Origin of the sequence: Paucibacter sp. B51 (assembly GCF_027863535.1) — a bacterium.
Lineage (GTDB): Bacteria > Pseudomonadota > Gammaproteobacteria > Burkholderiales > Burkholderiaceae_C > Paucibacter_A > Paucibacter_A aquatilis.
On sequence record NZ_JAPIVN010000001.1, the window covers coordinates 1,590,343 to 1,702,789 of the forward strand.

The window sequence follows — 112,447 nt, forward strand, 5'->3', positions numbered from 1 at the left end:
GTCGAAGAGATCGCAGGCAATCGCGGCGCTGAGGCTGGAGCTGGCAATGTCGGCACAGGCCTTGGCATGTCGCAGCGGCTCGATCAAGGCCCGAGGCGCTCGCAACCAACCGATGCGCAGGCCGGCCCACAGGGTTTTGGACAGGCTGCCGATGTGCACCACGGCGGCATCGGGTGCTGCTTTCAGCGGCCGTGCTTCGGCGCTGAAATGCAGCTCGGCCAGCGAGTCGTCGATCACCAGCAGGCTGCTGCCCGCGCGCTGCACGGTGCGCAGCAGTTCCTGGCTGCGCGAGGCGGGCCAGGACTGGCCGCTGGGGTTGTGCAGCTGCGGGCAGAGGTAGATCAGCTTGGGTGCGCTGGCCGCCGCGGCGATGAAATCCCCGGCATGGGCGCAGCGTGCCTGCAGCGGCACCGCATGCAGGCGCGCACCGCTGCTGCGAAACACATCGATGGCGCCGAAGTAGTTGGGGCATTCCAGCAGCACCCGGTCGCCCGGCGAGAGGTAGAGCTGGCTCAGCAAACTCAGCGCCTGCTGCGCACCGGCGCAGACGATGATGTGCTCGGCCGTGGTGGCCAGGCCCTGGCGGGTGTAGCGCGCGGCGATGCGTTCGCGCAGCGGCCACATGCCTTCGGGCTGGTAGGCGCTCTCGCGCAAGGCCAGCTGGCGGCTGGCCTCGCTGGGGCTGAGCCAGGCCAGATCGGGCAGGGCGGTGGCCAGGGAGAAGTCGATCCAGTCGGCCCCTGCGCTGCCCTCAGTTCGGCCGCGTGGCGAGGCCTGCAGGGCCGGGTTGCCCAGCGGCTGGGCGCGGTGCCGGCGCGCCACATGTCCGGGTGGGCCGGCGCTGACGGTCGTGCCCTGGCCCTGGCGGGCCTGCACCCAGCCACCCTCGGCCAGGCGCCCGTAAGCCGCCACCACGGTGGAGCGGCTCAGGCCCAGCGCAGCGGCCAAGGCCCGCTCGGGCGGCAGGCGGTCGCCCGGCAGCAGCTCGCCGCGCAGCAGCAGGCCTTGCAGGGCGGTGGCCAGCGCGGCGTAGAGCGGCGCTTGGCTGGCCCGCCAGTCGCCCAGCAGGGCGGGGTTGCGGCACAAGTCCATGGCGCGGAAATTGGATTGCTTGCTTCAGTCCAATCGACTCTAGCATGGCCGCTCTGCCCACTGCCTTGGAGCCTTTCCGCCATGCATCCTTTGCTGCACCAGGATTTGAACGAACTGCCGGCCCTGAGTCAGGCCACCCGTGAGTTGGCGCTGAGCTTCTTGCAGGGGCTGGACGCGCACCCGGCGGCGCGCGCGCCGCGTGGCCCGCGGTCGGCACTGATGCAGGATGCGATGCAGCAGCCCGTCGGTGCTGCGGGGTCCTTGCGGCGCTTTGCTCAGGACTGGCTGCCGCATCTGTCCGGCAGCGCCGGCCCGCGTTACCTGGGTTTTGTCACCGGCGGCGCCACACCGGCCAGCCTGATGGGTGACTGGCTGACCGCCAGCCTGGACCAGAACCCCACGGCCGGCTGGGACTCGGAAGCGCCCGAGCTGGAGCGCGCCACGGTGCGCACGCTGGCCGCCTGGTTTGGGCTCAGCGAGGCGCAGCAGGGCGTGTTTGTCTCGGGCGCCACCCTGTCCAATTTCGTGGGCCTGGCCCTGGGCCGCGAGTGGGTGGGTGAGCAGCGCGGCCTGCGCGTCAGCGAGGCCGGGCTGGCCCGCCTGGGCCCCGTGCGCATCCTCAGCGGCGCGCCGCATTCCAGCATCCACAAGGCCGCGTCCATGCTGGGCCTGGGCCGCGAGGCGGTGGAACTGCTGCCGACCCTGGCCGGGCGTGACGCCCTCGACGTGGCGGCGCTGGAGCAGCGCCTGCGCGCCAGCCCCGACGAGGCGCTGATCGTGGTGGCCAATGCGGGCACGGTCAACAGCGGGGACTTCGACGATCTGACTGCCCTGGTGGCCTTGCGTCAGCGCCACCGCTTCTGGCTGCATGTCGACGCCGCCTTCGGTGCATTTGCGGCGCTGGACGAACGCGTGGCGGCCCAGGTGGCGGGCCTGGATGGGGCCGATTCGGTGTGCATCGATTGCCACAAATGGTTGAACGTGCCCTATGACAGTGCGCTGCAGTTCACCCGCCACCGCGATCTGCAGCTGCGTGTGTTCCAGAACGCCGCGGCCTACCTCGGACCCATCGGCGAGCGGCCCGATTTTGTGCACCTCACGCCCGAGAACTCCCGCCGCTGGCGCGCGCTGCCGGCCTGGTTCAGCGTGCAGGCGTATGGGCGCGAGGGCCACGCCGAAATCGTGCGTCGCAATATCGACGGAGCCCGCCTGCTGGGCCGCTTGCTGCAGGGCGACGCACCGCGCTTCGAGCTCTTGTCGCCGGTGCGGCTGAACATCGTCTGCTTTGCCATTCAAGCTCACGACGACGCGGCCGGTGTGCAAAGCTTGCTGGAGCGCTTGCGCGATAGCGGCGAGGCTTTCCTCACACCGACCCACTACCAAGGCCGCTGGGCCGTGCGCGCGGCCTTCAGCAATTGGCGCAGCGAAGCGGCCGACGCCCAGCGGGTTCATGCGGCGCTGAACCGTGTGCTGGATGAGGCATGCTGAAAAGTTTTTTGAGAAAACGCTTGCGCGCAAAACAAACCATGCTACAGTAGCGGTCTTCGCTGCTTCGGCAGAGAAGAAAAACAAGCCCAGGTGGCGGAATTGGTAGACGCACTAGTTTCAGGTACTAGCGGGTAACTCCGTGGAGGTTCGAGTCCTCTCCTGGGCACCAAATTGAAAATGGGTCAACACGAAAGTGTTGACCCATTTGTCATTTCTGCTTACCCAGGAAGCACCGTCCCTGCGGACGGTGCGTGAGGACGAGAAGGGCGCCGCATGCATGCGGTGCCGGGGTCGCGGTACGTGACCGAGCGCCGCTCCTGGGCACCATATTGAAAAAGGGTCAACACGCGAGTGTTGACCCTTTTGTCATTCCGATGTCGAAAGCCGTGGTTCCAGAGAGCGCGGGGTCAGGCCTTGCCTTTGGCCAGCAACTGCTCGAAGGCCTCGACCGGCAGCGGGCGGGCGAAGAGGTAGCCCTGGCCGTAGTCGCAACCGGCGCTGCGCAGCAGTTCGTACTGTTCCTGCGTCTCCACGCCCTCGGCCACCACCTGCAAGCCCAGCTCATGGGCCATGGTGATGATGGCTTTGCACAGCGCCAGGTCTTTGGTGCCGGGGCGGAGGTTGCGCACGAAGCGCTGGTCGATCTTGAGCAGGTCGATGGCGTATTTGTGCAGGTAGGACAGCGAGGAGAAGCCGGTGCCAAAGTCGTCGAGCGAAACCAGGAAGCCGCCGCGCCGCAGGGTTTCGAGCTGACGCGTGACCTCGCTGTCGCCTTCCAGCAGCAGGCCTTCGGTGATTTCTATCGCTAGGGCCTGCTCTTGCAGGCCGAGTTCGTGCACGGTGTCGACCCAATGCGCGTGGGAGTCGGGCCCCTGGTTGTTGCGAAACTGGATGGGGCTTTTGTTGATGCTGATCTGTAGCGTCGGCAGGTAGCGCTGGCGCCAGTCGTGCACCTGGCGCGCGGCTTGTTGAAACACCCATTCGCCAATCTCGATGATCAAGCCGCTGCTTTCGGCCAGAGGGATGAAGACATCGGGGCCGATGCGGCCGCGACTCGGATGGGTCCAGCGCAGCAAGGCCTCGGCCTTGCAGATCTCGCGCGTGCGCATGGCCACGATGGCCTGGTACTCCAGGCTCAGCTGGGCCTTGGGCAGGGCCTCGCGCAGCTCATTGCCCAAGCGCATGCGCAAGAGGGCGGCTTGCTGCAGATCGGGCGTGAAATGACCGAGGCGGTTGCGCCCGGCGCCCTTGGCCACATAGAGCGCCTGGTCGGCGTGCTTGAACAGTTCTTCGATCAGCTGCCCGTCATCGGGGAAGAGGCTGATGCCGATGCTGGCCGAGACAAACACCCGCTCGTCCTGCAAGTGGAAGGCGCTGGCCATGGACTGGATGATCTTCTGCGCCACCTGCTCGGCTTCTTCGGCGCTGTTCAGGCCGGACAGCACGACCGTGAACTCGTCGCCGCCCATGCGGGCCACCGTCTCCTGCGGCCGCACGCAGGCGCGGATGCGTTCGGCTGCCTGCAGCAGCAGGGCGTCGCCCATGTCGTGGCCGAGCGTGTCATTGACTTCCTTGAAGTGATCCAGGTCGATGAAGAGCAGAGCCAGACGACCGCCCTCGCTTTTTGCGCTGCTGAGCAACTGTTCCAAGCGGTCGCGCAGGGTGCGGCGGTTGGGCAGGCCGGTGAGTGCGTCGAAATGAGCCTGGTGCCAGATCAGGGCTTCGGTCTGCTTGCGCTGGGTGATGTCGGTGTGGGTGCCGACCATGCGCAGAGGCCGGCCCTGGGCATCGCGGCTGATCACCATGCCGCGGCTGTGGATCCATTTCCAGCTGCCGTCCTTGCACAGCACGCGGTGCTCATTGCTGTAGATCGGCACATGACCCGCAAAATGAGCGGCGCGGTCCAGCTCCATCTGCTGTCGGTCTTCCGGATGGGTGCGCGCATCAAGCTCGGCCGGGCTGGGCTTGATCTCGGTCTCCGAGAAGCCGTACATCTGCAGGATGCGGGGCGAGTAAATTTCGACCTCGTCCTGCACATACCAGTCCCAGACGCCGTCGCCCACGCTTTCCAAGGCGAGCTTCCAGAGCTCGTCGGCTTCGCGCAAGCGGGCTTCGGATTCCTTGCGTTCGCTGATGTCGGTGTGGGTGCCCAGTACGCGACGTGGCCCTTCGCCCTGGCTGGGCAAGACCTGACCCAAGGCCAGGTGCCAGCGGTAGCGGCCATCGGCGGCGCGCAGGCGGTAGTCCATCTCGAAATGCCCGCTGAGCAGGGCCTGCTGCCAGCGCAGATCGAATTCCAGCCGGTCGAGCGGATGGATGATGTGGCGCCAGCCCAGGGTCTGGAGCTCGCGAAGATTGAGGCCGAGAAACTCCTGCAGCAGGGGCGAAGCCAGTACCGGCTGCAGATGGGCATCGAGCACCCACAGCTGTTGCGGCAGAGCTGCGAGCAGGCTGCTGCTGTCGAGGCCGTGGGCCATGGCCGAAGGCGGCGAGGCCGGGCTGGGCGTGCTCTCGGCGAGCGTGGGGCGGTTCGTCGCTTGTTCTGACGGCATGAAAACGGGCGGCGGAAAACCAAGAGAGCCTGCCTGGCCACAACCCAAACCTTGAGGCGCAAACGCCGAAGATCAGCGGAGTTTGCCTGCCCGAGGATTGCTTGCGATGGCGAAAAAACAGGGCCTGCGCGTGCGATTGGCGCTTTGATTGAACCCTGCGCACCAGCTTTTTGCAAGTAGTGATGGGGCTTGTCGCGGATTCGTAGAAAATAGCGGCGCCCGAGATGGTCGGGCTATCACCTGAGACGAGATTCTGGAATGAACAAAACCGAACTGATCGAACACCTGGCCAGCAAGCACGAACTGACCAAGGCCGAAGCCGGCCGCATCCTGGAAACCCTGCTGGACGCCGTGGTTTCCACTGTCAAGAAGGGTGGCGCTGTGTCCATCCCCGGCTTCGGTTCCTTCAAGCAGCACGCCCGCGCAGCCCGCACCGGCGTGAACCCCAGCACCGGCGACAAGATCAAGATCGCTGCTGCCAAGCTGCCCAAGTTCACCCCGGGCGCTGGCTTCAAGGCCGCTGTGGATCCCAAGGCTGCTGCTCGCAAGGCTGCCAAGACCGCCGCCGCTCCGGCCAAGGCTGCTGCCAAGCCCGCCGCCAAGAAGGCCAAGAAGTAATCTTGCCGACTGAGCCATGCGTGCCATCGGGCACGCGTGGTGATGTCCAGAAAAAGCCGCTGCCCCTTTTCGGGGTCAGCGGCTTTTTTGATGTGGGGCGCTCGCCGGGTCATGCGGTGAATATTCCCCGCTGCAGCCGGGTCCAGCTCGGCTGCAGCCGCAACTCAGATGGCAGTGAAATGCTCGACCTTGGGTGGCTCGGCGAAGAAGGGGCCGACGATGGCGCGCCAGGCAGGAAACAGCGGGCCGCCGCGGAAATGGACGGTGTGATCCTCCAGCGTCGCCCATTGGATCTGCAGCAGATAGCGTTCTGGCGATTCAATGCCGCGTTGAACTTGGGCCATGATGAAGCCCTGGGCCTGGCTGATCACGCTGGCGATCCCGTGCTGGATGGCGGCTTCAAAGGCAGCGTGCTGGCCGGGTTGGATGCGGATGTCGGCGACTTCGAGAATCATGTGAGGGACCTTTTTTCGGGGTTCAGAACGGGTGAGTGTGGGCGGCGCATCAGCGGCCTTCGGCCTGATGAAGCCGGCTGCGTACCAAGGGGTGCCAGAGTCGGGTGTCCAGCAAGGGCGTTTCGTTCGGAAGATCTGGATTGGGCACACGCAGCCAGAGTCGTTCGGCCAGGCGAGCCCGTGTGAGCTGGGTGCCCACCGTGCGCTCAAACAGGGCCAAAAAGCTACCGTCCGCGAGCACCAAGTCCCAGCCCTTGCGAAGCCGATCGGCCAGGACTGGCTTTTGGGGGCTGACGAAGAAGTAGAAGGCTGCGGGGTAGGCAATCAACCAGCGCTCCAACACGCGCAAATCAGGCTGAGCGTCGACGATGGGATAGACCTCGGTCGCGCCCAAGGCGAAGAGATCCACGCGCCGGCGGCGCAGCATCTCCACGAAGGTGGCAAGCCGTGGCAGCCGCTCCAGCCGCCAGCCCGCTGCAGCCAGGATCTGCGTGTCCGGCCAGTCGGCCACCTGACCGGTGCGCAGCGCCTGCGCTTGCACGGTGCTGCTGATGGCCTCCAACTCGGCCACCCGGCTGTGCAAGGCGATCGGCAGGCGCACGCCCATCAGGCCGCGGTACAGGCAGACGCGCACCGGCAGGCTTTGTCGTTCCCGCGCTGCCGAGGTCATGGCGCTGATCAGATCGATCTCGCCGCTCTGGATCTGCAGAAAGGCGCGGTTCTGCGACACCACCTCGCTGGCTTCCAGCTGGTAGGGGCCATGACTGGGTACCGTCTTGTCGAGCAACAGTTGCAGCACGACTTGCTCGTAACTCAAGACCTTGGCGTTTTGGCCCTGGCTCAGGGCGTGGCGCACCACCAGGGGGCCGTCTTCCTGCGCCAGGCTGGGCGGGGTGAGAACAGCGCTGCCCAAAAGGCTGAGCAGTGCTCGTCGCGCGAGGGTGCTCATGCAAGGCAGCGCTGGAACAGCGCGTTTGTGTGCTCAATCACCGCCTCGGTTTGCTCGCGCTGGGGTGCATGGCCACAGCCGGGCAAGACACAGAGTTTGGTGTCGGCGTGCAGGCGCGCGATCGCTTTGATCTGGGCCAGGCTGCCGTATTCGTCGTTTTCACCCTGCAAGGCCAGCACCGGGCAGGCCAGGCGCCCGCGCAGCTCATCCTCGATGTTCCAGCGCTCGGAGCCGGGGTGCAGCCATGCGGAGTTCCAGCCATAGAACGCCGAATCGGTGTCGGCATGGTGGCGGGCCAGGGCGGTGCGCAGGGCCGGCTCCTGCTCGTAGGCTTGGCGAGCCTGGCGCAATCCGGCGATCGTGCAGGGCTCGATGAACAGATGCGGGGCCATTGCCACCACGCCACGTACTCGCTCGGGAAAGGCCGCGGCGAACAACAGGGCCAGACTGGCCCCGTCGCTGTGTCCAAAGAGAAAGAGGCGCTCATCGCGTGGCACGCCCAGTGCGTCGAAGCAGGCGGGTAGCTGGTCACGCGCCTGACGCTGCAGATAGTCTTGAGGCCAGAGTTCGCGGCGCGGGCTGCTCTGGCCGTAGCCTGGGCGCGAGTAGACCAGGCCCCGGCAGTCCAGCGCTTCACAAAGCTGCTGCGGGAAATCTCGCCACTGCGACAGCGAGCCCAGGCCTTCGTGCAGGAAGACCGTCAGCGGCCGAGTCCGGCGCTCGGGGCGCAGCCATTGGGCTTCGATCTGCAGCATGTCACCTTGCAGCTGCAGGGGCTGGAGGAAGGGGGCGGCCATGCGGTGATTGTGCCGGCAAGCCCGCGGCCCTGCGCTCCTGCGCTGCGATACTTGCCGCACAACAAGGAGCATTCATCCGTGGAGACATTGCATATCGAGCTGGACCCGCGCGGCGTGGCCCGTTTGACCATGACCCGCCCCGAGGTGTTCAACGCCTTTAACGAAACCATGATCGCCGAGCTGGCCCAGTCCATGGACCGGTTGGTGGCCGACCCGCATGTGCGCCTGATCGTGCTGGCCGGTGCCGGCAAGGCTTTCAGTGCGGGGGCTGACATCCAGTGGATGAAGCGCGCGTCCGAGGCCAGCCAGGACTGGAACCTGGCCGACGCCCGCAAGTTCGCCGACATGCTGCAGCGCATCGCCCATTGCCCCAAACCGGTGCTCGCGCGCATCCAGGGCCTGGCCCTGGGCGGCGGGGTCGGGCTGGCCGCCGCCTGTGACATCGCCGTGGCCAGCAGCGAGGCCAAGTTTGCGGTCAGCGAGGCCCGCTTCGGCATCCTGCCCGCTGTCATCGGCCCCTATGTGATCAACGCGGTCGGCCCGCGCCAGGCCAAGCGCTTGGCCCTGACGGCCAGCCGCATCGGTGCCGCCGAGGCCTTGAGCCTGGGCCTGGTGCATGAGGTGGTCGAGGCCGAACAGCTCGACGCTGCGCTGGAGCGCTGGATCCATGAGCTGCTGCAGAACGGTCCCGGCGCGCAGGGCGAGATCAAGCGCTTGTTCGCTCAGCTGGAGGTGGGGCCGGTCACGCCCGAGGTGCGTGAGCTGACGGCCCAAACCATCGCCCGTGTGCGCCTCGGCGATGAGGCACGCGAAGGCTTTGCTGCCTTTCTGGCCAAGCGCCCGGCGGCCTGGGTGCCTGCCGCTGAATCCAGTGCCAGCAAGGAGGGCCTGTGATGACGAGCGCGATCCATACCTCGGGCTGGCATGTGGCCCAGCGGCCAGCGGCCGAAGCCTTGATCGGCGTGGTCGGCGCCGGCGTGATGGGCGCCGGTATTGCCCAGGTGGCGGCGCAGGCCGGCCATCCGGTGCGCCTGCTCGATGTGCGTGAAGGCGCGGCCGCCGCCGCCCTGGCCCAGATCGGCAAGGGCCTGGACGGGCTCGTCAACAAGGGACGCATGGAGGCCGAGGAACGCGCCGCCATCATGGCCCGCATCCAGCCAGCCCGTCAGACGGCGGAGCTGGCCGAGGCCACCCTGGTGATCGAGGTCATCATCGAGAAGCTCGAGCCCAAGCAGGCCCTGCTGCAGGAGCTGGACGGGCTGCTGGGTGAGGGCGCCATCATCGCCACCAACACCTCGTCCATCAGCGTCACCGCCCTGGCCAATGGCATGAAGCACCCGCAGCGCCTGGTCGGCATGCACTTCTTCAACCCCGTGCCGCTGATGAAGCTGGTCGAGGTGGTCTGGGGCGCCGAGACGGACGCTGGCGTGGCCGAGGTGATCGCGCAGCTGGCACGCAGCTGGGGCAAGACGGCGGTGCACGCCAAAAGCACGCCTGGCTTCATCGTCAACCGCATTGCCCGGCCCTACTACGCCGAGACCCTGGCCCTGCTGCAGGAGCAGGCGGGCACGCCCGAGCAGATCGACCGGGCCTTGCGCAGCGCCGGCTTCCGCATGGGGCCGTGCGAGCTGATGGACTTGATCGGCCACGACACCAACTACCTGGTCACCCAGTCGGTGTTCGAGGCCAACTTCGGCGACAAGCGTTACCAGCCCTCCTTGGTGCAAAAGGCCTTGGTGGATGGCGGGCGTCTGGGCCGCAAGGTCGGCAAGGGCTTTTACGTCGGCCCACCGACGCCGCCGGCGCCGATCGAGCCTGTCAGTGCCGCGCTGCCGGCCCTCAGCCTGGTCGGGCGCGGCCCGCTGGTGGAGGCTTTGGCCGCTTGGTTTGCGCACTGGGGCCTGAGCTTCAGCCGTGGCGAATCGGCCGACTGGGTGGGCCTGGTGCTGGGCGAGGTGCATCTGCACCTTAGCGATGGCCGCACGGCCGCCCAGATTGCCCACGAGCGTCGTTATGCGGAGCTCGCGGTGATGGACTGGCCTGTCGCCCCTGATCGTGTCGATGGTCTGGCCGTGGCCTTTGGCCCGCGTTGTTCTTCGAATGCGCGTGAGGCTGTGCGCCTGCTCTGGCATGCGCTGGGCTGGGAACTGCTGGAGCTGCGCGATGTGCCGGGCCTGGCCGTGGCTCGTACCGTGGCCATGCTGGTCAATGAGGGTAGCGATGCCGTCTGGCAGGGGGTTTGCGACGAGCAAGGCGCCGATCTGGCGATGAAGCTCGGCGTCAACTACCCGGCCGGGCCTTTCGAGTGGCTGGCGCTGCTGGGCGCGGAGCGCGTGGTCGAGCTGCTCGATGCCTTGTTCGCCGCCTACCGCAGCGAGCGCTACCGCGTCAGCCCGCTGCTGCAGCAGCGCCGCTGGGCCTGAGCTGCGGTCGCTTCAGCGGCAAAAAGAAACAAAGCCACCGCGCCGGTTCGGCGGGGTGGCTTTTCTCTTCATGAGCCTGAGACGGAGTTCAGAGCAGCATGCGCAGATGGGCTTGGGCTTGCAGCAGCGGCGGCAGGCAGTGCTCGACCATCTGGTCCATGCTCATGCGTGAGGCATGGACGCTGATGTTCATGGCCGCGACCACATCGCCGCGGTAGTTGCGCAGCGGCACGGCCACGGTGCGCAGGCCCAGCTCCAGCTCCTGGTCGATGCAGGCATAACCCAGGGCGCGAGCGCGGGCGATCTCGATGCGCAGGCGTTCCGGGTGGGTGATGGTGTGTGGGGTCAGCGGGGTCAGCTGCTGGCGGGCGATCCAGTCGTCCACCTCGGCCTGTGGCAGGGCGGCCAGCATCACGCGGCCGTTGGCGGCGCAGTAGGCCGGCACGCGGGCGCCGGGCTGCAGGGTGGGGGAGACCACGCGGCCAGCGCTGGTGGCGGCGATGCAGATGACGTCGCCGCCGTCCAGCACGCCGGCCGAGCTGGCTTCCTTGAGTGCATAAGCCAGCTTGTGCAGCTCGGGCTCGACGATGCGCGGCAGGCGGGCCGAGTGCATATAGCTCTGGCCCAGGCGCAGCACCTTGGGTGAGAGCGCAAACATCTTGCGGTCCTGGGTGACAAAGCCCAAGTGGGTCAGGGTCAGCAGGTAGCGGCGCGCAGCGGCGCGGGTCAGGCCGGTCCGGCCTGCCACTTCGCTGATGGTCAGGCGGGGGCGCTCTTGATCGAAGGCTTCGATCACGGCCAGGCCTTTTTCCAAGCCGGCCACCAGATCCCGCTTGAGCGGGCCATCGTTGGCGGGCTTGCTGTCGGACTTGGCGACAGCGGGCAGGGCGCCCTTGTCGAGCGAAGGCTCGGTCAGAGCGGGGACCGCCAGTGCGGTCAGGTCTTCAAATGCGCGTGCAGCAGACATGGCGATGTGTGTTGGGCGCCCTCAAGGCTCAGAGCGCGTTTCAGGATTCAAGACCATCAAATTCCACCCCGGTCGATTGCCGGGTTGATTCATCTCTCGGGCCGACGAAGCGGCCGAGCCGGGTTCACACGCAGGCGCCCGCTCGCCCTTCAGGCGGCGTTTCAGGCGCTTCCCGGTATCCGGTGCGAGCACCCGACACGGAACATTAGAACAGCGAATGCTTCGCATTCACGTTTCAAATCAAGTCTGTGAATCTGGCTGAGATGATTCGGCCTGGCAGGGCTGGCTGGGGTGAAAGAAAAGAAAGACGAAAGCTGAAATTTTTGGCCTGAGCGAGCATCGCATCGGGTGTTGGGCCCCGGTCCTGTCCCCTCCGGGCAGGTTTCACGCGTGATGTCCGCTTGGTGAATTGAATTCAGTATCCCATGCACATCGGGCCATGCCAAAAGACATGTGAAGCCGTTTGTCGGATAGAAAAAAGCGCTGCAGGAGCAGCGCGTGTAAAGAAATGTTATTGCGTTCCAGGTCGATTATTGGCAATTTTCCCTGGATCGAAAGATTGTTTCTTGCGTTTAAGCGAGCTCAGACCCGCTCGATCAGCACGGCGATGCCTTGGCCCACACCGATGCACATGGTGCACAGGGCGTAGCGGCCGCCGCTGCGATGCAGCTGATTCACCGCCGTGGTCAGCAGGCGTGCACCGCTGGCGCCCAGCGGGTGGCCCAAGGCGATGGCGCCGCCGTTCGGGTTGACGCGCGCATCGTCGTCGGCCACGCCCAGCTGGCGCAGCACCGCCAAGCCTTGGGCGGCGAAGGCTTCGTTGAGCTCGATCACGTCGAGTTGGGCCAGGCTGATGCCGGTTTGCGCCAGCAGCTTTTGCGTGGCCGGCGCCGGCCCCATGCCCATGATGCGCGGCGCCACGCCCGCGGTGGCCATGCCCAGCACGCGGGCGCGCGGGGTCAGGCCATGGCGGGCGGCGGCCGCTTCGCTGGCCAGGAGCAAGGCGCAGGCGCCATCGTTGACGCCCGAGGCATTGCCGGCCGTCACCGTGCCGTCCGGGCGCACGATGGGCTTGAGCTTGGCCAGCGCTTCGAGACTGGTGGCGCGCGGGTGTTCATCCTGATCGACGGTCAAGGCATCACCCTTTTTCTGGGCGATGTGGACCGGGGTGATCTCGGCCGCAAAAAAGCCAGCGGCCTGGGCGGCCACGGCTTTCTGCTGGCTGGCCAGGGCCATGCGGTCCTGGTCGGCCCGCGAGATGCCGAACTCGCTGGCCACGTTCTCGGCCGTTTCGGGCATGGAGTCGACGCCGTACTGCGCCTTCATCAGTGGGTTGATGAAACGCCAGCCGATGGTGGTGTCGTAGACGGCGTTGTTGCGCGAAAAGGCGCTCTCGGCCTTGGGCATCACAAAGGGTGCGCGGCTCATGCTTTCCACGCCGCCGGCCAGCATCAGATCGGCTTCGCCGGCGCGGATGGCGCGTGCGGCCGTGCCGACGGCATCGAGGCCCGAGCCGCACAGCCGGTTCAGGGTCACCCCCGGCACGCCGATCGGCAGGCCGGCCAGCAGGGCCGACATGCGAGCGATGTTGCGGTTGTCTTCACCCGCTTGGTTGGCGCAGCCGTACAGCACATCGCTGACTGCTTCCCAGTCCACGCCGGGGTTGCGTGCCATCAGGGCGCGCAGGGGGATGGCGCCCAAGTCGTCGGCGCGGACGGAAGACAGCGCGCCGCCGTAGCGGCCGAAGGGGGTGCGGATGGCGTCGCAGATGTAGGCGTGGTTCATGGCCTTGGGTCTCCAGCAGCATTGAGAGGCGGTGAAAACTACCCAAGGGTCTCGTTCGAGCTGTGCATTTCTGCTCAGCTGGCCGATATGCCAAGGGCAGGGTGTGAACGGGCGCGCATTCGGCCCAGATGTTGTTTGGTTCTTAATTAGAACATTGGTTCTTCAAGTGAACATTTCGAAGGGGTCAGGTCCAGCTTTCTTGTTCGCAGGCGTGACAATTTGCACGCCGTTTCATGGGCGTGCGTCAGTGATGGGCAATACTGGCGTCAGGGCTCAAGTTTGGTGGCGCCGCGGCCGAAGCTGAGCCAGAGGGCGCCGTCAAAATGGCGTAGAAAGAAAATGAAGGACACCACTGCAGATCCTTTGATCGATGTCGGCCAGTTGAAGGTGGGGATGTTCATCCATCTGGATTTGGGCTGGATGTCGCATCCCTTTCCGCTCAGCAGCTTCAAGCTGAGTTCCGAAGACCAGTTGCTGATCCTGCGTCGCCTCGGGCTGCAGCAGGTGCGTTGGAGTCCGGGCAAGAGCGATCTGCAGACTGAAGCCTCGCCCCTTCCTCCCGAGCCCGCGCCTGAAGTGTCCAATGCGTTGTCGGCTGAAGAGCTGGCGCGAGAAGCGCATCGCAAGGCCTTGGAGGCCCAGCGCGCGGCACTCAATCTCTGTGAGCGCCAGTACGCGGAGGCCGCTGGTGCCTTTCGTGGCGTGATGGATCTGGTGCCCACCGATCCGCGCCATGCGCGTGATCAAGCCACGGCTTTGACCGCCGCCTTGCTCGACAAGATGTTGGTTGAGGGTGATCTCAACATCCGCCTGCTCAACGAAGGTGCCGGTGACCGCGGCACGGCCCATGCCCTGAATGTCTCCATCATCTCCTTGCTGCTGGGCCGAGCTTTCGGCCTCGGCCGCGAGGAAATGATGGACCTGGGCGTCGGCGCCCTGCTGCATGACATCGGCAAGACCGAGGTGCTGGCCCGCCTGCGCCACCGCGACGACAGCTTCACGGCGGCCGAACTGAACGGCTACCAGTCCCATGTGGCCAAGGGCGTGGCCCTGGCCCAGGGCATGGGTCTGGCCGCCGGTCCCTTGCTCATCATTGCGCAGCATCATGAGAACGCCGATGGCAGCGGTTTCCCGCAGCGCATCAATGTCGATCGCATGAGCGCCGGCTCGCGCATCGTGTCCCTGGTCAATCGTTTCGATGGCTTGTGCAATCCCCTGCTGGCCTCCAAGGCCATGACGCCGCACGAGGGCCTGTCCCTGATGTTCGCGCAGGGTCGCAATCGTTTTGACGCGACCATGCTCAACGCCTTCATCCGCATGATGGGCGTCTACCCGCCGGGTTCGACGGTGCAGCTGACCGATGACCGTTTCGCCCTGGTGGTGGCGGTCAATTCCTCGCGCCCGCTCAAGCCCAAGGTCATGGTCCATGACCCCAAGGTGCCGCGCGAAGAGGCGCTGATCCTGAATCTGGAGCAGCATGCCGACCTGGGCATCCGCCGCAGCTTGAAGCCGCAGCACCTGCCGCGCGCTTCGCTGGATTACCTCAGCCCGCGCACCCGTCTGGCTTACTTCTTTGAGCCGACGCAAGGGCCAGGCACTGCGGAGTTGGCGGCGTGACCCTGGTCAGCCTGCCGCTGCCCTCGCCAACGACTGCCACGCCCGCCCAGATCGCCCTGCTTGAGGGCATGCTGGAGGCCGCGTGGCTGGTCGATGGGAGCAGCCGCCGCATTCTTGCGGTGAATGCAGGTGCGGCCGCCTTGCTGGGCCTGAGCGCCGAGCAGTGGCAAGGTCAAGGGGTGGAGGCACTGGCCAGCTCGCCCGAGGATGTCATGTTCTGGATGGAGGCGGCGCAGGATCGCCAGGCCCATCTGCTGTCCGACACCGTGATGCGCCATGCCGATGGCCGCATGTTGTGGGTGACGCGGCGCATCAGCTTCGTCGCCGATGCGGCCATGCCGGGTGGCGGCTGCTGGCTGGTCAGTGTGCGCGACCAAACCCCGCAGCGCCAGGCCGAGGAGGAGCGCGAGGCCCTGGTGGCCGAGCTTCAGGCCACGCTGGAATCCACGGCCGACGGCATTCTGGTGGTCGATCTGGCTGGGCGCATGCGCTCCTTCAACCGCCGATTTGCCTCGCTCTGGGGCATTCCGCAAGACCTGCTGCGCGAGCGCAATGACGAGGCGGTGCAGACCTGGATGCGCCGCAGCGTCGTGGACGGTGCGGCCTATGTGGCGCGGCTCTCGGCCATCCAGGACGCCGCCCTGCTGCAGAGCAGCGATGTGATCAGCTTGCTGGACGGCCGGGTGCTGGAGCGGGTGTCCCTGCCGCAGTTCAGCCGCGGTCGGCCGATTGGCCGGGTCTACTCGTTCCGCGATCTGAGCGAAAAGCTGGCGGCCAGCCAACGCATCGAGGAACTGGCCCATTCCGACATGCTGACCGGCCTGCCCAACCGCCGGGCTCTGGCCGAGCGCATCGACTATGCCCAGGCCATGGCCAAGCGCGAAAGTGCGCCCTTTGCCTTGCTCAATGTCGACCTGGATCGCTTCAAGCAAATCAACGACACCTTGGGCCATTCCTACGGTGACCGCGTGCTGCGCGAAGTGGCCGAGCGTTTGAAGGCCTGTCTGCGCGAAGTGGACATGGTGGCCCGGCTGGGCGCGGATGAGTTCGCCCTGCTGATCCACCAGGCCGACGCACGCGGCGCCGAGAACGCCGCGCGCCGGGTCCAGGAGGCGATGGCGCGGCCGTTCTGCTTCGACACCCTGAGTTTCACGGTCACCTGCAGCACCGGTATCGCCTTGTTCCCGGGCGATGGCGCCACGGCCGATGAGCTGATGGGCAGCGCTGAGCAGGCCATGCACTGGGTCAAGGAAAGTGGCCGTTCGGCCTTTCACTTCCACCAGCCGCGCAAGGATGTGGACCTGCTCTCGCGCATGCGCCTGGACCACGCCATGCGCCAGGCGCTGCAGGAGGGGCAGTTCCGTCTGCACTACCAGCCGCAGATCAATCTGGCCAGCGGCCAGGTGATCGGCGCTGAGGCGCTGATTCGCTGGCGCGACCCGCTGCGTGGCGAGATCTCGCCGGCCGAGTTCATTCCGGTTGCGGAAGAGAGCGGCTTCATCGTCGCCATCGGCGAGTGGGTCTTGCATCAGGCCGTCGAGCAGGCCGCGCGCTGGCTGCGCCAGGGCTGGCGCATGCCGGTCGCTGTGAATGTCTCGGCGCTGCAGTTTCAGCAAAGCCAGTTTGCCGACACCGTGGCTCACGCCTTGCGGGCCTCGGGCCTGCCGCCGGGCTTGTTGGAGCTGGAGCTGACCGAATCCATCCTGCTGCGCGATGCCGAAGAAGCCTTGCGGCGGCTGCAAAGCCTGGCGGCGCTGGGCGTGTGCATGTCCATCGACGACTTCGGCACCGGTTACTCCAGCCTCGGCTACCTGAAGCGCTTCCCCATCCAGCGCCTCAAGATCGATCGCAGTTTCGTGAAGGCCTTGCCTTCAGACGCCAGCGATGCCGGCATCGTCAATGCCATCATCCAGATGGGGCAGGCGCTGCGCCTGCATGTGATTGCCGAAGGCGTGGAGACCGAAGCCCAGCGCGACTTCCTGCTGCGCGCCGGCTGTGACGAGTTCCAAGGCTACCTCTACGCCCCGGCCTTGGGGCCGCAGGAGTTCGAGGAGCGGGTCTGGCGCCGCGGCAACCCCAGCAGCCCGGGTGGCGGCATGCGGCTGATGGGCGGCTTGTTGATCTGAAGCCGCCTGCGCGGCCAGGACTGCGCCGACAATGGCTGGCATTCATCTGAACAGCCATTTCGGGGAGGACCGTCACCATGATCTATCGCTTCAAATCCAAGGCAGGCGCCGACGTGATCATGTTGCAGCCGCAGGGCGAGCAGATCCTGCGCCTGCTGGGGCGCGAGCCTTCCCCGCAGGGCATTTTGCGCGGCGCCGAGCTGCCGGCCGCGATTTCGAGCCTGGAGCAGGCGGTGGCCGAGGACGAGGCAGCGTTTGCTCAGCTGCAAGCCGAAGCCGAGGCCGCCGGTGAGCCGTTGCCGCGACGCGAGGGCATCAGCCTGCGTCAGCGCGCCTGGCCGCTGATCGAGTTGATCCGCCATGCCCAGCGCGCTGACAACGACCTGGTCTGGGGTGTTTGAGGCCATGCCGCTGGACAGCAGCACACGCGTGCTCGCCATTCGCCATGGCGAAACGGCCTGGAATCGAGACAAGCGCATCCAGGGCCAGCTCGATGTGCCCCTGAACGAGACCGGGCGTGCTCAGGCCCAGCGTTTGGGCGAGGTCTTGGCCGGGGAATCCGTGGACGTGGTTTACAGCAGTGATCTGGGCCGGGCGCGCGAGACCGCGGCCGCTGCAGCCGCGGCGCTCGGGCAGCCCGTGCACTTGGATCCAGGCCTGCGGGAACGCAGCTTCGGCGTGTTTCAGGGCCAGACCTGGCAGGAGATTGCCGAGCGCTGGCCCGATCACAGCGAGCGCTGGCGGCGCCGCGATCCGGATTTCGGTGCCGAGGGCGGTGAAACCTTGCAAGAGTTTTATGCACGCAGCGTGTCTGCTGTGGAGTGTGTGCTGCAGCGACACGCCGGGCAGACCGTGTTGATCGTGACCCATGGCGGCGTGCTCGACTGCCTGTACCGCGCGGCCACGCGCCTGCCCTTGCAGGCGCCCAGAACCTGGACACTGGGCAATGCTGCGATCAACCGCCTGCTTTTTTCCGACGCCGGTTTCACGCTCGTGGGCTGGAACGACGACGCACATCTGGGCGGCCTGGGCCTCGACGAACTGGCCTGAGCGAGCCAATCGACCGTTCTGGCAAGTGCCGATTCGCACGAAATGAGGTGTACCAGAGAAGTGTTGCAAATTCGCGTCGGTGCTGTTTCAGCGCTCCGAGCCACTTCTATACTTCCCCCACATTGCGCAGAAGACCGGGCGGCTAAGCCCAGCACACACTCAACTCACAAAAGGCATACGATGAAAAAGATCGCTCTCGTGGCTGCTATCGCAGCTCTGGCCGCTCCCGCCGCTTTCGCTCAAAGCTCGGTCACCCTGTGGGGCCGTATCAACACCACCGTCGAAAGCCAAAAGGAAGGCGCCGGTGACCGCAAGGTCGTCGTGGCCAACAACGCTTCGCGTCTGGGCTTCAAGGGTCAAGAAGACCTGGGCGGCGGTCTGAAGGCCAGCTTCGCTCTGGAGCACGGCCTGAACTCGGACAACGGTGCTGCCACCGGTTCGGCCTTCTGGGGTCGTGAGGCTTCCGTGCAACTGAGCGGCGCTTTCGGTGCTGTGCGTCTGGGCCGTTGGACTCCGGGCTCCTACTTTGCCACTGCTGACTACATCAGCAACCACAACCACGACACCGGCTCTTCGGAAGACAAGCTGTACTCCGGCGCTGGCTTCACCACCACCAACAAGATTGGCTACTTCACCCCCACCGTCGGTGGTTTCTCCGGTGAGTTCGCTGTTCACGCCGGTGAAGGCGTTGACAAGCGCGGCATCGATCTGTCGGGCAACTACGACCAAGGCCCTCTGCACCTGGGTGCTGGTTTCAGCAAGCAAGGTAGCGCCAAGCAGTTCGCTGTTCGCGGTCTGTATGAGCTGGGTGCCATCGTTCTGGGCGCTTATGTTCAGCGCGAAGACACCGGCACTGGCGCCAATGACTCGCGCACCATTGCTCGCGTGTCGGCCATGTACACCATGGGTGCTTCGGAATTCCACCTGAACGTTGGCGGCACCAAGGCCGGTGGCGATTCCTTCAACGGTGGCAAGAACGGTGGTAAGCAGTACACCCTGGCTTACAACTACAACCTGAGCAAGCGCACCAAGCTGTACGGTTACTACACCGCCGTGGACAGCACTCAAGCCAAGAGCGCTGGTGACTTCAGCTCGCTGGCTGCTGGTATCCGCCACAACTTCTGATCGTTCTCGATCGAAGTCAAAAAAGCGACCCTCGGGTCGCTTTTTTTATGGGCTTCCCGTCTGCGGCAACTGTGCGCTTGCGCCCTGAGCGAGCGCAACAAGAGTCAGTCCTCAGCGAGCAGATGCAAGGGTGCAGCTTGCAGCGGCGTGCGCAGGCCGCGGTTCTGTTGTGCTGGCCAGCCCAGCAGGCTTTCGCAAATCGGCCCGCAGATGCGGCCCTGGCATGCGCCCATGCCGCAGCGGGTCTGCAGTTTGGCCTCGCGCCAGTCGCTGTGAGCCTTGAGTTGTCCAAGGCTGATGTCCTCGCAGCGGCAGACGGTGGTGCTGGTGGCAGCCAGCTTCAGCACTTCTGGGCGCAAGGAGAAGTGGCGCTGCAAATGGTCGGCGAACTTCAGGGCGCCCTGTCTTGAACGGCTGGCACCGGTACGGCCGAGCATGGACTGGGCGGCCAGCGAGCCTTCCGCCACTGACTTGTCCACGCCGCCAATGCCTGTGCATTCCCCGGCGGCAAAGACGCCGGGCAGGTTGGTGGCCATGCCGGCGTCGACGGCAATTGCGCCGTCATCCGTGAGCTGGCAGCCCAGCATTTGGGCCAGTTCGGTGTTGGGCAAGAGCCCGAAGCCCAGGCCCAGCGCATCGCAGTCCAGGGCCCAAGTCGCTCGCCCCGTGCTCAGTTGTATGCTTTGCAGCCGGCCATCGCCGCTCGCGCTTTGCACCCAGGTGCCGCTGCGATAGGGGATGCCGCGCAGCCGCCATGCCAAGCCGGCCGCCTGCGCCGCCTTGGCCGCTGGCAAGCCAGCCGCAAAGCGAAGCAGGCTGGCGCGCGAGGCTTGCTCCGCAATCAGCAGGATCTGCCCGCCGGCCTGTCGCACCGTGTCTGCCGCGGCCAGCAGCAGGGGGCCGCTTCCGGCCAGCACCACACGCTGGCCTTCGATGGGCCAGCCTTGCTTGACCAGGGCTTGCAACCCTCCAGCCCCGGTGATGCCAGGCAAGGTCCAGCCCGGAAAGGGCAGAAAACGCTCGCGGCCTCCGGTGGCCAGCAGCAACTGGGGCGCCTGCACCTGGACCGGCACTCGGTTCGGGTGCGCCGGCTGGTACAGCCGCAGGCTCACGGCCTGATCGGTCGCTTCAATGTGCGCATCGATCACCGCATGGCCGAAGCAGCACTGCAGCGAAGGGTGGCTCAAGGCCGCCTCGACCTGAGCGCGCCAGTGGGCAGGCAGGCCCGCTCGCCAGATCTGGCCGCCGGCCTGCGCCGATTGCTCCACCCAGATCACACGCCGGCCGGCCTCCAGCAAGGGCAGCAGGGCGGCGATGCCTGCCGGCCCGGCGCCGATGATGAGGATATCGGCTTGCAAGTGCTGAGCCTTACGCTGCGATGTGCTGCTCATGTCTGCGTCTCGATCTGCATGCCGTCGACCACCAAGGTCATGCAGGCCAGCCGGTGATCATGGCCATCGATGCGAACCCGGCATTCCTGGCATTGGCCCATGCCACAGAACGCGGCACGTGGCTGCCCGGTCTCGGAGCGGCGGCTGTGGGCCAAGCCCGCGCGCTGCAGGGCCGCGGCCACATTGCAATGGGCCGGCACCAGCAGGGCCCGGCCATTGATGAAAACCTGGAGCTCAGGCTGGGGCGACGGCATGCTGGCTTTCGCTGAAACGTTCGGGTCGGAAAGGACTGGGGTCCAGGCTACAGGGCTGGCCCAGGCTCAGCTGCACCAGCAGCTCGGCCGTGGCCAGGGCCGTGGTGATGCCCAGGCCTTCGTGCCCTGTGGCCAGCCAGCAGCGGCGTAAGAGGGGGTGAGCGCCGATCAGGGGCTGGCCGTCGCGGCTGGCGGGGCGCACGCCGGTCCAGCAGCGCAGCAGGCTGAGCTCGCCCAGGCCCGGCATGTAGTGCAGCGCCTGGCGCAGCATCTGCTTCAGCAGCGCGGGGTCCAGCTCGCGATCCTCGCGGCCGATCTGGCGCGAGGAGCCGATCAGCAGCTGTCCGCCCGGCCTCGGCTGCAGATTGAAGGACACCGTGTCCTGGTCCACCAGATGGGCGCGCTTCAAGTAGCCTAGCTCGACCAACTGGTGTTGCACCCGGCCGGGGTGGCGCTGGGTGATGGCCAGATGGCCTTTCTTGGGCAGCAGCCAGCCGGCGGGCAGATGCTGCTGCGCGGCCAGGCCGGTGCAGATCACGGTCATGGCACCCCAGAGTTCGCGCCCATCGTCCAGCCGCACCGAGGCGCCGTCAAAACCGACGGCCCGGGCGCGGAAGACCTTGGTCTGTGCCTCCTGCAGCCAGCGGGCCGCCACGCGCGGCGGGTAGACGCGGCCATCGCCGTGCACACGCAGGGCGCCCCAGAGGTCGCGGCGCAGCAGGGGTTCCGCTTCGAACAAGGCCTCAGGTTTGAGCATCTCCGCCGCCAGGCCCTGGCCGCCAAACCAGGCGCACTTGCGCTCGGCCAGGTCCAGCTCCTCGGCGTCTGCGGCCAGCCAGAGCGTGCCGCAGCGGCTGTACTCGGCCAGCTCGCGGTGCGCCTCCTGGGCTTGCAGCCAGTCTTGCCAGAGCTGCAGGCTGCGGCGGCTGAAATCCGACTCGGTTTGATCGGCCGGGTCCAGGGCATCGACGGTGAGCAGATGGCCCATCGATGCCGCCGTGGCGCCGCCGCCGATCGGGCCCGGCTCGACCACGGCCACGCTCAGGCCCTGGCGTGCGTACTCGCGGGCGCAGGCGGCGCCGATGATGCCGCCGCCGATGACGATCACATCGGCATGGCGGCGCATGGGCAGGGGGCTGGCGGCCATCAGCCGCCGCGGGTGCCGGAGGTCTGGCCTTCGTCCCGGATGCCCCAGGCGAAGGGGTCGCCGGGCTGGAAGACCAGGTTTGCATCGAGGGTGACAAACGCCTGGCCGTGGATGCGTGGCAGCACGCGGCCGTCCTCAGCGGCCTGGTAGCTTGCCGTGAAATGGCTGCCGATCACACTTTCCTGCACCCAGGCTTGCCCGGGCGCCAGCTTGCCGTCGGCCGCCAGGCAGGCGATCTTGGCGCTGGTGCCGGTGCCGCAGGGGGACCGGTCGTAGGCTTTGCCGGGGCAGAGCACGAAGTTGCGGCCCTGGTGGGCTGGGTTTCGGGCCGGCCCGATCAGTTCGATGTGGTCGATCTCCTGGCCGCCTTCGCCAGTGATGCCCTGGGCCTGCAAGGCCTGGCGGATGCGCCAGGACAGATCGGTCAGGGCTTCGACCTCGCTCAGGCGCAGGTCCAGCCCATGGTCATCGCAGAGGAAGAACCAGTTGCCGCCCCAGGCCACATCGCCGTGGACGCGGCCATGGCCGGGCACTTCCACGGGAATCTGGCGAGCCCAGCGGTAGGCCGGCACATTGGCGACGGTGACGCTGCCGTCGGCGTGCAGGGTGGCGCTGACCGTGCCCACCGGCGTCTCGATGCGGTGCTCGCCCGGCTGGATGCGCCCGAGATAAGCCAGCGTGGCGACCAGGCCGATGGTGCCGTGGCCGCACATGCCGAGGTAGCCGACGTTGTTGAAGAAAATCACGCCCGCGCTGCAAGTCGGGTCTTGCGGCTCGCACAGCAGGGCGCCGACCAGCACGTCCGAGCCGCGCGGCTCGTTGACGATGGCGCTGCGCCAGGCGTCGTGCTGTTCGCGCAGGCGCGTCAGTCGCTCCGCCATGCTGCCGTGGCCCAGGTCCGGGCCGCCGTCAATCAGGATGCGGGTCGGCTCGCCGCCGGTGTGGGAATCGATGATGCGCATGGCGTGAAGATGACTGAAAAAGATGTCAGGCGATGACGGCGCTGGCAAAGCTGCGCAGATAGTCCATCAAGCCATCGGCCGCGGCGCTGGCGCGCTCAGACTCACCGGCCGCGATGGCTTCGGCCAGCACCAGGTGGCAGCGCGAGCCTTCGCTCATATCGCCTTGGTGCTGGTAGGCGTACCAGAAGCGCCGGCATTGAATGATCATGGGCACGACAGCCGCTACGGCAAACGGGTTGCGGCAGGCTGCATGCGCCACATGGTCCAGGGCCTGGTCGGCCGCCATGTACGCCGCCAGATCGCCAGCCTGGCTGGCCTTGATCATCTGGCGCGCACAGTGCAGCAGATCCTGGCGCTGCTGCGGCGTGGCGCGGCGTGCGGCTGAGCTTGCGATCAGGCGCTCCAGCACGCGCCGCGCCTCGATCAGGTCCAGATGCTCGGCCAGGCGGATGTCGCTGACCAGCAGGCCGCGGCGCGGCTGCTGCACGATCAGGCCGCTGGCCACCAGGCGCATCAAGGCCTCGCGGGTGGGTGTGCGACCCAGGCCGGTGCGCTCGATCAGCTCGGCCTCGACGATGGGTGCGCCCGGACGCAACTCCAGGGTGGCGATCATGGATTCCAGCGCGTCGTAAGCCTGGTCGGCAAAGCGTCGCTTGTCGGGCTCGGTCTCCATGGTGGTGGAGGCCTGGGTCGAGACGGAATCCTGAGGAAGGCTGCTTTTCATGGGCGCATCATCGCAGGCCTGCCGGCAGGCAGGAACGGTTCCGATCAGAACAGGCGGCTCAGATCGGGCCGGGTGTCCAGGCCGCGCTGGATGATGGTGGCCACGCGTTCGCGTTCGGCGCCGACCAGGGGCAGGCGCGGGCGGCGCACGTGCTCGTTGCCAACGCCGGCCATGGCCTCGGCCAGCTTGATGTTCTGCACCAGCTTGGCGCTGACATCGAGGTGCAGCAGGGGCATGAACCACTGGTAGATCTTCAGCGCTTCGTCGTAGCGCTTGGCCTGCATCAGCTTGTACAGCGCCACGGTTTCTGCCGGGAAGGCATCGCACAAACCAGCCAGCAGGCCTTCGCAGCCCAGGGCCAGGGCTTCGAAGCTCAGGTCGTCGACGCCGATGAAGAGCTGGTAGCGGGTGCCCAGGGCATTGCGCAGGTCGGTGACGCGACGGATGTTGTCGGTCGATTCCTTGATGGCCACCAGCCACTCGCAATCGGCCAGCTCCACCATGTCCTCGGGCTTGAGGTCCACGCGGTAGGACACCGGGTTGTTGTAAATCATGATGGGCAGCTGGGCGGCCTGCGCGATGGTGCGCACATTGGCCATGGCCTCGCGCGTGTCGGCCGGGTAGAGCACGGCCGGCATCAGCATCAAGCCCTGAACGCCCAGCTTGGCGGCGGCTTCGACATAGCGGATGGCATTGCGGGTGCTGGTTTCCGACACATTGGCCAGCACCGGCACGCGGCCGGCCGAAACGCGCAGGGCGGTGGCGGCAACCTCGAGCTTCTCTTCCAGTGTCAGCGTGCTGGCTTCGCCGAGCGAGCCGCCGGTGACCAGGCCATGCACGCCGTTCTGGATCTGGAAGTCGAAATGGCGCTCCATCTCGGCAATGTCCAGGTCTTCGTTGGCCTTGAACTTGGTGGTCACAGCGGGGAAAACGCCGGTCCAGCGGGGCAGGTCGGCACGGGCGCAGGGGATTGTTGGGCTGAGGTCGGTCATGAAGAACTCCGTTGGTATTCTGTAAATATATTTATTGAAGGGCTTGCCGTCAAGCGGGCGCAACCCCAAATACAGCGACTCTTGCGTCGACTTCGTTCTGCGCTGCCCCAAACGTGCCGGCTGCGGGTTGGTCTGGGCAACGGGTGAGGTCGTGGCGCACATACAATCCGCCGTTCATTTGATGCCGCCCTGGCCCAGAACTGGGTGTCGATTGAATCGCGCCCGGCCACTCGGCTTCACCACATCTCCAAAGGGAATTTCCTCGTGTTCATCTCCAATGCTTTCGCCCAAGCTGCTCCCGCGGCAGCTGCTGCACCGGAATCCAGCCTGCTGAGCATGCTGCCCCTGGTGCTGATGTTTGTGGTGCTCTATTTCGTGATGATTCGTCCGCAGATGAAGCGCCAGAAGGAGCACAAGGCCATGATCGACGCCATCGCCAAGGGTGACGAAGTCATCACCTCCGGCGGGCTGCTGGGCAAAATCAGCAAGGTGGGCGAGAGCTATCTGAGCCTGGAAGTCGCCAACGGTGTGGAACTGCAAGTGCAGCGCGGCGCCGTGGTGCAAGTGCTGCCCAAGGGCACCATCAAGTAAGCCATTCCAAGAACACCGGTCGGCCCGCTCCGCAGAGGGAGGCGGCGCCGCTGGACTAGCCAGCCTGCCGCCGCGTGCGGCGGGCTCACCCGGCACCGCTGGCACTGCCTTGATGTTTCGAGGCGGCAGCCCCGGTGCCTGGGCCTGAGAGGAAGCCTTCATGAACCGTTATCCGCTGTGGAAGTACGCGATCCTTGTTGTCGCGCTGCTGATCGGCTTCATCTACACGCTGCCGAATTTCTTCGGTGAAGCGCCTGCCGTGCAGGTCTCCAGCGGCAAGGTCACCGTCAAGGTGGACTCGGCCGTGGCCGCCCGGGTCGAAAAGGCGCTCAGCGATGCGCAGATCAAGCCGGACTATGTTCAGTTCGAAGGCAACTCCGTCAAGGCCCGCTTTGCCGACCTCGACACCCAGGTCAAAGCCAAGGACGCGATCAGCAAGGCGCTGAACACCGACCCCAGCGACCCGAGCTACATCGTCGCGCTCAATCTGTTGTCGCGTTCGCCGCGCTGGCTGACCGCCCTGCACGCCAACCCCATGTACCTGGGTCTGGACCTGCGCGGCGGCGTGCACTTCCTGATGCAGGTCGACATGAAGTCGGCCCTGACCAAGAAAGCCGAGAGCCTGACCGGCGATGTGCGCAGCATGCTGCGCGAGAAGAACATCCGCCACGCCGGCATCAGCCGCGATGGCAATGCAGTCAACGTCAATTTCCGCGAAGAGGCCGTGCGCCAGCAGGCGCTGACCGTGCTGAACGACCAACTGCCCGATGTGCAGTGGCAGCCGGTGACGGAAGGCCTGGATCTGCGCCTGGTCGGCACCCTCAAGCCCAAGTCCCAGGTGGCCGTGCAGGAAGCTGCGCTGCAGCAGAACATCACCACGTTGCACAACCGGGTCAATGAGCTCGGTGTGTCCGAGCCGGTGATTCAGAAGCAGGGTCTGGACCGCGTGGTCGTTCAGCTGCCTGGTGTGCAGGACACCGCCAAGGCCAAGGACATCATCGGCCGCACCGCCACGCTGGAACTGCGCATGGTGGATGACAGCGCCGAGGCGCAAGCCGCCCTGGCCGGTTCCGGCCCCGTGCCCTTCGGCACCGAGCGCTTCATCGATCGCGGCTTCGGCCCCATCATCGTCAAGCGCCAGGTGGTGCTGACCGGTGAAAGCCTGAACGACGCCCAGACCACCTTCGACGACAAGCAGCGCCCCGCCGTGAGCCTGACCGTGGACGCCAAGGGCGCCCGCATCATGAAGGACATCTCGCGCGAGAACATCGGCAAGCGCATGGCCATCATCCTGTTCGAAAAGGGCAAGGGCGAGGTCGTGACTGCACCGGTGATTCAGGGCGAGCTGGGCAACCGCTTCCAGATCACCGGTTCGATGAACACCCAGGAAGCCAACGACACGGCCCTGCTGCTGCGCGCCGGTTCGCTGGCCGCACCGATGGAGATCATCGAAGAGAAGACCATCGGCCCCAGCCTGGGTGCCGAGAACATCGCCAAGGGCATTGCCAGCGTGACCTGGGGCTTTGTCGCCGTGGCCGTGTTCATGTGCATTTACTACATGCTCTTCGGCCTGTTTTCGTCTCTGGCTCTGGGTTTCAACCTGCTGCTGCTCTTGGCCGTGCTGTCCATGATGCAGGCCACGCTGTCCCTGCCGGGCATCGCCGCCATCGCCCTGGTGCTGGGCATGGCGATCGACTCCAACGTGCTGATCAATGAGCGTATCCGTGAAGAGCTGCGTGCCGGCATGGCACCACAAGCGGCCATCAGCGTCGGCTACGAACGCGCCTTCGCCACGATTCTGGACTCCAACGTCACCACCCTGATCGCCGGCGTGGCCTTGCTGGCCTTCGGTTCGGGCCCGGTGAAGGGCTTTGCCATCGTGCACTGCCTGGGCATCCTGACCTCGATGTTCTCGTCGGTGGTGTTCTCACGCGCCCTGGTCAACCTCTGGTACGGCCGTCAGAAGAAGCTCAAGTCTTTGTCCATCGGGCAGATCTGGAAGCCTGAGCCCAGCCCCGGCGCGGCCTCGGCCGGCGATGCCGACTCGCAACCCGTGGCCAAGGCCTGAGACCAAGAAAGCCTCGAATCATGGAACTCTTCCGTATCAAGCGGGATCTCCCGCTGATGAAGCATGCGTTGATCTTCAACGTCATCTCCTTCCTGACCTTTGCCGCGGCCGTGTTCTTCCTGGTCACGCGCAGCCTGAACTTCTCGATCGAATTCACGGGTGGTACCGTGATGGAGATCGAATACGCCAAGACGGCCGAGATCGACAAGACCCGTCATGTGGTCGAGCAGATGAATTTCGGTGAAGTCACCGTGCAGCCCTTTGGCAGCTCGCATGACGTCATGCTGCGCCTGCCGCTGCGTGGCGACATCAAGCAGACCGAGCAGGTCGGCCGCGTGTTCGCCGAGCTGTGCAAGGCCGAATCGGGCAGCATCAGCCAGCGCCAAACCGTCAGCGACAAGGGCGAGGCCATCAGCAAGCAGGTTTGCCTGACGCCGGACGGCGCCGAACCGGTCAAGCTCTCGCGCAGCGAAGTCGTCGGCCCTGCCGTCGGTGAGGAACTGGCGCATGACGCGGGCCTGGCCTTGGGTATGACGGTGATCGGCATCATGATCTACCTGGCCTTCCGCTTCGAGTGGAAGTTCGCCGTGGCCGGCATCATTGCCAACCTGCACGACGTGGTCATCATCCTGGGCTTCTTCGCCTACTTCCAGTGGGAGTTCTCGCTGGCCGTGCTGGCCGCCATCCTGGCCGTGCTGGGCTATTCGGTGAACGAGTCGGTGGTGATTTTTGACCGGGTGCGGGAAGCCTTCCGCAAGTACCGCAAGCTGAACACGCACGAGGTCATCGACCACGCCATCACCAGCACCATGAGCCGCACCATCATCACCCACGGCTCGACCCAGCTGATGGTGCTGTCCATGCTGATCTTCGGCGGCCCGACCCTGCATTACTTCGCCGTGGCGCTGACCATCGGCATCTTGTTCGGCATCTACTCCTCGGTCTTTGTGGCTGCGGCGATCGCGATGTGGCTCGGTGTCAAGCGCGAAGATCTGGTGAAGACGCCCATCAACAAGGAAGATCCGGACGATCCAAACGCCGGAGCCGTGGTGTAGAGTGGCCGAAAACCACTCAGCATGATCCACGAATTCTCATGAGCGCAGCCGCCCGCAATCAGGCCTTGGCCTCTCAGGCGCGGCGCATCTATATCGAGTCCCTGGTGCGCGGCATCTCGGCGCTCGGCAAGGTGCTCAACGAGGCTGCCGCCCAGCTGCTGCTGCAGACCGCCGAGTACGCGGTGATGGTGGCGCGCCGTGACGGCGTGCAGTCCTGGAACCGTCACGGCCCTGCCTGGGTGTCGGGCGTCATCAGCGGCCTGCGTCACGCCGCCGTCTACGGCATCATTGAAGCACCCAGCGCCGCAACCGCGACCTCTGCGGCACCGGCGCCAGCGGCCATGTCCCTGGTCGACGACGACACCATCGAGCGCGAGATCACCAGCTCGCGCCTGGCGCTGGCCATGATGGACAAGGCGACCTGGGAATTTACCGATCTGCGCACCCGCATGCAGGTGCTGGAGAAGCAAGACGATCTGCCTGCGCAGGATTTGCTACGCGCCAACGTCGTTGCCAAGCTGGTGATGGATGCCTGGATGCGCAGCGGCCTGGCCACCTCCGACTGGCAGATGCTGCGCAGCACCTTGCATGAAGAGTTTTCGCAACTGCTGGTCGAGTGCTACCACGAGACCAACCGCTGGCTGGTCTCGCAGCAGGTCCTGCCCGAGGTGGACCTGCGCCCCTTCATTCGCCGCAGCGCCGACAACGGCCCGGTGCCCGCTGCCACGGCCTATGTGCCCGGCGCCGGTGTGCCCTACGGCGGCACCCAGTTCGGTGCGGCCACGCGCACACCGCAGATCCGCGGCTCCTCGGGCCTGCCCGAGGCCGGCCAGGCACCGGTGCGAAGCCCGGCCAGCAGCCAGGCCGAAGAGGTCTTGCAGCTGCTGCAGAAAATTGTCGGCCGCCAGGTGCCGGCTTTCGGGGCCACGGCCATGGCCGAGTCGGCTGCCACCCGCATGGGCGCCACCCGCATGGGCTCGGCGGCTGCGGTTCAGCCCCCGGGCGCCGGCGGCAGCCCGTCCGGCGCCAGCAGTGTCTCGGATCCGGCCATGGCGCCAACCCAGGTCGAGGCCCAGCCCTTCCCGCCCTCGCGGCCTGCCGCGCCGCGCCTGAGTGCGGCCATCAAGCATGCGCAGGAGTCTTTGCAGCGCGAATCCGTTCATTCCGACGGTCAGCCCGTGCCGGCGCCGCAGCTGCTGGAAGAGATCAAGACCCGCAACCAGGCCTTCAAGTCGGTGCTCAAGCAGGCCGCCGACACGCCGGCCGAGCGCGCCACCATCGAGCTGGTGGCCATGATGTTCCAGAGCATCCTGATGGAAGAGCACATTCCGGCCTCTGTGCGGGTGTGGTTCGCCCGCCTGCAGATGCCGGTGCTGCGCGTCGCCGTCAGCGAGCCTGATTTCTTTGCCACCACCGACCACCCGGCGCGCCAGCTGATCGACCGCATGGGCGCCTGCGTCATGGGTTTCAGTGGCAATACCGGCACCAGCGGCGCCGCGGGCGACCCGCTGGAGCGCGAGATCAAGCGCGTGGTGCAGGTGGTCGAGGCCTATCCGGACACCGGCCGCCGCGTCTTCCAGACCGTGTTGACCGAGTTCGAAAAGTTCCTTGACAACTATTTCAAGAACGAGAACCAGACCACCCGCCACGGCGTGTCCCTGGCCCAGCAGGTCGAGCAGCGCGAGACCCTGGCCATCCAGTACACCATCGAGCTGCGCAAGATGCTCAACGAGGTGCCGGTGCAGGACGGCGTGCGCGAGTTCCTGTTCCACATCTGGGCCGATGTGCTGGCCGTGACCGCGGTGCGCACCGGCGCCCAGTCCGACAACACCAAGCAGATGAAGCGCGCGGCGGCCGATCTGATCTGGTCGGCCAGCGCCAAGGTCTCGCGCGAAGAGCGTGCCGAGGTGATCCGCCGCCTGCCGCCCCTGCTCAAGACCCTGCGCGACGGCATGGGCCAGGCCGGTTTGTCTGTGGACAAGCAGGACGAGCACATCCGCGGCCTGAACAATGCCCTGGCTGCGGCCTTCACCGCCAAGACCGCCGCCATCCCGCGTGAGCGTCTGGACGAGCTGATGGATCAGCTGGAAACGCTGGAAACCATGCTGCCCGAGGACGGTGAGGAGTCCGACATCAGCGAGCTGCTGGTGCGCGACCTGTCCGGCCACGAGGCCGAAGGCATGGAGGTGGTGGCCGAGGGTGGCTCGGCGCCGACCCCGGCCATGCTGGCCTGGGCTCGCGAGCTGCAGGTTGGTGGCTGGTTCATGCTGGATTACCGCGGCCGCAACGAAGCGGTGCAGCTGGCCTGGCGTGGCAACCGCCGCCACATGACGCTGTTCGTCACGCCGACCGGCCGTGGCGTGCTGTTCCCGCTCAACCGCCTGGCGGCGTTCCTGCAGGCCGGCCTGCTGCGCCCCGCGCAGGACGAAGCCCTGACCGTGCGCGCGACCCGCAATGCCTTGGCCAAGCTGGACGTCGATCCCTCGCGTCTGCTGAACTGAGCGGACGCGAAGGCCGGCAAAAGCGGGCAAAAAAGCGGGCAAACAAAAGGGCTGCCTCGGCAGCCCTTGTCGTTCATGCGCGCCGAATTGCTCGGCAGCCCTAGTGGATCAGCCGGTCTTCCGGGGCCACGAAGAGTTCGTCCAGGATCAGCGCGTCGGGCTCTTCGCCCAGGCTCCAGAACACCATCAGCACGATGATCTTCAGGTCTTCGAGGTCCATGGGGCCACCGGAGATGGCCATGGCGCGGTCGATCACCATCTCACGCATGGGCGGGCGCAGCACGCCGGCCGAGGCGAGGAAGGTGATGAAGCCGACCGAGGGCTCGCCCAGGTGGTCCAACTCCGCGGTGGAGTACACACGCAGACTGTCGACGCCTTGCTGGCCCTGGAAGGAGGTGGCCGCACTGGCCAGGCCATCCAGCCAGGACAGGGCTTCCTGGATTTCGTCCGTCTCAAAGCCCACGGCCGACAATTTGCGAGTCAGCTGGGCATGATCCGGGCAGGCGTCCGGCCGCCAGTAGGTTTCGTAGAGGTAGACCAGGACGTCAAACATGGGCTGACTATAACCCAGGGCCTCCGACGGAATGGGGCGAGAAACCGGCCAAACAGGCCGGAAAAGCCCGTCTCAAGGCCCCAAACTGCGTTTCCGCGCGAATGCGGCGCGGCGGCCTCAAGCCCCGGCGCGGCGCTGGAATTGCTGCCCCGGCAGGCGGGCAATCGCGCCGCTGAGCTCCAGTTCCAGCAGATGGGCACTGAGCTCGGCCACCGGCCAGCCGCCACGGGCCTGCAGGGCATCGAGGCCGATGGGGTCGAAGCCCATCAACTCCAGGACCTGGCGCTGGGCGGGGCTGCAGTCCAGCGCTTCAGCGGGCGCTGACGGCTGCTTGCTGCTGTTCACCGCCGGGCTGCCCGGCCAACTGCCGGGCGGCAGCTCTTCCAGCACGTCCTGGGCGGTTTCCACCAGCTTGGCGCCCTGGCGGATCAAGGCGTGGCAGCCCCGGCTCATGGGTGAGTGAATCGAGCCGGGGATGGCGAACACTTCACGGCCCGCCTCGCTGGCCAGGCGTGCGGTGATCAGCGAGCCCGAGGGCAGGGCGGCTTCCACCACCAAGGTGCCGAGGCTCAGGCCGGCGATCAGGCGGTTGCGGCGTGGGAAGTTGCTGGCCAGGCCCGGCATGCCCCAGGCGTACTCGCTCAGGATCAGGCCTTGCTCGCTGATCTGCGCGGCCAGCGCCTGATGCCGACGCGGGTAGATCTGGTCAAAGCCGGTGCCCATCACCGCGATGGTGGCGCCACCGGCGGCCAATGCGCCCTGATGCGCGGCGCCGTCCACGCCCAGGGCCAGGCCCGAGGTGATGCACAAGCCGGCCTGAGCCAGTTCGCGGGCAAAGGCGCGGGCATTGTCCCGGCCTTGCGCTGTCGGGTTGCGGCTGCCCACCACGGCCAGGCAAGGCGAGCGAAGCAGCTCGCGCCGGCCCTGCAGATAGAGCAGCAGCGGCGGGTCGGCCGTGGCCATCAGCTGCGGCGGGTAGTCGGCATCGCCGAGCAGCAGAATCTGGTGCGAGGGGTCGGCCTGCAGCCAGGCCCAGGTGCCGTCCAGCGCCGCGTCCAGGTGCTCGGGCGGGCGACTCAGGCTTTCGCGCTGCTTGGGGGTCAGCAGATCCTGCCAGGCGGCACCCGGTAGATCGAACACCGCTTGCGGCGAACCCAGGCTCAGCAGCAGGCGGCGCGCGGTGTCGAGGCCGATGCCGGGGCTTTCCAGCAGGCGCAGCCAGGCGCCCAGTTCATCGCGGTCCCACATGGCTTGGCGACCGCGTGGCCGACCTCAGGGCTGGGTGAAACGATCGCCGGCCTTGACGGGGTCCTTGACCGAGATGATCAGGGCGTAGGACACGCGGGCGTAGACCTGGAACACAAAGAGCACACCGTGGCGCTCGTCGGGCAGCTTGATCTCCTCGCGCTGGCCGCCGCTGCGGTCCACCATGCGCCGGCCTTGCTGCCACAGGGCCAGCACATGGCCGCGCTCCATGCCGTCACGGGCGCCGCGGTTCAGGGCCACGATCTGGTTCTGGCCGGCATTCAGACCATCGCCGTAGATCGAGACGATCTGGCCCGACATGGGCTGAGCCGGTGCATGCGGCACGTAGCGCGAGAAGCTGCGCTGCGGCACCGGGGCCAGGCGGTCGCCGACGCCAATTTCCTGGCGCACCGACTTGATGGTCAGGGTGGCCGGCACGATTTCGCTCTTGCCATCGGGCAGCTGCGTGGTCTGGCCCGGGCGGGTCAGCTCGGCAGTGCCGAGGTAGGGCGCTTCATAACCGAGCAGTTCCTTGGTGCTGGGGTCCAGCAGCGGGCGGGTGTTGCGGAACACGCGGTAGTCGGTGGCCTGGCTCAGGTCGCCGCGGGCATAGGCCAGGTCGCCGCGGGTCAGCAGCACGCGGCTTTCCGGCGTGGCGACGATGCGGGGCGCCTTGGCCAGCTCATCGCTGTCGAAGACCACGGCGTCGTTGAGGAAGGGCTCGATCAGGTTCAGGGCAATGGCGCTGATGGAGCCGTCGTCCACGCCTGAGCTGCGCACGCGCGGCGACAACTTGACCGTGTCGCCGCTGCTGCCGCTGCCCACCGGCTGGGCCAGTTGCAGGCGGGCGCGGCCGTCCACCTTGACCAAGACCAGCACCTGGCCGGGATAGATCAGGTGTGGGTTGCTGATCTGGTCGCGATTCATGCCCCAGAGTTCGGGCCAGCGCCAGGGGCTCTTGAGGAAGAGCTTGGAGATGTCCCAGAGCGTGTCGCCGGCCTTGACGGTGTGGGAGTCGGGGGCGTCGGCGGCCAGCTCGCTCAGCGGCACGCCGGCCTGGGCCACGCGGTCGGCGGTGGCGCGTTGTTGTCCGGTGATGGGCAGGCTGCTTGTTTGCGCGGCGGCGCCCAGGCTGAGGGCCGAGAGGCTGGCCGCCAGCAGCAGGTTCTTCACAAACAGGGCGGTGTTCTGGGCGGGCCGGGCGGACATCAGCGATTCACAAACAGGCATCGAGCACTCTCTACCGCAGACCGGCTGCGGGTGGGTTGGACAGACTTCGGGGTCTTTTTTTCAAGCCCTCGCACGGGGTGCTTTGCCGCGGCCTCGGACCAGCGGCGCCAATTCAGCGAAAATCCCCCTAGGCCGCGACGATTCTGCCCCCAAAAACAGGGCGTCGCAACGAACAAAGCGGGCGCTTTTGCCCTCTTGCAAGCTCTTACAAACAGGCGTTGTGCTGAGTCCACACACGCAAGCTCATGGCGAAACTGAACATTCTGCGTTACCCCGATCCTCGTTTGCACACCGTGGCCAAGCCGGTCACGGCGGTGGATGAGCGCATCCGCCAGCTCGTCGATGACATGCTGGAAACCATGTATGCCGCTGAAGGCGTGGGTTTGGCTGCCAGCCAGGTCGATGTGCACGAGCGCGTGGTGGTGATCGACACCTCCGAAGAGCGCAACGAGCCGCGCGTGCTGATCAACCCCGAAATCATCGAGACCAGCGCCGAGTTCACCGAGGGTGAAGAAGGCTGCCTCTCGGTGCCGCAGATCTACGACAAAGTGCCGCGCCATTCCCGCGTCACCGTGCGCGCGCTCAACCGCGAGGGCCAGAGCTACGAGTTCAAGGCCGAGGGCCTGCTGGCCGTCTGCGTGCAGCATGAGCTGGACCACCTCATGGGCAAGGTCTTCGTCGAATACCTGAGCCCGCTCAAGCGCGAGCGCATCAAGACCAAGCTGGTCAAGAAGGCCCGCGAAGAAGAAGGGCGCCGCCGCTGATGGCCGGCGCTGCTGTGTCGGCTTCGCGCTCGGGCGGCCCGCGGGTCGTGTTCGCGGGCACGCCGGAGTTTGCGGCCACCGCCCTGGCGGCGCTGATCGCGGCCGGTTTTGAAGTGCCTCTCGTGCTGACCCAGCCCGACCGGCCCGCCGGCCGTGGCATGAAGCTGCAGGCTTCGGCCGTCAAGCAGCTGGCGCTGCAGCATGGCATCCCGGTCGCCCAGCCGCGCAGTTTGCGCCTGGATGGCAAGTTCCCGGACGACGCCGAGGCGGCTCGCCAGGCCTTGCAGGACGCCCGCGCCGATGTGATGGTGGTCGCCGCTTACGGTCTGATCCTGCCGCAATGGGTGCTGGATCTGCCCGGCGCAGGCCGCAGCTCGGGCCTGCGCGGCTGCCTCAACATCCACGGCTCGGTGCTGCCGCGTTGGCGCGGTGCCGCGCCCATCCACCGCGCCATCGAGGCCGGAGACGCCGAAACCGGCATCACCATCATGCAGATGGATGCCGGCCTGGACACGGGTGACATGCTCTTGATCGAGCGCCTGCCCATTGCCGCGGATGACAGCACAGCCCGCCTGCACGACAAGCTGGCGGCCCTGGGCGGCCGCATGATTGTCGAGGCCCTGGAGCTGGGCGCCTGCGGCGGCTTGACGGCCACGCCCCAGCCGGCCGAAGGCGTCTGCTACGCCCACAAGATCGAGAAAGCCGAGGCGCAGATCGACTGGCAGCAGGATGCCGCTCAGATCGCCCGGCGCCTGCGCGCCTTCGATCCCTTCCCAGGCGGTGCATCACAGCTGGACGGCGAACTGCTCAAGATCTGGCGCGCCGAAGTCTGCGAGCGCGGGGACGGCCTTGCCGCCGAGGGTCAGGTCTTGCGGGTGGATGAGTCGGGCATCGTCGTCGCCTGCGGCCAGGGCGCTGTGCGCCTGACGGAGCTGCAGCGCGCCGGCGGCAAGCGCTTGCCGGCGGCGGCCTTTTTGCAGGCGTGGCCGGTGGCCGTGGGGGCGCGTTTCGAGCGCAGCGCCGCCTGAGTCGGTTCTTTCTGAACCTGCTTGAAATCGGGTCTTTCGGCCCGATGTGCCTGCTTCCACCGTAGTCTCGCGAGGAGCTCGCTGCCATGTTCAATCTGATGAAGACCGCCATCCTGATGGCCGCCATCACGGCCTTGTTCATGGCTCTGGGGCGCCTGATCGGCGGCCAAGCCGGCATGATGCTGGCGCTGCTGGTGGCCCTGGGCATGAACTTCTTCAGCTACTGGTTCTCTGACCAGATGGTGCTGAAGATGTACAAGGCCCGCGAGGTGGACGAGACCTCGGCGCCGCAGTTCTACGGCATGGTGCGTGAGCTGGCCCAGCGTGCCCAGCTGCCCATGCCCCGCGTCTACTTGATTGACGAGGACGCGCCCAACGCCTTTGCCACCGGCCGCAACCCCGAGCATGCCGCCGTGGCGGCGACGACAGGCATCTTGCGGGTCTTGTCCGAGCGCGAGCTGCGCGGCGTGATGGCGCATGAGCTGGCCCATGTGAAGCACCGCGACATTTTGATCAGCACCATCAGCGCCACCATGGCCGGTGCGATCTCCATGCTGGCCAATTTCGCCATGTTCTTCGGCGGCCGTGACAGCGAGGGCCGGCAGAGCAATCCGCTGGTCGGCCTGCTGGTGTCGATCCTGGCGCCGATTGCGGCCGGCCTGATCCAGATGGCCATCAGCCGGGCGCGTGAGTTCGAGGCGGACCGCGGCGGCGCCGAGATTTCCGGCGACCCGCAGGCCCTGGCCTCGGCCCTGAACAAGATCCATCGCTTTGCCCAAGGCCTGCCGATGGAAGCGGCCGAGCGCCACCCCGAGACAGCCCAGATGATGATCATGAATCCGCTCTCTGGCAGTGGCCTGGCGGGCCTGTTCAGCACCCATCCGGCCACCGAGGAGCGGGTGGCGCGGTTGATGGCCATGGCGCAGGGGCGCTGAAGCCTCGCCCTTCGTTCATTCTCTGTCTGCGAACGCGGCGCTCAAGCTGACCCGTGGCTGGCCGATACTGAAGACATGAAGTCGCACTCGACCGCGCCTCGTCGCGCCCTCCTGACCCTGTCTTTGCTGGCCAGCCTGCTGGCCCTGACCGGCTGCGAGCAGCTGGGCATCGAGGACCCGGCCAAGGTCATGGCCGCCAAGGAAGCCGAGGGCAAGGCCATCGGCAGCGCCTGCCGCCATGCCATGCGCGCCATCGAAGACTGCTACACCTTGAACCCCAAGGCCCACAAGGCCTCGGTCTTCAATGGCTGGAAGGAGATGGACGAGTACATGCGCGAGAACAAGCTCGAAGGTGTGGCCCCGGTCGTACCGAGGCCGCCCAAGCCGGGCAGCCCCGAGGCCCTGGCGCTGGAAGAAAAGGCTGCTGCGGCGGCCGAAGCCAAGGACAACGCCGAGAAAGAAGCTGGAAAAGAGGGTGGGAAAGACGGCGCCAAGGCGAGCAAGGCCAAAGCCCACTGATCGCGCCCACGCCGCCCGCCCTGCGTGAGCCCCGGCCGCTGCAGCCCCGTGCTGCCGCGGCTTTTTCACACCTTGGCTTCATGTGGTTCCGTGCTTTTGGCATTTGAAGCTGCCGCGCCTGCATTTGGTCGAATCGCGCTGGGCGCGGTCTGTCGGCACGCCGAAGATGCATGCACCTCATCTTCTTTCGGAGCCTGACCATCATGTTGCAACGCCGCCTGTTCTCTCTCGCTGCCGTCACCGCCCTGACCGCCCTCAGCCTGACCTCAGTCGGCAGCCAGGCCTGGAGCTGGGGCAGCTCCGAACGCATCAAGGGCACGGGCGATGTCAGCAGCGAAGTCCGCGATCTGGGCAGCTTTGAGAGCGTGAGCCTGGCCGGTGGCTTCAAACTGCTCGTGCGCCAAAGCTCGCAAGGTCGGGTCGAGGTCAAGACCGACCGCAACCTCCACAGCTATATCGAAACCCGCATCGTCGAGGGCAAGAAGGGCGGCCGAACCCTGGAAATCAGCCCCAAGCGAGGCTATGAGGTGCAGGGTTCGGTGACCCCCGAGATCGTGCTGGACATGGCCCAGCTGCGCAGCATTGCCGTGGCCGGCTCGGGTGATGTGCGGGTCGAGGCCATGAAGACCGGTGAGGTGGATGCCAGCGTGGCCGGTTCGGGCGATGTGCTGTTCGCCGACCTGAGCAGCGAGCGCCTGGGTGTCAAGGTGGCCGGCAGCGGCACGGTCACGGCCAACGGCCGCTCGGGCAGCCTGAGCCTGTCGATTGCCGGATCGGGCGATGTGCGCGCGCGCGGCCTGCTGGCCGAGGCGGTCAAGGTCTCGATCGCGGGCAGCGGCGATGCCGAAGTCAATGCCAGCAAGACGCTCAAGGTGTCCATCGCCGGTTCCGGCGATGTGGGCTATGTGGGCTCGCCCGAGCTCAGCACCTCCATGGCGGGCAGCGGCCGCGTGCGCCGCTTGAACGGCAACTGAGCGGCAACTGAGCGGCCACTGAGCTGCCCTGCTGGCAGCCGGGCGGTCGCAGGATCGCCCCGGACGGTGCTGGCGTGATCTCCCCGCGACAGCGGCCCTGCGCTCGGGCCGCGACAATGGCGCATGCTTCAAACCTTGAAGGCGCAGTGCCGCCACCCTGAATTCCGGCGCGGCGCGCGTGAGATGGCGGGCATCACCCTGGGCATTTCGGCCTGGGGCCTGGTGACCGGCGTGGCCATGATCAAGAGCGGCCTGTCGGTCGGATTGGCGCTCTTGATGAGTCTGGTGGTGTTTGCCGGCAGCTCGCAGCTGGCGGCCTTGCCCCTGATCGCCAGTGGTGCGCCCATCTGGGTGATCTGGGCCACGGCCTTTTGCGTCAACCTGCGCTTCATCATCTTCAGCGTGCAGTGGCGCATGTACTTCGGCCACCTGCCGCTGCTTCAGCGCCTGCACATCGCCTACTTCGCGGCCGATCTCAACTACGTCGCCTTCCTCAAGCGCTTTCCCGAGGCCAAGCCGCACCCCGATCAAGCGCCCTACTTCTGGGGCGGGGTGTGTTTGAACTGGGCGGCCTGGCAGATCCCGTCCATCGCCGGCATCCTGCTGGCCAACCATGTGCCCACGCAGTGGGGCCTGGGTTTCGCGGGTGTGCTGGCGCTGCTGGGCCTGTCCTACACCTTGCTCAAGGACCGCAAGACCTGGGTCTCGGCGGCCCTGGCCGGCTGCGCCGCGGTGGCGGCCTATGCCTTGCCGCTGCGCCTGAACATCATGGTGGCCATCGCCGTGGCGGTGACGGCCGGGCTGCTGATGGAGCATTGGTCCCCCACGTCGGGCGAGGCGGCGCGTGAGGTGCGTGAGTGATGGAGACGACGATGAACGACTGGCTCGTTGCCCTCGCCATCCTCGGCATGGGCGTGATCACGCTGCTGACCCGTGGCTTTTTCATGATTCCGAAGAAAGAGCTGCCCATGCCCGATTGGGCCAAGACGGGCCTGCGCTATGCCCCCATCGCCGCACTGGCCGCCGTGATCGTGCCCGAGATCGTCATGAGCCAGGGCCAGCTGATCAGCACCTGGCAGGACGCCCGGCTCTACGCCACTGCGGCCGGCACCGCCTACTTCTTCTGGAAGCGCGGCATCCTCGGCACCATCGTCTGCGGCACGGCCGTGATGCTGGCCCTGCGCATCGGCCTGGGTTGGTGAAACCGCTTGGATTCGGTGTGCGGCATCGGGCTTGGTAAGCTAGCGGGCCTCGCACGGCCGGGTCCTTGTTCGACCCCGCCACGCCCCGAATTCCAAACTAGCCCTGAGCTCAACCCATGAACGTGATCCGTTTCACCGACCTGATCGCCGCTGGCAAAGTTGCCGGCCAACGCGTCTTCATCCGCGCCGACCTGAATGTGCCGCAGGATGATGCCGGCCACATCACCGAAGACACCCGCATCCGCGCCTCCATCCCCTGCATCGAGCAAGCCCTGAAGGCCGGCGCTGCCGTGATGGTCACGTCCCACCTGGGGCGCCCGACCGAGGGCGAGTTCAAGCCCGAAGACTCCCTGGCCCCGGTGGCCCAGCGCCTGGGTGAACTGATGGGCCGCGAGGTCAAGCTGGTGGCCAACTGGGTGGACGGCGTGGATGTGAAGCCCGGCGAGCTGGTGCTGCTGGAAAACTGCCGTGTCAACAAGGGCGAGAAGAAGAACAACGAAGAGCTGGCCAAGAAGATGGCCGCTCTGTGCGACATCTACGTCAACGACGCCTTCGGTACCGCCCACCGCGCCGAGGGCACGACCTACGGCATCGCCCAGTTCGCCAAGATCGCCTGTGCCGGCCCGCTGCTGGCTGCCGAGATCGACGCCATCAGCCAGGCGCTGAGCGCGCCGAAGCGCCCCCTGGTGGCCATCGTCGCCGGCTCCAAGGTCTCGACCAAGCTGACCATCCTCAAGGCCCTGTCCGAGAAGGTCGACGGCCTGATCGTCGGCGGCGGCATCGCCAACACCTTCATGCTGGCCGCTGGCCTGAAGATCGGCAAGTCGCTGGCCGAGCCCGATCTGGTGGCCGAAGCGCAGGCCGTGATCGATGCGATGAAGGCGCGCGGCGCCGCCGTGCCGATTCCGGTGGACGTGGTGGTGGCTCAGCGCTTCGCGGCCGACGCCCCGGCGTCGGTCAAGGACGCGGCCGATGTCGCTGAAGACGACCTGATCCTGGACATCGGCCCCAAGACTGCGGCCCTGCTGGCCGAGCAGCTGAAAGCCGCCGGCACCATCGTTTGGAACGGCCCGGTCGGCGTGTTCGAGTTCGACGCCTTTGCCCAGGGCACCGAAACGATCGCCCGCGCGATCGCCGCCTCGCCGGCTTTCAGCATCGCCGGTGGTGGCGACACCCTGGCAGCCATCGCCAAGTACGGCATCGAAAAGGACGTGGGCTACATCTCCACCGGCGGCGGCGCCTTCCTGGAAATCCTGGAAGGCAAGACCCTGCCGGCCTTCGAGATCCTGAGTCGGCGCGCACAAGGGTGACGGCTCACCCCTCCTGATACGGGCCATTGGGCAATGCGGCCACGCACTTGCTGAGCGTGCTGATTGCAGACTGGGCCTCGCATTGCGAGGCCCTTTTTGCGAGCAGCCCCGGGTCTGTCGAGCAAATGCCTGTGGAGTTGGCGAACGCATTGACCCGGCCTCGCCGCTTGGTCTTTTGTCGCTGACGCTGGTTGCCCATGGTTTGGTGGCGTGACATTGCTCACATCTGCCGGAGCCGCTACAACTTCAGGCTGTTCAGGCCAGGCTTGCCGGCGTAGGCTCAAGCCACTGAAGCGGCGAGGCTTGCAGATGCGCTGGACTGGCGAACTTGAGATGTTTCCGTGTCGTGGGTCGCTGGCATTCACCCAGGAGGCCGGTGCGAATGAAGCCGCAGACCTGGAGCAAGTGGCAGTGCTGGCCTGGGGTCTGCGTCAGCAGGACAGTGAGCGTGCGCTGCAGTTAGCCCACGAGGTACTGGCGCAGGTGCCGTTGAGCGACCTCGCGGACGAGGTGCGCAATGGCATTCAAGCGCGCATGCGCCTGGTGCAGGCCGAGGTGGCCTTGCTGGGTATGAGGCTGGATGAGGCACAGGGGCTGCTCGATCAGGCCGAGCTCGATTTCAGCGCGCTGCAGGATTTGCGCGGCTTGTGCGATTTGCATTGGTTGCGACATTACGTCGCGGCCGATCGGGGTCAGGCTGAGTGCTTGCGGCAGGGGCTGGAAACAGCCATCGAGCTGGCAGAGCGCGTGGGCGATGGCGAGAGACTCCTTCTTTTGCAACTGACCTTGGCGCGCTCAGAGCTGTTTCGCGACCAGATGGTGGCCAATCACACCTGGGATGCGCGACTGCCTCGCAGCACCGAGGGCTTGAGCCCAGCGTGTGCGGCTGCAGTGGCCGACTACCGTGGTCTGCAGTGCGGCCTGTCGTCCGAGTTTGCGCCGGCGGCGCAATGGCTGATCGAGGCCTACCGCTGGTCGGTGGCCTCGGGCCAGCTGCGGCGGGCCTTGTCGGTGGCATCCAACCTGGGCTACACCTACACCAGCATGTCCGACTATGCGCAGGCGGTGGAGTGGCTGCAGCGCGGCCTGAGCCTGGCGCGTGAGTCCGGCTGGCCCGGCTCGCTGTCACTGGCATTGGCGCAGACCGGGGATGCAATGCGGCGCATCGGCCAGCTCAGCGCGGCGCGCGAGCTCTTGTTGGAGTGCCAGGCCTTGCTGGCGGCCCACCCTCACAACCGCAGTGCCATGCTCGCCCTCAAGTACCTCTCGGAGATCGAGCTGGATCTGCAGGAAAACGAGAGCGCGCTGCAGCATTTCCAACTGTTGGCGGAGCGGGCGCAGTCGGTCGACTCCAAGGACATGCACACCGACGCGGCCCTGGGGCAAGCGCGCGCCCTGTTGCGCCTGAGGCGCCTGGCCGAGGCCCGAGAAGCTGCCCTGCATGCTCGCGAGGTGGCGCAGCAGCAGCGTGAGCGCAGCACCCTGGTCGACATCTTGTGGACGCTGGCCGAAATCGGCCAGGCCGAGGGCCAGTCGCCCGAGGCGGTGCTGCCCTGGTTGCAACAGGCCCTGGCCCAGGCCGAGCGTTTGCCCGGGTACTGCACGCCGCCGGCCTTGCTCGAAAGTGCTGCGGCTGCGCACGCGGCCCGGGGAGATTTCAGTGCCGCGTACCAGCTCAGCCAGCGGGCCAGCGAAGTGCGGCAGCAGGTGTTCACGGAAGAATCCGGTAAGCAGGCGGCGGTGCTGCATGTCCAGCATCAGGTGGAGCGCGCGCGCGCCGAGCAAGAGCATTTGCGGCAGTTGGCGCAGGCCGAGTCGGCGCGTTCGCAGGCTTTGCAGAGCTTGCACACGGTGTTGTTGCATCTGGGCGAGAGCGGCAAGGAGATCACCGCGCAACTCAATGTCGGCCGGGTGCTGGCTGTGTTGCAGCGTCATGTGGAGGAATTGCTGCAGAGCAGCCGGCTTTCGTTTTTTTTGCTCGACGAACGCGGCGAATGGTTGGAGTGCGCGCTCGGATGCCTGGATGCAGCCACGGCTGGCGCCCGCATCGCAGTGTCCGACGCTCAGCACGAATGCGTCCGCGCCCTGCGCAGCCGCACCGAACTGATGATCGAAGGTCAACGTATGGTTGCACCTTTGCAAGTGGCTGATCGCGTCATTGGCGTGATGCGTGTGATTGGGCTCCAGGCACAGAGCTTTGGCGAGCGCGAGCAGCTGGTCTTCAGAAACCTCTGCGCTTACGCTGCCGTGGCCATGGACAACGCCAAAGCCTACGAGAAGCTGGGCGAGTTGCAACGACAGGTGGCGGCGCAGGAAAAGATGGCCTCGATCGGGCAGTTGGCGGCCGGCGTGGCCCATGAGATCAACAATCCCATCGGTTTCGTCAATAGCAATCTGGGCACGCTGGCGCGCGATGTCGGCAGCTTGCTGGCGCTGGTGCAGGCTTACCGGGAGGCTTGCGGCGAGAGTGCCAGTGCTGAACAGCGACAGCGAGCCCAGACGCTGGAGCAAGCCCTGGATCTCGCCTTTTTGGCGGAAGACCTGCCGCAGATGATCCACGAGAGCATCGATGGCCTGCAGCGGGTCAAGCGCATCGTGCAGGACTTGCGCAGCTTCTCGCGCGTGGATGCCTCCGACTGGCTGTATGCCGACTTGAACGAGGGCATCGAGTCCACCCTGAACATGCTGATGCATGAGATTCGCTATAAGGCGCAGGTGCGAAAGGAACTGTCACCCCTGCCGGCCGTGTACTGCCTTGCCGCGCAGATCAATCAGGTGCTGATGAATCTTCTGGTCAATGCTGGCCATGCCATCGAGCGAGATGGGTTGATTCTGATCCGCTCCTGGGTGGACGGAGCCTGGGCCTGCGTCTCGGTGCGTGACAACGGCTGCGGCATGGCTGCCGAGGTGATGAAGCGCATTTTCGAGCCCTTTTTCACCACCAAGCCGGTCGGACAGGGCACCGGGCTGGGGCTGTCCCTGTCCTTCTCCATCATCCAAAAGCACAAGGGCCGGATTGAGGTCGATTCCGCCCCCGGCCAGGGCACCTGCTTCACCCTGCGTCTGCCTGTTCAGGGCCCGGACTCGGTGGTGGCTTGAGACCCGCTGGGCTGGGCCGGTTCGTCGGTGCATCATGCGGCCGGTATTGCCGTCTTTGCATGAAAGTCAAAACTCTCGGCATCAGCGCGTCACATGGGTCGATGTAACCTCCCGGAACTTTGATTTTTCCCAATTTCCAGGAGAGCAGGGAATGAGCGAACAGAACAACAAGGCTTTGTCCCCGGCTGAAGCCGCGCTGCGCGATGCCGCCCGCGAGTACCACCGCAGCCCGACGCGCGGCAAGATTGCCGTCACCCCGACCAAGGCCTTGTCCAACCAGCGCGACCTGTCCCTGGCCTATTCGCCCGGTGTGGCCTATCCCTGCCTGGACATCGAGGCCGACCCGCAGAAGGCGGCCGACTACACCTCGCGCGCCAATCTGGTCGGCGTGATCACCAATGGCACGGCGGTGCTGGGCCTCGGTGACATCGGCCCGCTGGCCGCCAAGCCGGTGATGGAGGGCAAGGGCTGCCTGTTCAAGAAGTTCGCCGGCATCGATGTGTTCGACATCGAACTGGCCGAGCGCGACCCCGACAAACTGGTGGACATCATTGCCGCCATGGAGCCCACCCTGGGCGGTGTGAACCTGGAAGACATCAAGGCGCCCGAGTGCTTCTACATCGAGAAGAAGCTCAAGGAGCGCATGAACATCCCGGTCTTCCACGACGACCAGCACGGCACGGCCATCATCTCCAGCGCCGCGCTGCTGAACGGCCTGGAACTGGTGGGCAAGGACATCGGCGCCGTCAAGCTGGCTGTGTCCGGCGCCGGTGCGGCGGCGATCGCCTGCCTGGACGTGATGGTGGGCTTGGGCGTCAAGCGCGAGCACATTTTTGTCTGCGACTCCAAGGGCGTGATTCACGCCGAGCGTGAGGATGCCAAGGCCGGCAAGCTCGATGAATCCAAGCAGCGCTACTGCCAGACCACGACGGCGCGCACTTTGGCCGATGTGGTGAATGGCGCCGACGTCTTCCTGGGTTGCTCGGCCGCCGGCGTGCTCACGGCCGAGATGGTCAAGACCATGGCTGCCAGCCCCATCATCCTGGCCCTGGCCAACCCCGAGCCCGAGATCCGCCCCGAACTGGCCAAGGCCGTGCGCCCGGATTGCATCATCGCCACCGGCCGCTCCGATTACCCGAATCAGGTCAACAACGTCCTCTGCTTCCCCTACATCTTCCGCGGCGCGCTGGACTGCGGCGCCAGCAAGATCACCGAGGAAATGAAGCTGGCCTGCGTGCGCGAGATCGCTGCCCTGGCCAAGGCCGAGACCAGCGATGAAGTCGCCGCGGCCTATGCCGGCGAAGAGCTGCACTTCGGCCCCGACTACCTGATCCCCAAGCCCTTCGACGCGCGCCTGATTCTGCGTATCGCGCCGGCCGTGGCTCAGGCTGCCGCCGACTCCGGCGTGGCCGAGCGCCCGATCGCGGACATGGCGGCCTACCGCCAGTCGCTCGAGCGTTACGTCTACCAGACCGGCATGTTCATGCGCCCGGTGTTCACGGCCGCCAAGGCCAACCCGGCGCGCGTGATCTACGCCGAGGGCGAGGACGAGCGCGTGCTGCGTGCGGTGCAGGTGGCGCTGGACGAAGGCATCGTCAAGCCGACGCTGATTGGCCGGCCCGAGGTCATCGCCACCCGCATCGAGCGGGCCGGCCTGCGCCTCAAGCTGGGCGAGGATGTGGCCGTCATCGACCCGAACAATGACGCGCGCTTCCGCCAGTACTGGGAGGCGTACCACCAGGTCATGGGCCGCCAGGGTGTGACGCCCGAGATGGCCAAGGCGGCCGTGCGCCGCTCCGCCACCACCATCGGCGCCCTGGCCATCAAGCTCGGCGATGCCGATGCCATGATCTGCGGCATGGTCGGTCGCTTCGACAACCATCTGGAGCATGTCTCCGACCTGATCGGCCTGAAACCCGGCGCGCGCAATTTCGCCACCATGAATGCGCTGATGCTGGACGAGCACACGCTCTTCATCACCGACACCTTCGTCAACGACCAGCCCGATGCCGAGCAGCTGGCCGAGATCGCGGCCATGGCGGCCGAGGAGGTCAAGCGCTTCGGCCTGCCGCCCAAGCTGGCCTTTGTGTCGCACTCGATGTTCGGCTCCAGCAAGCGGCCCTCGGCCGTGAAGATGCGCCGTGCGCGCGAGCTCTTCACCCAGCATGCGCCCGATGTCGAGTGCGATGGCGAGATGCATGGCGATGCGGCCCTGAGCGAATCGGTGCGCAACACCTTCCTGCCCGACAGCACGCTCAAGGGCGCCGCCAATCTGCTGGTGCTGCCTTCGCTGGATGCGGCCAATATCTTGTTCAATGTGCTCAAGATCACCGCCGGCCAGGGCGTGACGGTGGGTCCCATCCTCTTGGGTTCGGCCGCGCCGGTGCACATCCTGACGCCTTCGGCCACGGTGCGCCGCATCGTCAATATGACGGCGCTGGCGGTGGCCGACGTGCTGGCGGCGAAAAGTTGAAAGTGGCCGACGTGCTGTCGGCCACGGGCTAATGGCCGGACACTGGCTGTAACTCGCTGAAACCCTTGTTCGACGTTTGAGCGGCCACAAATGCGCCGCATAATCAGCCGCTTGTAACTTTATTTCAGCGAGATCTGCCATGTCCCGAGCCACCAAGATCGTTGCCACCCTGGGCCCTGCGTCCTCCTCACCGGAGGTGCTAGAGCGCATGATCCGAGCCGGCGTCGATGTGGTGCGGCTCAATTTCTCGCATGGCAAGGCGCAGGATCACATCGACCGCGCCCGCCTGGTGCGCGAGGCCGCCCGGGCCGCCGGCAAGGAAGTGGCCATCATGGCCGATATGCAGGGCCCCAAGATCCGCGTCGGCAAGTTCGAGAACGGCAAGATCGAGCTGATCAACGGCGAGCGTTTCATCCTCGACGCCGACCGCACCGAGCTCGGCAATGAGCAGGCCGTGGGCCTCGATTACAAGGAACTGCCGCGCGATGTGAAGCCCGGCGACACCTTGCTGCTGAACGACGGCCTGCTGGTGCTGACCGTGGAAGCAGTGCGCGGCGCGGCCGTGCACACCATCGTCAAGCTGGGCGGCGAGCTGTCCAACAACAAGGGCATCAACAAGCAGGGCGGCGGCCTGACCGCGCCGGCCCTGACCGCCAAGGATATGGAAGACATCAAGACCGCGATGAGCTTCCGCTGCGAATACCTGGCGATCAGCTTCCCCAAGAACGCCACCGACATGGAAATGGCGCGCCAGCTGGCCAATATGGCCGGCGAGCCCTACGGGCACAAGCCCAGCATGATCGCCAAGATCGAGCGCTCGGAGGCGATTCCGCATCTCGAGGCCATCCTCAAGGCCAGCGACGGCATCATGGTGGCCCGCGGCGACCTGGCGGTCGAGGTGGGCAACGCCGCCGTGCCGGCCCTGCAAAAGCGCATGATCAAGATGGCGCGTGAGCTGGACAAGGTGGCCATCACCGCCACGCAGATGATGGAGTCCATGATCGTCAACCCGGTGCCCACGCGTGCCGAGGTCTCGGACGTGGCCAATGCCGTGTTGGACGGCACCGACGCCGTGATGCTGAGTGCCGAGACGGCCGCCGGCAAGTTCCCGGTCGAGACCATCGAGCAGATGGCCGCCATCGCCCTGGAGGCCGAGCGTGCCGAGTTCGTCAGCCTGGACACCGATTTCGCCGGCCGCCAGTTCGGCCGCATCGACCAGTCCATCGCCATGGGGGCGCTGTTCACCGCCCACCATCTCGGCTGCAAGGCCATCCTGGCCCTGACCGAATCGGGCTCGACCGCGCTGTGGATGAGCCGCCACCGCATCCAGGTGCCCATCTACGCCCTGACCACCCAAGAGGTCAGCCAGCGCAAGATGACGCTGTACCGCAATGTGCGCCCGCTGCTGATGCCCAAGTTCGAGGACCGTGACGCCGCGCTGAAGGCGGCCGAGCAAATCCTGGTCGAGCAAGGCGTGCTGATGCCGGGCGACACCTATGCCATCACCTGCGGTGAGCCCATGGGCTATCCCGGTGGCACCAATATGCTCAAGGTCTGCCGCGTCGGTTAAGTGTTTGAGAGTTTTTTACAGCGCGACTGCCATGCGTCGTTGGTCCGGTGTTGGCTCCGACATCACATTCGCTTCGCGAATATGAGTCTTGCCGCAACTCCGTTGTCGGAATCCTCACGTACAAGAAGTACGTTCCGGTTCCTGCGCTCCGTCCGCCTCGGCCAGAGGCCGAGTCCTTCGCTAGGCAAATCCAGTCCTCAGGACTGGATCAGTCCTTACTCAGCCTCGCCTGACAGCCGCTCGCTACAAAAACTCTCAAACACCGGTTGGTCGAAGGCGGGTAGAGCCCGGCCAACGTCGACGGGTCTCTTGGTTCTCAGGCGTTCTGCGCGCTCTTGATCAGCGCTGCGATGCGCGGCGTCATGTGCGTCGGCACCAGTTCCACCTCGGTGTGGGCGCGGGCGAAGACGCGGAACAGCTCGTCGGTGAAACCGTGGCCCACATCCTCCACCCCTTCAAAGCTGACCTCGGCCCGTTTGAACTGCGGCAGCCGGGCCGCCACGCGGCGAGCCTGGGCGCGTGAGTCCAGGGCCTGGCCGGGGCCGGCCAGCAGGCGCAGATTGATGGTGGTGCGGTCGAATTCGATGCCATCACCGGCCAGGCTCCAGGATTCCATCACCTGGTCCAGGCTGCGCTTGGTGTCCAGGGCGATCGCCATGTAGATGGAGCTGCCCTGGCGCGGCAAGGGTTTGCCTTTTTGCCAGCCGGTGCTTTCCCAGGCGCGACGCTGGAAGGCGGTGCCGTTTGCATGGATGTCGAAGACATCGGCCAGCTGCGAGCTGAAGAACAGGCCGCGGCCGGTGTGCATCTCGGGCTGGCTGGTCAGCCGGCCCTTGCTCAGCTCCAGCATGGCGTGTTGGGCATCGGCGATGTCGAAGGCCGAACAGATCTTGTCGAACACGCCGCAGCCATCGTCGGACACCAGCAGCTGCACATGGCTGGGCGTCTGGCGCAGCGAGACGGTGACGCTGGTGCCGCCGCTGTGGTCGATGGCGTTGTTGACCAGTTCGGTGAAGCCATGCTGGATCATGCGCGCCACATGGGGCGGCAGGTCGAAGTGGGGCGCAAAGTCGCGCTGCCAGGGCAGGTCTTCCTGCAAACCGTGCAAGGTGTAGGAGCGCGCCACCTGGCGCAGCAGGCCCGGGCCGTAGACCGGCCGGCGGCTGCTGCCTGAGCGCACCAGCCAGTGCGCGTCGACCAGGCGGCGCAGCGCGCCCAAGGCCGAGCGGTGGCTGGCGCCGGTGCGCTCCTCGAGATGCTGGGCCAGGTCGTGCGAATGCTCGCGTGCGGCGGCGGTGATCCAGAGGGTCAGCTGGTCGAGTGCGAGTCGTGTCATGCGTGGGGCTCCATGCGTGCAGTGTGACCAGGGTTGGCCCCCGTGAAGGCGTGAACAAAAGGGCACTGAGAGCCTAAATGCTTGTCAACATTGACACAAGCGAGGCTGCCCGGGCTGTGGTTTGCCACCCCACCGCTAGAATCCGCGCCAGTTACAACGCGGTTACATGGCCCGCGCCGTCATCAATCGACGGATGATGGGCTTGTAGGCTGCGTCAATCGGATTTCAAACTCCCGGAGAACTTCCATGGCTCTCGTCTCAATGCGCCAACTGCTGGACCATGCCGCCGAACACGGTTACGGCATCCCGGCCTTCAACGTCAACAACCTCGAGCAGGTCCAGGCCGTGATGGCCGCCGCCGACGAGGTCGGTGCCCCGGTGATCCTGCAGGCCAGCGCAGGCGCCCGCAAGTACGCCGGCGAGCCCTTCATCAAGCATCTGATCCAGGCCGCGGCCGAGATGTACCCACACGTTCCCCTGGTCATGCACCAGGATCACGGCACCAGCCCCAAGATCTGCCAGGGCGCCATCGACCTGGGCTTCGGCTCGGTGATGATGGACGGCTCGCTGATGGAAGACGGCAAGACGCCTTCGTCCTTTGAGTACAACATGGACGTGACCCGCCGCGTCGTCGAAATGGCGCACAAGGTCGGCGTCACCGTCGAGGGCGAGCTGGGCTGCCTGGGCAATCTGGAAACCGGCGATGCTGGCGAGGAAGACGGCATCGGCGCCGTCGGCAAGCTGGATCACAGCCAGATGCTGACCGACCCGGAAGAGGCCGCCACCTTCGTCAAGGCCACCCAGCTGGACGCCCTGGCCATTGCCATCGGCACCAGCCACGGCGCCTACAAGTTCAGCCGCAAGCCCACCGGTGACATCCTGGCCATCAGCCGCGTCAAGGAAATCCACGCCCGCATTCCCAACACCCACCTGGTGATGCACGGCTCCTCGAGCGTGCCGCAAGAGCTGCTGGCCATCATCAACCAGTACGGCGGCCAGATGAAGGAAACCTTCGGTGTGCCGATCGAGGAAATCCAGGAAGCCATCAAGCACGGCGTGCGCAAGATCAATATCGACACCGACATCCGCTTGGCCATGACCGGCGCGGTGCGCAAGTTCCTGTTTGAAAACCCCGACAAATTCGACGCCCGCGAATGGCTCAAGCCGGCCCGCGAAGCCGCCAAGGCCGTGTGCAAGCAGCGTTATCTGGAGTTCGGTTGCGAAGGCCAGGCCGGCAAGATCCAGCCGCGCACGCTGGTGGACATCGCCGCGGCCTACGCCCGCGGTGAGCTGAACCAGATCGTTCAGTAAGACCGACCGAGGACGCCCGTCCGACCCAGGCCCGCCCGGTTCGCGCCCGGCGGGCCTTTGCGTTGTTGAATGCCGCCTAAAATCCCGGCGAACTTTTCCCGGATGCCCACCATGACCGCTGCCTTGCTGAACTCGACCCTCACCTCCTTGCCCCTGATCGCGCGCGGCAAGGTGCGCGAAAACTATGCGGTGGGCGAGGACCGCATCCTGATGATCGCCAGCGACCGCATCTCGGCCTACGACGTCATCATGGGCGAGCCCATCCCGGGCAAGGGCGAGTTGCTGACCCAGATGGCCCTGTTCTGGTTCGACAAGCTCGACGGCATCGTGCCCAACCACCTGACCGGCGACGACCCGCTGTCGGTGGTGACGGCCGAGGAGCAGGCCCAGGTGCGCGGCCGCTCCATGCTGGTCAAGCGCCTCAAGCCCCTGCCGGTCGAGGCCGTGGTGCGCGGCTACCTGGCCGGCAGCGGCTGGGCCGAGTACAAGACGAACGGCCAGGTCTGCGGCGTGCAACTGCCGGCCGGCCTGAAGAACGCTTCCAAGCTGCCCGAGCCCATCTTCACCCCTGCCACTAAGGCCGAGATGGGCGACCACGACGAGAACATCAGTTTCGACAAGATGGTCGACATCATCGGCCTGGATCTCGCCACCCGCGTGCGCGACATCTCCATCCAGCTCTACCAGCGCGCCGCCGATTACGCGCTGAGCAAGGGCATCATCATTGCCGACACGAAGTTCGAATTCGGCCTCGATGCCGACGGTACCCTGACCCTGATGGACGAAGTGCTGACGCCCGACTCCTCGCGTTACTGGCCGGTGGAGAGCTATGCCGAAGGCATCAACCCGCCCAGCTACGACAAGCAGTTCCTGCGCGACTGGCTGGAGGCGGCGCAAGTCGACGGCAAGCTCTGGGGCAAGACCGCGCCGGCGCCGGCCCTGCCGGCCGAGGTGATCGAGAAGACCGCCGCCAAGTACGCCGAAGCGCTGCAGCGCCTGACCCAGTCATGAGTGGCGCCAGCCGCAGCCCCTCGGGCAAGCGAGCCGCGGGCGCCGCGCGTGCGCCGGCGGCGGCGGGCGAGGTGATCAAGAACCGCCTGCTCACCCGCATCGAGGCCGAGATCGCCGCGGCCACCAACCAGACCCAGTCGGCTTGCGCGCGCGCCCGTCGGGCCCTGCTGCTGGCCCGCCATGGCCGCATGGAGCAGGCGCGCAGCGAACTGACCGGCCTGCACCAGCTGGCCTTCCAGCACCCCCATCCCGAACTCGGCGCCTGGCTGCATTTCGCCGAAGGGCTGATGAGCTACTACACCGATTTCAGCAGCTCTTCGCACGAGAAGATCGCCCGCGCCCAGCAGATCGCCCGCGCGGCCGGCCTGGCCGATCTGGAGGCGCTTTGCGCCGCCTGGCTGTCTCAGCTGGCCTATGTGCGCCATGCCGAAGACGAGATGCTGGCGCAAGCGGCGCTGTGCGACCGCCTGGCCGCGGCCGACGATCACGGCGCACGCTATCGCCTGTGCATGACCCTGGGCCTGGCCCATCAGCACGCCAATCTCAACACCGAAGCCCTGGCCTGGTACTCGCTGGCCCGCCGCCATGCACTCAGCGACGGTGACGACGCCTCGCTGTCGGCGCTCATGTACAACATGGCCGAGATGCGCACCGCGCAGGCGCGCCGTGCCAGCCTGTCAGAGGCTGTCAAGGCCGGTGAGGGCCTGCTGCTGGGTGCCGATTCGATCAAGCATTACGACGCGGCCATGGGTGGCTCGGTCATGCCCGATCTGACGCCGCTGCTGCGCGCCCAGATCCTGGTGGTGGAAGGTCAGTTCGCTCAGGCGCTGGAGCTGTACGAGGCCCATCTGCCGCAGGCCATGGCCAATGGCCTGGCGCGACTGGGCAGCAGCTTGCTGGCCGACCTGGCCTGGTGCCGGGTCAATCTGGGCCAGCCCGAGCGGGCGCTGATGCAGGCGCGCGAGTCCGAGTTCGAGCTCGATGCGCACTGCGATGTGGATGATCGCGCGGCCACGCACAGCCGCCTGTCCCAGGTATACGCCGCCCTCGGTCAGGCCGAGGTGGCGGCCCAGCAGGCCAGCCTGGCGGCCAGCGAGTGGCGCGAATTTGCGGCCCACCAGGCGCAGCTGGCGGCACGCCTCAAAGCGCTGGCCCTGCAGCCGCGCTGAGCTGCGAAAGCGGGCGCCGCTGGCTCGTGCCTGCAGCGCCCGCGGCGCTCAGAACAGCGCCATGCTGAGCTTGCGGCGGTACTGGTCGATCAGCGGGTCGCTGGGCGGCACGACGGCACGGCCGGCCAGCTCCAGGGCGCTCTTGGGCTCGTTGGCGGCCGGCTTCGGGGCGGGCTTGCTCAGCAACTCCAGGATGGCGACATAGGTCTTGCGCGCCAGCTCGCCGTTCCAGGCCTTGTCGCGCATGATGATTTCCAGCAGCTCGTCCATGGCTTCGGTGAAGCTCTGGTTGGCCATCAGGCCTTGGGCCAGGGCATAGCGGGCCTCGAAGTCGCGCTTGTTGGTGGCAATCGCGGCCTGCAGGGCGCCGATGTCCAGGCCGGCGGCCGTGCGCTCGCAGGCCTGCAGCCACAGGCCCAGGGCGGCGAAGCGCGGATGCGGCGTCAGCGTGTCGGCGGCCTTGGCTGCCACCGGCGCGAAGGCGGCCTGGGCTTCCTTCAGCAGGTCCAGCTCCAGCAGGGCGCGGACGTAATCGAAACGGGCCTGCTCGTTGGCCGGGTCGGTTTCGACCGCGGCTTGCAGCTTGACCAAGGCCGATTCCAGATCGCCCTCGGCCATCAGGCCTTCGGCCTCGGCCACTTCTTCCTGAGCCTCCAGCATCTCGCCGCTGGGCACATGCTTGTCCAGGAACTCGCGGATCTGGGCTTCGGGAATCGCGCCGACAAATCCGTCCACCGGCTGGCCGCCGGCAAACATCACGCAAAACGGAATGCTGCGCACGCCGAACATCTGGCTCAGCTGGCTGGCGATCTCGGGCACCTCGTCGCTGTTCAGCTTGGCCAGCTTGAAACGGCCGGCATAGGCCACTTCGAGTTTTTCCAGCACCGGGCCCAGGCTTTTGCAGGGGCCGCACCAGGGCGCCCAGATGTCCAGCAGCACCGGCTGCTGCATCGAGCCCTGGATCAGTTCGGCTTCAAAATTCTGGAGGGTGATGTCGATCATGGTGGCGTGTCGGTCTCGATGTGGCGCGGGCCTCGGGCCTGCGGAGTCGGGGGAGGGGCGGCGCGTGCAAAGCCGGTCGCCAGCGGTCAGATGGCTGCGGCCGCCTACAATTCAAGGTTTCCCAAGCCCTGGAGCGCGTCGTGCCGGATTCTCAACATCATCAGCAACAGTCAGCGAGCACAGCCCCCCTGGTTGGCGTGGTGATGGGTTCCAGCAGCGACTGGGACACCATGAAGCACGCTGCCGACATTCTCACCGAGTTCGGCATTCCCTTCGAGGCCAAGGTCGTGTCCGCGCACCGCATGCCGGACGATATGTTCGCCTATGCCGAGAGCGCCGCCAGCCGCGGCCTGCAAGCCATCATCGCCGGTGCCGGTGGCGCCGCCCACCTCCCCGGCATGCTGGCGGCCAAGACGCCCGTGCCGGTGCTCGGCGTGCCGGTGGCCAGCCGCCATCTGCAAGGCGTCGATTCTCTGCATTCCATCGTCCAGATGCCCAAGGGCATCCCGGTCGCCACCTTCGCCATCGGCACGGCCGGCGCCGGCAATGCCGCCCTGTTCGCCGTGGCCATGCTGGCCAATCAGAACCCCGCCCTGCGCGCCCAGCTGGAGGCCTTTCGCGCCCGCCAGACCGAGGTGGCCCGGGCCATGAGCAAGGACCTGGTCTGATGTCGGCGGCCTCGCTGAAACCTTTGCTGCCCGGCGAAGCCACGCTGGGCGTGATGGGCGGCGGCCAGCTGGGCCGCATGTTCGTCCACGCCGCTCAAAGCCTCGGTTATCGAACCGTGGTGCTGGATCCGGATGCCGACAGCCCTGCCGGACTGGTGGCCCACGAGCACATCCACGCCGGCTATCTCGACGAGGCGGGGCTGGCGCGTCTGGCCGAAGTGGCCGACGCCATCACCACCGAGTTCGAGAATGTGCCGGCGCAGGCGCTGGCACGCCTGGCCGAGCGCCGCTTCGTGGCGCCGGCCGGTGCCGCCGTCGCTTATTGCCAGGACCGTGCCGCCGAGAAAGCGCATTTCAAGGCCAGCGGCGTCGCCTGCGCGCCCTATGCGGTGATCGAGAGCGCGGCCGATCTGGCCGTGGTGGCCGACAGTCTGCTGCCCGGCATCCTCAAGACCAGTCGCATGGGTTACGACGGCAAGGGCCAGATCCGCGTGCGCAACCGTGCCGAGCTGCAAGCCGGCTGGGACGAGCTCAAGCAAGTGCCCTGCGTGTTGGAGCAGATGCTGCCGCTGGCGCTGGAGCTCTCGGTGCTGAGCGCCCGTGGGGCCGATGGCACGGTGGTACAGTTCCCGGTGCAGCAGAACCTGCACCGCGACGGCATCCTGGCCGTCACGCAGGTGCCGGCGCCCGCGGTCAGCGAGGCCTTGCAGCAGCAAGCTTTGGCCTCGGCCGCCCGCATCGCCACGGAGATGGCCTATGTCGGCGTGCTCTGCGTCGAGTTCTTCGTGCTGCAGGATGGCTCCCTGGTCGTCAACGAGATGGCGCCGCGCCCGCACAACTCGGGCCACTACACGATGAACGCCTGCGATGTCTCGCAATTCGATCTGCAGGTGCGCGCCATGGCCCGCCTGCCGCTGCGCACGCCGCGCCTGCATTCGCCGACGGTGATGCTCAATTTGCTCGGAGATTTGTGGTTTGACGCGACCGGCGCCGAACGCACGCCGCCCTGGGACGCTGTTCTCGCCTTGCCCGGCACCCATCTGCATCTTTACGGCAAGACCAGCGCGCGCCCCGGCCGCAAGATGGGCCACCTCAACATCACGGCCGCCACCGCGGCCGAGGCCGAGCGTCTGGCGCGCGAAGCGGCGGGCCTGCTGGGCCTGCCCCAGGACTGGTGAGCGAGGCCGCCATGCTGCTCGACGCCCGCCAGCCCGATGCCATCGCTGCAGCGGCCGCCCGCTTGGCGGCCGGCGAGTTGCTGGCGCTGCCGACCGAGACGGTCTACGGCCTCGGCGCGCGTGCCGACGACGATGCAGCCGTGGCCAAGATCTTTGCGGCCAAGGGCCGGCCGGCAGACCATCCGCTGATCGTCCATGTCGCCGATGCGGCCGATGCTGAATTGTTCGCGGCCAAGCTGCCGCCGGTGGCGCGGCGCTTGATGGCGACCTTCTGGCCCGGGCCCTTGACCGTGATCGTGCCGCGCAAGCCCGGCGTGGGCGCGGCCGCAGCCGGCGGGCAAGACACGATTGGCCTGCGCTGCCCGGCCCACCCGGTCGCGCGCGACTTGTTGATCGCAGCGCGCGCTTTGGGCGTGGCCGGTGTCGCGGCGCCCAGCGCCAACCGTTTTGGCCGGGTCAGCCCGACCCAGGCCCGCCATGTGGTCGATGAATTCGAGCCGGGTCTGTGGGTGCTGGACGGTGGCGATTGCGAGGTCGGCATCGAATCCAGCATCGTCGATTGCAGCCGCGCCCATCCCGTGCTGCTGCGCCCCGGCGTGTTGACGCCGGAGGAAATTGAGGCCGCTGCCGGTGAGCCCCTGCGCGCGCCGGACGCTCAGGCGCCGCGAGCCTCGGGCACCTTGGTTGCGCATTACGCACCCCGTGCGGTCGTGCGCCTGTACGACACCGAAGCCTTGCGTCAGGCCCTGGCCGAAAGCGGCTCGGGCGGCCGACTGGCCGGGGGGCTGGCGGTATATTCGCGGTCGGTCGAGCCGCCGCAGGGCGTGCTGAGCCGGCGCATGCCGGCCGAGGCACGCGCCGCGGCGCATGAGTTGTTCGCCGTTCTGCGCGAGCTGGACGGTGCGGGCTCGGCCGAGATCTGGATCGAACTGCCGCCGCTGGATGCGGCCTGGGACGGAGTCAGGGATCGCCTGAGCCGTGCTGCCGCGGCCTTTGTAGGCCTGTAGGTCCCGCGGGATTGATGGAAGATGGAGCGCGGAGCCAGGTGCCATGGGGTGCCGGCCCGCTGAGCTTTTAATGGTTGGAGTGTTCATGAAGAGTTGCAAACCGGGCGCAGGTCAAGAGATTCGCCAAACTCGTACCTGGGTGGCGATGCTGGCTTTGGCCGCTGCCGGTGTTCTGTCGGCTTGTGGTGGCGGCACCCAGCAGATCGACCCTTTCGTTCCGACCCGCATCATTGCCTTGGGCGATGAGGCCAGCGCCATCACGGCGGCCGGCAAGAAATACACCATCAATGGCCTGGATGCGACCACCGGCTTGCTGGCTTGCGCCGCCAATCCGAACTGGGTGCAGATCGTGGCGGGCAACTTCGGCCTGGTGTTCAAGGAGTGCAACCCCACCAATATCGCCACGCCGACCGGCATCATGTACGCCGCCGCCGGCGTCAAGGTGGCCGATGTGCGGGCCCGCCTCGACGCGCATTTCGCCAATGGATCGTTCGGCCCCAAGGATCTGGTGACGGTGATGGCCGGCACCAACGACATCCTGGAGCTTTATGCCCAGTACCCGGCGCAGAGCAGCGATTCCTTGTTGGCCGAAGCCCGCGCCCGCGGCAAGCTGCTGGCCCAACAGGTCAACCGCATCGCCGATGCCAATGGCCGCGTGGTGGTGGCCGTGGTGCCCGATGTGGGCCTGACGCCTTTCGCCGTCAAGGAAGCTGCGGCCAAGCCGGGCAGCCTGGACCGCGCCAAGTTCCTGTCCAGCCTGACCGAAGAGCTGAATTTGGAAATGACCATCAACCTCAAGAACGATGGCCGCCTGATCGGCCTGGTCAAGACCAATGACGACGGCAGCGGTGGCATCCAGACCATGGTCAAGTTTGCTTCGGGCTTTGGCTTTGCCAACGTCACGTCTGCGGCCTGCCTGGACACCGTGGCGCTGACCGATTGCACCACCAAGACCCTGGTGACCGGCGCCGCCGTGGACACCTGGCTTTGGGCCAGCGATGTGCAGCTGAGCCCGGCTGGCCATCAGCGCCTGGGCTCGCTGGCCCTGGTGCGGGCGCGCAACAACCCCTTCTGAAGCCCCGGCGCGTTCGGCGCCGCCTTCCGCCATCGCCGGGTCGCGCAAGCGCCCCGGCGTTTGCTTTTTTGAGTCCTCTGCAAGCCCGGGGCCGCCAAGGCCCGCGGCTACACTTCCGCCATGACCGTGTTGTTGGCCCTCGACAGTTCCACCGAAACCATGGCCCTGGCCCTCAGCAGCCCGGCGGGACGCTGGCTGTTTGAGGCCGAGGGTGGCCCGCAGGCCTCGGCTCGGCTGGTGCCGGAGGCCCAGGTTTTGCTGGCCCAGGCGGGCCTGGCCATGGCCGACCTGGATGCCATCGCCTTCGGCCGCGGCCCCGGTGCTTTTACCGGCTTGCGCGCAGCCTGCGCGGTGGTGCAGGGCCTGGCTTTTGCGCTGAACAAGCCGGTGCTGTCGCTGTGCAGCCTGCAGTTGGTGGCGGAAGACGCGCGCCAGCAGGCCGAGGCCGAGGGCCGCGCATTGGATGGCACGATCTGGGTGGCCATGGACGCGCGCATGAACGAGATTTACGCCGCGGCCTTTCGCTGGGATGGCGTGCGTTGGCATCAGGAAGAGGCGCCGGCTCTGTACCCGCCCGGCGCCTTGTTGCAGCGCTGGGAGCTGCGGCCCGCGGCCGTGGCGGGCTCGGCCCTGTCTGTGTTTGCCGAACTGCAAGGCCAGGCCTTGGAAGGCGTGCGTCAGTGGCCGCGCTGCCAGTCGCGCGCCGCGGCCTTGGCGGAGTTGGCGCGCCAGGCCCATGCGCGAGGCGAAGGGCTCGATGCCGCCGAAGCCATGCCGCTCTATGTGCGCGACAAGGTGGCGCAAACAACCGAGGAACGCTTGGCGATTCGCCTGGCGGCCGAGAAGCAGGCCGAACGACAGAGCGAACTTCAGGCCGGGAGTTCCGCATGAGCGCCTGCCCGCGCGAAGACGATGTGTTGGCCGTCGAGCCGCGCTTGCGTGCCATGCGCGGCAGCGATGTGCCGGCCGTGCTGGAGATCGAGCGCGCCGCCTACCCCCTGCCCTGGACCGAGGGCAATTTCATCGACTCTTTGGCGGCCGGCTACAGCGCCTATGTGCTGCAGGCCGAGGGCGGCCGACTGCTCGGCTACTGCCTGGCCATGCAGGGCTTTGGCGAGGTTCACTTGCTCAATATCGCGGTGGACCCGGCCTGCCAGGGCCGCGGCCTGGCGCGGCGCATGCTGGCGACCCTGGCCCAGCTCTGCCGTGATCGCAAATGCCCGCAGCTCTGGCTGGAGGTGCGGGTGAGCAACCAGCGCGCCCGCGAGGTCTATCTGCGTTATGGCTTTCGCGAAGTGGGCTTGCGCCCGGCCTACTACCCGGTGTTGCAAGGCCCGCGCGAAGACGCGGTGCTGATGAGCCTGGACGTCATGGAAGACGGCGAGGCACGGCCATGAGCTGGGACGCCCGCCAAACCGCCATGCTGGCCGCCATGGGCCTGCGGGTCTGGCCGCGCCCCGATACGGCTGAAGCCTCGACCGACCCGGCGGACAGCGCGGTGGCCGTGGCGGAGCGCGAGGCACCGGCCGTTGCCGCGCCTGCGGCTGTTCGCCCGCCCGCCGCTGCGCCGGCGCCTCGCCCGCCCGCGCCGGCTCCTGTCGCCGCCATGGCCGCCGTGGCCGAGCTGCTGCCACGCGCTCCGCAGGCTGCACCCGCGCCCAGTCGCCCCGCCTTGCCTGCCGGTCAGCGCGAGCAGCTGGTGGCCGGCCTGGGCTGGCCCGAGTTGCGCTATGAGGCGGCCGAATGCCAGGCCTGCCGGCTCTGCCAGGGCCGCCGCGCCCATGTCTTCGGTGCCGGGCCTGAGGCGGCCGATTGGCTGATCGTGGCCGACCCGTCCGGCGAGGCCGAAGATCCAGCCCAGCCCTTCGGTGGCGAGGCCGGCGCCTTGCTGGCCAATATGATGCGCGCGCTCAAGCTGGACCCGGCGCCCGCCCTGGGCCGGCCAGCGGCCGAGCCGGCCGCACGCGAGCGCCAGGCCTACATCAGCCTGCCCGTCAAATGCCGACCCGGCCCGGGCGTGCCGAGCGGCCCGGCCGAAATCCAGCAGTGCCGGCCTTTGCTGGCGCGCCAGGTGGCCCTGCTGCAGCCGCGCGTCATCGTCGCCCTGGGCCGGGCATCGGCCCAGGCCTTGCTGGGCAGCGATGAGCCCTTGGGCCGCTTGCGCGGCCGGGTCCACCACTTTGAAGGCATCCCGGTGCTGGTCAGCTATGGCCTGGACTACCTCCTGCGCAGCCCGGCCGACAAGGCTGGTGCCTGGGCCGACCTGTGCCTGGCGCTGGAGTCTGCCAAGGGCCAGGCATGACACTGACGAGCTTGCCGCCCTCTCAGCTGGAGCCGCTGGGCTGGGATGAGTTGCCCTGCGCCGCTTGTCTCTTGAGCCCCGAGGCCATGCTGCTGCAGGCCAACAGCGCCTGGCGCGAGCTGCACCCGGCGTGGGCGCGTCGTGAGCCCGGGCTCTGGCTGGAGGCGGTGTCGGCCGCCGATCAAGCCCGCTTGCGCGCGCTGCTGGCGGCCCGGGCTGACTTCGAATTTCAGCTGAGCAGCGCCGATGCCGGCCCGGACCTGGCCTGCCGTGCACGTTGGTTGCCCGCGCGCGAGGCCTTTGCCTGCAGGTGGAGCGATGTCACGGCCCAGCGCCGCCAGGCCCAGCTGGCACGCGAGCAGAGCGAGGCCCTGGCCCTGCAAGCCAGCCAGATGCGCTTGCTGGCCGATCATGTGCCGGCGCTGCTGGCCTTTTACGACGCGCAGACCTATCGCTGCCATTTCGCCAACCGCCAGTACGCCCAGGCCTTCGGGCTGGACGAGCAGAGCATCCTGGGCCGCAGCTTCACCGAGGTCATCGGGCACGATGCCCAGCTGCTGGTTCAACCCCAGGTGGATCGCCTGCTGCGCGAGCGGGTGACCGTCAGCTATGAGCGTTATCTGCCCGGCCCTGACCCGGCACGCAGCGAGGATGGGCGCTGGGTCGAGGTCAGCCTGATCCCGCATCTGGTGGGCGCCGGCGAGCCGCAGGCCTGCTTTGTGATGATCAACGACATCACCCGCCACCGCGTCGCCGAGATTGCCGCGCGTGAGTCCGAGGCGCGGCTGCAGAAATTCATGCAGGCCTCGGTCGAGGGCATTCTGTTTCACCGCCAGGGCCGGATCAGCGACGCCAACCCGCCGCTCTGCCGCCTGCTGGGCTACGGCCTGGACGAGATGGTGGGGCGCGCGGCGCTGGATTTCGTCGTCGATGATTTGCGCGAGCAGGCCGCCCGCGTGATGGCCGAGCGGCGCGAGCTCAGCTACGAATCGGCCCTGTTGCACCGCGACGGCTCGCGCATCCCGGTCGAGCTGATCGTGCGCACGCTGGAGGCGCAGGGTGAGCATCTGCGCATGACCATCGTGCGCGACATCCGCGACCGCCTGGCCGCTCAGGCCCGCATCCAGCACCTGGCTCACCACGATGCCCTGACCGGCCTGCTCAACCGCGCAGCCTTCATGGAGCAGCTGGGCCCGGCCCTGCAGCTGGCCGAGAGCCGCGATCGCCGCCTGGCCCTGCTCTTCATCGACCTGGACAACTTCAAGCGCGTCAACGATTCGCTCGGTCATCTGGAAGGCGACAAGGTGTTGACCACGGTGTCCGAGCGCATCACCGATTGCCTGCGCTCCACCGATTTGGTGGCACGCTTCGGTGGCGATGAGTTCGTCATCCTGCTGCGCGACATCACCAGCCGCGAGGATGTGATGGTGGTGCTGATGGCGCTGCTGGCCGTGGTCGAGGTGCCGGTGCTGGCCGATGGCTGCCGCTTGTGCGTCACGCCCTCGATCGGCGTGGCCATGTTCCCCGAGCATGGTGGCCGGCCCGAAGAGCTGATCCAGCATGCCGACATGGCCATGTACCAGGCCAAGGCCGGCGGCCGCGCCAACTACCAGTTCTTCGATGCGGAACTGGCCCGCCATGCCTACTCCGACCTGGTGCTCGAGAGCGAGCTGGCCCAAGCCCTGGAGCGCGGCGAGTTCGAGCTGTTCTTCCAGCCCCAGGTGGCGGCGCTGGGCGGCGAGCAGGGTGGAGCACTGATCGGCGCCGAAGCCTTGCTGCGCTGGCGCCACCCCACGCGCGGCCTGCTCGGCCCCGATGCCTTCATCGATGTGGCCGAGCGCCATCGCCTGATGCTCAAGCTCGGCGAATGGGTGCTGCGCGCGGCGGCCCTGCAGGCGCGCGACTGGCGCGAGCGCGGCGTGGCGGCGGTGCCGATTGCAGTCAACCTCTCGCGCATGCAGTTCCGCCTGGAGGGCTTCGGGGCTGCCGTGGCACGGGTGCTGGACGAGGTCGGCATTGCCGGCGAGTGCCTGGAACTGGAGCTGACCGAGCGCATGCTGATGGACGAGATTGCCAGCGCGCCGGCCACCCTGACGGCCCTGCGGGCACTGGGCCTGGGCGTGTCGGTCGACGACTTTGGCACCGGCTACACCTCGCTGGCCCACCTGACCCAGCTGCCCCTGGACAAGCTCAAGATCGACCAGAGCTTTGTCGCCAAGCTGCCCGAGGACGGCGGTGCCGCGGCCATCACCCGCGCCATCATCCAGATGGCACGCGGCCTGGGTCTGCATGTCAGCGCCGAGGGCGTGCGCAACAGCGCTCAGCGCCGCCTGCTGGCCGATTGGGGCTGTGATGAGCTGCAGGGCGAGCTGATCGGCCCGCCCATGGCCGCCCCCGATTTTGAGCAATGGCTGCAGCAGCGCCGCAGCGCTTTCCATGACTGACGATTCTTCCCAAGCAAGCCCGCTGAGCGAGCGCATTGCCGCCGAGATCCGCGCCGCTGGCGGCTGGCTGCCCTTCGACCGTTTCATGGCCCTGGCCCTGTATGCCCCGGGCCTGGGCTATTACAGCGGCCCCAGCCAGAAGTTCGGCCTGATGCCGCAGAGCGGCTCGGACTTTGTCACCGCGCCGGAGCTGAGTCCGCTGTTCGGCCGCGCGCTGGCGGCCCAGGTCGGACAGGCCTTGCAGGCCTGCGGCTGCGATGAGGTCTGGGAGTTCGGTGCCGGCACTGGCGCCCTGGCCGAGCAGTTGCTGGGTGCTCTGGGCACGCAGATTCGCCGTTATCGCATCGTCGATCTCTCCGGCACCCTGCGCGCCCGCCAGGCCCAGCGCCTGGCCGCCTGGGGCGATCAGGTGGAGTGGCTGGACCAGCTGCCCGAACAGTTCGACGGCATCGTCGTCGGCAACGAGGTGCTGGACGCCATGCCGGTGCAGCTCCTGGCCTTCGACGGCCAGGCCTGGGCCGAACGTGGCGTGTTCTGCACGCCCGAGGGCGGCTTTGCCTACGCCGACCGTGCGCAGCCGGGCCTGCAACTGCCGCTGAGCGAGCCGCCGGTGGGCGCCTTTCCGCCCGGCATGGTCACCGAGACCCATGCCCAGGCCGAGGCTTTTGTCCGCACCCTGGCCCAGCGCCTGCGGCGCGGTGCAGCTTTTCTGATCGACTACGGTTTTCCCGAGCGCGAGTACTACCACCCTCAGCGGCACGGCGGCACCCTGATGTGCCACCACCTGCACCGCAGCGACCCCGATCCTTTGGTGCTGGTGGGCGAGAAAGACATCACCGCCCACATCAATTTCACCGGCATCGCCCTGGCCGGCCAGGAGGCCGGGCTCGAAGTGCTGGGCTACACCAGCCAGGCGCATTTCCTCTGGAACTGCGGCTTGGCCGCCCAGCTCGAAGGCGCCAGCGTGGCCGAGCGCGCCATGGCCCACAAGCTGGTGGCCGAGCATGAGATGGGCGAGCTGTTCAAGGTGATCGGCTTTGCCGCCGCGGGCTCGGCGTTTGAAGCGCTGGGCTTTGTGCGAGGGGATCGCTCGCACATGCTGTGAGCGAGGCTGGGTGCTGCCTCCCTTGTCGGCGCCGTGAGCGTGAATGGGCTTGGGCTGCGCTGCTGGCAGCGCTTGGCTGCCAAGCGCTTGAGCGCAGAGGCTGGCTCAAGGCTGCAGACGCGGGGATGGCCTGCGCCGGGTACGCACCTGGGCTAGTCTGACGATGACCGCAATGGCCTCCGAACTGGGTTTGATGGTGGCTCGGGTGAGTCAACTGGTGAGCCGGGCGGAGCGGGCGCGGGAGACGGACGAGGAGGCGAAGACTTGACCTCGAGTTTGGATCAGCGCGCCTCAAACTGAAGCCAGGCACTTTGCGGAGTATCACGAGCGCCGGAGCTTTGTTGCCGACCATAATCGGCGTCATGTCTGCCACCATTGCGAACCAATCCCCATTGCCCACAAGCCTCGCTCGCCAGGTGGGTGGTGACGGTTTCGTCCAACACGGTTTACCTGCCGCCGGCCGCATTGGGCTGTTCGGTCACCGCCGTGCGGCGGCAGATACACGCTGACTGTTAGGCGTTAGTCATCATCAAATGCACAGCTTTACTTCCCGGATAGGACTTCTCGTATTGCTCGGGCTTCTGACTGCTTGCGCGCCTTGGCCGCATACCGAGTACAGGCGCCCGAGCGTGGAGGGACGTCTCGTGGATGGTGGAAAGCCAATCCTTGGGGCCGAAGTATTTCTGGGTGCAAAGCCTGGAACGAATGATCCCTGCGGCGAAGCGGGCGACCGAGTGGCTGTTTCGCCGATCGATGGGAGCTTCAAGATTTCAGAGCGTTCGAGCGTAGTTCTGGCGCAGTCACTGCTAAATCCTCCGTCCCGTACTGGGCAGATCACTGCCGTTTGCATCCGGCGTCCGAACAGCGATGCGCAGATCGGGGCCCTGTTGATAATGTTCATCGACAAGCCGATGAGAGTTTCAATGGACTGCGATGTTTCAAATCCAAGGGGGCGTAACGAGATGGGCAATGCTCAGATATCAAGTCCATTGGGTCAGCCGCAACTTTGCCAAGCTGTTCGCGTGCCACGAGATGCCGGCTAACTAGTCGCTTGAGTGGACATCCGTCAGCTGACAGCGCTATGCTTTCTGTGTATTTTTGGCTCTGCGTGGCCAGCTGGCTGCGGCCACTCAGTTTCAACGTCAGGTCTCATTGAGGAGCCTCACATGCATGCAAATTCGCTGTCCCCTTGCATCACCACCGCCAAGGTTGAGGAGTCGCGCGATTTTTACGTCAAACACTTTGGCGCAAAGATCACCTTCGACTGCGGCTGGTATGTCAATCTCGAATTCGGAAAGGGCGCGTCCCTTCAGTTCATGGCGCCTCAACCGGACCAGCCAAGCTGCAATCCCGCAGGCTTGACCTATAACTTCAGCGTTTCCGATGTCGATGCTGAGTTTCAACTGCTCGCTGCTTCAGGTCTGGTCGCCATCATGCCGCTCGAAGATCATCCATGGGGAGATCGCGGCTTTGCCGTTCAAGATCCAAACGGCATCGTTCTGTACATCTACTCAGATCGCGAACCCAGTCCAGAGTTCAAGCAACACTACAAATCCTGACACCATGCCCGGGAACTCGGGGTCAAGTCATACCTTTCAAGGAAAGACCTGACTCCCTCAGTTCGCTCACATCGCAAGCAGGGAGCCGCACCAGCCCTTGCGCCAAGCAAGGCGCACCAATCCCGGGGGGCTGGACAACCCATCCGTGGCTCAGCTCATCGCTATCAGCATGCTTGCTGCTGGTTGCCTAACCGAATACGTGGGCGGGTTTGTGCGGGCGAAATCGCTGTTTCAACGTGCGCCGACGAGTTGGGATTTCATGCGTCTTGATTTCCCAGCGCCGCCAACCTCGCCCTCTGCACCGCCCGCCCGATCTCCGGCCCTTGGCGCCCCTCCGCCAAGGCGGCGGCGCTGACCGCCGCCAGATCCACCGCCTGCACCGCGCGCAGGTCCTTCAGCAGTCCTTCACGCTGCGGGTAGGGCCGGTCTTCCAGCCCCAGCCGGCCGCGGGCATCGCATTCGCAGGCCCAGAGCAGCTGCTCGAAGCGTTCGGGCCGGCGCCAGGCATCGCAGCGTTCCATCAGGCGCAGGCGGGCTTCGGCGCTGAAGGCTTCGCTCTGGTGCACATGGGTGTGTTCGCGCGCGACCAGCTCGGCCAGTTCGCGGCAATCGCTGGGCACGCGCCAGCGTTCGCTCAGGCGCTGCACCAGTGGCAGGCCGCGGCTCTCGTGGCCGATGTGGCGGGGCAGCACATCGACCGGGGTGAGGCCTTTGCCGAGGTCGTGGCAGAGGCTGGCATAGCGCACGGTCAGCGGCGCCTGCTGGCGCGCGCATTGCTGCAGCACCATCAGCACATGGATGCCAGTGTCCACTTCCGGGTGGTGGGCGGGCGGCTGCGGCACGCCGAACAAGGCCTCCAGCTCGGGCGCCAAGCGGGCCAGGGCGCCGCAGTCGCGCAGCACCTCGATCATGCGGGCGGGCTGCGCTTCCATCAGCCCTTTGGCGAACTCCTGCCAGACCCGCTCGGCCACCAGGGCGTCGACCTCGCCGGCCGCCACCATCTCCCGCATCAGGGCCAGGGTCTCCGGTGCGACGGTGAAGCCTTCAAAACGGGCGGCGAAGCGGGCCAGGCGCAGGATGCGCACCGGGTCTTCGGCAAAGGCGGGCGAGACATGACGCAGCACCCGTGCGGCCAGATCGCGCTGGCCGCCGTAGGGGTCGATGATCTGGCCGCTGGCGTCTTGCGCCATGGCATTGATGGTGAGATCGCGCCGGGCCAGGTCTTGCTCCAGGGTCACATCGGGCGCGGCATGGAAGGCAAAGCCGTGATAACCCGGCGCGGTCTTGCGCTCGGTGCGGGCCAGGGCGTATTCCTCATGCGTCTCGGGGTGCAGAAAGACCGGGAAGTCGCGGCCCACGGCGACGAAGCCGGCCTCCCGCATCTGGGCCGGGTCGCCGCCCACCACCAGCCAGTCGCGGTCTTTCACGGGCCAGCCCAGCAGGGCATCGCGCACCGCGCCGCCGACCAGGAAGAAAGCTTGCTTCGTTGTCATGAGGTGCTGCTTGTGTGTTCGAACAAGGGGGCTTCTGTTCTTCTGTGCGCTCTTCGAGCTGCGAGCCCCGCGGATCGGGGGGGTGTTCAGGGGTGAATGTCGGTACAGTCGCGCTGAGCGCGCCGATTGAGCGCGGCTCAGCGCAGGCGATCATGCCAGTGCAAGCACACCACGGACGGAGTTGAGTATGTTGATGCGCAAGATGATGAATCTGAATTCGGTGTTTGCCGCGTCCGTGCTGGCCGTGTGTGCAGGTGGCGCGTCGGCCGCCACCTTGAGCGAAGCGAGTTATTTTGACGGCAGCACCTTTGTCTACGAGTTCGGTGCTCGCCAAATCACGGCTGCGGATGCGGCCGGTTCCTTTTCCTTTTTGCTGAACGCCAGCGATTTCGGGTTCAGCTCCCTGCTGGGCAGCTACGCCGTGTCGGGTGACATCAGCGGCAGCCGCTTCCAGATCTCCGAGGTCAAGATCAACGGCACGGCCTGGGTTTTGGGCGCCAGCGGCAGCAATATCGACCTGGGTTCCCTGAGCTTCCCGGACATCAATTCCGTGGAAGTCACCGTGTCCGGCGCGCGTCTGGGTGCCGGCGCCAACTTTCAGGGTTCGTTGGTGCTGACCCCGGTGCCGGAACCTGAAACCTATGCCCTGCTGCTGGCGGGCCTGGGGGTCGTGGGTTTTGTCGCTCGCCGGCGCAAGGCGGTCTGAGCGGACGAGAAGCCAGTTTCCCCATGAAAAAAGCGCCGTGAGGCGCTTTTTTTGTGGTCGGCCGCGTGCGAGCCTCAGGCTTGGGTTCGGTAGGGCTCATCCTCGGCGATGAAGTCGCGCTCGGCCAGGGCATCGGCCACGAAGGCCTGCACCGCCGGGTGCGCCTCGATGGCCTGCACATAGGCCTGCGCCGCGGCGGACAGCGGCAGGCCGTAGCGGGTGACACGCATCACCACCGGGGCGAAGTAGGCGTCGGCCGCGCTGAAGGCGCCGAAGAGGAAGGGCCCGCCGCTGGCGGCCAGGGCCTCGCTCCAGAGCGCGTCCACGCGGGCCAGGTCGGCCTTGAGCTTGGGCTCGGTGGCCAGCAGGCGGGTGCCCACCGCCTGCAAGTCCGCGTCGATATTCATCGGACACAGGCTGCGCAGGGTGCCAAATCCGGCGTGCATCTCGGCACAGAGGCTGCGGGCGCGGGCGCGCTGGCGGGCGCCGCGCGGCCAGATGGCGTGCTCGGGGTGCTGCTCGGCCAGGGTTTCGGTGATGGCCAGGGTGTCCCAGATGACGAAACCATCGTCTTCGACCATCAGCGGCACCTTGCCCACCGGAGTCAGCGCGGCCAGGGCCTGATAAAAGGCCGAGCCGGGGGTGAAATCAAAGCGCAGCTTCACCTCCTCGAAGGGGATGCCGAAGGCCTTGAGCAGCACCCAGGGCCTCATGGACCAGGAGGAGTAGTTCTTGTTGCCGATGTAGAGCTTCATGGGGTGGGTTCTTTCTGGTCGTCGGACGGGCTTGCAAAGAGCGGCCAGCTTAGCGAGCCAGGCCGCTGAAACTGAAAGCCAGGCCGCTGATATTCACGCATGAGCTTGATGCGCTGAACGCATCAATGCATGCCCGCGGCGGGCCTTGGGCTTCGCCTCAGCGCCCCGCCTTCATGCGCCAGGCATCGAGCCGTCCGCAGCCCTGTTGCTCGGGCCGCAGGTAGTCGGGCGCCACGGCCGCCATGGCACTGGGCGTGATGCCCAGCGCGGCCAGACCCGGCAGGGCCGGGCCCGCGGCGCCCGCCACATTCGGCACGCGCATGGAGCCCAGGTTGTCACGCGACATCAGCGGCTCGCCAGGCAACATTTCCATCATCAGCGCCTGTGCCCAGGCCAGGGGTGCGGGCAGGGGCAGGATGGGGCGCGGGTGGCCGCTCCAGCGGCCGGCCCGGCGCACGATCTCGGCCAGGCTCAGCACCTCGGGGCCGGCGATCTCGTAGGTCTGGCCGATGGTGGCTGGGTCGGCGATGCAGCGCCGGATGGCCGCCGCCACATCCTCCACCCAGACCGGCTGAAAACGCGCCTCGGCGCCCGCCAGCGGCATCAGCGGGAACAGGGCCTGCAGCTTGGCGAACAGGTTGACGAAGCGATCGCCCGCGCCGAACACCACCGAGGGGCGCAGGATGCTGAGATCCAGATCGGGCGAGGTCTGCAGCACCGCCTCGCCTCCGGCCTTGGAGCGCAGATAACGCGAAGGGCCCTCGGTCTGCTCATCGACCGTGGCGCCCACGCCGAGGGCGCTGATGTGGATCAGGCGGCGCACGCCGGCCGCCCGACAAGCGGCCGCGATCTGGCGCGGCAGCTGCACATGGTTGCGCTGGAACTGGGCCTCGCTGCCTTGCAGGATGGCGATCAGATTGACCACCACCTCGTGGCCGGCCACCAGGGCTTGCAGGGTCTCGGGCCGGTGCACATCGGCCTGCAGCACGGTCAGCCCGGGCAGGCTCTGGATGGCTTGCAGGCCCGGCGCGTGGCCCAGGCGGCGCGTCGGCACGGTGATGCGGGCGCGGCCGCCCTGGGCCTGCACCAGCTGCTCGCACAGGGCGCGGCCGATGAAACCGCTGCCGCCCAGGATCAGGATGGACGGGCTGCTCGAATCGATGGCGATGCTCATGGCAGGGGCTGCTCCTCGGGAACGATGTCGGTGCCTGCGCTGCGCGGGCCGATGCTGCGCCCCAGGCGGCCCTTGAGGCTGCTGGCCTCGGGGCCCAGGCCCAGCAGCTGGGCGTAGACCGCGCTGTTGGTCAGCACCTTCTTCACATAGTCGCGGGTTTCCAGAAAGGGCACGTTCTCGGCCCAGATGGCCGCCTCCAGCACAGGGCCATCGCGCCAGCGGCGCGGGCGGCCCGGGCCGGCGTTGTAGGCGGCTGCGGCCATGGCGTAGGAGCCGCCGAAGTCATCAAGCACCAGCTTCAGGTAATGGGTGCCGATGCGCAGATTGAAGTCCTGCGTCTTCATCAGCTCGGGGCTGTAGCTGAGGCCGGCCTTCTTGGCCGTCCAGCGCGCCGTGGCCGGCATCACCTGCATCAGGCCCGTGGCGCCGACAGATGAGCGGGCGTCGGCGATGAAGCGCGACTCCTGGCGGATCAGGCCGTAGACAAAGGCCGGGTCCAGGCCGGCCTCGCGGGCTTGACCAAGCAGGGCGTTGCGGAACGGGGTGGGGAAGCGCTGGGCCAGGTCGAACTCCTGGCGGCTGCGGTCGCTGCTGTTGATGCAGCGGTCCCAGAGTTCGCGCTCGCAGGCCAGCTGGGCGGCGGCGCGCAGCTCGCGGTCGTTCAGGCCGCGCAGGGAGAAGTTCCATTCGCGGTTGCCCTCGCTGCGCAAGCCCAGCTGGATCAGCATCAAAGCCCGGCCCAGGCCCGGGTGGGCTTGCGCCTGGTTGCGCTCGGTCGGGCTCAAGGCGCTGGGGGCGGGCGGAAGGGCAGGCTGCAGGCCCAGCTCTTCGGCGGCCAGGCGGCCGTAGTAGTGCAGGGCGGCCTGGGGAGCTTCGGCCATGGTCTGCAACAGCTTGCGCGCTTCGTCCCGCTGCGCTTCGCCGGCGGCGCCCGGCGCGGCCGTGGCCAGCAGGGCGCGTGCGCGCCAGTAGGGCCAGGGCGGCAGGTCGCGCGCTTCGCGCAGCTCGCGGGCCTGGCGGGCCTCACGGGTCTCGCGGCCGTGACGCAGGCCTTCATAGGCGCCAGTCACCAGATCCAGGCCTTGCAGGGCCTGGGTCCAGCGGCCGCTGCGCAGCGCGGCGCGCACGATCCAGGCGCGGGTCTCTTCGCTCCACTCAGGTGCCAGTCGCCCCTGCAGCTTGAGCGCGCGCTCGAAGTGATAGCTGGCCTCGGCTTGCAGCTTGAAGGCCGCTTGGCGACCGATTTGCGCCCAGGCCCAGGCCTGCAGGTCTTGCGGCAGCTCGCGCTGCCAGCGCTTGTTCATGGCCTCGGCCGCAGCGCCCGGGTCGGTGGCCGCCAGCCGCATCAGTCCCAGGCTGGCCAGTTCGGTGTTCTGCCGGGGGCCGCCGCGCGCCTTGCGCGCCATGTAGCGCGCAGGGTTGTCGAGCAACTCTTTCAGGGCCAGCTCCACGGGCTTGCCCAGCAGGCTGGCGGCTTGACGTGCGGCCGGCAGCTTGAGCGATTCAAGCGAGAGTCGCAGCTTGAGCCAGAGGTCGGCCTGGTTGAACTGCTTCTGGTCCAGCCAGGTGCTGGCCAGCAGACCACAGCCTTCGCTGGCCTCGCGTTGCGCGAGCCAGGCGGCGCGGGCCGTTTCGCGCGCCACGGGCCGGCCGTTGAAATGCTCGGCCAGCAGGGCGTAGCAGGCGACCTCGCGGTCGTCGCGCATCTGGTAGGCGGCGTGGTCCTTGGCGAAGTTCTTCCAGTCGCGGCGGCCCCCCAGTTCGAGCAGCCAGTCGTTGCGCAGGCGGTCTTCGACGTAGGAGCCGGGCCAGCGGGCGTAGAAGGCGTCGAGCTCGGGCTGGGTGGCCTCGGCCAGGCGCTGGCCGATCTGCCAGTAATCCACCCAAGGGGCGAGCGGGTGCTTGAGCTCCTGCGCGGCCACGTTCAGGGCCGAGAGTCGGGCGCGGTTTTTCTGGCGCAGCGCGTCTTGCGCGTCCAGGATCAGCTCGGGGTTGGCGCTGGCGCTGCTGGTGGCTGCGGGCTGGGTCTGGGCCACTGCCGGTGTGATGCCGGCCGCCAGCCAGACGCTCACAGCGCAGGCCAGCGCCAGGCTCAGCGGGCGTGCGCGACGCGCACGACGATCGGGGGCTTCCCCAGCCTGAGGCCGGACTTCTGCTTCATATACTGCCAAGAACATGGTCCCACTGCTTTCTTCGGTCTTTTTTGCTGCCATCTCAACGATTCAGGCGGGCCGGATGGCATCGCTGGCCTGAGGAACCCCGCACATGAGCAACCCCACACCGGCTTCGTCGTCTGCACCCAGCCACACCACACTGTCGCACGAGCGGCCCGCCCTGCGCGCGCAATTGTTGGCCCAGCGCAGTGCCTGGCTGGCCACGCCGGCCGCCCATGCCGCCAGCGCCGCCCTCGGCCAGCATCTGCGCGAGCTGCTGCGCCAGCTGGCGCCGCAATGTCTGGGCATTTACTGGCCGCTGGACGGCGAGTTCAACCCGGCCCCGCATCTGCTGAATTTGGCCGCCATGTTGGAGTCTGAGGCCGAAACTGAAGCGGACGAAGAGGATGACGAGTTCGACGATGACGGCCAGGCCGAGCCCCTGCAGTTCGCCCTGCCTTACGCCTACAAATCGCCGCGCCGCATGGACTACCGCCGCTGGGATGGCCCGCTCGACGGCCCGGCGCCGGCGCTGCTGGACGAGTGCGGCATCCCGAGCAGCAAGGGCGGCCTGCTCGTGCCCGATGTGGTGCTGGTGCCCTGCGTGGGCTTCACCCGCGAGGGCTACCGCCTGGGCTATGGCGGCGGCTATTACGACCGGTGGTTGGCGGCCCACCCCGGCGTCACCAGCATCGGTCTGGCCTGGAGCTTGGGCGAGGCGTCCTTTGCCGTCGAGCCGCATGACCAGGCCTTGACCCTGGTGCTGACCGAGCGCGAGGTGATTTCGCCTTGAACCGCTTGTGGGAGTGCGCGAGTTGAAGGGCGCGCTGAGCCGCCGGAGCTGCCTGGGCCGTGCGCTGTCGGCCCTGTCTGCTGCAGTCTTGCCGCCATCCGAGGCCATGGCGGGCGAGGCCGTGCCGAGCTCCATACAGGCTGCGGTTCCGGCCGATGTGATGGTCGACTACGGCCGTTTTCTGAACCGCCGAGATCCGTTGACCCTCAGCGATTTTTCCGGCCCGCACTCGCGCCGCGATGTGGTCGAGGTGGTGCTGCTGCACCAGGCTTTGGCCCTGGGCGGCTGGGCCCAGCCGCTTGAGTTTGTCGACATGCCCTCAGGCGAGCGTTTGTTGCGGGAAATCAGTACCGGCCGGCTGGTCTGCAGCGCCACCACCTATTGGGAGCAGGACACCAGGGGCTCCGGGCAGGGCGTGATGCTGAGTCGCGCCATGGTTCAGGCAGGCGAATTCGAGGCCGGGCTGTACACCGTCGAGAGCAACCGCCGCGCCATGAGCGCGCGCAGCCTGGCCGATGTGCGGGCCCTGAGCGTGCTGTCCAACCGCAACTGGGTGGTCGACTGGGCGACGCTGGAACAACTGGGCATCCACCGGCGCCAGCACGTCACCAACTGGGAGCTGATGCCGCGCATGGTGGAGGCGGGCCGGGCCGATCTGCTGCTGGCGCCGTTCCAGGCCACGCCCGATCTGTCGCTGACCGTGGGCAAGGTGCGCCTGGTGCCGATCCCGGGCCTCAAGATCAGCCTGCGCGGCACCCGTCACTACCTGCTGGCGCGCGAGCACCCGCAAGGCTTCGGCCTGCGCAGCGCTTTGGACATCGGCCTGCAGCGTCTGCTGCAACAAGGCGTGGTGCGCAAGGCCTACACGCAGTCGGGCTTCTTCAATACCAAGACGGCGTCCTGGGCCCGGCTCTAGCCGGACTCAGGCCTCGGCGGGCCTGTTGCTTTCTGATTTGCTTGCTGTGTTGGCTGCTGCTTCGGCTGTAGCGTCGGCCTCGCCAATGTCCGCCCGCGTTTGCGCCGCCTGCGCGCTGACCCAGTCGCAGAACTGGCGCACTTCGGTGCGCTCGCGGCTGTGGCGGGATTGCAGCTGCCAGTAGGAGATGGGGCTGCTCATGCGGCCGGCCGGGCCGAAGGGCTCGACCAGATCGCCGCGATGCAGCTGTTCGCTGACCAGGGCCACGCGCGCCAGTGCCACCGCTTGTCCGGCCAGGGCTGCTTGCACTTGCTGGTAGGTGAAGTTGAGGTACATCCAGCGGCGCGGCTGCAGCTCGCCCACGCCATGCGTTCGCAGCCAACGGCGCCAGCCCAGGTATTCGGTGCTGGCGCGCGAGTCGTCTTCTTCGGCCAGGCTGTAGGCGGCCAGATCGGCCGGTCGGCGCAGGGCAGGGGCTTCGCCGGCCGCGGCACGCTCGGCGGCCCAGCGGCCGATGGCCGGGGTCAGCGTCTCGCCGAACAGGCGCTCGGCACCGGGCGGCGTCTGTTCTTTCGAGATGTAGCGCAGGGCCACGTCGAACTCGCTGTCGTCGAGATCGATCACCACATCATTGGCCGAGACGCGGATGTCGATGTCCGGATGTTCGCGCTGGAAAGCCTCCAGCCGCGGGATCAGCCAGAGCGAGGCGAAGGAGGCAAAAGTGGTCACATTGACCACACGCCGGCCGCGCGACTGGCGGATCTGGCGCACTGTCTGATCCAGCCGTTCGAGCAAAGGCAGGACCTGCTGGCGCAACACCGCGCCGTCAGCGCTCAGCTCCACAAAGCGTGTGCCGCGCAGGAACAAGGTGCAGCCGATCTCGTCCTCCAGCGATCGGACCTGGCGGCTGATGGCCGATTGGGTCAGGTGCAGCTCTTCAGCCGCGGCACGAAAACTGAGCAGCCGGGCCACCGCCTCGAAGGCGCGCAGGGGGCCGATGGACAGCGGCCGCTGCCGGCTGGACAGGGGCAGCCGAGCGGGTTGCGGGTCGGAGGGGTGCTTGCCATTCATGCGCGAATGGTATCAATCGTCTGCGGCAGTCTCATTGGACGCCGCTCCGGGGGAACCCTAGTATTCACTCATGTCCATGAGGGTGTTTGCAAGGTCTGTGTCACCTCGGGACGGGAACAGCGGGAGCAGTAATCATGAGTGAATCGCAAGCATTGTGGCGCCTGGCCGAGGGTGAGGCCCTGAGTTTCAAGATCGGCCCCGGGGCGCGCGAGTTGCGCGTGAGCAGCGGCCGCCTCTGGTTGACCCAGCCTGGCCGCCCCGACGCACCTTCAGAGGATGTCTGGCTGCAGGCCGGTCAATCCTTGGCCCTGGCCTCGGGCAGCCAGGTGGTGATCGAGGCTTGGCCGCAGGCCGATTTTCAGCTGCTGGTGCCGCCCTCGGCCTGCCCGGCGCTGCAGGCGCGGCTGGGTGAGCGGCGCGCGGCGGCTCAGGAGCGGAATGCCATGGGCGGCCTGGCGGCAGCCTGAGGCTTGACGTCTGAAACCTGAGGCCTCACTTCAGCGCGGCGCTGCCTTCTTGGCGGCGGCCGGCTTCTTTTTCGCCGCAGGTTTTGGGGCCTTGCTCGCCCGCGCCCGCAACGCGGCCCCCAAGGCCAGGCGCGCCCAGGGCACCATCAGAGCGGGGGACTCCATGGCCTCCTCGGGCGCCACAAAATAGCCCAGGCTCAAGACCTGACCCTCGCGCTCGTACTGGAAGGGCGCGCAGCCGGCGGCTTCGAACTGCGGCCGGCTTTCGGCGTCGGCTTTCAGGTAGAGCTGATCGAAGGCGATCAGGGCGATGAAGATGTCGTCGACATAAATGCCCCAGCCGCCAAACATGCGTCGGCTGCGCAGCGGCCCCAGCGGGGCGAGCAGCTCCAGGCTGTGGTGGAGCAGTTCTTGGGAATCCTTGGACATGGGTCAAATATAGGGGCTGTTCCTGCCTGAGCGCGGCGCGAAGTCCGCTCACAATCGCGAGGCCTTCCGAATTGCCTGCCCGTATGTTCCCAGGGAGTTGTCAGTGGACATGAACGACCGCGCCGCCTTGCGCCACAAGCTGATCCAGGATCGCCTGAACCTGCCCCACCGGCTGGAGCTGGCCGAGCAATTGCAAAGCGTGCTGCGGGTCTGGCTGGTGCGGCGGCGTGAATTGACCATTGGCGCTTACTGGCCGATCAAGGGCGAGTTCGATCCGCTGCCGGCGCTCTACCGCTGGAGTGAGGCCCACGCGGATCGACGCATCGGCCTGCCGGTGGTGGACAAAGAGCACGGCACGCTGCGCTTCCATGTCTGGTACCCCGGCTGCCCGATGGAGGACGATGCCTACGGCATCCCCAAGCCCAAAGACACGGCCACCTTTGAGCCGCAGTTGCTGCTGGTGCCCTGTGTGGGTTTCGGGCCCTTCGGCCTGCGTCTGGGTTATGGCGGTGGTTTCATGGACCGCACCCTGGCCGAGCTGCAGCCGCGGCCGGCCACGGCGGGGGTGGGCTATGCCCATGGCTTTCTGCCCATGCTCAAGGCCGAGCCGCATGATGTGCCGCTGGATGCCGTCTTGACCGAAGAAGGTGTGGTCTGGGACCGCGAAGGCTGAGCATTCTTCAGCCCGCCATGGCCGACAATCCGCAGCCATGAGCACGACGACCTACGCCCAACACCTGGCCCAGCTGCAAACGCAGCTGGAAAGCGCCCTGGCGCGCACCGGCTTTGACGCGCTGCTGATCGCGTCCGGCATCGAGAAGTACGCCTTCCTTGACGACCGGCCCTATCTGTTCCAGCCCAACCCGCATTTCAAGCATTGGTTGCCGCTGACCCAGCATCCCAACAGCTGGCTGCTGCTGCGCCCCGGCCACCAGCCGCGCGTCGTCTACTACCAGCCCGACGATTACTGGCATGTGCCTCCCAGCGCGCCGACTGGTGAGTGGGTGCAGCATGTGGAGCTGATCGTCATCAGCCGCGCCGAAGACGCCGCCGCCCATCTGCAGATGCCGGGCCGCCTGGCCATCATTGGCGAGGCCGATGCCGCGCTCGAAAGCGTGGTGCCCAACAACCCACAAGACCTGATCCATCTGCTGCACTACCAGCGCGCCTTCAAGACGGCCTACGAGCTGGAGCAGATGCGCGCCGCCTCGCGCCGCGCCGCGCCGGCCCATCTGGCCGCGCGCGATGCCTTCCTGGCTGGTGGCTCGGAGGCTGAGATCCACCGCGCCTACCTGATCGCCGCCGGCCACACCGACCGCGATCTGCCCTACGGCAATATCGTCGCGCTCAATGAACACTGCGCCGTGCTGCACTACCAGTACCAGGACACGCAGCGCCCGGCCCAGAGCCGCAGCTTCCTGATCGATGCGGGCGCGCAAGTGAACGGTTATGCCTCGGACATCACGCGCACCTGGTCGGCCGGTGGTGCCGGCAGCGCCGAGTTCGACGCCTTGCTGGCCGCCATGGAGTCAGCCCAGCTGGCGCTGGTGGACGAGGTCCGCGCCGGGGTGGACTACCGCGACATCCATCTGAGCACCCACCGCCGCCTCGCCGCCATCTTGCAAGACCAGGGTCTGGTGCGCATGAGCGTGGAAGCGCAGCTGGCCGAGCGCGTCACCAGCATTTTCTTCCCGCATGGCATCGGTCATTTGCTGGGCCTGCAGGTGCACGATGCGGGCGGCTTCATGGCCGATGAAACCGGTGCCGTTTCGCCCAAGCCCGAAGGCCACCCCTATCTGCGCCTGACCCGCCCTCTGGCGGCCGGCATGGTGGTGACCATCGAACCGGGCCTCTACTTCATCCCGACCCTGCTGCGCCAGCTGCGCGCGAGTGCCTCGGCCTCCAGCGTGGACTGGGCCAAGGTCGAGCGCCTGAGCCGCTTCGGCGGCATCCGCATCGAAGACGATGTGGTCTGCCGTGCGGAAGGCCCGGCCGAGAACCTGACCCGGGATGCGTTCGCGAGTTTGAGCTGAGGTTGATCGGGCGGGTCTCGGCACGAAGCAGCCTTTGGGTTGCTTGTTGATCGGGCCGGCTGGGCGCTCTGCTCCGTTCATGCCTGGGCCGGCGGCCCAGCCCTTCGCCAGGCACAAACAGTCCTCAGGACTGTTTGAGTCCGGGCTCAGTCCCCCGACCCCAGCGTGCGGCTGGGGTCTCCTCCTTTACTTCACTTCGCAGAGCACCCAGCCGACCTGATCCAGCAAGGCCTTGCTCCTTCGACGAAGACGCCGACCGGTTGAACTGACAAGGGGTGTCGGGTGAGTGCTGAAGCGAAGTAAAGGAGGAGGTCCGCGCGCAGCGCGGGCCGGGGGACATGAGCGGAAGCACTTGCCCGACATCCCTTGTCACAAGCCCAAGCTTCAAGGGCTGCTCTGTGCCGTTTCCAGCCGACGAAAAAAGCCGCTGCGCTTTCTTCAAGCTGCAGCGGCATGGCGTCTTGATCTCAGACGCGGCCACCGTTGAGAGTGGCGTTGGAGATGACAGCGTGAATCTGTCTGGGTGGGCGCCGAATTAGAAGCGGAAGCCCAGACCCACGCCGACCAGGGTGGGGTCGACCTTGAACTTGCCGACTTCGGTGCCGCTGGAGTAGACCTTGGTGCCGATCTGGACCTTCTTCACGTCCACGTTCAGGTACAGGTTCTTGCTCAGCTCGATGTCAGCGCCGACCTGGAAGGACAGACCGTAGCTGTTGCGCTTGATGCTGGGATGCAGGGCAGCGTCCACGGCGGCGTCGAACTTCACGGCTGAGAAGTTGGTGTAGTTCACGCCGGCGCCGACGTAGGGGCGGAAGCCGCCGGTCGGGTTGAAGTGGTACTGGGCCGACAGGGTCGGGGGCAGGTGCTTCAGCGAGCCGATGTCGGTGCCCTTGGACTTCAGGGTGTGCTTTTGCGGCACGGTCAGGATCAGTTCCAGGGCGAAGTTCGGGGTCACGAAGTAGCTGAAGTCCACTTCAGGGATGACCTTGTTGTTCACGGTCAGGCCCAGGCCGGTGCTGTCCTTGTTGGCCGAATCCAGGTTCACGGCGCGCACGCGCATCAGCCAGGGGCTTTCTTGGGCGGCGGCGTTGAAGGAAGCGCCAGCCAGGGTGGCGAGAGCCAGGGCGGCGGCGGCGGTGCGAGCAAAAGTCTTGGAGATCATTTTTTGGCTTCCTAGGTATGGGATCAATCAAATCTGTTCCCGATGGAAGCCATTGAATCGCTGCGCAAGGGGTTAACCCTTGATCTGGCGCAAATGCAAAAAGGCCCTCGCGAGGAGGGCCGTTTGGAATTGATCTGACGCAAGAAACTCAGCCGAGGCCGAGGCGTTTGCACAACGCCAGCGTCAGCGCCGATTGATTGAGCGTATAGAAGTGGATGCTGGGCGCACCGCCGGCGATCAGGCGCTCGCAGACGCGCGTCATCACCTCCAGGCCGAACTCGCGGATGCTCGCCGCGTCGTCCATATAGCCCTCCATCTTCAGCGCCACCCAGCGCGGGATCTCGATGCCGTCGCGTGCGGCGAACTGCGCGATGCGGGCGTAGTTGTGGAAGGGCATGATGCCCGGCACGATGGGCGCGTCCACGCCCAGCTTGCGCACTTCGTCGACGAAGTGGAAGTAGGCGTCCGGGTTGAAGAAGAACTGCGTGATGGCCGAGTTGGCGCCCGCGCGCATCTTGGCGGCAAAGTGCTGCAGGTCCTTGGCCGCGTAGCGCTGCTGCGGGTGGTACTCGGGGTAGGCGGCCACTTCGATCTGCCAGTCCGGGCCCTGAGTTTCGCGGATGAAGGCGACCAGCTCCGAGGCATAACGGAATTCACCGGCGGTGGCCGTGCCGCTGGGCAGATCGCCGCGCAGGGCCACCACGCGGCGGATGTTCTGCGCGCGGTAGGTGGCCAGAATTTCGGCGATGTTCTCGCGCGTGGAGCCCACGCAGGACAGATGCGGTGCGGCCTCATAGCCAGCGGCCGCAATGTCCATCACCGTGCTCAGCGTCTTCTCGCGGGTGGAGCCGCCGGCGCCGTAGGTGACGCTGAAGTAATGCGGATTCAGCACGCTCAGGTCTTGCACCACGGTCTTGAGCTTCTCGGTGCCCACCGGGGTGTTGGGCGGGAAGAACTCGAAGCTGACGGGCACGCGGGGTGTTGCAGTACTCATGGCTTGTCTTTCGCATGCTCTGGCGCCTGCGCCCAGAGGAAAAATTCCTTGTTGCCGTCACCGCCGGTGATGGCACTCTCAAAATAGCCCAGCACCTGCCAGCCCTGATCTCGGGCGGCCTGGCGGGCCTGGGTTTCCAGCAGCGGGTATTGCTTGGCGTCCTTGACCAGGCCGCCGCGGGCCAAGGCTTTCTTGCCCAGCTCGAACTGCGGCTTCACCAGCAGCAAGACCTGACCCTGGGGCGCCAGCCAGGCCGCCAGATGCGGCAAGGCCCCCAGCATGGAGATGAAGCTGAGGTCGCCGACGATCAGGGCAAAGCCTTCGGGCGGCGCGTGCTGCACCAGGGTCGAGCCGGTCAGCTCGCGTACATGCAGATGCTCCAGCCCCACCGCCTGGGGATGCTGGCGCAGCTGTTCATGCAGCTGGCTGTGGCCCACGTCCACGCCCACGACCTTGGCTGCACCCGCTTTCAGCAGGCAATCGGTGAAGCCGCCGGTGCTCTGGCCCATGTCCAGCACCGTCAGCCCGCTCACATCCAGGCCGCTTTGCTGCAGCGCGCCCTCCAGCTTGAGCCCGCCGCGCGAAACAAAGCGCAACTCCGCGTCATCGCTGACGCGCAGCTCGCAATGCTCCGGCAACTCTTCACCCGCCTTGCGGATCGCCTGCCAGTCCTTGGGCCCCCGCCACTGCGCCGCGCCGGCCGTGATCAGCCGCTGCGCCGCCGAACGAGTCGGCGCCAGGCCTTTGGAAACTAACAGTTGATCAGCGCGCATAGGTGAAAAGGAAACTCGGTCTTGCCAGGGCGTAGCGAGCGGTGCTCAGGCTAGGCGGACGGAGCGCAGGAACCGGAAGGTACTTGGGGTACCTGAGGATTCCGAGCACCGCCCAACGACGCATGAGCGCCGCGCAGTAGCCCTCCGCCGATCAATAGCGGTAGGTGTTGGGCTTGAAGGGGCCGGTCTTGGGCACCCCGATGTACGCCGCCTGCTCATCGCTCAACTCGCTCAGCTGCGCATTCAGCGTGGTCAGCTGCAGGCGGGCCACCTTCTCGTCCAGATGCTTGGGCAGCACATAGACCTTGCCGATGTCGTACGCGTCCTTGTGGGCGAACAGCTCGATCTGGGCGATGGTCTGGTTGGCGAAGCTGGACGACATCACATAGCTCGGGTGACCCGTGCCGCAGCCCAGGTTCACCAGACGGCCCTTGGCAAGCAGGATGATGCGCTTGCCATCGGGGAAGATGACGTGGTCGACCTGCGGCTTGATCTCGTCCCAGCCACACTTGGACAGCGAGGCGACATCGATCTCGTTGTCGAAGTGACCGATATTGCAGACGATGGCGTTGTTCTTCATCGCGGCCATGTGCTCGTAGCGGATCACGTTCTTGTTGCCGGTGGCGCTGACGAAGATATCGGCCTTGTCGGCCGCGTATTCCATGGTCACCACGCGGTAGCCTTCCATGGCGGCTTGCAGGGCGCAGATCGGGTCGATCTCGGTCACCCAGACTTGCGCCGACAGGGCGCGCAGGGCCTGGGCCGAGCCCTTGCCCACGTCACCGTAGCCTGCCACCACGGCGATCTTGCCGGCCACCATCACGTCGGTGGCGCGCTTGATGGCGTCCACCAGCGATTCGCGGCAGCCGTAGAGGTTGTCGAACTTGCTCTTGGTCACCGAGTCATTGACGTTGATGGCGCGGAACAGCAGGCTGCCCTTGGCGGCCATTTCGTTCAGGCGCAGCACGCCGGTGGTGGTCTCTTCGGTCACGCCGATGATCTCGGCGCTCTTGCGGGTGTACCAAGTCGGGTCTTGAGCGATCTTGGCCTTGATGGCGGCGAACAGGATGCGCTCTTCTTCGCTGCCCGGCTTGTCCAGCACCGACAGGTCCTTCTCGGCCTTCTGACCCAGGTGCATCAGCAGCGTGGCATCGCCGCCGTCGTCCAGGATCATGTTCGGGCCTTCGCCTGGCTCGCCCTTGCCGGCGAACTCAAAAATGCGGTGCGTGTAGTCCCAGTAGTCTTCCAGGGTCTCGCCCTTGTAGGCGAACACCGGCGTGCCACGGGCCACCAGGGCGGCGGCAGCATGGTCCTGGGTCGAGAAGATATTGCACGAGGCCCAGCGCACTTCGGCGCCCAGCGCTTGCAGGGTTTCGACCAGCACGCCGGTCTGGATGGTCATGTGCAGCGAGCCGGTGATGCGGGCGCCCTTGAGCGGCTGGGTGGCGGCGTATTCCTTGCGAATGGCCATCAGCGCCGGCATTTCGCTCTCTGCAATCGTCAGTTCCTTGCGACCCCAGGCGGCCAGGGACAGATCGGCAATGTGGTACTGGTCAGCGGCCAGCGAGGTGGTGGTTTGGGCGGTCATGGATCAGCTCCTTCATGCGAAATATGAAGCCGCTGCATTCATTGCCTGGAGGAGGGGGAGGACGAAAAAAACCGGCTCGGTGCTCCGAACCCTGGTTTGATGCATGCAACCGTTCACCCACGCAAGGACGTCAGCGGGTGAGCGCGGTTGCCAATGAACAGGGCCGAGGGGATGACGAGGCCGCTGTGCAAATTTTTCCGAGCCTGGCCTGGGGGTCTGAAGCCAGACCGGCAGGTTGCAACGCTCCTCGGAACGGACGAATTCTAGTCGCAAGCGCCACTTTCGCGCTTGGAACAGGCCGGGTTTTCCCGCCAATCCCGGCCCGAGTTCAGGTCTCAGGGGGTATCCACACCCAGGAAGCGGGCCATGGCGGCCAGTTCTTCGTCCAGCGCGGCGCTGAAGCCGGGCTCGCGGGGCGCCCTGCCGGCCACATAGCCCAGCTGTGCCTGCAAGCGCCCCTCGGCGCTGCTGACATTGCCCCAGCCGATCACCTCGCCGCGCCAGAGCAGGGGCAGGGCGTAGTAGCCCAGCTTGCGCTTGGGCGCGGGCGTGTAGGCCTCGAAACGGTAGGCCCAGCCCCAGAATTGTTCGAAGCGCAGGCGGTCCCAGACCACGGGGTCGAAGGGGGCCAGCAGGCGCACGGCCTCGTCCAGCTTCCAGCGCTTGGAGCCGGGGTTCTCGCCCTCGGGCCAGAACCAGGTCTGGCCCTCGACCTGGGCCTGGGGCCAAGTCTTGCGTACCTGGGCCAGCACCTGGCGCAGTTCGCCGCGCAGATGCGGCGCGCCATAGCCCAGCAGGCTGCACAAATGGCCCAGGCTACGCGAAGGTAAGGGTGCGTACTTGGCCAGCACCAAGTCCAGCAAGGCCTGGGCTTTCTCGTGCGGTGTGCGCGGATCGGGCGTGTGGGCCACGGCGCTGTAGATGCGCTGGCCTTGCTCACGCTGCTGCACGCGCAGCAGGCCTCGGTAATGCATGCCGTCCAGCAAATGGGTGGTGGCATTGCTGCTGCCGCCCCAGGCATTGCGGGTGGAGCCCAGATTGAAATGCTGCTGGATCTCGCGCGGGTGGCAGGGGCCCTGCGCTTGCACAAAGGCCTGGATGGCCTCGGCCTGAGCGCGCGTCTTGGCGTCCCAGGCGCGCTTGGCGCTGCGCGGATGCATGAGCTTGAGGTGCTCGCGCGGCAGGAAGCCGTAGTTGACCAGGCAATCCTCTTCCACCGCCAGCCGGGTGTAGCGGCGCTCCAGATCGCCAGCGCGGTAGTCCTTGACCCGATGCCTCAGGGTCAGGTCTTGCGCCCGCGCCGGGGCGCGGATCGGGTCGGCCTGGACAAAGCCCAGGCGCTGGATGGCCTGGGGCAGGCTGGTGGGCTTGAACAGGCTGCGCGCCACGGCGTAGCGGCGCAGATCGGGCAGGGTCAGGGTGAGGGCGGCGGCGGGCATGGGCTTTGGTGTCAGTTCTGCGCGAGGCGCTCTAGCGCGCGGTCATGGGCGCGCGCCAGCAGCAGCTGGGCCAGCATGGCGCCCAGCCAGGCCAGGGCCATGTCTTTCTGCGTGTCCCAGGGGTCGCCCTGGGCGCCCAGGAATTCATCGGCGCCCTGACCCAGGGCCACCGCGGCGCCCCATTCGATCAGTTCGTAGATGGCGCTGATGGCCAGGCAGCAGGCCGTCACCACGGTGAACAGCCAGCCGCCGGGCTGCAGCCCGGTCTTGCGCAGCAGCAGCTCGCGTGCTGCGATGGCGGGGATGAAGCCTTGCGCCAGATGGCCGAGGCCGTCGTAGGGATTGCGGCCCAGGGCCAGCATCTCGCGCAGCCAGTCACCCAGGGGCACGCGGGCGTAGCTGTAGTGGCCGCCAGCGATCAGGATCAGGGCGTGGACAAAGATCAGGCCCAGCAGCAAGGGCGTGAGCGGGAAGCGCCGCTGCGTGGCCAGCAGCAGCGGCCAGACCAGCAGCACCGGCGCCACCTCCATCCACCAGGTGGCGGCATCGAAGGCACCCAGGCGGCTCCAGGCCAGCACGGCGAGATTGAGCCCGGCCAGCAGGGCCAGCTGCGTGGCGCTGAGCTGCGCCGGCGGGGTGAATGGGGTCGAACGGGACGAGGGTACAGCAGGCATGCCGGCATTGTGGCCGCCGCCCGAGGCGGGGGCGTCAGGTGAAACCTGGGCTGCTGTGCGATCCCCGGCCTGCAATTGCCCTCAACCTTTGCCGCCGGCTGCCGAAAACCGAGAACGCCCGGGCCACTGGGCGGTGTCGGCCTGCGTGCAGGCCAGGATGGCTTTTCCGTGGACGCATCATGACCGAAACCACCCAACTTGAAGCCAAGGTACTGCTGCTGGAGCATGACGCCGCGCAGTACCAGGTGCTGACCGAGTTTTGCCAGTCCGTGGGCCTGATGGCCTTTCCCCGCTCGTCAGCCGATGCCTTGGCCACCCTGGCCCAGAACAAGGACCTCGGCGGGGTGCTGCTGGCAGAAGACCTGCCTTGCGAGGGCGAGGACGGTCTGCACCTGGCGCGCGCCATCCACAAGCTGCGGCCCGAGTTGCCCATCTTTTTGCGCCGCACCACCGACCGGCCGCTCACGCCCGAGGAAGAAAAAGTGGTGCGCCACCGCTGGAACACCGGCGATCTGGATCACCTCAAGGCCGCAGTCGAGTACTCCATCTTCAGCCTGCGCTACCCGACGCGCCTGGTCTACGGCATCGTCGAGCTGACCCGCTCGGCCCTGGCCGCCATGTTCCCCAATGCCCTGGTGGTGTCCGAGTCGCCCTATGTGGTGCACGATCGCATCATCCACGGCGAGGTCTCCACCCTGATCGCCATCGAGAGCACCTGGTGCCGCGGCTACATGATGCTGCAGACCGAGGAAAGCGCGCTGCGCCAGGGCCTGATCCAGGGCTTCAGCTACGCGGGCATCGGTGGTGATCTGAACTTTCGCGAGCTCAACCACATGCTGGGCGAGACCACCAACCTGATCTGGGGCGCCTTCAAGAACCGCTACATCCCGCCCAAGGCCTTTGCCAACCAGCAGACCCAGGTGCCCATCGTCATCAACCACGAGCACAAATACATCTCCTTTGGCTCGCAGGACCCACAGCTGTGCATCCGCTACCAGCTCTCTGATCCCTTCCGGCCGGGCCTGCCGCCGCTGATGATCGTGCAGCGCTTCATCTTCAATCTGCACTGGTCGCCCGATGAGTTTGCCGAGTTCGACGCCGAGGCGCCCGAGGTCGGCCCCACCGGCGAGCTGGAACTCTTTTGAGCGCGGCCAAAGCCCTAGCCCAATCTTTTACATACTCAATCAATCAATCAAGCCCAGCGTGACCCTCGAGGTTGGCGCGAGGAGGAAGCAAGATGGCGAATGTTCTGGTGGTTGACGACTCCAACACCATGCGCGAAATCGTGGCCGGTTACCTGAGCCAGAACGGCTTTCAGGTCGCCGTGGCCACCGATGGGCGCGATGGCCTGCTGCAGCTTCGCAGCGACCCCGGCATCAAGCTCATCGTCAGCGATGTCAATATGCCCAATATGGACGGCCTGACCATGGCCGAGAAGATCCGCAAGGAGCTGGGCAACAAGGATGTGCGCATCATCATGCTCACCACCGAAGACAACCCCGCCATGCGCTCGCGCGGCAAGGATGTCGGCGTGACCGGCTGGATCGTCAAGCCCTTCCGCGGCGATGCGGTGCTGGCCCCGTTCAAGAAATTCTGCGGCTTGAGCTGAAGCGCGTAGGCCAAGAAAAAAGGCCGCTCCGGGGATCCCGGAGCGGCCTTTTTGTTGGTTCGGTGTTCGCTGGCTTTTACAGCCCACCCGCGGCACGCAGTGCTACAGCTTTGTGGTCTTTGCTCACATCGCTGCGCGATATGAGCAAAGCCCCAAAGCGGCGGGTTCGCCTTCGGCGTCCTCTGGCCCTTAAAGGCCAGCCGCTGCGCGCAGCGCAGCCGCTTTGTCAGTCCGTTGGTCTCTGCTCACGTTGCTGTGCAACATGAGCATCGCCCACGAACCGATGCCTCGCTGGCGCGAGGTGGGCTTACAGCCCAGCTGCAGCACGCAGTGCTGCAGCCTTATCGGTCCGTTCCCACGTGAACTCGGGCTCTTCGCGGCCGAAGTGGCCATAGGCGGCGGTCTTGGCGTAGATCGGGCGCAGCAGGTCCAGCATCTGGATGATGCCCTTGGGGCGCAGGTCGAAGTGCTCGTTGACCAGGGCGGCGATCTTGTCGTCGCTGATCACGCCAGTGCCTTCGGTGTAGACCGTCACATTCATGGGGCGAGCCACGCCGATGGCGTAGGCGACCTGGATCTGGCACTGGCGCGCCAGGCCGGCGGCGACGATGTTCTTGGCCACATAACGGGCAGCGTAGGCGGCCGAGCGGTCGACCTTGCTCGGATCCTTGCCCGAGAATGCGCCACCGCCGTGCGGGCAGGCGCCGCCATAGGTGTCGACGATGATCTTGCGGCCGGTCAGGCCGCAATCACCTTGCGGGCCGCCGATGACGAAACGGCCGGTCGGGTTGATCAGGTACTTCGTGTCCTTCAGCCATTCCTTGGGCAGCACCGGCTTGATGATCTCCTCGATCACCGCCTCGATGAACGCGGGCTTCATCTTGGCGCCGTCGCTCATCTCGGGGGCGTGCTGGCTGGACAGCACCACGGTGTCGATGCTGTGCGGCTTGCCGTCCACATAGCGCATGGTCACCTGGCTCTTGGCGTCCGGGCGCAGGAAGGGCAGGCGGCCGTCCTTGCGCATCTGCGCCTGGCGCTCGACCAGACGGTGGGCGTAGTAGATCGGTGCCGGCATCAGCTCGGGCGTCTCGTCGCAGGCGTAGCCGAACATCAAGCCTTGGTCGCCGGCGCCGATGTTCAGGTGGTCGTCGCTGGCGCGGTCCACGCCCTGGGCGATGTCGTTCGACTGCTTGTCGTAGGCCACCAGCACGGCGCAACCCTTGTAGTCGATGCCGTACTCGGTGTTGTCGTAGCCAATGCGCTTGATGGTGTCGCGCGCCACCTGGATGTAATCCACATGGGCGTTGGTGGTGATTTCACCGGCCAGCACCACCAGACCCGTGTTGGTCAGGGTTTCGGCTGCCACGCGCGACAAGGGGTCTTGGGTGAAGATTGCGTCGAGAATCGCGTCAGAGATCTGGTCAGCCACCTTGTCCGGGTGACCTTCAGAAACCGATTCCGAAGTAAAGAGAAAATCGTTCGCCACTTTTACACTCCTTTGATAGTTCGACGGCGTTGCCGGACTGTCTGGTTTGGAGACGCGGCGAACGCTTTAGCAGCATTTGTTGAGCATCGCTGCCCGGCGGGACTTCAATCACATGAATAAAGCCCGCATCGCCCCGCAAGTTGTTCAGTAACTCGGCGATGCGCTGATTATAGAAATATGTTCCTGCTCCTTCGCCTTCTTTCTAAATGTCCCTTGCGTCTGCTCCATGCCGTCGGCGCGATGGCGGGCTGGCTGACCTTCTGGGCCTCGCCGACCTACCGGCGCCGTTACCGCGCCAATGTGGCTCAGGCCGGCCTGGCCTGGCCGGCCGTGCGCGGCGGCGTGGCGGCGGCGGGGCGCATGATTGCCGAGCTGCCCTGGCTCTGGCTGCGCCCGCCGGGCACGCCGCTCGGCGAGCGCGTCCGCTGGGACGGCGCCGAGCTGATCGAGCAGGCCTTGCAGGACCGGCGTGGTCTGGTGCTGATGACGCCGCACCTGGCCTGCTTCGAGATCTGCGCCCAGGCCTATGCCGAGCGATTTGCTGAAAGTGCCAATGCCCCCATCACCGTGCTGTTCCGCCCGGCCCGCCAGGCCTGGCTGCGCGAGGTGGTGGACGGCTCGCGTGGCCGCCCGGGCCTGGAGACGGCGCCGGCCAACCTGGCCGGCGTGCGGCAAATGATCCGTGCTCTGCGCCAGGGCCACACCATCGGCCTGCTGCCCGACCAGGTGCCGCCTGAGGGCCTGGGCGTCTGGGCGCCGTTCTTCGGCCATCCGGCCTACACCATGACCCTGGCCAGCCGCCTGCTGCAACAGACCGGCGCGCGTGCCCTGCTGATTTGGGGCGAGCGTCTAGAGAAAGGCCAGGGTTTCGTGGTGCATGTGCGACCCGGCCCCGAGATCGGCCGTGAATTGACGCCAGAATCGGCCGCCCTGCACATCAATCGATCCATGGAAGAGCTGATTCTCCAAGCGCCCAGCCAGTACCTCTGGGGCTACCACCGCTACAAGCAGCCACGCGGCCTGGACATCGGCGCTGCGCCGGCTGCCGTGCCGGCGCCAGCGGCTGGACCTGCAGCCGGTCCTGTTGTTGAGTCGGAGCGCTGAATGCTGTCCATCTGGGGCGCCAAATTCTTGGTCGGCCTGCTCTGGCTGCTGCACTTTTTGCCGCTGCCGCTGCTGGCCGCCCTGGGCCGCGGCCTGGGGGGGCTGCTGTGGTGGGCGGCCCGCTCGCGCCGGCGCATCGCCTTGCGCAATATCGAGCTCTGTTTTCCGGAGCTGAGCGCGACCCAGCGCCTGGCCCTGGCGCGCGAGCATTTCGCTTGGATGGGCCGCAGCGTGCTGGAGCGCGGCCTGCTCTGGTTCGCCCCGGCCGAGCGCCTGCAGCGCCTGATGACGATCAAGGGCGACATCCAGCTGGCCCAGCGTGCCGAGACCCCGGTAATGTGGTTGCTGCCGCATTTCGCCGGCCTGGAGTGGGCGGCGCCGGCCCTGATGCTGAACCAGACCTGCCCCGGCGTGGATGTGTACTCGCGCCAGAGCAATCCGGTGTTCGACGCCCAACTGCTGGCCGGCCGCGCCCGCTTCGGCAAGACGGCGTTCGTGGATCGCCACGACGGCATCCGCCCGGTGCTGCGCCTGATCCGCGAGGGCTATGCTTTCTTGAACGCGCCGGACATGGACTTCGGTGCCAAGGACTCGGCCTTCATCCCCTTTTTCGGCGTGCCCGCCTGCACCCTGCTGGCCCCGGCCAAGATCGCGCGCAGCATGGGCATGACGGTGCAGCCCCTGGTGGTGACCATGAAGCCGGGCGGTCAGGGCTATCTGATCGAGGCCTTCGAGGCGCCGGCCGGCTACCCCAGCGGCGATCTGGAGGCCGATGCGCGCACGCTCAACGCCTGGCTGGAGGCGCGCATCCGCGAGAATCCGGCCCAGTACCTCTGGGTGCACAAGCGTTTCAAGACCCGGCCCGAGGGCGAAGCTTCTCTGTACTGAGCCGGGCGGGCGGCGGCCTGGCCTGATAATGCCGCGATGAACCTGCGCTTCACCAAGATGCAGGGCGCGGGCAATGACTTCTGTGTCATCGACGCGACCCAGCAAGTCCTGACCCTCAGCCCCGCGCAACTGCAGCGCCTGGGCGACCGCCGCTTTGGTGTCGGCTGCGACCAGATCCTGGTGATCGAGTCCAGCAGCACGCCTGGCGTGGATTTTCGCTACCGCATCTTCAACGGCAGCAGCGGTGCCGAGGTGGAGCACTGCGGCAACGGTGCCCGCTGCTTTGTGCGTTATGTGAACGAGAAAGGCCTGTCGGCCAAGCGCAGCATCACGGTCGAGACGGTCAACAAGCGCCTGGAGCTGCATCTGCGCGACGATGGCCGGGTCAGCGTTGACATGGGCGCGCCCATCTTCGAGCTGGCCCGCGTGCCTTTCAATGCCGAGGGCCTGAGCCCGCGGCTGCAAGGAGGTTTCGAGCTCTGGCCGCTGGCGGATCTTGGCGTTGAAGTCGGCGTGCTGTCCATGGGCAACCCGCATGCGGTGATGCTGGTGGACGATGTGGACCAAAGCCCGGTGGCGCAGCTTGGCCCCCAGGTCGAAACCCATGCGCGTTTCCCGCGCAAGGTCAATGTCGGCTTCTTGCAGATCGTGTCGCGCTCGGCCGTGCGCTTGCGCGTGTTCGAACGCGATGCCGGCGAGACCCTGGCCTGCGGCACCGGCGCTTGTGCGGCCGTGGTGGCTGGCATGCGTTTGGGCTTGCTCGATGCGGCCGTCGAGGTGCAGACCCGCGGCGGGGATTTGAAGATTGAATGGGCTGGCGCCGGTGCGTCATCGGCGGCCCTGGACGCGCCGGTCATCATGACCGGGCCGGCGCAAACCGTGTTTGAAGGAGAGATCTCGCTGTGAGCAGCCAAGCCCCCACCGTCACCGAGCAGGACATCGCCGACTTTCTGGCCCGCACCCCCAGCTTTTTCGAGCGCCACGCCGAGTTGCTGGCCAAGGTGCAGCTGAGCCACCCGCATGGTGCGCGCGCCGTGTCCCTGCAAGAGCGCCAGGCCGAAATGCTGCGCGAGAAGATCAAAGGCCTGGAGCAGAAGATCATCGAGATGATCCGCAATGGCCAGGAGAACGTGGCCATTGCCGACCGCCTGCACCGCTGGACCCAGGCCTTGATGCTGACCGTGGCCACGGCCGAGCTGCCGGCCGTGCTGCTGAAAGAGCTGCGCCACCAGTTTCTGATCCCGCAAGCCGGTCTGCGACTCTGGGGTGTGGATGCGGCCTTTGCCGAGCATGAATGCGCGCGCCCGGTCAGCACCGATGTGAAGAGCTTTGCCTCCAGCCTGAGCCAGCCTTACTGCGGCGTCAACTCGGGCTTCGAAGCGGCGGGCTGGTTGCAGGCCGCCGATGGCAGCGAGGGCGGCGCCACCTCCCTGGCCCTGATTCCCTTGCAACACGGCACGCCGGCGCGCAGCTTTGGCCTGCTGGTGCTGGGCTCGCCCGACCCGACCCGCTACACCGCCGAGATGGGCACCGAGTTTCTGACCCGCGTGGGCGATATCGCCAGCGCGGCCCTGGCCCGCTGGCTGCCAGCCGCACCGGCGCCCGCCGCTGATGAGCCCGCAGCGCAGGCCGACTGACGCGGCAGCCTCCGAGCGGCCTGCCGAAGCGGGGCCGCTGGCGCCCTTGCTGCAGGCCTATCTCGACCATGTGCGGGTGCAGCGCCGCCTGTCAGCGCGCACCTTGGTGATCTACACCGATGGCCTGCGCCGCTTGCAGGCTCTGGCCGAGGATGCGGGCATTGATCTGTTGCAACTGAGCAGCGCGCAGGCGAGGCGCTGGGCGGCGCGTCTGCATGCATCCAGCGAGGGACGGGCTGGCTTGGGGCCGCGCAGCATTGCCTTGCTGCTCTCGGTCTGGCGGGGCCTCTACCGCTGGTTGGGCCGGGAAGGGCGCGTGGCCTTCAACCCCTTTGATGGCTTGCGGCCACCCAAATCGGCCAAGCCCCTGCCCAAGGCCTTGGCGGTGGATGATGCCGTGCAACTGGCCAGTTACCGCGACGACAGCGCCGGGCAAGACCCGCGCCTGGAGGCGCGCGACCATGCCCTGGTCGAGCTGCTCTACGGCTGCGGCCTGCGCGTGGGCGAGCTGGAGGGGCTGGATGCCTGCGCTGGCCCGCAGGCGCGCGGCTGGTTGGATCTGGAGTCGGCCGAGGCTCATGTGCTGGGCAAGGGCGCGAAACGCCGCTCCGTGCCCATCGGCCAAGCCGCCTTGCAGGCCGTGCGGGCCTGGTTGGCCTTGCGGCCGCAGCTGGCTGCGGCGCAGGAGCCGGCGCTGTTTGTCGGCCCGCGCGGTGCTCGCCTCGGTGCCTCGCAGATCCGGCTTCGGCTCAAGGCGCGTGCGCTGGCAGCGGGCATGCCCACCCATGTGCATCCGCACATGCTGCGCCACTCTTTTGCCAGCCATGTGCTGCAGTCCAGTGGCGATTTGCGCGCGGTGCAGGAGCTGCTGGGTCATGCCCACATCACCACCACGCAGATTTACACCCAGCTGGATTTCCAGCATCTGGCGCGGGTCTACGACAGCGCCCACCCGCGCGCCAAGAAGCAGGCCGCGCCGTCCGACAAGCCCTAGTTCACCGTCTTTCTTTTCCGTTTCTCAACCATGTCCACAACTTTTGCCTGGATCGGCGCCGGCGCTCTGCTGGCTTTCAATGCGGCTGCACAGACCACCCAGCCGAATGGCGAGGCACCGGTGCTGGCTCGCATCAGCGAAACCCGCCCGGCAGCCATCGAGGCCAACTGGACACCGCTGCGCCTGCCCACCGGCAAGCGCATCGCCCTGCTGGGCGGCAGCTATCTGATGGCCATCGATGAAGACTGGGGTTTTGGCCCCAGCGTCTACGGTGCCGCCAAAGGCAATTACGGCGGCGTGTTCACGGTCGGCCTGACCGCGCAGCGACGCTGGCGCCTGGGCCAGAACACCCATCTGGCGGCCAGTCTGTACGCCGGCGCGGGTGGTGGCCTGAGCTCGTCCGAGGTGCGTTTTGGCGGTGGCCTGATGCTGCGGCCCGAGCTGTCCTTGCGCACCGAAGCGGGGGCCTGGTATTCGGGCGTGGCACTCAGCCATGTGAGCTTCCCCAGTGGCAATGTGAAGGGCAGCAGCATCGGCTTTGTTCTCGGCCGTGCCGCCAGCTTCAGCAGCTTTGCACCCACCGATGCCGGACGCTTCGGCCGCTCCACCCAGCGCACTGGCCTGGGCTTTGACGAGATCACCGTGCAAGGCGGCCTCTACAAGCCGCGTGCCGGCACGCGCAACCGCAGTGGTGTGGCCAGCACGGCCCGCATGGGCAAGGCCGGCGCCGATCTGCGCCACTACATCGCCGAGGGCAGTTGGTGGGGTGTGGAAGCGTCGGGCGCGGCCCAGGGCGGCGCTGATGGTTATATGGAAGTGCTGGCCAATGCGGGCCAGGACTGGGCCATTGGCCACCCCTCGCTGCGCCTGGGCGGCCAACTGGCCGTGGGTCTGGGGGGTGGCGGCAATATCGACACCGGCAGCGGCTGGCTCTTGCGCGCCGGCCCCAGCTTGCGTTGGCAAACCCCTTGGGGCCCCAGCGTTCGCCTGGACGCCGGCCTGGCCCGCGCCACCGCCGGCAACTTCAAGTCCGGCTTTGTGCGCCTGGGCCTGAGCCTGCCGCTGGACCGCCCGCCCAGCTTCAATGCCTGGGGCATGGAGGAGAGCAAGCCCGGCGTGGTGCGTACCCAGCAGCTGTTCACCAGCGTTCAACACCTGGGCAAGGTCCGCTTCAAGGATGGCCGCCAGGAGTCCATCACCCAGCTGGGCCTCATGATGACGCGCGAGCTGACGCCCCATGTCTACGGCATCGGCCAGGCCGGCAGTGCGGCCTGGGGCTCGGCTGGCGCCTATTCCTATGGTTTGGTGGGTCTGGGCGTGCAAGCGCGGCCCTGGGCGGCCCAGCCGCGCTGGAGCGTGGGCGCCGAGCTGATGGCCGGCGCGGCCGGCGGCGGCGGGGTGGCCGTGGCCGGCGGCGCCGTGGCGCAGGGCGAGGCCTGGACCCAGCTGAATCTGGGCCAGGAAGAGCGCCTGCGCCTGCGCGTGGGCCTGGGCCAGTGGCGCAGCCTGCGTGGCGACAAGCAAAGCACCAGCCTGCTCAATGTCTCGATCGGCTATGCCTTTGGCAGCCTGACGCGCTGAGCCGCGGCATCCACACTTCCAAAGAAGAAAGCGAAGCGATGAAGAAAATCGTCATCCGTGCCGGCAAGGAGCGCTCGCTGCAGCGCCGTCACCCTTGGGTGTTTGAGAGTTCGATCGCACGCGGCAGCGCCGATGCGGGCGAGACCGTGCGGGTCGAGTCGGCCGAGGGCGCCTTCCTGTGCTGGGCGGCGTTCAGCCCGCAATCTCAGATTCGCCTGCGTGCCTGGAGCTTTGACGAAGGCCAGCGCATTGACGCTGCCTTCTTCCGCCAGCGTCTGGACCGTGCCCTGGCGGTGCGCACACGCCTGCCGATTGCCTCCGATGCGCTGCGCCTGGTTCACGGCGAGGCCGATGGCCTGCCGGGCCTGATCGTCGACCGCTATGGCGACACTCTGGTGGCCCAGTTCCTGTCCAGCGGCGCCGAGCGCTGGAAGGCGGTCATCGCCGACCACCTCTTGGCCGCCACCGGCCTGAGCCGCCTGTTCGAGCGATCGGATGCGCAGGTGCGCGAGTTGGAGGGCTTGCCCCAGGTGACCGGCTGGCTGCGTGGCGAGGGCGCCACGGAAGTGACGATCAGCGAACACCAGTGGCGCCTGAGTCTGGACGTGGCCGAGGGCCACAAGACCGGCTACTACCTGGACCAGCGCGACAACCGCAAGAAGTTCGCCGACACCGTGCGCCAGTACGGCTGCCAGTCTGTGCTGAACTGCTACAGCTACACCGGTGGCTTTTCGGTGGCGGCGCTGGCGGGCGGGGCGCAGGAGGTGGTCAGCGTGGACTCCTCGGCGCCGGCCCTGGCCCGCGCCACGGCCCATGTGGCGCTGAACGGCTTTGCGCCCGAGTTGCACCGGGCGCTGGATGCCGATGTCAACGCCACCTTGCGCGGTTTTCTGAAAGAAGGCCGGCAGTTCGACGCCATCGTGCTGGACCCGCCCAAGTTCGCGCCCACGGCCGCCCACGCCGAGCGCGCCGCCCGCGCTTACAAGGACATCAACCGCCTCGGCCTGCGCCTGCTCAAGCCGGGTGGCGTGCTCTTCACCTTCTCCTGCTCGGGTGGCATCAGCCCGGATCTCTTCCACAAGATCGTGGCCGGTGCGGGCCTGGATGCCGAGGCCGATGGCTTCATCCTCGATCGCGTCGGCGCCACGCCCGACCATCCGCAGACCATCTGCTTCCCCGAGGGCGAGTACCTCAAAGGCTTGCTGATCCTGAAAAGCTGAGGCCTGCGCCGCTGCTCTTTGTGCGCTTCGCAGGGCGGCGGCGCGCTTCCTGGTGGTTTCCCTTAGTGGAAATTCCTGCCCCGGCTGAAGGGGGTGAAGGGCTGGGAAGCCGTGCCATATTCACGACCTGGGTTTGTTTGAAACCAACCCGAAACCATCCACCCGCCGCGGCCAGAAGCCGAAGAGCACAAACAGGGTGGACAGATCGTCGCAAGACAGAAGCACAGCATCGAGAGGGACTCAGCGTGGCAAAGAACAAAGCAACTCTTCACTGGATCGCGGCGGCCGCCTTGTTGGCCATGGCCGGCGGCGCACAGGCACTGGGCAATCAGCAGGCGCCGAACCAGAGCCTGCCCAGCAGCGTGGGCGGCCTGGGCAATCTGGACCCGCTGACCGGCAACACCAGCTCGCCCTCGAACTGGCGCTTCGCCCCCGGCCAGAGCATTGCCGGCGTGGCCGGCCTGCTGGACGGCGTGGCCCGTCTGAGCTTCACCACCAGCGGCGGCGGCAGCTATGGCTGCTCCGGCTCGCTGCTGGCCGGTGGCCAGTATGTGCTGACCGCGGCGCATTGCGCCGATGACTTCACCTCGATGAAGGTGCAGTTCGGCTGGTTCAATGGCACGGCCACCGTGACCCGCAACGTCGCCGTCGGCGACGCCATCCTGCACCCGGCCTGGCAGGGCTTCAACAACTCGGCCGACAACGGCTCGGACATCGCCATCCTGAAGCTGGATGCGGCCGTGACCACCATCCAGGGCTACAAGCTGAGCACCACCAACGATGTCGGCAAGACCCACATCATGGCCGGCTACGGCACGACCCAGAACGCCAACGTCAACTCCGGCACCAACTGGAACGATGGCGCATACGGCCACTACGCCTTCAACACCTTTGACGTCGACAGCAAGACCTTCAACAAGGCCGTGGGTGACACCCTGGGCGCGGGCTGGGGCTACAACCCCGACTACTACCGCCATGGCGTGACCTATATGGTCGATTTCGATCGTGGCACCGCAGCCAACAACACCCTGCAACGCATCGCCGACGCCACCGGCAACCAGTTCAGCAGCGATCTGGGCCAAGGCGGCGTTGAAGGCCTGATCGCCGGTGGCGATTCGGGTGGCGGCGACTTTGTCTGGAACGGCTCCGAGTGGGTGCTGTCCGGCGTGCATTCCTGGGGCTGGCAAGGCAATGCCACGAATGGTTTTGGTGCCTGCGACTTCCTGGGTCTGAGCGGTTGCGACAACGCCATGAACAACAGCGCCAGCTATGGCGATCTGTCCGGTTCCACCGCGGTGTTCTCGCATGGCCAATGGATCGCTTCGGTCACCGCCGTGCCCGAGCCGCAAACCTACGCGCTGATGGCTCTGGGCCTGCTGGCTGTGGGCGCCGCTGCACGCCGTCGCAAGGCTTGAGCATGGCCGCCTCGAAGCCCGGGCCGCGGCCTGGGTTTCGGGCCTCAAACAAGCGACCTTCGGGTCGCTTTTTTCATGCGCTTGTCATGGAGGCGCAGAGGGCAATCCGGGTTTGTCCCGGCCCGTGATCCGGGGGGCATGGCGCCTTGGGCTCATGGCATATTCACGGCGCGGTCACACGGGCTCGCGCTTCCGAACAGGAGGCGAGGTGCGGGCCTTGGGCGACGAGGGCTCATGGCCTGTGCTCACCCTTCCGCGCATCAACACAAAGACACAGTCTTCGAGGAGAACTTTTTTATGAACCACCCCTCCACACGCATGCAGCGCGGCCTGATCGCCGCCGCTGTGGCCTTGACGGCCAGCGCATCGGCCATGGCGCAAACCTCTGCCAGCGATTACTTCGTCGGCAAAGAGGCTCTGGTGGTCTCCACCGGCAACCCGGCTTCCTGGGTCCTGCAACCCGGCGCTGACAGCGGTGCGCTCGATGGCGTGGCCCGCTTGCTCTATTCCAATGACCAAGGCGGCTGGATCTGCTCGGGATCCCTGCTGGCTGGCGGCCAGTATGTGTTGACCGCTGCACACTGCGCCGACAACTTCAACTCGATGACGGTGGACTTCAAGCAAGGCGCCGTGACTCGCAATGTGGTCCAGGCTTGGGTGCACAGCGGTTGGACTGGTGCCCTGGGCACCGGCGCTGACATCGCCATCGTCAAGCTGGACCAGGCCGTCACCGACATCAACGGCTTCGCCCTGAGCACCAGCAACGATCTGAAGAAAGACTTCCTGCTGGCAGGCTATGGCCTGACCGGTACCGGTGCCACCGGCAACAGCGGCGGCTTCGACTGGGGCAAGGCGCACTACGGCTACAACACCATCGACGTGGCAGATCAGGGTGCATTCGGTGTCGAGTACATCAGCGACTTTGACAACGGCAGCAACGCCAAGAACGCCATCGCGCGCCTGGGTGCCGCCTGGGGTACGGGCTGGACCAGCAGCACCGGTTTGGGTGCAGGCCTGGAGGCTCAAATCTCCGGCGGTGACTCCGGCGGCGGTGATTTCGTCTGGGATGCCGACAACAACCGCTGGCTGCTGGCTGGCGTGCATTCCTGGGGCTGGGGTGCCTGCAATGCCGCGCTCGGCGTGGAAGACTGTGATGCCCTGGCTGGCACCAACTCGAGCTTCGGCGACCTGGCTGCGTCCACGGCCGTGTTCTCGCATGCCGAATGGATCGGTTCCATCACGGCCGTGCCCGAGCCGCAGACCTATGCCTTGATGGCCCTGGGCCTGCTGGCCGTGGGCGCCAGCGTGCGCCGCCGCAAGGCCTGATCACTGCACGACACAGGCGACAGGAAAGGCGACCTTCGGGTCGCCTTTTTTCTGGGCGCCTGGCTTTGGTGGGGTGACGGGCTTCAGAGCTTGGGCAGGGCAATGCGTGGCTCGAATTTGCCGCGCCGCACGCTGAAAAAGGCCTTGACGTTGCGCACATTGGCATCCTGCGTGAACAGGCGCAGCACCAGGGCCTGGTAGGCCGCCATATCGGGCACCTGCAGGATCAGCACAAAGTCCGGCCCCGGTGAGACCTGGTAGCACTGCTGCACCGCCGCTTCACCCAGCACACGGGCTTCAAAGGCCTGCAGATGCTCGGCGCCCTGGCGGTCCAGCGTGATTTCGACGATGGCGCTCAGGCCGGCGCCCAGCTTCTCGGCCGAGAGCAGGGCGACGCGCCGCTCGATGATGCCGCTGTCCAGCAGGCGCTTGACCCGGCGCAGGCCGGTGGCGGGCGAGACATGGGCTTGCTGTGCCAGGTCCTGGTTGGACAGCGAGGCGTCTTGTTGCAGCAGCTCCAGGATGCGCAGATCGGTGGCGTCCAGGCTCAATGACTCGATTGAATCGTTCATTTCAATTCATTCCGTGAAATATGTTGTCGCACAACATGATGGGTGATTGATTATTTCAATCTGATTGAAAAATTGAAAGCAATGATTTCAATCCTGTGCCTACGATGCGCTCCATTGCAACCTCATGCAGCGTGCTCAGGTCCTCAGCGACGGAGCGCCGCAACATCTTCAGGAGACCAGAGTCATGTGTGGAATCGTCGGTGCCGTCAGCCAGCGCAATATCGTCCCCATCCTGATCGAGGGCCTCAAGCGCCTCGAGTACCGCGGCTATGACTCCTGCGGCGTGGCGGTGCACCAGGACGGCGGGCTCAAGCGCGCCCGCAGCACCTCGCGCGTGGCCGAGCTGACCGGCCTGGCCGCCGAAGACGGCATCGCCTCCGGCACCGGCATCGCCCACACCCGCTGGGCCACCCACGGCGCCCCCGCCGTGCACAACGCCCACCCGCATTTCTCGCATGGCCCCAGCGCCGGTTCCGACAGCGTCGGCCGCATTGCCTTGGTGCACAACGGCATCATCGAGAACCACGACGAACTGCGCGCCGAGCTCAAGACCCGCGGCTATGTCTTCACCAGCCAGACCGACACTGAAGTCATCGCCCACCTGATCGACCACCTCTACCAAGGTGATCTGCTGGAGGCCGTGCAGCAAGCCCTGCCGCGCCTCAAGGGCGCTTACGCCGTGGCCGTGTTCTGCCGTGATGAGCCGCACCGTGTGGTGGCTGCGCGCGAGGGTTCACCCCTGGTGCTGGGCGTGGGCATGGAGGCCGCCGATGGCGAGCATTTCGTCGCCTCCGACGCCATGGCCCTGGCCGGCGTGACCGACCAGATCGTCTACCTGGAAGAGGGCGATGTGGTGGACCTGCAGCTGGGCCGTTTCTGGATCAGCCGCTTGAACGCTGAAACCGGCCGTTATGAAGCGCAGCAGCGCGAGGTGCGCACGGTGCACGCCCACAGCGGCGCGGCCGAGCTGGGCCCCTATCGCCATTACATGCAGAAGGAAATCTTCGAGCAGCCGACGGCGATCGCTAATACGCTCGAAGCCATCACCAGCATCAGCCCCGAGCTCTTCGGTGACGGCGCCTACGGCATCTTCAAGGAAGTCGATTCGGTGCTGATCCTGGCCTGCGGCACCAGCTACTACTCGGGCTCCACCGCCAAGTACTGGCTGGAGTCGATCGCCAAGATCCCCACCAGCGTGGAGATCGCCAGCGAGTACCGCTACCGCGACAGCGTGCCCAACCCGCGCACCCTGGTGGTGACCATCAGCCAGAGCGGTGAAACTGCCGACACCCTGGCCGCACTCAAGCATGCCCGCGCCCAGGGCATGAAGCACACGCTGACCGTCTGCAATGTCTCCACCAGCGCCATGGTGCGCGAGTGCGAGCTGGCCTACATCACCCGCGCCGGTGCCGAGATCGGCGTGGCCTCGACCAAGGCCTTCACCACCCAGCTGGTGGGTCTGTTCCTGCTGACCCTGGCCCTGGCCCAGACCCGCGGTCACTTGAGCGAAGCGCAGGAAGCCGAGCATGTGAAGGCTCTGCGCCACCTGCCCGTGGCGGTGCAAGCCGTGCTGGCGCTGGAGCCCCAGGTCATCGCCTGGAGCGAAGAATTCGCCCGCAAGGAAAACGCACTCTTCCTCGGCCGCGGCCTGCATTACCCGATCGCCCTGGAAGGCGCCCTGAAGCTCAAGGAAATCAGCTACATCCACGCCGAGGCCTACCCCGCCGGTGAACTCAAGCACGGCCCCCTGGCCCTGGTCACCGCCGAGATGCCCGTCGTCACCGTGGCGCCCAACGACACCTTGCTCGAAAAGCTCAAGAGCAATATGCAGGAAGTCCGCGCCCGCGGCGGCCAGCTCTACGTCTTCGCCGACGGCGACACGCAGATCGAAAGCGAGCCGGGTCTGCACGTGATCCGCATGCCCGAACACTACGGCGCCCTGAGCCCCATCCTGCACGTGATCCCGCTGCAGCTGCTGGCGTATCACACCGCTTGCGCACGTGGAACGGATGTGGACAAGCCTCGCAACCTGGCCAAGTCGGTCACGGTGGAATAAGCGTTAGGTATAGTTTTTGACGCCAAAAAACAAAGTTCGTCGGATAAAAATTAGGTTCGTCGGGCGTTCTTTGCATTGTGGGATCAATGCCGGTCCAGGTGATCGGTGGCTGAACTCGCGAGAGTAGCTTTGGCGTCAGCTCGGCTGAACTTCCGCCCTGTGAAGTTGCAGCATTTGTTTGCACGGGCTGCAACAGGTTGATCTGAGACGTTCGCCACCAGAGGCCTGAAAGGCGGGGGCGACGGACACCGGTCATCAAACGTCCCTCGACCGATCCCACCAGGTCCGGTCGCCCGAGCAAGGCTGGTCGTGCAAGACGGCCCGAACGAACGCGCTCGCAGATGGTGCTCGGCTCAAAGCGTCCCTTTGCAGCCGTAGGCCCAAGCGTCGCGGTCGTCCGCAACGTGCCCAAAGCCAAAGTACAAATCCAGGGTTGAGGGTTGTCACTGCAGCGGTTGCTGCCGTGCGCAGCCTGCGAACTGAAGTGCGGTCAGTACCCCAGGCCGACTTGCGCTTCGGCTGCTGTAGCGGTCAACGGCTCTCGGGCAAGGCCTTGGGGACAGGGCTCTGCACCGGCTCGTATGCTTGGCCGGCAAGAATGGCCTCGACCGCCCGGCTGGTGGCGTCGATGCCCTTGTCCTCGCCGTTGTTGCTGAGCAGGACGATGTCGATGTCCTGGACGGGCAGATGACTAAGCTCGGCCTTGAAGGCACGCCAATGGCCACCATGCGCGATGCGCGGCTGTTGCAGCGCCGAGGGGCGCAGGCCGAATCCCAAGCCATAGGGGATCTGGCTACCGTCTGTCAGGCGGGTTGGTGTGGTGGCCTCGCGCCAGGCGCCAGCCGACATCGCCAGCCCGCTGCGCAGCGCCCGCGACCAGATCAGTAGGTCGCCCACAGTGGAGTAGATGCCACCCGCCCCCTGCAGGTAGAAGCCGGGAATCTGGTCTTGGGCTCGGCGCTGGCCATCGGCTGTGAGCCGGAAGCCGTAGGCGCGGGCAGCAATGCCGGCCTCGTTGTCAGGCATGCGCAAGCGGGTGTTCGTCATGCGCAGCGGGTCGAAGAACTCGTGCTTCAGAAAGTCTGCGAACGACAGGCCAGAAACCTGCGACACCACTCGGGCCAGGAGCAGGTAGCCTGTGTTGCTGTACTCGAAGCGTTCGCCGGGCGCGAACTTCGGCACTGCCTTCGAAGCCGCCAGCACCTGCACCAGGTCCTCGCCCAGCAGGGGCGCGACGACCTTGCCGCTGCGTAGCAGCTGCGTGTAGTGGGCCATCGCATCCGGCACGCCGGCACTGTGGTTCAGCAGCTGCCGCAGCGTCATGCGCGGGTACGGAAAGCTCGGCAGATGGCGGTCTACGCTGTCGTCCAGCTTGAACTTGCCTTGATCGACGAGACGCAGGACTGCGGCGGCAGTGAATTGCTTGCTGACCGAGCCGATGTCGAAGGCGTGAGCGGTGCTGAGGGCACCCTGGCCATCGATGCCGGCCTCGCCAAATGCGCCGTCATAGACCACCTTGCCGCCGCGGGCGACCAGGAAGCTGCCATTGCAGACCTGGGCCGCATGGCACTGCGAGAAGTAGCTGTGCAGCAAGGCCGTCGAGTTGGACGGGTGGGCTTGCGCATGGCCGGGCGCATGGCAGGCGAGCAGGAGCGCGAGCAATCGGAGCAAGGCGGAGGGCGGATTGGAGCGGATGGGCATGGCAGGGCTCATGTCAGTGGTTGGGTTGAGACGGCTTGTCGTCGGGGGAGGTGATCAGCAAGGCGTCGACATCGATGCCCAACTGCCCCAGGCCTGTGCAGGTGCAGCCCGTGGCTAGGTGGCGACCGCTCGGCGCGGTCCGGGTCGCGTGTCTTGTCGAGCCTCGGCTGTCCGAGCTTGTCGGGGCCGCATCAGCAATCCGGCTGCGAGCAAGGCCGGCAGGCCGATCAAGCCGCAGACCGACACCCAGACCAGCCCGGCGCCAAGGCCCTGGCGGCGCCGGTGGGCCAGCCAGGCAGCCATGGCGGCCGACAGGCCCAGCAAGGCGTAGCCCACCGACTGGATAGACCCTGGCGGCGCCAGGGCTTGGCCCTCCATCTCAACACCACCCTGGCGCCTGAACACAGCCCCATCCAGCGCCATGAGCAACTCATGCTGCAGCGGTGAGACCGCCCAGTAGATCCAGCAGTAGGCGTCTCCGAAGCTTGGCTTCAGCGCCTGCGAAAGCAGCGTTCGGCCCTGCCCGGACTCATCCACCCGCAGCAGTGTTTGCCAAGGCCGGCTCGGTTCCAAGGGGCGGCCCTCCAGCATCAAGACCAACCAGCCCTCCCCGTCCTTGAGCACGGCGATGCTACGCAGATCGCGTGAACCATGGGGCAGTGGCTGGCGCCAGCGCAACGTGCCACGGCGATCCAGCAGCAGGAGCTCGCGGTTGCTGAGCATCAGCAGGTCCTGCTCGGAGCCCAGCGCCACCGGCCTGGCGATGAAGCGGTCTTGCGCGCCCGGCAGCGTCAGCAGGGTCTTCAGGCGGGCGCCGCCGGACTCAGGGCGCAACAACTCAGGGCCCAGTACCATCCAGGGACCCAGCTGCATCGGTGGCGACGTAAAGCGCTGCTCGGGCGCTATCGGCTCCGACGGCTCCAGCAAGCCCTGACGCCCCAGGCGGCCGACTTGTTGGCCGTTGTTGTCAAAGGCCAGGTAGACCTGCTGGGCGTGGCTGAACTCCATGCGCCAGCCCCGTTCGACCCAGTCCCAACTCAGCGACATGCTCCGGCCCGGCTGGAAGCGCACCGGCATGCGATCGAAGGTCGGGTACAGCATCGCCACCGGCAGCGACTTCCAAGCCTCTGGATCGATCTTGCGCCCCTGCGCCTGGCCCAGGCTCTCGGCCAACTGCTCGCCCGGACCCAGTCGCTGAAGGGCCTCGTAGCTGCCCGTCGCGGGCTGCCGTTCGAACTGTGGGTGGCTTCCCGCCGCCGCCAGCACCGCCTGCGTGCCAACTGCAGCACCGATCTGCATCACCACGGTCAGCACCAGCACCATCGGCAGGCCGAGCAGCAGTAGCCAGGCTTGGCCGCGGGGTGAGCTGGCAAGATCCGGCTTGAACAGGCGGTCCAGACCCGCCAGCAGCCACAGCACCAGGGCCAGCATCGGCCAGGGCAGCCAGGGCACCGCCAGAAACTCGGCGACCAGTAGAAAGGGACTGGCAAGCAGCAGGAGCGCCCAGCGCCCAGGCGCCAGCACCGCGATCGAGGCCGCCAGGTAGCCGGCCAGCGCCAGCAACCAGGCTTGCAGGGTCAGACCCAGCTGCCAGGGCTCAACCACGCCGCCCGACAGCGAGGCCACCGGCAGAGCCAGCGCAACCGGCAGCATGATCATTGCGGCCAGCAGCGAGGCGGCCGCACCAACCAGGCTCAGCATCAAGCGCCTGGGCGCCAGCGGCCGGTGCAACAGGTTCAGCCAGACGTTGGCACGGCTGTAGTTCCACATCTGCCAGCCGCCCAGCAAGTGGCCCACGACCACATAGCCTGCGCCGATCAGGCCCAGCAGGCCGATGTTGGGCTGGCTCATATCGGTCAGTCGACCGAGGTAGGCCAGGCCGGCGAAATTGAGCAGCGCCAGGCCCAGAGCCCAGCCACGGTAGCGGCGCATCTCCGCCCACATCAGTTCAGGCATGTGCCGACTCCTTCGATTCATCCTTGGCGCGGCGTGGTGCCGCATGGTTCTTGGCGAGAAAGGCGTTGATCGCACGGTCCAGGCCCACCGCCGCGCTGATGGCCCGGCGTGCGCCCAGCGCTTGCAATGCGGCGGACGTGGCCTCCTCAGGCTGATCGAGCAGCAGGAGCTGAGTGATGCCGTCGACGGTCTGGCTCTGCAGATACCCAGCCAGGCCGCGCAGCTCCGGCGCCTTGAAAGGGAACTCGATCTGCCAGAGCCGCACACGCTCGCAGAACGCGTCGGGGCTGGATTGGTGGCGGAGCTCGCCACGCTCCAGCACCACCAGGTGATCGGCAATGCGTTCGATCTCCTCCATCTGGTGCGAGCAGTAGACGATGGTGGCCCCGTCTTGCTGACCGCTGAACAGCAGGGCCTCCAGGAAGGCGCGCTTGGACACCACATCCAGGCCCAGGGTCGGTTCGTCGAGGATGAGCAATTCGGGCTGCTGGGCCAGTGCCAGAGCCAGGCTCAGCCCCGCGCGTTCGCCCCGTGAGAGCTCAGAGACGCGCTGGTGCAACTCCACGTGGAAGTGCCCCAGCACCTCGTCGAGCAGGCCAGCCTGCCAGCGCCCGATACCAGGTGCGGCATAGAGGCGCTGCTGCATGCGGATCAGCTCCTTGACCACCATCCAGCCCGGCAGGCTGTGCTCTTCGTTGACGAAGCCGATGCGCGCCCGCTCCGAAGGGCCAAGGGCTTGACTGTCCACGCCAAGCACGCGGACGCTGCCGCTGCTGGGCGCCATGAAGCCCAGCAGGATGCGAAACAGCGTGGACTTGCCTGCACCGTTGGCACCGACGATGGCATGCACGCCGCCGCGCGGCAGGCGCAGGCTCAAGTCACTCAGGGCCTTCTTGCCCGGGCCGAAGCTGCGACACAGCGCCTCGGTCTCAATTACCCATTCGCTCATTGGTCCTCTTCCTCTGCGTTCAGGCGCGCTTACGCGGCTTGCTCAGGACGGCAAGCTCATCAGCCAATTGGCCCAGCATCTGCTTGGGCGTGAAGTCCAGGCCTAGCACCTCGTCCACGAAGCGGTTGCAGGCAGCGTCCAGGCGACGCTGCTGCTCCTCTTGCGACAGGCGCTGGCGCGGCTGGGCCACGAACAGGCCCAGGCCCGCTCTGGCATCAAGCCACCCCTCAACCGTCAGCTCCTGGTAGGCCTTGGCGACCGTGTTCGGATTGATCAGCAGTTGCTGTGCGAGCCCGCGAACGCTGGGCAGCATGTCGCCCACCTGCAGCTCTCCGGCCGCCACTTGGCGCCGGATGGCATCGGCGATTTGTCGTGTGATCGGGCGAGGGTCGCCGGGCGCAATGTCGAGGATCAAAGGAGCGTGGCGCGGCATTTGCGTCCTTACTGTATTAGTTCAATGAGTACAGTATAGGCGCTCCAGCGCACATCGAACGGTGCAGGAAGTCATGTGGGCGCCGTTGAGGGGCGCGTGCTCCCGTTGGCTCGCAGGAACGCTCGCTTGGCAGCATGCTCCCGCGCCCCTGCGCCCCTGCGCCCCTGCGCGGGTACGTACCGCCATCGGGGTGCGCTCAGGTGCCGACCCCACGGCTCGTCTCGCTGGCTCGGCGGACCTTCCCAGCCACTTTGGTAGCGTTTGAGGTCGTTCCTTCGGCCGCTTCAGCCTTCTTGAAGCCATCAACGCCGGCGCGCGGACGACGTACTGGGTAACGAGGCGTCGGTCGTCAGTCGAACCTCCGGTGCTGGTGGCCGCGGTCGCTCAGCCGGCCGAACGAGAGCGACTCACATCAGCCTATTTCTGGTGTTCGGCGAGTTTCCGCTTTGGGCACATGGCTGCCATACGGGCGCCGACAGCAACAGTTGGCAACCGCTGGCTGAGTGGCCTTTCACAGTGGCAGCAAGGAGCTCCGGGGAGCAGCAGTTTTTTCCAAGCCCGATCCGGGTCGAATCGGCCAAGATCTTGCAAAGAAGCAAAGCCTGTCACTGCTGAATCAAGTCGGTCGGGGCTTGGTGAAGAAGAGGCCGAAAGGCCTCTTCTTCTTATGGGCAGGTCATTGATTGAGTGAATGAATGAGTGTGTGTGCGAGCCTGCGAAAAAGGCATCAGGTGCTGTGGAGCGCAGCGCGTGCACCTGCTCGCTTGCTTGCCAACCATTCGGTGGGCGCCAGACCCGTCTTGAGGACGAAAGCCCGGGTCAGCGCAGAGGCACTGCCGTAGCCCACCTCGTCTGCGATGTTCTTGACCTGGCGGCCCTTGCCGAGGAGGCTCTGTGCCAGGCCAATGCGCCAGCTCGCGAGGTAGTCGCCCGGTGATTGCCCGATGATCTGAGTGAACTGCGCTGCAAAGCGTGCGCGCGACATGCCAGCCACGATGGCCAGCTGCTCCAGCGTCCAGGGTCTTGCCGCGTCGGTGTGAATGGCGTGCAAGGCCCGGGCCAGGCGAGGATCGGCCAAGCCGCCGAGTACGCCGGCTTTCAAGTGCCCTTGCTTCAGCACCTCCCTCAGCAGATGGATGAGCACCAGCTCGCTCAAGCGGTCGACGGCGGCCGCTCGCCCCTGGCGTTCGGCGAAGGCTTCGTCAAACAGCAGCTGCAGGCTCATTTGCAAGCCAGGGTGGTCCTCCAAGGGCACGGCCAACATGGCGGGCAGCTCTGCCATCAGCTGCTGACCCAGCGCCGCACCGCAGACCACCGATGCGCAGATCAGATCGGGCCCGTCGACCTCGGGCGCGCGCAGACGGTGCGGCGTGGCGCGCGGAAAGAAGAGGGCAGCCGGAGCACTCACGGTTTGTACCGAGCCGTCGGGCAGCAGGACATCGAGCTGCCCCTTTCGCATCACATGCAAATGGCCCACACCCTGTCCGTCATCGAAGTTCGCGACGCCGCAGAGTTGCCCCGAGAAGAACACACGCGTTCTCAGCTCGAAGCGTGTCAACAAGGTATCGATTTCGTCTGACATGGAGGCCTGCATCTGTGCCGGGGAGATGCCGCATCATCGACGGCATGAGCCATCGGCACCAAGCGCATCCATCGCAAGAGCTCATTGCATGGGGCGGAACAATCGCTTGGACAGCATGGCGTCGACGGACAGTGCTCCGGCACCCCGGGCCAGGATCAAGGCCTGCAGGCACAACCAGCTGAGGTGCGTGGGCCACGCGTCCGGGTAGACCAGGAACTGGATCACCAGGGTCATGACGAGCAGACCCATGGATGCATAGCGTGTGGCCAGACCCAGGATCAACAGGATCGGCAGCGCATGTTCGGCCAGCGCGGCCAGCAAAGCAGCCTGCCCAGGTTCCACCCAAGGCAGCTGGTACTCCTCCGCGAACAAGGCCACGGCCGAGTCGCTCAGGGTGAACCATCCGTCGACCTTGGTTCGCCCGGAGCGCCAGAAGATGCCCGCGAGCGCCAGGCGAGCCGCCAGCAGGAGGACGGTGTTAGAGAAGAGGCGTCCGGCCCCGTGAATCAGGGCTTGGTGCGCATGCGAGAGCGTGGGAAGGCGGGCGTTCACGATGGGTTCCTTGTGGGGGGATGCTCGGTGACATGAAAGTTGCGGGTGGGGGCGGCGAGGCGCAGCCGCTTGATTCCGTCAGGGTCAGGGGTGCCTAGGGCATCAGCAGGGCGCCCTTGTCCAGCAAGGGGCTCAGCGCCGCCTGCAGATCGAAGGGACGGTCTGGCGATGCCTTGCTGCTGGCATGGGCCGCGGCTTCGGCAAGGCATTGCCCGGAGGCCAGCGCTTCCAGCAGATGCAAGCTCGCCAGCGGAACCTCGTGCACCCAGACATGGTCCTCAGGCCGGGTCACCAGCACGCCGGTGAGCTCCTGGGGCTTGATTTCGATCTCGGTGCGCCCGGCGCGTGCCTCGCGCCAGAGCTCGACCAGTGCATATCCAGGCGCAGGCTTCCAATGGGTCGACGGTGCCACCTTCAGTTGCAGGCCTGGCAAGGCATCGGCTGGAAGCGTGGCCAAGCGAGTCGCGGTCAGCGGGAGGTGGTCGCCTGCTGCATGGGCGCGCATGCACATCCAGTCGACCCAGGCCAGATCGCTGGTGTAACGGGCCAGTTGAGCGTGCTCCAGCGCGGCCAAGAACTCGGGGAAGCCATCGCCGTACAGAAACAAGCGGCCTTCTTGAGGCGGGTGGGCACGCGCGAATGCGGTCGCCGCCGGCCAGAACCAGGGGCCGCCCAACCATTGGGCGACGCTGAGGAAGTTGGCTTCCAGGGCCTCGATGGCCGCGCGCAAACCGGTGTTGGCATACACCGCGGTGGCCGCTGGCGCCGGGGCCAGCCCGGCTTCGACGTCGGTTCCGGCCAGCAAATGCCAGCCGTCGATGCTGGTCAAGAACTGGGTGTAAAAGCTCGAAGGGCTAGGGAAGCTCTGCATAAATCGGGGCGACACCGTGGAGTGCGGATCGGGATGGTCTGCAAGGCGCAGCTGGAAGCCAATAGCCGTAGCTATTGGCGAGAGGTGCAAGGCGGCAGACCGCCCGAGGCCGCGCTGGCAGGGGCCGGCCTGATGGATGCAGAGCTTCCCTAGTCATGGGCGAAGCTCCAGGCTGGAGTGGCGGCCTGCACCCGCTCGCGCTCTTGCCAGAGCACCGAGAACTCAGGCACGTCTGCGTCCCACTCCAGCAGCGTGGGGCGCGGACCGATGCGTTGGCACAAGGCGGCGTACAGAGCCAGCACCTCCTCAGAAACGGGGCGATCGTGGGCATCGATCAGCAACCGGGGGCCGAGTTCGGGATCCTCGCTGTGCCCCGCGAGGTGGATCTCGCTGATGGCCTCGATGTCAATCTCCGCCAGCCAGTCGCTGGCGTGCTGCTGGATGTTGACGGCGCTGACGTGGAGGTTGTTGACATCGACCAGCAAGCTGCAGGCCGTGCGTCGCACCACCTCGTTCAGGAACTGCGCTTCGCTGAACTCGTGGCCCTCCAGGCTCAGGTAGTGACTGGGGTTCTCCAGCGCCAGGCGCATGCCTGTCAGCTGCTGCACCTGGTCGACATGGGCGACGACCCGTTCCAGCAAGGCGCGGGTGCGCGGTGCCGGCAGCAAATCAGGCACATAGCGTGTTCCGAGGCGAGACCAGGCCAGGTGCTCAGACAGCCGGACCGGTTTGATCCGGTCGATCAGATGTCGAAGGCGGCGCAGGTGCTGCAGATCCAAGGGCTCCGGCCCGGCCAGTGAAAGCGAAACACCGTGGAGCGCCACCGGGTGGCGCTCGGCCAGCGCTGCCAGCATGCGCGGGCGCGGCCCGCCGTCGGCCATGTAGTTCTCGGGGTGGACCTCGAACCACAGGCCTTGGGCTTGCGCCTGCATGGCTTGCTGAAAATGCTGAGGCTTGAAGCTCAGCCCGATACTTGGCTGCACGATGGCGCTCTCTCTTGCGGCGAAACAGGGGCTAGATCGGGGTGACCCGCGTGATTCGCGTGATCGCCGTGATCGGCGTGAGCGATCCCTGGCCTTTCGGGGTCTTGGTGGTGACGCAGGTACCGACGGGCACCTTCTTCCAGGCATTGCCTTGATAGTCCACCTTGGAGGTCCCGGCGCAACTGGTGCCAGGGCCAGCGGCGCAGTCGTTCTGCCCGGCCAGCGAGATGCCGTAACACTTTTCCATGGCAGGCTTGCTGCTGCTCGGCTTGTTCTCTGCGGCCTGGGCTGCGCCCTGTACAGCCGCAGCCAAAGCCAGGGCTGTGATCACATGTCGTCGAGTGCTCATGATGTGTAGGGAGTCGGTTGGGGAGAGGGAAGGAAGGACGCGCCGGGCTCAAGTCAGCGCGCCCCCGCTTCAGGATCAAGCCAGGGACTTGGGGGTCTTGGCCTTGATCGAGGGCCAGTTCGCATCGGCCTTCTTGTTGTTGCCCGGGACGTCTTCCAGCCACTTCTTTTGAACGTCCTTGTTGACGTTCAAGTGCAGCTTGCCGTCCACCAGCTTCCAGGCTGCCGGGTCGCCGTCCAGCTTCTTCTCCAGGGCCACACCCATGGCGCAGAAGCCGCCGTAGGCCGGTTCGTACTTGTCCGGGTTGGCATTGAAGGCATCGCGGTTGGCGGCGCTGGCGAACAGATAGGTCACGCCCTTGTGCTTGGCCGAGAACTCAGCCTTGCCCGCCGTCGGCGCGCCCACGGTGTGATAGGCCACGGGGTCATGGCCACGCAGGCCAACACCCTTGCTGTCGATATTCACGACAGCGGCAGAGTTCTCGTCATAGGCGAAGGCCGCAGACGGGGCGAGGCCGGCCGTCAGTGCGGCAGCGGCGGCGATGGAAATCAGGGAAACACGGAAATAGCTCTTGGACATGATGTGCCTTTCTTGGGCGGATCGGTTGGTGGTTTTGAATGACTCGGCTCAGGCCAACCCCTGAGTACAAGCTGAAGTGCTGAAAGTGATCGGCGTGCAACGATGAAAGTCGCCGCGACTTCGGGTGTCACAGCAGCTGGGGCAGGGCTTCTTGCGTTTGCATGTCCTGGCCCGACTGCATGGACTGAACTTTAGGAATCGAAGCGCTTGCTGAGGTGACTGCGCGTCTCGTTCGCTATCCCATTCGTCTTGAACAGCCGAGAAGGCGCTCACCCCGCCGACTAGCGCGGCGCAGGAGATGACCGGGTTTCGCGTGGGGCCAGGCCTCACATCCGTGGCCATCACCGTGATCTCCCATCCCATCTCATCTCATTCCACCTATCCGAGGCTGCCGAAGCAAGCCCAGCAGGCCTGCAGCAGGGCGGCCATTCTTCCGCGCGCCGTAACAGCCCATTGCCGTGCAAGTGATTTCTGAAGTGACGCTCGATCCCTAGAGTTCAGTCCCAGGCCTGCAGCACACCGCAGGACCTGAATCACTCTGAATCCAACCCACCAAGGAACCCCATGAAAGCAGCCATCATCATCTTGTCCGACCCGAAGAACGGCGGCGAAGACGCGCTCGGTCGCATGTTCAACGGCCTGGCCGCCGCCTATGACTTCAAGCAGCGCGGCACGGACGTGTCCATCTACTTCCAAGGCGCAGGCACCCGCTGGCCCGGTGTGATCAGCCAGGCCGATCATCCCGTGCATGCCCTGTTCAAGGCGGTGGAAACCGAGATCGCTGGCGTGTCCTGCGGTTGTGCCGATGTGTTCGGCTCGCGTGAAGAGGCGGTGAAGAGCGGCTTTGACCTGATCACCGACAACAGCGTGCCCGGCACCTCCGGCCTGCCCAGCCTGGGCAAGCTGGTGGCCGACGGCTTCACCGTCTTCACGTTCTAAAGCAAGACAAAGGGAGACGACCATGGCCTATGCATTCCATGAAGGCGAGCGTGCCGTGCAAGCACGCGCCGGAGAGTCTGCGATCGCAGTGCGCAATGCCGGTGTGATCACCGACACAGTGATCGCCGGCGCCCGCCCCTTCATCGAAAAGCAAGTCATGGTCGCCACCGCGACCCGCACGGGTCGGGGCCAGGTCTGGGCCTCGCTGCTCTTCGGGCCACCTGGCTTTCTGCGCAGCCCCGAAGGGCGCAGCATCGAGATCGCGTCGGCGCGCGCGCAGCGCCAGGCCGACGACCCCTTCTGGCAGGAGCTGGACCTCGGCTCGCAGGCCGGCCTCTTGTTCATTGAGCTTTCGACCCGGCGCCGCTACCGCGTGAACGGCCATGTCGAGCATGTCGATGGGCAGCACGTACGTGTGGCCATCGATGAAGCCTACCCCAATTGCCCCAAGTACATCCAGCGACGCCATCCGCAAGGCGCCGTTGATGAAGCATCTCCAGCGCAGCCCGCGAGCGTGCAACGCGGCCAGGCCCTCGATGAAGCCAGTGCTGCACTGCTCGATGCGGCAGACACGCTCTTCATCGCCAGCGGCGCACCGGGCGGCTCGCTCGATGCCTCGCACCGTGGCGGCCCCACTGGCTTCATTGAGCGCCTCAGCGCACGTCGCTTGCGCGTGCCCGACTATGCCGGCAACAGCATGTTCAACACCCTGGGCAATCTCGCTCTGGATCCGGCCTGCGGACTGGTGATTCCGGACTTCGCCAATGGCCGCCTCCTGCATCTGACGGGCCGCGCCGAGCTGCTCTGGGATCAGGCAGATCCGAAGGGCCTCACCGGGGGCACCGGTCGTTTTTGGGAGTTCGAGATCGAGGCCTGGTTGTTGCGCGAGCACGCCATGGCTTTGAGCTGGGAATTCCTGGACGCTTCGCCCTTCAACCCCAAGGTCACTGCATGAAACTGATCGTTCACCAATTGCAGCGTCACGGCACGGACGTGCTTGAAATCCGCCTGCGTCATCCGCAGGGTCAGGTCTTGCCTCCGTGGTCCGCTGGCGCACATCTGCGGCTGCAACTGCCGGTTTCCGGCGGTCAGTGGCTGGAGCGCCATTACTCCCTCATCGGCACGGAGGGCGCGGCCGAGGAGTACCGCATTGCGGTGCTGCTCGACCCGGCCTCGCGGGGCGGCTCGCGCTGGATCCATGAACAACTGGCGGCAGGGCAAGCCCTCGATGTGGACGGCCCCTTCGACAGCTTTCCCTTGCAAGCCGAGCAGGGCCGGACCGTGCTGGTGGCCGGCGGCATTGGCATCACGCCCATGCATGCCATGGCCCACGCCTTGAATGCAGCCGGCCAGCCCTTTGAGCTGCACTATCTGGCGCGCAGCGAGGACCGGCTGGTGCTGCTCGACGAGCTGCGGGCGCTGTCCCACGCGCAACTTCATCTGCACGTGGGTGCGAACCCGCCGGCGCTGGAGGCGTTGCTGGGTACTTTCAGCGCCGGCGCCAGCCTGCACGCCTGCGGTCCGGTGCCTCTGCTGAATGCGCTGCGTGAACGCGCTGCAGACTTGGGCTGGCCGGGCGCTGCCTTGCACTTCGAGAGCTTTGGCACCCGATCGCAGCCAGGCGACCGGCCGATTCGCGTCCATCTGGCGCAAAGCGGCATCGCAGTCGAGGTTCAGCCGGGCACCAGCATCCTCGATGCCTTGATTGCCGCCGACGCCTTTGTGGCCTACGACTGCAAGCGCGGTGAATGCGGGCAATGCCACAGCCGCGTGCTGGAGGGCAGCCCGCTGCACCGTGACGTCTGCCTGAGCCCCGCGCAACGCGCCGAGGGCCTGTGCACCTGCGTGGGCTGGGCCAGCAGTGAAAGCCTGACCCTGGATCTTTGACCCGATCGCAGGGGCAGACAGGCCATCAGAGGCAGATCACCAGCTTGCCGAAATGCTGCGCGGAGGCCAGGTGCGTGTAGGCCGCAGGGCTGTCCTCGAAGTCAAACACGCGATCAACCACGGGGCGGATGCGGTGCTGCGCCATGAACTGGTTCAGGCGCCGGAGCTGGGCCACCGAGCCCACGCAGATGCCGTCGATGCGGGCGTTCTTGAACTGCAGCGACTGGATGTCGGGGCGGGCATTGAAGCCGCTCAGCACGCCGATCTGTGCGATGCGCCCACCCGAGGCCACGGCACGGATGGAGCGGTCATAGGTGTCCGGGCCGCCAAGCTCGAGGATGTGGTCCGCGCCCAGCCCCT

101 protein-coding genes, 1 tRNA gene and 1 riboswitch (2 of these 103 running past the window's edge) are annotated in these 112,447 nt (G+C 66.5%); of the genes, 59 read left to right on the plus strand and 43 right to left on the minus strand.

Going from position 1 to position 112,447, the window contains the following annotated elements; genetic code table 11:
- A protein-coding gene (yczR, locus tag OOB33_RS06730) for an aminotransferase-like domain-containing protein (protein WP_271008113.1) crosses the window boundary here: on the minus strand, positions 1–1,092 show its 5' portion. Its footprint begins 327 nt before the window's first position; the window shows 1,092 of its 1,419 coding nt (coding positions 1–1,092); the start codon lies at positions 1,090–1,092; its stop codon lies off the left edge, out of view.
- Between the two features lie 81 nt (positions 1,093–1,173).
- Here yczR and OOB33_RS06735 point away from each other — a divergent pair, with 81 nt between their 5' ends.
- Positions 1,174–2,580 (plus strand): pyridoxal phosphate-dependent decarboxylase family protein, encoded by a 1,407-nt coding sequence (locus tag OOB33_RS06735; RefSeq protein ID WP_271008114.1) that lies wholly within the window; start codon positions 1,174–1,176, stop codon positions 2,578–2,580.
- An 84-nt stretch (positions 2,581–2,664) separates the two neighbouring features.
- Positions 2,665–2,749, plus strand: a tRNA-Leu gene (locus tag OOB33_RS06740).
- A 238-nt stretch (positions 2,750–2,987) separates the two neighbouring features.
- On the opposite strand, the gene OOB33_RS06745 is transcribed toward OOB33_RS06740, so the two are convergent.
- On the minus strand, positions 2,988–5,132 hold the full coding sequence (locus tag OOB33_RS06745; RefSeq protein WP_102768319.1) for a putative bifunctional diguanylate cyclase/phosphodiesterase: 2,145 nt from the start codon (positions 5,130–5,132) through the stop codon (positions 2,988–2,990).
- A gap of 258 nt (positions 5,133–5,390) precedes the next feature.
- Here OOB33_RS06745 and OOB33_RS06750 point away from each other — a divergent pair, with 258 nt between their 5' ends.
- Positions 5,391–5,750, plus strand: a complete 360-nt coding sequence (locus OOB33_RS06750) for an HU family DNA-binding protein (RefSeq protein ID WP_102768318.1) — start codon at positions 5,391–5,393, stop codon at positions 5,748–5,750.
- Positions 5,751–5,914: 164 nt separating this feature from the next.
- Here the strand turns inward: OOB33_RS06750 and OOB33_RS06755 are convergent, their stop codons facing one another.
- From OOB33_RS06755 to OOB33_RS06765, 3 genes are read right to left on the minus strand one after another with little or no spacing between them, the layout of a single operon-like run.
- Positions 5,915–6,205 (minus strand): antibiotic biosynthesis monooxygenase family protein, encoded by a 291-nt coding sequence (locus OOB33_RS06755; protein WP_271008115.1) that lies wholly within the window; start codon positions 6,203–6,205, stop codon positions 5,915–5,917.
- 49 nt (positions 6,206–6,254) lie between these two features.
- Entirely contained in the window at positions 6,255–7,154 is a 900-nt protein-coding gene (locus OOB33_RS06760) for a hypothetical protein (protein WP_271008116.1), read from the minus strand.
- Positions 7,151–7,951, minus strand: a complete 801-nt coding sequence (locus OOB33_RS06765) for an alpha/beta fold hydrolase (protein WP_271008117.1) — start codon at positions 7,949–7,951, stop codon at positions 7,151–7,153. Before OOB33_RS06765 ends, OOB33_RS06760 begins: the two co-directional genes overlap by 4 nt.
- Before the next feature lie 78 nt (positions 7,952–8,029).
- On the opposite strand from OOB33_RS06765, the gene OOB33_RS06770 reads away from it, so the two are divergent.
- Both OOB33_RS06770 and OOB33_RS06775 read left to right on the plus strand, forming a co-directional pair.
- Positions 8,030–8,845, plus strand: coding sequence for an enoyl-CoA hydratase-related protein (locus tag OOB33_RS06770; protein WP_271008118.1), 816 nt, complete (start codon positions 8,030–8,032; stop codon positions 8,843–8,845).
- Complete coding sequence (locus OOB33_RS06775; RefSeq protein WP_271008119.1) at positions 8,845–10,374, plus strand: 3-hydroxyacyl-CoA dehydrogenase; 1,530 nt, start codon at positions 8,845–8,847, stop codon at positions 10,372–10,374. The genes OOB33_RS06770 and OOB33_RS06775 overlap by 1 nt, the downstream gene beginning before the upstream one ends.
- 88 nt (positions 10,375–10,462) lie before the next feature.
- Here the strand turns inward: OOB33_RS06775 and OOB33_RS06780 are convergent, their stop codons facing one another.
- Both OOB33_RS06780 and pcaF read right to left on the minus strand, forming a co-directional pair.
- The gene (locus OOB33_RS06780) at positions 10,463–11,341 is read right to left on the minus strand and encodes an IclR family transcriptional regulator domain-containing protein (protein ID WP_171828179.1); all 879 of its coding nucleotides are present in this window, start codon (positions 11,339–11,341) and stop codon (positions 10,463–10,465) included.
- A gap of 582 nt (positions 11,342–11,923) precedes the next feature.
- Positions 11,924–13,126, minus strand: a complete 1,203-nt coding sequence (gene pcaF / locus OOB33_RS06785) for a 3-oxoadipyl-CoA thiolase (protein WP_271008120.1) — start codon at positions 13,124–13,126, stop codon at positions 11,924–11,926.
- Positions 13,127–13,465: 339 nt separating this feature from the next.
- On the opposite strand from pcaF, the gene OOB33_RS06790 reads away from it, so the two are divergent.
- From OOB33_RS06790 to OOB33_RS06810, 5 genes are all read left to right on the plus strand, one after another.
- A complete protein-coding gene (locus tag OOB33_RS06790; protein WP_271008121.1) occupies positions 13,466–14,743 on the plus strand; it encodes an HD-GYP domain-containing protein in 1,278 nt (425 codons plus the stop codon).
- A complete protein-coding gene (locus OOB33_RS06795) occupies positions 14,740–16,869 on the plus strand; it encodes a putative bifunctional diguanylate cyclase/phosphodiesterase (protein ID WP_271008122.1) in 2,130 nt (709 codons plus the stop codon). Before OOB33_RS06790 ends, OOB33_RS06795 begins: the two co-directional genes overlap by 4 nt.
- 77 nt (positions 16,870–16,946) lie before the next feature.
- Entirely contained in the window at positions 16,947–17,270 is a 324-nt protein-coding gene (locus tag OOB33_RS06800) for a DUF1840 domain-containing protein (protein ID WP_102768309.1), read from the plus strand.
- Positions 17,230–17,919: a histidine phosphatase family protein gene (locus OOB33_RS06805; protein ID WP_271008123.1), complete on the plus strand. Its 690-nt coding sequence runs from the start codon at positions 17,230–17,232 to the stop codon at positions 17,917–17,919. The genes OOB33_RS06800 and OOB33_RS06805 overlap by 41 nt, the downstream gene beginning before the upstream one ends.
- Positions 17,920–18,099: 180 nt before the next feature.
- Positions 18,100–19,044 (plus strand): porin, encoded by a 945-nt coding sequence (locus OOB33_RS06810; RefSeq protein ID WP_271008124.1) that lies wholly within the window; start codon positions 18,100–18,102, stop codon positions 19,042–19,044.
- A 104-nt stretch (positions 19,045–19,148) separates the two neighbouring features.
- Here the strand turns inward: OOB33_RS06810 and OOB33_RS06815 are convergent, their stop codons facing one another.
- From OOB33_RS06815 to OOB33_RS06840, 6 genes are all read right to left on the minus strand, one after another.
- Positions 19,149–20,435 (minus strand): FAD-dependent oxidoreductase, encoded by a 1,287-nt coding sequence (locus tag OOB33_RS06815; RefSeq protein ID WP_271008125.1) that lies wholly within the window; start codon positions 20,433–20,435, stop codon positions 19,149–19,151.
- Positions 20,432–20,689: a (2Fe-2S)-binding protein gene (locus tag OOB33_RS06820; protein WP_271008126.1), complete on the minus strand. Its 258-nt coding sequence runs from the start codon at positions 20,687–20,689 to the stop codon at positions 20,432–20,434. The genes OOB33_RS06815 and OOB33_RS06820 overlap by 4 nt, the downstream gene beginning before the upstream one ends.
- Positions 20,670–21,836, minus strand: a complete 1,167-nt coding sequence (locus tag OOB33_RS06825; RefSeq protein WP_271008127.1) for an NAD(P)/FAD-dependent oxidoreductase — start codon at positions 21,834–21,836, stop codon at positions 20,670–20,672. The genes OOB33_RS06820 and OOB33_RS06825 overlap by 20 nt, the downstream gene beginning before the upstream one ends.
- Positions 21,836–22,798: a 4-hydroxyproline epimerase gene (locus OOB33_RS06830; protein WP_271008128.1), complete on the minus strand. Its 963-nt coding sequence runs from the start codon at positions 22,796–22,798 to the stop codon at positions 21,836–21,838. Before OOB33_RS06830 ends, OOB33_RS06825 begins: the two co-directional genes overlap by 1 nt.
- A 25-nt stretch (positions 22,799–22,823) precedes the next feature.
- Complete coding sequence (locus tag OOB33_RS06835; protein ID WP_271010022.1) at positions 22,824–23,471, minus strand: GntR family transcriptional regulator; 648 nt, start codon at positions 23,469–23,471, stop codon at positions 22,824–22,826.
- Between the two features lie 95 nt (positions 23,472–23,566).
- Positions 23,567–24,514, minus strand: coding sequence for a dihydrodipicolinate synthase family protein (locus tag OOB33_RS06840; RefSeq protein WP_271008129.1), 948 nt, complete (start codon positions 24,512–24,514; stop codon positions 23,567–23,569).
- A 264-nt stretch (positions 24,515–24,778) separates the two neighbouring features.
- Between OOB33_RS06840 and yajC the strand changes: the two genes are divergently transcribed.
- From yajC to OOB33_RS06860, 4 genes are all read left to right on the plus strand, one after another.
- Positions 24,779–25,105, plus strand: coding sequence for a preprotein translocase subunit YajC (gene yajC, locus OOB33_RS06845; protein ID WP_102768300.1), 327 nt, complete (start codon positions 24,779–24,781; stop codon positions 25,103–25,105).
- A gap of 160 nt (positions 25,106–25,265) precedes the next feature.
- Positions 25,266–27,173 carry a protein translocase subunit SecD gene (gene secD / locus OOB33_RS06850; RefSeq protein WP_102768299.1) on the plus strand — a complete coding sequence of 636 codons (1,908 nt, stop codon included), beginning with the start codon at positions 25,266–25,268 and terminating at the stop codon, positions 27,171–27,173.
- A 20-nt stretch (positions 27,174–27,193) separates the two neighbouring features.
- Positions 27,194–28,228, plus strand: a complete 1,035-nt coding sequence (gene secF, locus OOB33_RS06855) for a protein translocase subunit SecF (RefSeq protein ID WP_102768298.1) — start codon at positions 27,194–27,196, stop codon at positions 28,226–28,228.
- 38 nt (positions 28,229–28,266) lie between these two features.
- Entirely contained in the window at positions 28,267–30,729 is a 2,463-nt protein-coding gene (locus OOB33_RS06860) for a DUF1631 family protein (protein WP_102768297.1), read from the plus strand.
- Between the two features lie 100 nt (positions 30,730–30,829).
- Here OOB33_RS06860 and OOB33_RS06865 read toward each other — a convergent pair whose 3' ends face one another.
- From OOB33_RS06865 to OOB33_RS06875, 3 genes are all read right to left on the minus strand, one after another.
- The gene (locus OOB33_RS06865; protein WP_102768296.1) at positions 30,830–31,282 is read right to left on the minus strand and encodes a DUF494 family protein; all 453 of its coding nucleotides are present in this window, start codon (positions 31,280–31,282) and stop codon (positions 30,830–30,832) included.
- A gap of 117 nt (positions 31,283–31,399) precedes the next feature.
- Positions 31,400–32,530 (minus strand): DNA-processing protein DprA, encoded by a 1,131-nt coding sequence (dprA, locus tag OOB33_RS06870; protein WP_271008130.1) that lies wholly within the window; start codon positions 32,528–32,530, stop codon positions 31,400–31,402.
- Positions 32,531–32,554: 24 nt separating this feature from the next.
- Positions 32,555–33,736, minus strand: a complete 1,182-nt coding sequence (locus OOB33_RS06875) for a LysM peptidoglycan-binding domain-containing protein (RefSeq protein WP_102768294.1) — start codon at positions 33,734–33,736, stop codon at positions 32,555–32,557.
- A gap of 266 nt (positions 33,737–34,002) precedes the next feature.
- On the opposite strand from OOB33_RS06875, the gene def reads away from it, so the two are divergent.
- The 11 genes from def to pyk all read left to right on the plus strand — a co-directional run bounded on the left by def (position 34,003) and on the right by pyk (position 47,631).
- A complete protein-coding gene (gene def / locus OOB33_RS06880; RefSeq protein WP_102768293.1) occupies positions 34,003–34,521 on the plus strand; it encodes a peptide deformylase in 519 nt (172 codons plus the stop codon).
- Entirely contained in the window at positions 34,521–35,549 is a 1,029-nt protein-coding gene (fmt, locus tag OOB33_RS06885; RefSeq protein ID WP_271008131.1) for a methionyl-tRNA formyltransferase, read from the plus strand. The genes def and fmt overlap by 1 nt, the downstream gene beginning before the upstream one ends.
- An 86-nt stretch (positions 35,550–35,635) precedes the next feature.
- The gene (gene htpX, locus OOB33_RS06890; RefSeq protein ID WP_271008132.1) at positions 35,636–36,484 is read left to right on the plus strand and encodes a zinc metalloprotease HtpX; all 849 of its coding nucleotides are present in this window, start codon (positions 35,636–35,638) and stop codon (positions 36,482–36,484) included.
- A 75-nt stretch (positions 36,485–36,559) separates the two neighbouring features.
- The gene (locus OOB33_RS06895) at positions 36,560–37,003 is read left to right on the plus strand and encodes a hypothetical protein (RefSeq protein WP_271008133.1); all 444 of its coding nucleotides are present in this window, start codon (positions 36,560–36,562) and stop codon (positions 37,001–37,003) included.
- A 203-nt stretch (positions 37,004–37,206) separates the two neighbouring features.
- Positions 37,207–37,977, plus strand: a complete 771-nt coding sequence (locus OOB33_RS06900) for a head GIN domain-containing protein (protein WP_271008134.1) — start codon at positions 37,207–37,209, stop codon at positions 37,975–37,977.
- A 123-nt stretch (positions 37,978–38,100) separates the two neighbouring features.
- Positions 38,101–38,838, plus strand: coding sequence for an AzlC family ABC transporter permease (locus OOB33_RS06905; protein ID WP_271008135.1), 738 nt, complete (start codon positions 38,101–38,103; stop codon positions 38,836–38,838).
- An 11-nt stretch (positions 38,839–38,849) separates the two neighbouring features.
- Positions 38,850–39,179, plus strand: a complete 330-nt coding sequence (locus OOB33_RS06910; RefSeq protein WP_271008136.1) for an AzlD domain-containing protein — start codon at positions 38,850–38,852, stop codon at positions 39,177–39,179.
- A gap of 116 nt (positions 39,180–39,295) precedes the next feature.
- Positions 39,296–40,489 carry a phosphoglycerate kinase gene (locus tag OOB33_RS06915; protein ID WP_271008137.1) on the plus strand — a complete coding sequence of 398 codons (1,194 nt, stop codon included), beginning with the start codon at positions 39,296–39,298 and terminating at the stop codon, positions 40,487–40,489.
- A 333-nt stretch (positions 40,490–40,822) separates the two neighbouring features.
- On the plus strand, positions 40,823–43,588 hold the full coding sequence (locus OOB33_RS06920) for an ATP-binding protein (RefSeq protein WP_271008138.1): 2,766 nt from the start codon (positions 40,823–40,825) through the stop codon (positions 43,586–43,588).
- 151 nt (positions 43,589–43,739) lie between these two features.
- Positions 43,740–46,061 (plus strand): NADP-dependent malic enzyme, encoded by a 2,322-nt coding sequence (locus OOB33_RS06925; RefSeq protein ID WP_271008139.1) that lies wholly within the window; start codon positions 43,740–43,742, stop codon positions 46,059–46,061.
- A gap of 139 nt (positions 46,062–46,200) precedes the next feature.
- On the plus strand, positions 46,201–47,631 hold the full coding sequence (gene pyk / locus OOB33_RS06930) for a pyruvate kinase (protein WP_102768284.1): 1,431 nt from the start codon (positions 46,201–46,203) through the stop codon (positions 47,629–47,631).
- Between the two features lie 316 nt (positions 47,632–47,947).
- Here pyk and OOB33_RS06935 read toward each other — a convergent pair whose 3' ends face one another.
- On the minus strand, positions 47,948–48,967 hold the full coding sequence (locus OOB33_RS06935) for an ATP-binding protein (protein WP_102768283.1): 1,020 nt from the start codon (positions 48,965–48,967) through the stop codon (positions 47,948–47,950).
- Positions 48,968–49,213: 246 nt separating this feature from the next.
- On the opposite strand from OOB33_RS06935, the gene fba reads away from it, so the two are divergent.
- The 3 genes from fba (at position 49,214) to OOB33_RS06950 (ending at position 52,458) form a co-directional block, all read left to right on the plus strand.
- The gene (fba, locus tag OOB33_RS06940; protein WP_102768282.1) at positions 49,214–50,278 is read left to right on the plus strand and encodes a class II fructose-bisphosphate aldolase; all 1,065 of its coding nucleotides are present in this window, start codon (positions 49,214–49,216) and stop codon (positions 50,276–50,278) included.
- A 111-nt stretch (positions 50,279–50,389) separates the two neighbouring features.
- Positions 50,390–51,289 carry a phosphoribosylaminoimidazolesuccinocarboxamide synthase gene (locus OOB33_RS06945; protein WP_102769634.1) on the plus strand — a complete coding sequence of 300 codons (900 nt, stop codon included), beginning with the start codon at positions 50,390–50,392 and terminating at the stop codon, positions 51,287–51,289.
- The gene (locus tag OOB33_RS06950; protein ID WP_102768281.1) at positions 51,286–52,458 is read left to right on the plus strand and encodes a hypothetical protein; all 1,173 of its coding nucleotides are present in this window, start codon (positions 51,286–51,288) and stop codon (positions 52,456–52,458) included. Before OOB33_RS06945 ends, OOB33_RS06950 begins: the two co-directional genes overlap by 4 nt.
- A gap of 48 nt (positions 52,459–52,506) precedes the next feature.
- Here OOB33_RS06950 and OOB33_RS06955 read toward each other — a convergent pair whose 3' ends face one another.
- Positions 52,507–53,460 carry a tetratricopeptide repeat protein gene (locus OOB33_RS06955; RefSeq protein ID WP_271008140.1) on the minus strand — a complete coding sequence of 318 codons (954 nt, stop codon included), beginning with the start codon at positions 53,458–53,460 and terminating at the stop codon, positions 52,507–52,509.
- Positions 53,461–53,690: 230 nt separating this feature from the next.
- Between OOB33_RS06955 and purE the strand changes: the two genes are divergently transcribed.
- The 10 genes from purE to OOB33_RS07005 all read left to right on the plus strand — a co-directional run bounded on the left by purE (position 53,691) and on the right by OOB33_RS07005 (position 64,798).
- Complete coding sequence (gene purE, locus OOB33_RS06960) at positions 53,691–54,128, plus strand: 5-(carboxyamino)imidazole ribonucleotide mutase (protein WP_394341027.1); 438 nt, start codon at positions 53,691–53,693, stop codon at positions 54,126–54,128.
- The gene (locus tag OOB33_RS06965; RefSeq protein WP_271008141.1) at positions 54,128–55,306 is read left to right on the plus strand and encodes a 5-(carboxyamino)imidazole ribonucleotide synthase; all 1,179 of its coding nucleotides are present in this window, start codon (positions 54,128–54,130) and stop codon (positions 55,304–55,306) included. The genes purE and OOB33_RS06965 overlap by 1 nt, the downstream gene beginning before the upstream one ends.
- Positions 55,307–55,317: 11 nt before the next feature.
- On the plus strand, positions 55,318–56,313 hold the full coding sequence (locus OOB33_RS06970) for an L-threonylcarbamoyladenylate synthase (RefSeq protein ID WP_271008142.1): 996 nt from the start codon (positions 55,318–55,320) through the stop codon (positions 56,311–56,313).
- An 85-nt stretch (positions 56,314–56,398) separates the two neighbouring features.
- Positions 56,399–57,388 (plus strand): SGNH/GDSL hydrolase family protein, encoded by a 990-nt coding sequence (locus tag OOB33_RS06975; protein WP_171828205.1) that lies wholly within the window; start codon positions 56,399–56,401, stop codon positions 57,386–57,388.
- Between the two features lie 120 nt (positions 57,389–57,508).
- Positions 57,509–58,279 carry a tRNA (adenosine(37)-N6)-threonylcarbamoyltransferase complex dimerization subunit type 1 TsaB gene (gene tsaB / locus OOB33_RS06980; RefSeq protein WP_271008143.1) on the plus strand — a complete coding sequence of 257 codons (771 nt, stop codon included), beginning with the start codon at positions 57,509–57,511 and terminating at the stop codon, positions 58,277–58,279.
- Positions 58,276–58,785, plus strand: a complete 510-nt coding sequence (gene rimI / locus OOB33_RS06985) for a ribosomal protein S18-alanine N-acetyltransferase (protein WP_271008144.1) — start codon at positions 58,276–58,278, stop codon at positions 58,783–58,785. The genes tsaB and rimI overlap by 4 nt, the downstream gene beginning before the upstream one ends.
- Positions 58,782–59,690: a uracil-DNA glycosylase gene (locus tag OOB33_RS06990; RefSeq protein ID WP_271008145.1), complete on the plus strand. Its 909-nt coding sequence runs from the start codon at positions 58,782–58,784 to the stop codon at positions 59,688–59,690. The genes rimI and OOB33_RS06990 overlap by 4 nt, the downstream gene beginning before the upstream one ends.
- A complete protein-coding gene (locus OOB33_RS06995; RefSeq protein WP_271008146.1) occupies positions 59,687–62,134 on the plus strand; it encodes a putative bifunctional diguanylate cyclase/phosphodiesterase in 2,448 nt (815 codons plus the stop codon). The genes OOB33_RS06990 and OOB33_RS06995 overlap by 4 nt, the downstream gene beginning before the upstream one ends.
- Positions 62,127–63,239, plus strand: coding sequence for a class I SAM-dependent methyltransferase (locus OOB33_RS07000; RefSeq protein WP_271008147.1), 1,113 nt, complete (start codon positions 62,127–62,129; stop codon positions 63,237–63,239). Before OOB33_RS06995 ends, OOB33_RS07000 begins: the two co-directional genes overlap by 8 nt.
- A gap of 1,166 nt (positions 63,240–64,405) precedes the next feature.
- Positions 64,406–64,798: a VOC family protein gene (locus OOB33_RS07005; protein WP_271008148.1), complete on the plus strand. Its 393-nt coding sequence runs from the start codon at positions 64,406–64,408 to the stop codon at positions 64,796–64,798.
- 257 nt (positions 64,799–65,055) lie between these two features.
- Here OOB33_RS07005 and OOB33_RS07010 read toward each other — a convergent pair whose 3' ends face one another.
- Positions 65,056–66,291: a multifunctional CCA addition/repair protein gene (locus OOB33_RS07010; protein WP_271008149.1), complete on the minus strand. Its 1,236-nt coding sequence runs from the start codon at positions 66,289–66,291 to the stop codon at positions 65,056–65,058.
- A 187-nt stretch (positions 66,292–66,478) separates the two neighbouring features.
- Between OOB33_RS07010 and OOB33_RS07015 the strand changes: the two genes are divergently transcribed.
- A complete protein-coding gene (locus OOB33_RS07015) occupies positions 66,479–66,997 on the plus strand; it encodes an FxDxF family PEP-CTERM protein (protein ID WP_271008150.1) in 519 nt (172 codons plus the stop codon).
- Positions 66,998–67,071: 74 nt separating this feature from the next.
- On the opposite strand, the gene OOB33_RS07020 is transcribed toward OOB33_RS07015, so the two are convergent.
- From OOB33_RS07020 to OOB33_RS07030, 3 genes are all read right to left on the minus strand, one after another.
- Positions 67,072–67,752, minus strand: a complete 681-nt coding sequence (locus OOB33_RS07020; protein WP_271008151.1) for a glutathione S-transferase family protein — start codon at positions 67,750–67,752, stop codon at positions 67,072–67,074.
- A gap of 157 nt (positions 67,753–67,909) precedes the next feature.
- Positions 67,910–68,926 carry a complex I NDUFA9 subunit family protein gene (locus tag OOB33_RS07025; protein WP_271008152.1) on the minus strand — a complete coding sequence of 339 codons (1,017 nt, stop codon included), beginning with the start codon at positions 68,924–68,926 and terminating at the stop codon, positions 67,910–67,912.
- Positions 68,923–71,103: a lytic transglycosylase domain-containing protein gene (locus OOB33_RS07030; RefSeq protein WP_271008153.1), complete on the minus strand. Its 2,181-nt coding sequence runs from the start codon at positions 71,101–71,103 to the stop codon at positions 68,923–68,925. The genes OOB33_RS07025 and OOB33_RS07030 overlap by 4 nt, the downstream gene beginning before the upstream one ends.
- An 88-nt stretch (positions 71,104–71,191) precedes the next feature.
- On the opposite strand from OOB33_RS07030, the gene OOB33_RS07035 reads away from it, so the two are divergent.
- Positions 71,192–71,872, plus strand: a complete 681-nt coding sequence (locus tag OOB33_RS07035; protein WP_271008154.1) for a 5-formyltetrahydrofolate cyclo-ligase — start codon at positions 71,192–71,194, stop codon at positions 71,870–71,872.
- A 13-nt stretch (positions 71,873–71,885) separates the two neighbouring features.
- Positions 71,886–72,788: a hypothetical protein gene (locus tag OOB33_RS07040; protein ID WP_271008155.1), complete on the plus strand. Its 903-nt coding sequence runs from the start codon at positions 71,886–71,888 to the stop codon at positions 72,786–72,788.
- Positions 72,789–72,794: 6 nt separating this feature from the next.
- Here OOB33_RS07040 and OOB33_RS07045 read toward each other — a convergent pair whose 3' ends face one another.
- Positions 72,795–73,859 carry a LysR family transcriptional regulator gene (locus OOB33_RS07045; protein WP_271008156.1) on the minus strand — a complete coding sequence of 355 codons (1,065 nt, stop codon included), beginning with the start codon at positions 73,857–73,859 and terminating at the stop codon, positions 72,795–72,797.
- Between the two features lie 134 nt (positions 73,860–73,993).
- Here OOB33_RS07045 and OOB33_RS07050 point away from each other — a divergent pair, with 134 nt between their 5' ends.
- Positions 73,994–74,326, plus strand: coding sequence for a DUF2917 domain-containing protein (locus tag OOB33_RS07050; RefSeq protein WP_271008157.1), 333 nt, complete (start codon positions 73,994–73,996; stop codon positions 74,324–74,326).
- Between the two features lie 30 nt (positions 74,327–74,356).
- Here OOB33_RS07050 and OOB33_RS07055 read toward each other — a convergent pair whose 3' ends face one another.
- Complete coding sequence (locus OOB33_RS07055; RefSeq protein WP_102768258.1) at positions 74,357–74,755, minus strand: TfoX/Sxy family protein; 399 nt, start codon at positions 74,753–74,755, stop codon at positions 74,357–74,359.
- Between the two features lie 109 nt (positions 74,756–74,864).
- Between OOB33_RS07055 and OOB33_RS07060 the strand changes: the two genes are divergently transcribed.
- Positions 74,865–75,428, plus strand: a complete 564-nt coding sequence (locus OOB33_RS07060; RefSeq protein WP_271008158.1) for a 5-formyltetrahydrofolate cyclo-ligase — start codon at positions 74,865–74,867, stop codon at positions 75,426–75,428.
- A gap of 37 nt (positions 75,429–75,465) precedes the next feature.
- Positions 75,466–76,788, plus strand: coding sequence for a Xaa-Pro dipeptidase (gene pepQ, locus OOB33_RS07065; protein WP_271008159.1), 1,323 nt, complete (start codon positions 75,466–75,468; stop codon positions 76,786–76,788).
- A gap of 535 nt (positions 76,789–77,323) precedes the next feature.
- On the opposite strand, the gene OOB33_RS07070 is transcribed toward pepQ, so the two are convergent.
- The 6 genes from OOB33_RS07070 to OOB33_RS07095 form a co-directional block, all read right to left on the minus strand.
- Positions 77,324–77,950 carry an OmpW/AlkL family protein gene (locus OOB33_RS07070; protein ID WP_171828222.1) on the minus strand — a complete coding sequence of 209 codons (627 nt, stop codon included), beginning with the start codon at positions 77,948–77,950 and terminating at the stop codon, positions 77,324–77,326.
- 148 nt (positions 77,951–78,098) lie between these two features.
- Positions 78,099–78,944, minus strand: a complete 846-nt coding sequence (gene metF, locus OOB33_RS07075) for a methylenetetrahydrofolate reductase [NAD(P)H] (RefSeq protein WP_171828223.1) — start codon at positions 78,942–78,944, stop codon at positions 78,099–78,101.
- Positions 78,941–79,717 (minus strand): TlyA family RNA methyltransferase, encoded by a 777-nt coding sequence (locus tag OOB33_RS07080; protein ID WP_271008160.1) that lies wholly within the window; start codon positions 79,715–79,717, stop codon positions 78,941–78,943. Before OOB33_RS07080 ends, metF begins: the two co-directional genes overlap by 4 nt.
- Before the next feature lie 151 nt (positions 79,718–79,868).
- Positions 79,869–81,305 (minus strand): adenosylhomocysteinase, encoded by a 1,437-nt coding sequence (gene ahcY, locus OOB33_RS07085; RefSeq protein ID WP_102768251.1) that lies wholly within the window; start codon positions 81,303–81,305, stop codon positions 79,869–79,871.
- Between the two features lie 132 nt (positions 81,306–81,437).
- Positions 81,438–81,560, minus strand: a riboswitch (S-adenosyl-L-homocysteine riboswitch).
- Between the two features lie 80 nt (positions 81,561–81,640).
- On the minus strand, positions 81,641–82,744 hold the full coding sequence (locus OOB33_RS07090) for a DNA glycosylase AlkZ-like family protein (protein ID WP_271008161.1): 1,104 nt from the start codon (positions 82,742–82,744) through the stop codon (positions 81,641–81,643).
- 11 nt (positions 82,745–82,755) lie between these two features.
- A complete protein-coding gene (locus OOB33_RS07095) occupies positions 82,756–83,418 on the minus strand; it encodes a DUF2238 domain-containing protein (protein ID WP_271008162.1) in 663 nt (220 codons plus the stop codon).
- A 179-nt stretch (positions 83,419–83,597) separates the two neighbouring features.
- Between OOB33_RS07095 and OOB33_RS07100 the strand changes: the two genes are divergently transcribed.
- A complete protein-coding gene (locus tag OOB33_RS07100; RefSeq protein ID WP_165794596.1) occupies positions 83,598–84,563 on the plus strand; it encodes a chemotaxis protein CheX in 966 nt (321 codons plus the stop codon).
- 92 nt (positions 84,564–84,655) lie between these two features.
- Entirely contained in the window at positions 84,656–85,027 is a 372-nt protein-coding gene (locus OOB33_RS07105) for a response regulator (RefSeq protein WP_102768247.1), read from the plus strand.
- 307 nt (positions 85,028–85,334) lie between these two features.
- Here the strand turns inward: OOB33_RS07105 and metK are convergent, their stop codons facing one another.
- Positions 85,335–86,513 (minus strand): methionine adenosyltransferase, encoded by a 1,179-nt coding sequence (gene metK / locus OOB33_RS07110; protein WP_271008163.1) that lies wholly within the window; start codon positions 86,511–86,513, stop codon positions 85,335–85,337.
- A 177-nt stretch (positions 86,514–86,690) separates the two neighbouring features.
- On the opposite strand from metK, the gene OOB33_RS07115 reads away from it, so the two are divergent.
- From OOB33_RS07115 to OOB33_RS07155, 9 genes are all read left to right on the plus strand, one after another.
- On the plus strand, positions 86,691–87,617 hold the full coding sequence (locus OOB33_RS07115; RefSeq protein ID WP_271008164.1) for a lysophospholipid acyltransferase family protein: 927 nt from the start codon (positions 86,691–86,693) through the stop codon (positions 87,615–87,617).
- Positions 87,618–88,505, plus strand: a complete 888-nt coding sequence (locus tag OOB33_RS07120; RefSeq protein ID WP_271008165.1) for an LpxL/LpxP family acyltransferase — start codon at positions 87,618–87,620, stop codon at positions 88,503–88,505.
- Between the two features lie 36 nt (positions 88,506–88,541).
- Complete coding sequence (dapF, locus tag OOB33_RS07125) at positions 88,542–89,411, plus strand: diaminopimelate epimerase (RefSeq protein WP_271008166.1); 870 nt, start codon at positions 88,542–88,544, stop codon at positions 89,409–89,411.
- Positions 89,408–90,142, plus strand: coding sequence for a DUF484 family protein (locus tag OOB33_RS07130; protein ID WP_102768242.1), 735 nt, complete (start codon positions 89,408–89,410; stop codon positions 90,140–90,142). The genes dapF and OOB33_RS07130 overlap by 4 nt, the downstream gene beginning before the upstream one ends.
- A complete protein-coding gene (locus OOB33_RS07135; protein WP_102768241.1) occupies positions 90,117–91,136 on the plus strand; it encodes a tyrosine recombinase XerC in 1,020 nt (339 codons plus the stop codon). Before OOB33_RS07130 ends, OOB33_RS07135 begins: the two co-directional genes overlap by 26 nt.
- A 30-nt stretch (positions 91,137–91,166) precedes the next feature.
- Positions 91,167–92,717, plus strand: a complete 1,551-nt coding sequence (locus OOB33_RS07140; RefSeq protein ID WP_102768240.1) for a hypothetical protein — start codon at positions 91,167–91,169, stop codon at positions 92,715–92,717.
- A gap of 38 nt (positions 92,718–92,755) precedes the next feature.
- A complete protein-coding gene (locus OOB33_RS07145; protein WP_102768239.1) occupies positions 92,756–93,937 on the plus strand; it encodes a class I SAM-dependent rRNA methyltransferase in 1,182 nt (393 codons plus the stop codon).
- 245 nt (positions 93,938–94,182) lie between these two features.
- Positions 94,183–95,352, plus strand: a complete 1,170-nt coding sequence (locus OOB33_RS07150) for a trypsin-like serine protease (protein ID WP_223696823.1) — start codon at positions 94,183–94,185, stop codon at positions 95,350–95,352.
- A gap of 297 nt (positions 95,353–95,649) precedes the next feature.
- A complete protein-coding gene (locus tag OOB33_RS07155; RefSeq protein ID WP_271008167.1) occupies positions 95,650–96,678 on the plus strand; it encodes a trypsin-like serine protease in 1,029 nt (342 codons plus the stop codon).
- An 83-nt stretch (positions 96,679–96,761) separates the two neighbouring features.
- Here the strand turns inward: OOB33_RS07155 and OOB33_RS07160 are convergent, their stop codons facing one another.
- Positions 96,762–97,250, minus strand: a complete 489-nt coding sequence (locus OOB33_RS07160) for an Lrp/AsnC family transcriptional regulator (RefSeq protein ID WP_271008168.1) — start codon at positions 97,248–97,250, stop codon at positions 96,762–96,764.
- Positions 97,251–97,434: 184 nt separating this feature from the next.
- Between OOB33_RS07160 and glmS the strand changes: the two genes are divergently transcribed.
- Positions 97,435–99,306 (plus strand): glutamine--fructose-6-phosphate transaminase (isomerizing), encoded by a 1,872-nt coding sequence (gene glmS / locus OOB33_RS07165; protein ID WP_271008169.1) that lies wholly within the window; start codon positions 97,435–97,437, stop codon positions 99,304–99,306.
- Positions 99,307–99,837: 531 nt separating this feature from the next.
- Here the strand turns inward: glmS and OOB33_RS07170 are convergent.
- The 10 genes from OOB33_RS07170 to OOB33_RS07215 all read right to left on the minus strand — a co-directional run bounded on the left by OOB33_RS07170 (position 99,838) and on the right by OOB33_RS07215 (position 109,261).
- Positions 99,838–101,007 (minus strand): serine hydrolase domain-containing protein, encoded by a 1,170-nt coding sequence (locus OOB33_RS07170; protein ID WP_271008170.1) that lies wholly within the window; start codon positions 101,005–101,007, stop codon positions 99,838–99,840.
- 114 nt (positions 101,008–101,121) lie between these two features.
- Positions 101,122–102,963, minus strand: coding sequence for a hypothetical protein (locus tag OOB33_RS07175; RefSeq protein ID WP_271008171.1), 1,842 nt, complete (start codon positions 102,961–102,963; stop codon positions 101,122–101,124).
- Positions 102,956–103,912, minus strand: coding sequence for an ABC transporter ATP-binding protein (locus OOB33_RS07180; RefSeq protein WP_171828237.1), 957 nt, complete (start codon positions 103,910–103,912; stop codon positions 102,956–102,958). The genes OOB33_RS07175 and OOB33_RS07180 overlap by 8 nt, the downstream gene beginning before the upstream one ends.
- Positions 103,913–103,931: 19 nt before the next feature.
- The gene (locus OOB33_RS07185; RefSeq protein WP_271008172.1) at positions 103,932–104,345 is read right to left on the minus strand and encodes a GntR family transcriptional regulator; all 414 of its coding nucleotides are present in this window, start codon (positions 104,343–104,345) and stop codon (positions 103,932–103,934) included.
- A gap of 727 nt (positions 104,346–105,072) precedes the next feature.
- Positions 105,073–105,927 (minus strand): AraC family transcriptional regulator, encoded by an 855-nt coding sequence (locus tag OOB33_RS07190; protein WP_102769629.1) that lies wholly within the window; start codon positions 105,925–105,927, stop codon positions 105,073–105,075.
- A gap of 81 nt (positions 105,928–106,008) precedes the next feature.
- Positions 106,009–106,479: a DoxX family protein gene (locus tag OOB33_RS07195; protein ID WP_271008173.1), complete on the minus strand. Its 471-nt coding sequence runs from the start codon at positions 106,477–106,479 to the stop codon at positions 106,009–106,011.
- Between the two features lie 94 nt (positions 106,480–106,573).
- A complete protein-coding gene (locus tag OOB33_RS07200; protein WP_271008174.1) occupies positions 106,574–107,308 on the minus strand; it encodes an HvfC/BufC family peptide modification chaperone in 735 nt (244 codons plus the stop codon).
- Positions 107,309–107,499: 191 nt separating this feature from the next.
- Positions 107,500–108,333 (minus strand): MNIO family bufferin maturase, encoded by an 834-nt coding sequence (gene bufB, locus OOB33_RS07205; RefSeq protein WP_243392786.1) that lies wholly within the window; start codon positions 108,331–108,333, stop codon positions 107,500–107,502.
- Positions 108,334–108,364: 31 nt separating this feature from the next.
- Entirely contained in the window at positions 108,365–108,682 is a 318-nt protein-coding gene (locus tag OOB33_RS07210) for a BufA1 family periplasmic bufferin-type metallophore (RefSeq protein ID WP_171827335.1), read from the minus strand.
- 75 nt (positions 108,683–108,757) lie between these two features.
- Positions 108,758–109,261: a YHS domain-containing (seleno)protein gene (locus OOB33_RS07215; protein WP_102768224.1), complete on the minus strand. Its 504-nt coding sequence runs from the start codon at positions 109,259–109,261 to the stop codon at positions 108,758–108,760.
- A 564-nt stretch (positions 109,262–109,825) separates the two neighbouring features.
- Between OOB33_RS07215 and OOB33_RS07220 the strand changes: the two genes are divergently transcribed.
- From OOB33_RS07220 to OOB33_RS07230, 3 genes are read left to right on the plus strand one after another with little or no spacing between them, the layout of a single operon-like run.
- The gene (locus tag OOB33_RS07220; RefSeq protein WP_102768223.1) at positions 109,826–110,200 is read left to right on the plus strand and encodes a DsrE family protein; all 375 of its coding nucleotides are present in this window, start codon (positions 109,826–109,828) and stop codon (positions 110,198–110,200) included.
- 22 nt (positions 110,201–110,222) lie between these two features.
- The gene (locus tag OOB33_RS07225) at positions 110,223–111,155 is read left to right on the plus strand and encodes a pyridoxamine 5'-phosphate oxidase family protein (protein WP_271008175.1); all 933 of its coding nucleotides are present in this window, start codon (positions 110,223–110,225) and stop codon (positions 111,153–111,155) included.
- Positions 111,152–112,087, plus strand: a complete 936-nt coding sequence (locus OOB33_RS07230; protein WP_271008176.1) for a PDR/VanB family oxidoreductase — start codon at positions 111,152–111,154, stop codon at positions 112,085–112,087. The genes OOB33_RS07225 and OOB33_RS07230 overlap by 4 nt, the downstream gene beginning before the upstream one ends.
- 25 nt (positions 112,088–112,112) lie before the next feature.
- On the opposite strand, the gene OOB33_RS07235 is transcribed toward OOB33_RS07230, so the two are convergent.
- Positions 112,113–112,447, minus strand: partial view of a zinc-dependent alcohol dehydrogenase family protein gene (locus OOB33_RS07235; protein WP_271008177.1) — the end only. Its footprint extends 685 nt past the window's final position; 335 of the gene's 1,020 nt are visible here — the last part of the coding sequence; the start codon falls outside the window, past its right edge — the gene reads right to left on this strand; it ends in the stop codon at positions 112,113–112,115.

Coding starts and splice junctions, on each gene's coding strand:
- OOB33_RS06735 (WP_271008114.1), top strand. CDS start 1,174: ATGCATCCTTTGCTGCACCAGGATTTGAACGAACTGCCGGCCCTGAGT.
- OOB33_RS06745 (WP_102768319.1), bottom strand. CDS start 5,132: ATGCCGTCAGAACAAGCGACGAACCGCCCCACGCTCGCCGAGAGCACG.
- OOB33_RS06750 (WP_102768318.1), top strand. CDS start 5,391: ATGAACAAAACCGAACTGATCGAACACCTGGCCAGCAAGCACGAACTG.
- OOB33_RS06755 (WP_271008115.1), bottom strand. CDS start 6,205: ATGATTCTCGAAGTCGCCGACATCCGCATCCAACCCGGCCAGCACGCT.
- OOB33_RS06760 (WP_271008116.1), bottom strand. CDS start 7,154: ATGAGCACCCTCGCGCGACGAGCACTGCTCAGCCTTTTGGGCAGCGCT.
- OOB33_RS06765 (WP_271008117.1), bottom strand. CDS start 7,951: ATGGCCGCCCCCTTCCTCCAGCCCCTGCAGCTGCAAGGTGACATGCTG.
- OOB33_RS06775 (WP_271008119.1), top strand. CDS start 8,845: ATGACGAGCGCGATCCATACCTCGGGCTGGCATGTGGCCCAGCGGCCA.
- OOB33_RS06780 (WP_171828179.1), bottom strand. CDS start 11,341: ATGTCTGCTGCACGCGCATTTGAAGACCTGACCGCACTGGCGGTCCCC.
- pcaF (WP_271008120.1), bottom strand. CDS start 13,126: ATGAACCACGCCTACATCTGCGACGCCATCCGCACCCCCTTCGGCCGC.
- OOB33_RS06790 (WP_271008121.1), top strand. CDS start 13,466: ATGAAGGACACCACTGCAGATCCTTTGATCGATGTCGGCCAGTTGAAG.
- OOB33_RS06800 (WP_102768309.1), top strand. CDS start 16,947: ATGATCTATCGCTTCAAATCCAAGGCAGGCGCCGACGTGATCATGTTG.
- OOB33_RS06805 (WP_271008123.1), top strand. CDS start 17,230: ATGCCCAGCGCGCTGACAACGACCTGGTCTGGGGTGTTTGAGGCCATG.
- OOB33_RS06810 (WP_271008124.1), top strand. CDS start 18,100: ATGAAAAAGATCGCTCTCGTGGCTGCTATCGCAGCTCTGGCCGCTCCC.
- OOB33_RS06815 (WP_271008125.1), bottom strand. CDS start 20,435: ATGAGCAGCACATCGCAGCGTAAGGCTCAGCACTTGCAAGCCGATATC.
- OOB33_RS06820 (WP_271008126.1), bottom strand. CDS start 20,689: ATGCCGTCGCCCCAGCCTGAGCTCCAGGTTTTCATCAATGGCCGGGCC.
- OOB33_RS06825 (WP_271008127.1), bottom strand. CDS start 21,836: ATGGCCGCCAGCCCCCTGCCCATGCGCCGCCATGCCGATGTGATCGTC.
- OOB33_RS06830 (WP_271008128.1), bottom strand. CDS start 22,798: ATGCGCATCATCGATTCCCACACCGGCGGCGAGCCGACCCGCATCCTG.
- OOB33_RS06835 (WP_271010022.1), bottom strand. CDS start 23,471: ATGGAGACCGAGCCCGACAAGCGACGCTTTGCCGACCAGGCTTACGAC.
- OOB33_RS06840 (WP_271008129.1), bottom strand. CDS start 24,514: ATGACCGACCTCAGCCCAACAATCCCCTGCGCCCGTGCCGACCTGCCC.
- secD (WP_102768299.1), top strand. CDS start 25,266: ATGAACCGTTATCCGCTGTGGAAGTACGCGATCCTTGTTGTCGCGCTG.
- secF (WP_102768298.1), top strand. CDS start 27,194: ATGGAACTCTTCCGTATCAAGCGGGATCTCCCGCTGATGAAGCATGCG.
- OOB33_RS06860 (WP_102768297.1), top strand. CDS start 28,267: ATGAGCGCAGCCGCCCGCAATCAGGCCTTGGCCTCTCAGGCGCGGCGC.
- OOB33_RS06865 (WP_102768296.1), bottom strand. CDS start 31,282: ATGTTTGACGTCCTGGTCTACCTCTACGAAACCTACTGGCGGCCGGAC.
- dprA (WP_271008130.1), bottom strand. CDS start 32,530: ATGTGGGACCGCGATGAACTGGGCGCCTGGCTGCGCCTGCTGGAAAGC.
- OOB33_RS06875 (WP_102768294.1), bottom strand. CDS start 33,736: ATGTCCGCCCGGCCCGCCCAGAACACCGCCCTGTTTGTGAAGAACCTG.
- def (WP_102768293.1), top strand. CDS start 34,003: ATGGCGAAACTGAACATTCTGCGTTACCCCGATCCTCGTTTGCACACC.
- fmt (WP_271008131.1), top strand. CDS start 34,521: ATGGCCGGCGCTGCTGTGTCGGCTTCGCGCTCGGGCGGCCCGCGGGTC.
- htpX (WP_271008132.1), top strand. CDS start 35,636: ATGTTCAATCTGATGAAGACCGCCATCCTGATGGCCGCCATCACGGCC.
- OOB33_RS06895 (WP_271008133.1), top strand. CDS start 36,560: ATGAAGTCGCACTCGACCGCGCCTCGTCGCGCCCTCCTGACCCTGTCT.
- OOB33_RS06900 (WP_271008134.1), top strand. CDS start 37,207: ATGTTGCAACGCCGCCTGTTCTCTCTCGCTGCCGTCACCGCCCTGACC.
- OOB33_RS06905 (WP_271008135.1), top strand. CDS start 38,101: ATGCTTCAAACCTTGAAGGCGCAGTGCCGCCACCCTGAATTCCGGCGC.
- OOB33_RS06910 (WP_271008136.1), top strand. CDS start 38,850: ATGAACGACTGGCTCGTTGCCCTCGCCATCCTCGGCATGGGCGTGATC.
- OOB33_RS06915 (WP_271008137.1), top strand. CDS start 39,296: ATGAACGTGATCCGTTTCACCGACCTGATCGCCGCTGGCAAAGTTGCC.
- OOB33_RS06920 (WP_271008138.1), top strand. CDS start 40,823: ATGTTTCCGTGTCGTGGGTCGCTGGCATTCACCCAGGAGGCCGGTGCG.
- OOB33_RS06925 (WP_271008139.1), top strand. CDS start 43,740: ATGAGCGAACAGAACAACAAGGCTTTGTCCCCGGCTGAAGCCGCGCTG.
- pyk (WP_102768284.1), top strand. CDS start 46,201: ATGTCCCGAGCCACCAAGATCGTTGCCACCCTGGGCCCTGCGTCCTCC.
- OOB33_RS06935 (WP_102768283.1), bottom strand. CDS start 48,967: ATGACACGACTCGCACTCGACCAGCTGACCCTCTGGATCACCGCCGCC.
- fba (WP_102768282.1), top strand. CDS start 49,214: ATGGCTCTCGTCTCAATGCGCCAACTGCTGGACCATGCCGCCGAACAC.
- OOB33_RS06945 (WP_102769634.1), top strand. CDS start 50,390: ATGACCGCTGCCTTGCTGAACTCGACCCTCACCTCCTTGCCCCTGATC.
- OOB33_RS06950 (WP_102768281.1), top strand. CDS start 51,286: ATGAGTGGCGCCAGCCGCAGCCCCTCGGGCAAGCGAGCCGCGGGCGCC.
- OOB33_RS06955 (WP_271008140.1), bottom strand. CDS start 53,460: ATGATCGACATCACCCTCCAGAATTTTGAAGCCGAACTGATCCAGGGC.
- purE (WP_394341027.1), top strand. CDS start 53,691: ATGAAGCACGCTGCCGACATTCTCACCGAGTTCGGCATTCCCTTCGAG.
- OOB33_RS06965 (WP_271008141.1), top strand. CDS start 54,128: ATGTCGGCGGCCTCGCTGAAACCTTTGCTGCCCGGCGAAGCCACGCTG.
- OOB33_RS06970 (WP_271008142.1), top strand. CDS start 55,318: ATGCTGCTCGACGCCCGCCAGCCCGATGCCATCGCTGCAGCGGCCGCC.
- OOB33_RS06975 (WP_171828205.1), top strand. CDS start 56,399: ATGAAGAGTTGCAAACCGGGCGCAGGTCAAGAGATTCGCCAAACTCGT.
- tsaB (WP_271008143.1), top strand. CDS start 57,509: ATGACCGTGTTGTTGGCCCTCGACAGTTCCACCGAAACCATGGCCCTG.
- rimI (WP_271008144.1), top strand. CDS start 58,276: ATGAGCGCCTGCCCGCGCGAAGACGATGTGTTGGCCGTCGAGCCGCGC.
- OOB33_RS06990 (WP_271008145.1), top strand. CDS start 58,782: ATGAGCTGGGACGCCCGCCAAACCGCCATGCTGGCCGCCATGGGCCTG.
- OOB33_RS06995 (WP_271008146.1), top strand. CDS start 59,687: ATGACACTGACGAGCTTGCCGCCCTCTCAGCTGGAGCCGCTGGGCTGG.
- OOB33_RS07000 (WP_271008147.1), top strand. CDS start 62,127: ATGACTGACGATTCTTCCCAAGCAAGCCCGCTGAGCGAGCGCATTGCC.
- OOB33_RS07005 (WP_271008148.1), top strand. CDS start 64,406: ATGCATGCAAATTCGCTGTCCCCTTGCATCACCACCGCCAAGGTTGAG.
- OOB33_RS07010 (WP_271008149.1), bottom strand. CDS start 66,291: ATGACAACGAAGCAAGCTTTCTTCCTGGTCGGCGGCGCGGTGCGCGAT.
- OOB33_RS07015 (WP_271008150.1), top strand. CDS start 66,479: ATGTTGATGCGCAAGATGATGAATCTGAATTCGGTGTTTGCCGCGTCC.
- OOB33_RS07020 (WP_271008151.1), bottom strand. CDS start 67,752: ATGAAGCTCTACATCGGCAACAAGAACTACTCCTCCTGGTCCATGAGG.
- OOB33_RS07025 (WP_271008152.1), bottom strand. CDS start 68,926: ATGAGCATCGCCATCGATTCGAGCAGCCCGTCCATCCTGATCCTGGGC.
- OOB33_RS07030 (WP_271008153.1), bottom strand. CDS start 71,103: ATGTTCTTGGCAGTATATGAAGCAGAAGTCCGGCCTCAGGCTGGGGAA.
- OOB33_RS07035 (WP_271008154.1), top strand. CDS start 71,192: ATGAGCAACCCCACACCGGCTTCGTCGTCTGCACCCAGCCACACCACA.
- OOB33_RS07045 (WP_271008156.1), bottom strand. CDS start 73,859: ATGAATGGCAAGCACCCCTCCGACCCGCAACCCGCTCGGCTGCCCCTG.
- OOB33_RS07050 (WP_271008157.1), top strand. CDS start 73,994: ATGAGTGAATCGCAAGCATTGTGGCGCCTGGCCGAGGGTGAGGCCCTG.
- OOB33_RS07055 (WP_102768258.1), bottom strand. CDS start 74,755: ATGTCCAAGGATTCCCAAGAACTGCTCCACCACAGCCTGGAGCTGCTC.
- OOB33_RS07060 (WP_271008158.1), top strand. CDS start 74,865: ATGAACGACCGCGCCGCCTTGCGCCACAAGCTGATCCAGGATCGCCTG.
- pepQ (WP_271008159.1), top strand. CDS start 75,466: ATGAGCACGACGACCTACGCCCAACACCTGGCCCAGCTGCAAACGCAG.
- OOB33_RS07070 (WP_171828222.1), bottom strand. CDS start 77,950: ATGATCTCCAAGACTTTTGCTCGCACCGCCGCCGCCGCCCTGGCTCTC.
- metF (WP_171828223.1), bottom strand. CDS start 78,944: ATGAGTACTGCAACACCCCGCGTGCCCGTCAGCTTCGAGTTCTTCCCG.
- OOB33_RS07080 (WP_271008160.1), bottom strand. CDS start 79,717: ATGCGCGCTGATCAACTGTTAGTTTCCAAAGGCCTGGCGCCGACTCGT.
- ahcY (WP_102768251.1), bottom strand. CDS start 81,305: ATGACCGCCCAAACCACCACCTCGCTGGCCGCTGACCAGTACCACATT.
- OOB33_RS07090 (WP_271008161.1), bottom strand. CDS start 82,744: ATGCCCGCCGCCGCCCTCACCCTGACCCTGCCCGATCTGCGCCGCTAC.
- OOB33_RS07095 (WP_271008162.1), bottom strand. CDS start 83,418: ATGCCTGCTGTACCCTCGTCCCGTTCGACCCCATTCACCCCGCCGGCG.
- OOB33_RS07100 (WP_165794596.1), top strand. CDS start 83,598: ATGACCGAAACCACCCAACTTGAAGCCAAGGTACTGCTGCTGGAGCAT.
- OOB33_RS07105 (WP_102768247.1), top strand. CDS start 84,656: ATGGCGAATGTTCTGGTGGTTGACGACTCCAACACCATGCGCGAAATC.
- OOB33_RS07115 (WP_271008164.1), top strand. CDS start 86,691: ATGTTCCTGCTCCTTCGCCTTCTTTCTAAATGTCCCTTGCGTCTGCTC.
- OOB33_RS07120 (WP_271008165.1), top strand. CDS start 87,618: ATGCTGTCCATCTGGGGCGCCAAATTCTTGGTCGGCCTGCTCTGGCTG.
- dapF (WP_271008166.1), top strand. CDS start 88,542: ATGAACCTGCGCTTCACCAAGATGCAGGGCGCGGGCAATGACTTCTGT.
- OOB33_RS07135 (WP_102768241.1), top strand. CDS start 90,117: ATGAGCCCGCAGCGCAGGCCGACTGACGCGGCAGCCTCCGAGCGGCCT.
- OOB33_RS07140 (WP_102768240.1), top strand. CDS start 91,167: ATGTCCACAACTTTTGCCTGGATCGGCGCCGGCGCTCTGCTGGCTTTC.
- OOB33_RS07145 (WP_102768239.1), top strand. CDS start 92,756: ATGAAGAAAATCGTCATCCGTGCCGGCAAGGAGCGCTCGCTGCAGCGC.
- OOB33_RS07155 (WP_271008167.1), top strand. CDS start 95,650: ATGAACCACCCCTCCACACGCATGCAGCGCGGCCTGATCGCCGCCGCT.
- OOB33_RS07160 (WP_271008168.1), bottom strand. CDS start 97,250: ATGAACGATTCAATCGAGTCATTGAGCCTGGACGCCACCGATCTGCGC.
- glmS (WP_271008169.1), top strand. CDS start 97,435: ATGTGTGGAATCGTCGGTGCCGTCAGCCAGCGCAATATCGTCCCCATC.
- OOB33_RS07170 (WP_271008170.1), bottom strand. CDS start 101,007: ATGCCCATCCGCTCCAATCCGCCCTCCGCCTTGCTCCGATTGCTCGCG.
- OOB33_RS07175 (WP_271008171.1), bottom strand. CDS start 102,963: ATGCCTGAACTGATGTGGGCGGAGATGCGCCGCTACCGTGGCTGGGCT.
- OOB33_RS07180 (WP_171828237.1), bottom strand. CDS start 103,912: ATGAGCGAATGGGTAATTGAGACCGAGGCGCTGTGTCGCAGCTTCGGC.
- OOB33_RS07185 (WP_271008172.1), bottom strand. CDS start 104,345: ATGCCGCGCCACGCTCCTTTGATCCTCGACATTGCGCCCGGCGACCCT.
- OOB33_RS07190 (WP_102769629.1), bottom strand. CDS start 105,927: ATGTCAGACGAAATCGATACCTTGTTGACACGCTTCGAGCTGAGAACG.
- OOB33_RS07210 (WP_171827335.1), bottom strand. CDS start 108,682: ATGAGCACTCGACGACATGTGATCACAGCCCTGGCTTTGGCTGCGGCT.
- OOB33_RS07215 (WP_102768224.1), bottom strand. CDS start 109,261: ATGTCCAAGAGCTATTTCCGTGTTTCCCTGATTTCCATCGCCGCCGCT.
- OOB33_RS07220 (WP_102768223.1), top strand. CDS start 109,826: ATGAAAGCAGCCATCATCATCTTGTCCGACCCGAAGAACGGCGGCGAA.
- OOB33_RS07225 (WP_271008175.1), top strand. CDS start 110,223: ATGGCCTATGCATTCCATGAAGGCGAGCGTGCCGTGCAAGCACGCGCC.
- OOB33_RS07230 (WP_271008176.1), top strand. CDS start 111,152: ATGAAACTGATCGTTCACCAATTGCAGCGTCACGGCACGGACGTGCTT.